Annotated in this window: 80 protein-coding genes (2 of these 80 running past the window's edge); 39 read left to right on the top strand and 41 right to left on the bottom strand. The window is 71.5% G+C overall.

Features of this window, described 5'->3' with window-relative positions:
* Positions 1 to 1,495 carry the beginning of an amino acid adenylation domain-containing protein gene (locus OG617_RS26670; protein ID WP_405095687.1) on the bottom strand. It extends 4,328 nt beyond the left edge of the window, so only the first 1,495 of its 5,823 coding nucleotides appear in the window; it begins with the start codon at positions 1,493 to 1,495; its stop codon lies beyond the left edge, outside the window.
* 296 nt (positions 1,496 to 1,791) lie between these two features.
* On the opposite strand from OG617_RS26670, the gene OG617_RS26665 reads away from it, so the two are divergent.
* Positions 1,792 to 2,601 carry an alpha/beta fold hydrolase gene (locus OG617_RS26665; RefSeq protein ID WP_405095686.1) on the top strand — a complete coding sequence of 270 codons (810 nt, stop codon included), beginning with the start codon at positions 1,792 to 1,794 and terminating at the stop codon, positions 2,599 to 2,601.
* Between the two features lie 190 nt (positions 2,602 to 2,791).
* On the opposite strand, the gene OG617_RS26660 is transcribed toward OG617_RS26665, so the two are convergent.
* The 4 genes from OG617_RS26660 to OG617_RS26645 form a co-directional block, all read right to left on the bottom strand.
* A complete protein-coding gene (locus OG617_RS26660; protein WP_405095685.1) occupies positions 2,792 to 3,553 on the bottom strand; it encodes a thioesterase II family protein in 762 nt (253 codons plus the stop codon).
* Positions 3,550 to 4,233, bottom strand: coding sequence for a flavodoxin family protein (locus OG617_RS26655; protein ID WP_405095684.1), 684 nt, complete (start codon positions 4,231 to 4,233; stop codon positions 3,550 to 3,552). The genes OG617_RS26660 and OG617_RS26655 overlap by 4 nt, the downstream gene beginning before the upstream one ends.
* Positions 4,234 to 4,306: 73 nt before the next feature.
* The gene (gene glyA, locus OG617_RS26650) at positions 4,307 to 5,686 is read right to left on the bottom strand and encodes a serine hydroxymethyltransferase (protein ID WP_405095683.1); all 1,380 of its coding nucleotides are present in this window, start codon (positions 5,684 to 5,686) and stop codon (positions 4,307 to 4,309) included.
* A gap of 2 nt (positions 5,687 to 5,688) precedes the next feature.
* On the bottom strand, positions 5,689 to 9,666 hold the full coding sequence (locus tag OG617_RS26645) for a non-ribosomal peptide synthetase (RefSeq protein ID WP_405095682.1): 3,978 nt from the start codon (positions 9,664 to 9,666) through the stop codon (positions 5,689 to 5,691).
* Between the two features lie 317 nt (positions 9,667 to 9,983).
* Between OG617_RS26645 and OG617_RS26640 the strand changes: the two genes are divergently transcribed.
* The 6 genes from OG617_RS26640 to OG617_RS26615 are packed head-to-tail and all read left to right on the top strand — an operon-like array spanning position 9,984 to position 18,143.
* Positions 9,984 to 11,639: a trypsin-like peptidase domain-containing protein gene (locus tag OG617_RS26640; RefSeq protein ID WP_405095681.1), complete on the top strand. Its 1,656-nt coding sequence runs from the start codon at positions 9,984 to 9,986 to the stop codon at positions 11,637 to 11,639.
* Complete coding sequence (locus OG617_RS26635) at positions 11,639 to 13,834, top strand: tetratricopeptide repeat protein (protein ID WP_405095680.1); 2,196 nt, start codon at positions 11,639 to 11,641, stop codon at positions 13,832 to 13,834. The genes OG617_RS26640 and OG617_RS26635 overlap by 1 nt, the downstream gene beginning before the upstream one ends.
* Positions 13,835 to 13,854: 20 nt before the next feature.
* Positions 13,855 to 15,282, top strand: a complete 1,428-nt coding sequence (locus OG617_RS26630; RefSeq protein WP_405095679.1) for a VWA domain-containing protein — start codon at positions 13,855 to 13,857, stop codon at positions 15,280 to 15,282.
* Positions 15,279 to 16,433 (top strand): hypothetical protein, encoded by a 1,155-nt coding sequence (locus OG617_RS26625; protein WP_405095678.1) that lies wholly within the window; start codon positions 15,279 to 15,281, stop codon positions 16,431 to 16,433. The genes OG617_RS26630 and OG617_RS26625 overlap by 4 nt, the downstream gene beginning before the upstream one ends.
* Positions 16,430 to 17,791 carry an ABC transporter substrate-binding protein gene (locus OG617_RS26620; protein ID WP_405095677.1) on the top strand — a complete coding sequence of 454 codons (1,362 nt, stop codon included), beginning with the start codon at positions 16,430 to 16,432 and terminating at the stop codon, positions 17,789 to 17,791. Before OG617_RS26625 ends, OG617_RS26620 begins: the two co-directional genes overlap by 4 nt.
* A 28-nt stretch (positions 17,792 to 17,819) precedes the next feature.
* Positions 17,820 to 18,143: a CU044_2847 family protein gene (locus OG617_RS26615; protein WP_405095676.1), complete on the top strand. Its 324-nt coding sequence runs from the start codon at positions 17,820 to 17,822 to the stop codon at positions 18,141 to 18,143.
* Positions 18,144 to 18,287: 144 nt separating this feature from the next.
* On the opposite strand, the gene OG617_RS26610 is transcribed toward OG617_RS26615, so the two are convergent.
* Entirely contained in the window at positions 18,288 to 22,268 is a 3,981-nt protein-coding gene (locus OG617_RS26610; RefSeq protein ID WP_405095675.1) for a S8 family serine peptidase, read from the bottom strand.
* Positions 22,269 to 22,416: 148 nt separating this feature from the next.
* Between OG617_RS26610 and OG617_RS26605 the strand changes: the two genes are divergently transcribed.
* Positions 22,417 to 23,436 (top strand): helix-turn-helix domain-containing protein, encoded by a 1,020-nt coding sequence (locus OG617_RS26605; RefSeq protein ID WP_405095674.1) that lies wholly within the window; start codon positions 22,417 to 22,419, stop codon positions 23,434 to 23,436.
* Positions 23,437 to 23,523: 87 nt separating this feature from the next.
* Here OG617_RS26605 and OG617_RS26600 read toward each other — a convergent pair whose 3' ends face one another.
* Entirely contained in the window at positions 23,524 to 23,955 is a 432-nt protein-coding gene (locus OG617_RS26600; protein ID WP_405095673.1) for an ATP-binding protein, read from the bottom strand.
* A gap of 323 nt (positions 23,956 to 24,278) precedes the next feature.
* On the opposite strand from OG617_RS26600, the gene OG617_RS26595 reads away from it, so the two are divergent.
* Positions 24,279 to 24,908: a CG0192-related protein gene (locus tag OG617_RS26595; protein WP_405095672.1), complete on the top strand. Its 630-nt coding sequence runs from the start codon at positions 24,279 to 24,281 to the stop codon at positions 24,906 to 24,908.
* Positions 24,909 to 24,969: 61 nt separating this feature from the next.
* Here OG617_RS26595 and OG617_RS26590 read toward each other — a convergent pair whose 3' ends face one another.
* From OG617_RS26590 to OG617_RS26540, 11 genes are all read right to left on the bottom strand, one after another.
* Positions 24,970 to 26,193, bottom strand: coding sequence for a multidrug effflux MFS transporter (locus OG617_RS26590; protein ID WP_405103968.1), 1,224 nt, complete (start codon positions 26,191 to 26,193; stop codon positions 24,970 to 24,972).
* Positions 26,194 to 26,473: 280 nt separating this feature from the next.
* Positions 26,474 to 30,139 (bottom strand): discoidin domain-containing protein, encoded by a 3,666-nt coding sequence (locus OG617_RS26585; protein WP_405095671.1) that lies wholly within the window; start codon positions 30,137 to 30,139, stop codon positions 26,474 to 26,476.
* Between the two features lie 125 nt (positions 30,140 to 30,264).
* Positions 30,265 to 33,177 carry a discoidin domain-containing protein gene (locus OG617_RS26580; protein WP_405095670.1) on the bottom strand — a complete coding sequence of 971 codons (2,913 nt, stop codon included), beginning with the start codon at positions 33,175 to 33,177 and terminating at the stop codon, positions 30,265 to 30,267.
* A gap of 181 nt (positions 33,178 to 33,358) precedes the next feature.
* Positions 33,359 to 35,053, bottom strand: a complete 1,695-nt coding sequence (locus OG617_RS26575; protein WP_405095669.1) for a glycoside hydrolase family 13 protein — start codon at positions 35,051 to 35,053, stop codon at positions 33,359 to 33,361.
* Positions 35,054 to 35,220: 167 nt separating this feature from the next.
* Complete coding sequence (locus OG617_RS26570; RefSeq protein ID WP_405095668.1) at positions 35,221 to 36,108, bottom strand: carbohydrate ABC transporter permease; 888 nt, start codon at positions 36,106 to 36,108, stop codon at positions 35,221 to 35,223.
* Between the two features lie 14 nt (positions 36,109 to 36,122).
* On the bottom strand, positions 36,123 to 37,079 hold the full coding sequence (locus OG617_RS26565) for a carbohydrate ABC transporter permease (protein ID WP_405095667.1): 957 nt from the start codon (positions 37,077 to 37,079) through the stop codon (positions 36,123 to 36,125).
* Positions 37,080 to 37,161: 82 nt separating this feature from the next.
* Positions 37,162 to 38,541 carry an ABC transporter substrate-binding protein gene (locus tag OG617_RS26560; RefSeq protein WP_405095666.1) on the bottom strand — a complete coding sequence of 460 codons (1,380 nt, stop codon included), beginning with the start codon at positions 38,539 to 38,541 and terminating at the stop codon, positions 37,162 to 37,164.
* A gap of 504 nt (positions 38,542 to 39,045) precedes the next feature.
* On the bottom strand, positions 39,046 to 40,047 hold the full coding sequence (locus OG617_RS26555) for a LacI family DNA-binding transcriptional regulator (protein WP_405095665.1): 1,002 nt from the start codon (positions 40,045 to 40,047) through the stop codon (positions 39,046 to 39,048).
* A 31-nt stretch (positions 40,048 to 40,078) separates the two neighbouring features.
* A complete protein-coding gene (locus OG617_RS26550) occupies positions 40,079 to 40,768 on the bottom strand; it encodes a hypothetical protein (protein ID WP_405095664.1) in 690 nt (229 codons plus the stop codon).
* 18 nt (positions 40,769 to 40,786) lie between these two features.
* Positions 40,787 to 41,197, bottom strand: a complete 411-nt coding sequence (locus OG617_RS26545) for a hypothetical protein (protein WP_405095663.1) — start codon at positions 41,195 to 41,197, stop codon at positions 40,787 to 40,789.
* A gap of 222 nt (positions 41,198 to 41,419) precedes the next feature.
* Positions 41,420 to 41,926, bottom strand: a complete 507-nt coding sequence (locus OG617_RS26540; RefSeq protein WP_405095662.1) for a hypothetical protein — start codon at positions 41,924 to 41,926, stop codon at positions 41,420 to 41,422.
* 443 nt (positions 41,927 to 42,369) lie between these two features.
* Here OG617_RS26540 and OG617_RS26535 point away from each other — a divergent pair, with 443 nt between their 5' ends.
* The 3 genes from OG617_RS26535 to OG617_RS26525 all read left to right on the top strand — a co-directional run bounded on the left by OG617_RS26535 (position 42,370) and on the right by OG617_RS26525 (position 46,439).
* The gene (locus OG617_RS26535; protein ID WP_405095661.1) at positions 42,370 to 43,443 is read left to right on the top strand and encodes an N-acetylmuramoyl-L-alanine amidase; all 1,074 of its coding nucleotides are present in this window, start codon (positions 42,370 to 42,372) and stop codon (positions 43,441 to 43,443) included.
* A gap of 290 nt (positions 43,444 to 43,733) precedes the next feature.
* Complete coding sequence (locus tag OG617_RS26530) at positions 43,734 to 44,351, top strand: hypothetical protein (protein ID WP_405095660.1); 618 nt, start codon at positions 43,734 to 43,736, stop codon at positions 44,349 to 44,351.
* A gap of 735 nt (positions 44,352 to 45,086) precedes the next feature.
* A complete protein-coding gene (locus OG617_RS26525) occupies positions 45,087 to 46,439 on the top strand; it encodes a phytase (RefSeq protein ID WP_405095659.1) in 1,353 nt (450 codons plus the stop codon).
* Between the two features lie 56 nt (positions 46,440 to 46,495).
* On the opposite strand, the gene OG617_RS26520 is transcribed toward OG617_RS26525, so the two are convergent.
* Positions 46,496 to 47,236 carry a GntR family transcriptional regulator gene (locus OG617_RS26520; protein ID WP_405095658.1) on the bottom strand — a complete coding sequence of 247 codons (741 nt, stop codon included), beginning with the start codon at positions 47,234 to 47,236 and terminating at the stop codon, positions 46,496 to 46,498.
* 175 nt (positions 47,237 to 47,411) lie between these two features.
* Here OG617_RS26520 and OG617_RS26515 point away from each other — a divergent pair, with 175 nt between their 5' ends.
* The 16 genes from OG617_RS26515 to OG617_RS26440 all read left to right on the top strand — a co-directional run bounded on the left by OG617_RS26515 (position 47,412) and on the right by OG617_RS26440 (position 64,632).
* Positions 47,412 to 48,455 carry a Gfo/Idh/MocA family oxidoreductase gene (locus tag OG617_RS26515; protein ID WP_405095657.1) on the top strand — a complete coding sequence of 348 codons (1,044 nt, stop codon included), beginning with the start codon at positions 47,412 to 47,414 and terminating at the stop codon, positions 48,453 to 48,455.
* Positions 48,452 to 49,321: a TIM barrel protein gene (locus tag OG617_RS26510; RefSeq protein WP_405095656.1), complete on the top strand. Its 870-nt coding sequence runs from the start codon at positions 48,452 to 48,454 to the stop codon at positions 49,319 to 49,321. The genes OG617_RS26515 and OG617_RS26510 overlap by 4 nt, the downstream gene beginning before the upstream one ends.
* Complete coding sequence (gene iolC / locus OG617_RS26505) at positions 49,318 to 50,271, top strand: 5-dehydro-2-deoxygluconokinase (RefSeq protein ID WP_405095655.1); 954 nt, start codon at positions 49,318 to 49,320, stop codon at positions 50,269 to 50,271. Before OG617_RS26510 ends, iolC begins: the two co-directional genes overlap by 4 nt.
* On the top strand, positions 50,264 to 51,133 hold the full coding sequence (locus tag OG617_RS26500; RefSeq protein WP_405095654.1) for an aldolase: 870 nt from the start codon (positions 50,264 to 50,266) through the stop codon (positions 51,131 to 51,133). Before iolC ends, OG617_RS26500 begins: the two co-directional genes overlap by 8 nt.
* Positions 51,130 to 51,990: a 5-deoxy-glucuronate isomerase gene (gene iolB / locus OG617_RS26495; protein WP_405095653.1), complete on the top strand. Its 861-nt coding sequence runs from the start codon at positions 51,130 to 51,132 to the stop codon at positions 51,988 to 51,990. The genes OG617_RS26500 and iolB overlap by 4 nt, the downstream gene beginning before the upstream one ends.
* Positions 51,987 to 53,864: a 3D-(3,5/4)-trihydroxycyclohexane-1,2-dione acylhydrolase (decyclizing) gene (gene iolD / locus OG617_RS26490; RefSeq protein ID WP_405095652.1), complete on the top strand. Its 1,878-nt coding sequence runs from the start codon at positions 51,987 to 51,989 to the stop codon at positions 53,862 to 53,864. Before iolB ends, iolD begins: the two co-directional genes overlap by 4 nt.
* Complete coding sequence (locus OG617_RS26485; RefSeq protein WP_405095651.1) at positions 53,861 to 54,820, top strand: inorganic phosphate transporter; 960 nt, start codon at positions 53,861 to 53,863, stop codon at positions 54,818 to 54,820. The genes iolD and OG617_RS26485 overlap by 4 nt, the downstream gene beginning before the upstream one ends.
* The gene (locus OG617_RS26480) at positions 54,817 to 55,470 is read left to right on the top strand and encodes a DUF47 domain-containing protein (protein ID WP_405095650.1); all 654 of its coding nucleotides are present in this window, start codon (positions 54,817 to 54,819) and stop codon (positions 55,468 to 55,470) included. Before OG617_RS26485 ends, OG617_RS26480 begins: the two co-directional genes overlap by 4 nt.
* 141 nt (positions 55,471 to 55,611) lie before the next feature.
* Positions 55,612 to 56,802 (top strand): ABC transporter substrate-binding protein, encoded by a 1,191-nt coding sequence (locus OG617_RS26475; protein WP_405095649.1) that lies wholly within the window; start codon positions 55,612 to 55,614, stop codon positions 56,800 to 56,802.
* A gap of 73 nt (positions 56,803 to 56,875) precedes the next feature.
* Positions 56,876 to 58,729 carry an ABC transporter permease gene (locus OG617_RS26470; RefSeq protein ID WP_405095648.1) on the top strand — a complete coding sequence of 618 codons (1,854 nt, stop codon included), beginning with the start codon at positions 56,876 to 56,878 and terminating at the stop codon, positions 58,727 to 58,729.
* A gap of 2 nt (positions 58,730 to 58,731) precedes the next feature.
* Positions 58,732 to 59,907, top strand: a complete 1,176-nt coding sequence (locus OG617_RS26465; RefSeq protein ID WP_405095647.1) for an ABC transporter ATP-binding protein — start codon at positions 58,732 to 58,734, stop codon at positions 59,905 to 59,907.
* The gene (locus OG617_RS26460) at positions 59,904 to 60,692 is read left to right on the top strand and encodes an HAD family hydrolase (protein ID WP_405095646.1); all 789 of its coding nucleotides are present in this window, start codon (positions 59,904 to 59,906) and stop codon (positions 60,690 to 60,692) included. The genes OG617_RS26465 and OG617_RS26460 overlap by 4 nt, the downstream gene beginning before the upstream one ends.
* Positions 60,689 to 61,534: an inositol monophosphatase family protein gene (locus OG617_RS26455; RefSeq protein WP_405095645.1), complete on the top strand. Its 846-nt coding sequence runs from the start codon at positions 60,689 to 60,691 to the stop codon at positions 61,532 to 61,534. Before OG617_RS26460 ends, OG617_RS26455 begins: the two co-directional genes overlap by 4 nt.
* Positions 61,531 to 62,382 (top strand): Cof-type HAD-IIB family hydrolase, encoded by an 852-nt coding sequence (locus tag OG617_RS26450; protein WP_405095644.1) that lies wholly within the window; start codon positions 61,531 to 61,533, stop codon positions 62,380 to 62,382. Before OG617_RS26455 ends, OG617_RS26450 begins: the two co-directional genes overlap by 4 nt.
* Positions 62,379 to 63,083, top strand: a complete 705-nt coding sequence (locus tag OG617_RS26445; protein WP_405095643.1) for an MBL fold metallo-hydrolase — start codon at positions 62,379 to 62,381, stop codon at positions 63,081 to 63,083. Before OG617_RS26450 ends, OG617_RS26445 begins: the two co-directional genes overlap by 4 nt.
* 64 nt (positions 63,084 to 63,147) lie before the next feature.
* Complete coding sequence (locus OG617_RS26440; protein ID WP_405095642.1) at positions 63,148 to 64,632, top strand: CoA-acylating methylmalonate-semialdehyde dehydrogenase; 1,485 nt, start codon at positions 63,148 to 63,150, stop codon at positions 64,630 to 64,632.
* 57 nt (positions 64,633 to 64,689) lie between these two features.
* On the opposite strand, the gene OG617_RS26435 is transcribed toward OG617_RS26440, so the two are convergent.
* Entirely contained in the window at positions 64,690 to 65,535 is an 846-nt protein-coding gene (locus tag OG617_RS26435) for a helix-turn-helix transcriptional regulator (protein WP_405095641.1), read from the bottom strand.
* 123 nt (positions 65,536 to 65,658) lie between these two features.
* Here OG617_RS26435 and OG617_RS26430 point away from each other — a divergent pair, with 123 nt between their 5' ends.
* The 5 genes from OG617_RS26430 to OG617_RS26410 are packed head-to-tail and all read left to right on the top strand — an operon-like array spanning position 65,659 to position 70,242.
* Positions 65,659 to 66,660: an ABC transporter substrate-binding protein gene (locus OG617_RS26430; RefSeq protein ID WP_405095640.1), complete on the top strand. Its 1,002-nt coding sequence runs from the start codon at positions 65,659 to 65,661 to the stop codon at positions 66,658 to 66,660.
* On the top strand, positions 66,657 to 67,472 hold the full coding sequence (locus tag OG617_RS26425; protein WP_405095639.1) for a siderophore-interacting protein: 816 nt from the start codon (positions 66,657 to 66,659) through the stop codon (positions 67,470 to 67,472). Before OG617_RS26430 ends, OG617_RS26425 begins: the two co-directional genes overlap by 4 nt.
* Entirely contained in the window at positions 67,462 to 68,451 is a 990-nt protein-coding gene (locus OG617_RS26420) for a FecCD family ABC transporter permease (protein WP_405095638.1), read from the top strand. The genes OG617_RS26425 and OG617_RS26420 overlap by 11 nt, the downstream gene beginning before the upstream one ends.
* Positions 68,448 to 69,473: a FecCD family ABC transporter permease gene (locus OG617_RS26415; protein ID WP_405095637.1), complete on the top strand. Its 1,026-nt coding sequence runs from the start codon at positions 68,448 to 68,450 to the stop codon at positions 69,471 to 69,473. Before OG617_RS26420 ends, OG617_RS26415 begins: the two co-directional genes overlap by 4 nt.
* Positions 69,466 to 70,242, top strand: a complete 777-nt coding sequence (locus tag OG617_RS26410; protein WP_405095636.1) for an ABC transporter ATP-binding protein — start codon at positions 69,466 to 69,468, stop codon at positions 70,240 to 70,242. The genes OG617_RS26415 and OG617_RS26410 overlap by 8 nt, the downstream gene beginning before the upstream one ends.
* A 98-nt stretch (positions 70,243 to 70,340) precedes the next feature.
* On the opposite strand, the gene OG617_RS26405 is transcribed toward OG617_RS26410, so the two are convergent.
* The 5 genes from OG617_RS26405 to OG617_RS26385 form a co-directional block, all read right to left on the bottom strand.
* Entirely contained in the window at positions 70,341 to 72,239 is a 1,899-nt protein-coding gene (locus tag OG617_RS26405; protein ID WP_405095635.1) for an ABC transporter ATP-binding protein, read from the bottom strand.
* A complete protein-coding gene (locus OG617_RS26400) occupies positions 72,236 to 73,942 on the bottom strand; it encodes an ABC transporter transmembrane domain-containing protein (protein ID WP_405095634.1) in 1,707 nt (568 codons plus the stop codon). Before OG617_RS26400 ends, OG617_RS26405 begins: the two co-directional genes overlap by 4 nt.
* A gap of 141 nt (positions 73,943 to 74,083) precedes the next feature.
* Positions 74,084 to 75,172 carry a P1 family peptidase gene (locus OG617_RS26395; protein WP_405095633.1) on the bottom strand — a complete coding sequence of 363 codons (1,089 nt, stop codon included), beginning with the start codon at positions 75,170 to 75,172 and terminating at the stop codon, positions 74,084 to 74,086.
* A gap of 107 nt (positions 75,173 to 75,279) precedes the next feature.
* Positions 75,280 to 75,825 carry a hypothetical protein gene (locus tag OG617_RS26390; RefSeq protein WP_405095632.1) on the bottom strand — a complete coding sequence of 182 codons (546 nt, stop codon included), beginning with the start codon at positions 75,823 to 75,825 and terminating at the stop codon, positions 75,280 to 75,282.
* The gene (locus OG617_RS26385; protein ID WP_405095631.1) at positions 75,822 to 76,202 is read right to left on the bottom strand and encodes a hypothetical protein; all 381 of its coding nucleotides are present in this window, start codon (positions 76,200 to 76,202) and stop codon (positions 75,822 to 75,824) included. Before OG617_RS26385 ends, OG617_RS26390 begins: the two co-directional genes overlap by 4 nt.
* Positions 76,203 to 76,362: 160 nt before the next feature.
* Between OG617_RS26385 and OG617_RS26380 the strand changes: the two genes are divergently transcribed.
* A complete protein-coding gene (locus tag OG617_RS26380; RefSeq protein WP_405095630.1) occupies positions 76,363 to 77,544 on the top strand; it encodes a sensor histidine kinase in 1,182 nt (393 codons plus the stop codon).
* Positions 77,541 to 78,143 carry a DNA-binding response regulator gene (locus OG617_RS26375; protein WP_405095629.1) on the top strand — a complete coding sequence of 201 codons (603 nt, stop codon included), beginning with the start codon at positions 77,541 to 77,543 and terminating at the stop codon, positions 78,141 to 78,143. The genes OG617_RS26380 and OG617_RS26375 overlap by 4 nt, the downstream gene beginning before the upstream one ends.
* A 26-nt stretch (positions 78,144 to 78,169) precedes the next feature.
* Here OG617_RS26375 and OG617_RS26370 read toward each other — a convergent pair whose 3' ends face one another.
* Complete coding sequence (locus OG617_RS26370) at positions 78,170 to 78,847, bottom strand: macro domain-containing protein (RefSeq protein WP_405095628.1); 678 nt, start codon at positions 78,845 to 78,847, stop codon at positions 78,170 to 78,172.
* A 206-nt stretch (positions 78,848 to 79,053) separates the two neighbouring features.
* Between OG617_RS26370 and OG617_RS26365 the strand changes: the two genes are divergently transcribed.
* On the top strand, positions 79,054 to 80,670 hold the full coding sequence (locus OG617_RS26365) for an ADP-ribosyltransferase domain-containing protein (RefSeq protein WP_405095627.1): 1,617 nt from the start codon (positions 79,054 to 79,056) through the stop codon (positions 80,668 to 80,670).
* Between the two features lie 42 nt (positions 80,671 to 80,712).
* Here OG617_RS26365 and OG617_RS26360 read toward each other — a convergent pair whose 3' ends face one another.
* Genes OG617_RS26360 through OG617_RS26330 form a run of 7 tightly spaced genes read right to left on the bottom strand, consistent with a single transcriptional unit; the run spans position 80,713 to position 90,429 of the window.
* Complete coding sequence (locus OG617_RS26360) at positions 80,713 to 81,723, bottom strand: ABC transporter ATP-binding protein (protein WP_405095626.1); 1,011 nt, start codon at positions 81,721 to 81,723, stop codon at positions 80,713 to 80,715.
* Complete coding sequence (locus OG617_RS26355) at positions 81,720 to 82,715, bottom strand: succinylglutamate desuccinylase/aspartoacylase family protein (RefSeq protein WP_405095625.1); 996 nt, start codon at positions 82,713 to 82,715, stop codon at positions 81,720 to 81,722. The genes OG617_RS26360 and OG617_RS26355 overlap by 4 nt, the downstream gene beginning before the upstream one ends.
* Positions 82,716 to 82,719: 4 nt before the next feature.
* A complete protein-coding gene (locus tag OG617_RS26350) occupies positions 82,720 to 84,681 on the bottom strand; it encodes a dipeptide/oligopeptide/nickel ABC transporter permease/ATP-binding protein (RefSeq protein ID WP_405095624.1) in 1,962 nt (653 codons plus the stop codon).
* Positions 84,671 to 85,660, bottom strand: a complete 990-nt coding sequence (locus tag OG617_RS26345) for an ABC transporter permease (protein WP_405095623.1) — start codon at positions 85,658 to 85,660, stop codon at positions 84,671 to 84,673. The genes OG617_RS26350 and OG617_RS26345 overlap by 11 nt, the downstream gene beginning before the upstream one ends.
* 27 nt (positions 85,661 to 85,687) lie before the next feature.
* Positions 85,688 to 87,178, bottom strand: a complete 1,491-nt coding sequence (locus OG617_RS26340) for an ABC transporter substrate-binding protein (protein WP_405095622.1) — start codon at positions 87,176 to 87,178, stop codon at positions 85,688 to 85,690.
* Between the two features lie 42 nt (positions 87,179 to 87,220).
* Positions 87,221 to 88,723: an ABC transporter substrate-binding protein gene (locus tag OG617_RS26335; RefSeq protein ID WP_405095621.1), complete on the bottom strand. Its 1,503-nt coding sequence runs from the start codon at positions 88,721 to 88,723 to the stop codon at positions 87,221 to 87,223.
* Positions 88,720 to 90,429: an ABC transporter family substrate-binding protein gene (locus OG617_RS26330; protein WP_405095620.1), complete on the bottom strand. Its 1,710-nt coding sequence runs from the start codon at positions 90,427 to 90,429 to the stop codon at positions 88,720 to 88,722. Before OG617_RS26330 ends, OG617_RS26335 begins: the two co-directional genes overlap by 4 nt.
* Before the next feature lie 292 nt (positions 90,430 to 90,721).
* Between OG617_RS26330 and OG617_RS26325 the strand changes: the two genes are divergently transcribed.
* Positions 90,722 to 91,579, top strand: coding sequence for an IclR family transcriptional regulator (locus OG617_RS26325; protein WP_405095619.1), 858 nt, complete (start codon positions 90,722 to 90,724; stop codon positions 91,577 to 91,579).
* Positions 91,580 to 91,661: 82 nt separating this feature from the next.
* On the opposite strand, the gene aceB is transcribed toward OG617_RS26325, so the two are convergent.
* Positions 91,662 to 93,266, bottom strand: a complete 1,605-nt coding sequence (gene aceB, locus OG617_RS26320; RefSeq protein ID WP_405095618.1) for a malate synthase A — start codon at positions 93,264 to 93,266, stop codon at positions 91,662 to 91,664.
* 119 nt (positions 93,267 to 93,385) lie between these two features.
* Between aceB and OG617_RS26315 the strand changes: the two genes are divergently transcribed.
* Complete coding sequence (locus tag OG617_RS26315; protein ID WP_405095617.1) at positions 93,386 to 94,153, top strand: IclR family transcriptional regulator; 768 nt, start codon at positions 93,386 to 93,388, stop codon at positions 94,151 to 94,153.
* Positions 94,154 to 95,018: 865 nt separating this feature from the next.
* Positions 95,019 to 95,792 (top strand): hypothetical protein, encoded by a 774-nt coding sequence (locus OG617_RS26310; RefSeq protein WP_405095616.1) that lies wholly within the window; start codon positions 95,019 to 95,021, stop codon positions 95,790 to 95,792.
* On the opposite strand, the gene OG617_RS26305 is transcribed toward OG617_RS26310, so the two are convergent.
* The 7 genes from OG617_RS26305 to OG617_RS26275 form a co-directional block, all read right to left on the bottom strand.
* Positions 95,711 to 96,298 carry a sigma-70 family RNA polymerase sigma factor gene (locus OG617_RS26305; RefSeq protein WP_405095615.1) on the bottom strand — a complete coding sequence of 196 codons (588 nt, stop codon included), beginning with the start codon at positions 96,296 to 96,298 and terminating at the stop codon, positions 95,711 to 95,713. The genes OG617_RS26310 and OG617_RS26305 overlap by 82 nt on opposite strands.
* A gap of 70 nt (positions 96,299 to 96,368) precedes the next feature.
* Complete coding sequence (locus OG617_RS26300; RefSeq protein WP_405095614.1) at positions 96,369 to 110,606, bottom strand: hypothetical protein; 14,238 nt, start codon at positions 110,604 to 110,606, stop codon at positions 96,369 to 96,371.
* Positions 110,607 to 111,005: 399 nt separating this feature from the next.
* Positions 111,006 to 111,968, bottom strand: a complete 963-nt coding sequence (locus OG617_RS26295) for a hypothetical protein (RefSeq protein WP_405095613.1) — start codon at positions 111,966 to 111,968, stop codon at positions 111,006 to 111,008.
* 104 nt (positions 111,969 to 112,072) lie between these two features.
* Positions 112,073 to 113,227 carry a hypothetical protein gene (locus tag OG617_RS26290; RefSeq protein ID WP_405095612.1) on the bottom strand — a complete coding sequence of 385 codons (1,155 nt, stop codon included), beginning with the start codon at positions 113,225 to 113,227 and terminating at the stop codon, positions 112,073 to 112,075.
* A 164-nt stretch (positions 113,228 to 113,391) separates the two neighbouring features.
* Positions 113,392 to 113,688 (bottom strand): hypothetical protein, encoded by a 297-nt coding sequence (locus OG617_RS26285; protein ID WP_405095611.1) that lies wholly within the window; start codon positions 113,686 to 113,688, stop codon positions 113,392 to 113,394.
* Positions 113,689 to 113,731: 43 nt separating this feature from the next.
* Positions 113,732 to 114,598, bottom strand: coding sequence for a hypothetical protein (locus OG617_RS26280; RefSeq protein WP_405095610.1), 867 nt, complete (start codon positions 114,596 to 114,598; stop codon positions 113,732 to 113,734).
* Positions 114,595 to 115,343 carry the final stretch of a hypothetical protein gene (locus OG617_RS26275; protein ID WP_405095609.1) on the bottom strand. 1,081 nt of this gene lie beyond the right edge of the window, so the window shows 749 of its 1,830 coding nt (coding positions 1,082–1,830); its start codon lies beyond the right edge, outside the window — the gene reads right to left on this strand; the stop codon is at positions 114,595 to 114,597. Before OG617_RS26275 ends, OG617_RS26280 begins: the two co-directional genes overlap by 4 nt.

The following is a 115,343-nucleotide window of genomic DNA, read 5'->3' as shown; positions in this document are numbered from 1 at the left end:
CGCCGCGGGCGACCAGCCAGTCCCGCAGCCGGGTCGGGCTGGCCGTGGTCCGGGAGTCGGCGATGGTGATCTCCGCACCGCAGGCGAGGAAGGGCATCCACTCCAGCAGGCCGATGCCGAAGCCGGGTGCGGAGACCCACCCGGCCCGGTCGGCCGGGCCCACCCCGTACGCCCGGCACGTCCAGTTGGCCAGGTTGACCAGGGTGCGGTGGCGCTGGCGGACCGCCTTCGGCTCGCCGGTGGAGCCGGAGGTGTAGGCGATCTGGCAGATCTCGTCGGGTTCTGGGGCCGGCGCGTCGGGCGGGCCGGCCTCCCGGGCGTCGATCTCGGCGGCGTCGCGGTCCAGGCACACGGCCCGACGGGCCACCTGGCCGGGCAGGTCGTCGAGGAACCCGTCGAGGGTGACCACGAGGTCCGGGCGGGTCTCGGCGAGCATCAGCTCGATCCGGCTGCCGGGCTGCCCGGGGTCGAGCAGCACCACCGTGCCGGCGGCGCGGTGCACGGCCAGGGTGGCGACCACGGCGGCGGCGCTGCGTTGCAGGTAGAGCCCGACCCGACCGCCGTCGGGCAGGCCGGTGGCGCGCAGGTGCCGGGCGAGGCGGTTCGCCGCCTCGTCGAGCTGGGCGAAGCTGAGCCGGCAGCCCCGGTCGCGCACGGCCGGCGCGGCGGGGCGGCGGGCCGCCAGGTCGGCGACCCGGGCCGCCCAGGGCCGCTCGTCGGTGAAGTCGACGCCGGTGTCGTTCCAGTCCAGCAGCATGCGACGGCGTTCCTCGGCCCGCAGCAGGGCGGCCCGGGAGACCGGCAGGTCGGGGACGGCCACCAGGGAGCCGAGCAGGGTGGCCAGTTGGTCGGCGAGCCGGCCGGCGGTGGCGGCGGCGAACAGGGTGGCGTCGTAGTGCAGGCTGGCCGCGCCGTCCGCGCCGAGCACCAGGGTCAGGTCCGCGCCGGGCCAGACCTGGCCCTCCTCGCCCGGGGCGACGGCGTGGAAGCCGACCGCGAACGGGGCCGCGGCGCCCGGCACGTCGTCGGGCCGGATCAGCCGGCCCACCTCGGCCAGCGGCAGCGGCGACAGCCGGTTGGCGTTGGCCTCGGCCGCCTCGACCTGCCGGATCAGGTTCCGGTAGCTCGCGCCGACCGGGACGCGGACCCGGCGGGCCACCGCCTGTCCCTCGCCGGCCGGCACCCCGACCACCAGGTCGGCGTCGGCGCCGTACCGGACCAGCAGGGCGACCAGGGCCGCGAGCCAGCCGACCGGCGGCGTGACGTCCAGATCGGTCAGCGCGGCGAGGGTACGTGGGGAGGCCGGCACCGGTACGCGGGCGGGGGCGTACTCCCGCTCGGGTGGCCGCAGCCGGTCCAGCGGCAGCTCGACCGCGGCGGTGCCGCCGGCCAGGTGCTGTCGCCATTCCTCCCGGGCCGACCCGGCCGCCGTACCGGGCCGCTCGATCCCGGGTCGTCCGGGAGACGTGTTGCCGATGGGCAGCGAAGTCGTCACCGTAACTCCTCTCTCGCCTCGCCGGCCGGGCCGGAAGGCGTGGGTGCACGCACCGGTGCGAATGACCCGGCCACGGTAGGGAGGCGCAGTTAGGCCCCGGTTACGCCCGCCGCCGGCCCTTGGAAGTGCCCGCCGGCGCCGGGGGTGCCCGCCGGCCTTCGGGGACGCCCGTCGGCGCCGGGCGGCGTAACCGGCGGCGTCAGGCGACGGGCGGCGTAACCGGCGGCGGACCGGTCGCGGGCAGCCTGTCGCCTGCGCGGGCGCCCCGCCCGCGCGTCGACGCGAAGGAGAGGCCGATGGCTGACGGGATCCGACACGTACACCTGCCCGGCGCGGGCGTACGGCTGCACGCGGTGCGCTGGCCCGGCCCGGACGACCGACCGCCCCTGGTGGTGCTGCACGGCATCTGGGAGTCGTGGCGCACGTTCGCCGACTCCGCCCACCGATGGTCCGCCGACCGCGCCGTGTACTGCGTGGACCTGCGGGGGCACGGCGGCAGCGACCGCCCGCCGACCGGGTACCGGTTCGTCGACTACGCGGCCGACGTACGGGCGGCGGTGGGCACGCTCGGCGCGGAGGTGGACCTGCTGGGGCACTCGCTCGGCGCGGCGGTGGCGCTGCACGTGGCGGCCGGGGCGGTGACGCCGGCCCGGGTCCGGCGGCTGGTGGTCGTGGAACCGCCGGTGCTGCTGCCCGACGACTGGCCGCCGGTGCGCGCCGACATGGCCCGGTCCTGGCGGCTGGCCCGCCGGCCGCTGGACGAGATCGTCGCCGCGCTGCCGGCCACCGACACCCGGACCTCGGCCTGGCGGCGGATGATCGCCGAGGCCCTGGCGGGCACCGCCGACGGGGTCTTCCGGGCGATGGTCGACGGCGAGCAGGGCGAGGTCGACTGGGCCGGCCTGCTGCGCCGGGTCGCCGCCCCCACCCTCGCCATCGCGGGCGACCCGGACGTCCCCGGCGCGCTGCTCACGGGAGACCGGATGACGGCATTCGGCGCCGGCCTGCCGCAGGCGCGAGTGGCGGTGATACCAGGCGCCGGCCACCACGTCGAACTGGACCGCCCAGCCTGCTTCCACACCCTAACCAAGGAATTCCTAACCTGACCCCCTCCCTCCTCCTCCCCCCGGATATGCCCCGGTGATCAAGAGGTTTGCGTCAGCCGGCAGACGGATCCTGACGCAAACCTCTTGATCACCGGGGGCGAGGGCGGGGGTGGGGGTGGGGGTGGGGGTGGGGGCTGGGGTGGGGGTGGGGGTGGGGTGGGGGTGGGGGTGGGGGTGGGGGGTGGGTGGGTTACTGGGGAGGGTGGATGTCTTTTAGTAGGGGGGTGAGGATGTTGGGGGTGGACCAGGGGAAGAAGTGGTCGCCGGGGAAGAGCCGGTGTCGGGTCGGGCCCGTGGTGTGCTGGGCCCAGTCGGCGACGGCGTCGGGTGGCACTCCGGCGTCGGCGTCGCCGGCCCAGCTGGCGATGGCGCAGTCCAGGGGCGGGCCGGGGCGGTACCGGTACGTCTCGGCGGCGGTGATGTCGGCGCGCAGCGTCGGCAGGCACAGCTCGCGCAGCTCCGGGTGCTCCAGGGCCGCCGACGGTGCCCCGCCGAGCCCTTGCACGGCGGCGATGAAGTCGTCGTCGCCGAGGGTGTGCATCCGTCGCCGGGGCGGGTGGTGGGCGGCGGCGCGGCCGGAGAGCACCAGCGCGGCCGGCTCCCGGTCGCCGTGCTCGCGCAGGGCGCGGGCCAGCTCGTACGCGAGCAGCGCCCCGAGGCTGTGCCCGAAGAACGCCACCGGGGCGGGCGGGCCGGCGAGCTGCGGGGCGAGCGCCGATCGCAGCTCGTCGACGAGGCCGTGCAGGTCGGTGCGGGCTGCCTCGTCGAGGCGGTGCTCCCGCCCCGGCAGGCAGACCGTCCACACCTCGATCTCCTCGGGCAGCCGGGCCGCCCACGGCTGGTACGCGGCCAGCCCGCCCCCGGCGTACGGAAAGCAGTAGAGCCGGACCGCGGCGGTGGGGCGGCGCCGCCCGCACGACACCCAGCCCCGATCCGCCGCGATGGTCCTCACGCCTGCCCCACGGTGGCGTACCGGCGGGCGAACCACCGGTCGTCGCGCTCGTTGGCGTACTCGGTGGCGAGCGCGTCCCGGCCGGTCAGCTCGCGGTGCTCGGCGAGCAGCCGGGCCATCGCGACCATCCGGTGCAGCATCCGGTCGAGCATCTCCACGCCCTCGGTGTCGGCGAGCGCCTCGCCGCGGTGGTTGCCGTAGAGAATGGCCGGGAAGCCGCTGCCCACCATGATCATCCGGTTGAGCAGCACGTTGGCGACGAGCTGGTTGTAGACCTCGGTGTGGCTGTAGCGGCGGCCGATCACCACCACCCCGCCGACCTTGTTGGTCAGCGGTCGCTGGAACCGCAGGTAGCCGACCCCGGCCCGCTCGATGAACGCCTGCATGGTGGTGGCCGGGCCGAAGCCGTGCACGGGCGCGGCCCAGATGATCCCGTCGGCCAGCGCCATCCGGTCGACCACCGCGGGAACGTCGTCGCCGGTGACGGCGCACGGCTCGCAACGGGAGTTGCAGTCCCCGCACGGGCCGCAGCCGCTCAGCTTCAGCTCGCCGAGGTTGATCACCTCCAGGTCGACTCCGTGCCCGGCCAGGAGCTCGGCGGCGTGCGCCAGCACCTCCCGGGTGTTGCCGTCGGGGCGCTCCGAGCCGTTGACGGCCACGAACCTCATCCGCTTCTGCACTTCGACTCTCCTCCTTCGGTCGTGGGCGGCGGTGGCGGGCCGACCGGGCGGCCGGCCCGCCACCGGTGGCCGCTCAGCGGGTGGCGACGGTCAGCTCCCGCTCGGGGGCCGGGACGGGGTAGCCGGGAATGGGGTGGGCGGCGCAGAGCCGGGCCACCCGCTCCCGGGCCAGCTCCCGTACGGCCGCCGGCAGGTGGTACTCCCGGTCGGAGTACGGCTCGACGGCCAACAGCACCAGGTCGATCAGCTCGGCGCAGGCGACCGCCGCGTCGGCGTCCATGCCCCGGGCGGCGATGCTGTTGGTGCCCAGCCGCAGCCCGGCGGTGACCAGGGCCGGGGTGGTGTCCCGGGGCACCCGGTTCTTGTTGACCACGATGTGGCACTCCTCCAGCGCCAGCTCGGCCACCAGGCCGGTCATCCGGCGGGCGGACAGGTCGATCAGGACGATGTGGTTGTCGGTGCCCCCGGAGACCACCTCGTAGCCGAGGTCGGCCAGCGCCGCCGCCATCGCCCGGGCGTTCGTGACGATCCGCTGGGCGGTGACCCGGAACTCCGGGCCGGTGGCGATGTCCAGGGCCCGCGCCTTCGCCGCGATGGCGTTGAGCACCGGGGCCCCCTGGAAGTAGGGGAACACCGTGCGCTGGACGAACTGGGCGAGGGTGCCCTTGCCCCGTGGGGCGGGGGCGTCGGCGTCCCGGCCGGCGAGGATCAGGCCGCCGCGCGGGCCGTAGAGCTGCTTGTGGGTGCAGGTGGTGGTCAGGTGGGCGTGGTCGATCGGGTTGGGGTGCAGCCCGGCGATGACCAGACCGGCGGTGTGCGAGATGTCCGCCAGCAGGTACGCCCCGACCCGGTCGGCGATCCGGCGGAACCGGGCGAAGTCGATCTGCCGGGGGTACGCGGTCGCACCGCACACGATCACCTTCGGCCGGTGCTCCTCGGCGAGGCGTTCCACCTCGGCGTAGTCGATCAGCCCGGCGTCGTCGAGTCCGTACCCGACGGCCCGGAAGTACCGGCCGGCGTACGCGGCCGGGCTGCCGTGGGTGAGGTGGCCGCCCTTGTCCAGGGCCATGCCGAGCATGGTGTCGCCGGGTTCCAGGAGGCTGGACAACACCGCGTAGTTGGCGGTGGTCGCCGAGTGCGGCTGCACGTTGGCGTACCGGGCGCCGAACGCCAGCCGGGCCCGGTCGACGGCGAGCTGCTCGATGCCGTCGACGACCTCGCAGCCGGCGTGGTAGCGGCGGCCCGGGTAGCCCTCGGCGGTGACGTTGACGGCGGCGGACGACTGGCTGGCCAGCACCGACGGGTCGACGGGCGAGCAGGACGCGACGAGGGACAGGGTGCCGGCCTGGCGCAGCTGCTCGTGCACCAGCACCTCGTGCAGCCGGGGGTCGGTGGTGGCGAGCTGGTGCAGCCCGGCGTCGAGCAGCTCGCCCATCGGGTCGACGGTGGACATCCTCAGGCCTCCTCGGTCCGGCCGGTGGCCGGGTGGTCGCGGTCGATGAGCGCGGCGATCTCCGGGGCCCGGTCCCGGACGAAGTAGTGCTCGCCGCCCGGGATCACCTCCACGGACACGTCGCTGACCAGGCGGCACCAGTCGCGGTGTCGCTCGGTGAAGTTCTCGGTGGCCGGGTCGGCGTCGCCGAAGACGGCGACGGTGTGGGCCCGCACCGGGGTCGGCGGCGCGACGCGGCAACGGCGCAGGTGTTCCATCGCGCCGACGTGGTCGTGCCGGCCGGCCGTCATCATGTGCTCCACCGCCGCCCAGTCCAGGGCGCCGGAGAAGCCGCCGAGCCGGGTCAGGTAGCCGGCCCACTCCTCGTCGGAGGTGACGCGCTCGGCGGCCAGCGCGGCGTCGGGGTCGTCGGCGGGCAGCGACGCGGCCAGGTACAGCCCGCGCAGGTCCGCCCCGGCGGTCTCCAGCCCCCGGGCCACGGCGGTGGCCATCACCGTGCCGGCGCAGTGGCCGTAGACCACCACCGGGCCGTCGACCCGGTCGGTCACCTCGTCGACGCAGCGCCGCACGACCTCGTCGAAGTCGAGGAAGTCGGCCGGGTCGCCGCCGGTGTCGTACCCGGGCTGGTTGAGGGCGAGCAGCCGGAACCGCCCGGGCAGCGCCTCGGCCAGCGGCCGGTACGCGATGGCGTTGCCCCCGCCGTACGGCAGGCAGACCACGGTCGTCGTCGCGTCGCCGCCGGGCGGGGTCAGCTCGTGCAGCAGCTCGGTGCTGGCGCCGCCGGCCCGGATCCGGTCGGCGAGCCCCCGGATCGTCGGGTTCTTGAACAGCTCCACCACAGGCACCGGGTTGTCCAGGGCGACCATGGTCCGCACGGCGGCGAAGGAGTCCCCGCCGAGGGCGAAGAAGCTGTCGTCGATGGTGACCTCGTCGACGCCGAGGACGTCGCGCCACACCCCGGCGATGCGCCGCTCGCACTCGTCGCGCGGGGCCTCACCGGTCCCGGCGCCGGACCCGCCGACCTCCTGGGCGGCGAGGGCCAGGCGGTCGACCTTGCCGTTGGGGGTGGTGGGGAACGCGTCGAGGACGACCAGGACCGCCGGGACCATGTGCGCGGGCAACTTCTCGCCCAGCGCCGCGCGCAGCCGCTCGGTGTCGACCGGCCCGGCGGCGGTGAGGAACGCGGCGAGGGTGGTGTGCCCGGGGGCGCCCCGGGCCACCACGACCGCCTCGGTCACCTCGGGGAAGCCGCGCAGCGCGGACTCGATCTCGCCGGCCTCGATCCGCAGGCCGTGGATCTTCACCTGGAAGTCCATCCGGCCGAGCAGCTCGATCACCCCGTCGCGGCGGTACCGGGCCAGGTCGCCGGTGCGGTAGAGCCGCTCCCGCCGGCCGCCGGGCAGGTCGCGCTCGACGAACTTCTCTGCCGTCAGCTCCGGCCGGTCCAGGTAGCCGCGGGCCAGGCCCGCGCCGGCCAGGTGCAGCTCGCCGGGGACGCCGACGGGCTGCGGATGACCGGACCGGTCCAGCACGTACGCCCGCTGGTTGGCCATGGGACGGCCGTACGGGATGCTGGTCCAGGCCGGGTCGACCTCGTCCACTTCGTAGATGATCGAGTCCATGGACGCCTCGGTGGCGCCGCCGAGGGCGATGAACCGCACCTGCGGGGCGACGGCGCGCAGCCGGGCCGGCTGGCCGACCGGGATCCAGTCGCCGCCGAGCAGGGCCAGCCGCACGGTCGGCACCGCCTCGCCGTGGCGCTCCAGGTGTTCCAGCAGCAGGTCGAGCAGGGCCGGCGCGGAGTGCCACACGGTCACCCGGTGGTCGCGGACCAGCCGGGCCCAGGCGGCCGGCTGGCGGATCTCCTCGAGGGTGGGCAGCACGGTGGTGCCGCCCGCGCCGACGGTGCCGAGCAGGTCGTAGACGGACATGTCGAAGCTGGGCGAGGAGACGGCGAGCAGGGCGTCGCCGGGGCCGACCGCGAAGCGGGTGTTGAAGTCGGTGAAGTTGTTGACCGCACCCCGGTGCCGCAGCGCGATGCCCTTCGGGTCGCCGGTGGAGCCGGAGGTGTAGATGACGTACGCGAGGTTGTCCGGGGTGACGCCGACCTCCGGGCGGGTCTGCGGCCAGTCCCCGGCGTCGTCGTGCACGTCGACCAGGCGGGCCGCGTCCAGGTCGGCGGCGTCCAGGTCGGCGGCGTCGAGCCGGTCGGCCAGGTCGGCCTCGGTGACCACGCCCCACAGGCCGGCGTCGCGGCACATGAACTCCAGCCGCTGCGCCGGGTAGTCCGGGTCCAGCGGCACGAACGCCGCGCCGGCCTTGAGCACCGCGAGCACCGCCACCGGCTGGGCCGGGGAGCGACGCAGGCAGATGCCGACCAGGGTGTCCGGCCCCACCCCGGCCGCGACGAGCCGGTGGGCGAGCCGGTTGGCCCGCCGCTCCAGCTCGCCGTAGCCGACCGTGGCGTCGCCGCACACCAGGGCGGTGCGGTCCGGGTGCCGGTCGGCCCGCTCCTCGAACATCTGGTGCAGGCAGCGGTCGGTGGGCAGGTCCGTGGCGGTGTCGTTCCACCGCCACACCGCGTCGTCGACCTCCGCGTCGGTCAGCATGGTCAGCTCGGCGACCGGCCGGTCCGGCTCGGCGACCGCCGCCCGCCACAGCCGGACGAGGTGGTCGAGCATCCGGGCGACGGTGCCGTCGTCGAACAGTTCGCTGCGGTAGACGCTGTCCACCTCCGGCTCCGCGCCACCGCAGCGCAGCACGAAGCCGAGGTCGAACCGGGCGCTGGTGAACTCCGGCTGGATCGCCTCGGCGGTCAGCCCGGTGAACTCCGGCAGCCCGCCGGTGGTGTCGTCGAGGTTGACGTACACCCGGAAGAACGGCGCCTGGCCGCCCTCGCGGGCCGGGGCCAGCTCCTGGACGAGGACGTCGAACGGCAGGTCGCTGTGGGCGAACGCGTCCCGGGTGGTGGTGGCGGCCCGGCGCAGCAGGTCGGTGAACGACGGCGACCCGGTCAGGTCGGCGCGCAGCACCACCGTGTTCGGGAAGAAGCCGATCAGGTCGGCGAGGTCAGCCCGGTCCCGGGGCGAGTGGACGGTGCCCAGGGCGACGTCGTCCTGGCCGCTGTAGCGCCGCATCAGCAACCCCACCCCGGCGACGACGGCGTCGAGGAGGGTCGCGTCGCACGATTCGGCGAGCGCGCGTACCCGGTCGAGCAGGTCCGGTTCGACGGCGGCGCGCAGGAACCCACCCTCGGCGGACGCGGCGGCGGGGCTGGGCCGGTCGGTCGGCAGGTCCAGGGCGGGCAGGTCCCGCAGCCGGTCCCGCCAGTACCCGAGCTGCCGTTCGCGCAGCGGGCCGGCCATCGCCGCCCGCTCCCGGACGGCGTGGTCGGCGTACTGGGTGGGCAGCGGCGGAAGGTCGGCCAGGGCGCCGGTGGCCCCGGCCCGGTAGAGGGCCGCGAGGTCCCGGTAGAGCACCTGGGTCGACGGGGCGTCGATCGCGATGTGGTGCACGCTGAGCAGCAGGATGTGCTCGTCGGCGGCGGCGACGCGCAGCAGCCGCGCCCGCAGCACCGGGCCGTCGGCGAGGTCGAAGGGGCGGGTCTCGGCATCCTCGAACACCGCGTCCAGCGCCTCCTCCCGGTCGGAGTCGTCCAGCCCGGACAGGTCGGTGACCGGTACCGGCACCGGGTCGGCGGGGCGAACCACCTGCACCGGCTCGCCGGCCTCGGCCCGATACACCGTGCGCAGCACCTCGTGCCGGGCCACCAGCGCGGACACCGCGTCGGTCAGGGCCGCGACGTCGAGGTCGCCCCGGAACCGCAGCGGCACCAGCACGTTGTACGCGCTGCGCTCCCCCTCTATCTGGCTGAGCAGCCACAGCCGCCCCTGGGCGAACGAGGTGGGGGCCCGGCGGCACCCGTCCGGTTCGGGGCCAAGCCGGGCCGGCTGACGCGTCGGTTCGTACACCTCAGTCATGTCTGTCGCGACCTCCACTCCCTGAATCTCCGCGCGGCGGATGGGCACCGTCGGGCCGGTCGGATGCGAGTGGGGCGACGGTAGGAAGCGCCGGTTCGCGCCGGGTTACGCGGCGGCGGTCGGCACCGGGCCGAGCGGGTGCCGACGGCCATGCGGTGGGGGACGGACCACTTCGGCTGGCCATGGCCTGCGGGAATTGCGCCATTCACAATTGGCGTGAAAGTGGGAGCCACAAGCGTTCCGCACCCGAGTCGCATGTCTTACAACGGTCGATGCCGCGGCCCACGAAATGAAGATTGTACGAATACCATGCTCTGGTGAAGGAAAGTCATGGCCGTCAGCCATGGCCGGTCCGCATCCGTGGGGACAGCGGCCTGATTCTGGGCAGCGGGACACTCCTGGGCGACCGGCACGTCCTCACCTGCGCCCACGTCATCGACCGCTCGGCCGGCCGGCGGGGGGCGGCGACGGGCGGCCCGCCCGCCACCCGGGTCATGGTCGACCTGGTCCGGCTGCCGCACCTGACCGCCCGGTCGGCGCGCGTGACGCCCGGCGGATGGGCCCCGCTGGACAAGGACGGCCACGGCGACGTCGCCCTGCTCGAACTGGCGGACCCGGTCCCCGGCCAGCAGGGCGCCGAGCTGCGCCGGCTCCCCCTCTGGCAGCAGCAGGTCTACGCCTTCGGGTTCCCGATGGAGTTCAGCGACGGCGAGACCGTCCACGCCGTCCTCGACGGGCATGTCGGGCCCGGTGGGGAGCAGGTGCAGATGACCTCGGCGAACCCCAGGCTGTGGGTGCGGGGCGGGTTCAGCGGGGCGGCGGCCGTCGACGAACGGACCGGCCACGTGGTCGGCATGGTTGTCTCCTACTACAGCGACGCGACCGCCGGCCTCGCGTACATGGTCCCGGTCGAGACGATCCTGCGCCACGTGCCCGCAGTGGCGCGGTGGGTCCTCGGCGGGTCCTCGGTGGACAAGGGGTTCACCTCACCGAGCCCGGGCCAACGGGACGGCCAGGCCGAGCTGTGGATCGCCCGGTTCTACGCCCGCCGCTCGCCCGAGAACGTCCTGGTGATCGTCACCGGCCGACCCGGGTCCACGGTGTGGGCCGCGCTGCGCCGGGCGGTGGTGCTGTCCAGCCGGGAGCTGCGGCCGGCCTCGGCCGGCCCGGCCGAGGCCGACGGCGACCCCACCGTCCCGCCGCTGGGCAGCATCGACCTGTCGCTGGACGCCTCCGGCAAGCCGCCCCGGGAGCTGGCCGAACGGATCCTGGAGTTCGTCGGCGCGGGCGAGCCGGCGGCGGGCCCGGTGGCCGACCTGGTCGGCGCGGCGGCGCCGCGGTCGGTGCTGATCGACGGCGTGGACGATTCCACCGACCCCGAGGAGCTCCTCACCGAGGTGGTCGGGCCGATCGTCGACCGGGCGGCCGAACGCGACCTGCGGGTGCTGCTGGGTTTCCGGGGGCCCGCGATCGACGTCCGGCTTGGGCTGCTCGCCCGGCGGATCGCCGGGCTGAGCGCCGCCGAGGGCCTGGTCGGCGCGCACCACCGCGAGCTGGCGGCGCAGCTGACCGGGCTGCCGACGGTGCCCGCCCGGGCCACCCGGCTGCGGGTCCGGCTCACCGCCCTGCGCGCCGCCGCCGGGCAGCCCGACCCGGGCCCGCTGCCCGAACACCTGGCCGCGGTGGAGCGGGCCACCGACCAGGCCCTGCACGAGCTGGCGGGGCTGCGGCGGCGGCTGGCCGAGCTGGCGTCCGCGCACCAGGAGCTGCGAGGGCTGCTGGACGCGCAACGGGCCCGCGCCGGGGCCGGTGGGCTCACCGAGCACCACGAACTGGGAGCGTCCTACCAGCAGGCCCACAACCTGCTCTGGGACGGCCCGTGCGAGCTCACCGAGGCCACCGCCGCCGTGTACGGGTACGCCGACCAGGTCCGGCGCGCCATCGCCGACCGGCAGGAAGGAGGGCCGTCCTGATGCGCTGCCCGCGTACCCCCGGGTGCCCCGGCGCCGTCGACGCCGACGGCTTCTGCACGGTCTGCGGCCTCGCGCCCAAGCCCGGGCGCCCGGCGTCACAGGACACGCTCCCGGACGGTCCGGCGACCGGGGAGCCGGTCGGGGGCAGCTCCTGGATCGTGGCCGGCCTCGTGCCGCTGCCGGTGCTGTCCTTCCCCCGGCACGGCCGGGTCTCGCCCCAGCTCAGCGTGCCCGAGGACAGCCGGTCCTGCGCCCAGTGCGGCGGCCGGGTCGGTCGGGGTGGGGCCGACCGGCTCGACCACGGCTACTGCCCCACCTGTAGGACGCCCTTCGCGTTCGTGCCCGCCCTGCACCCCGGCGACCTGGTGGCCGACCAGTACGAGGTGGTCGGGTACCTGGCCCGGGGTGGTCTCGGGCAGGTCTACCTCGCCGAGGACACCCATCTGGACCGCAACCCGGTCGTCCTGAAGCGGCTGCTCAACAAGACCAGCGCGGGGGCGCTGGCGATCGAGGTCTCCGAGCGGCGGTTCCTGACCACACTGGACCATCCGAGCATCGTCCGGATCTTCAACTTCGTCACCGCCGAGGACCGGCTCTTCGGCGGGCAGACCAGCTACATCGTGATGGAGTACCTCGCCGGGATGTCGCTGCACGAGCTGCTCCTGGCCGTCCGCCTCGGCCGGCCGGGCGTCACGCTGTCGCTGGTGGACATCCTCGCGTACGGCCACGAGATCCTGACCGCGCTGGAGTACCTGCACGGCAAGGGCCTGCTCTACACCGACCTGCACCCGGGCAACGTCATCCGGACCGGGGACCGGATCAAGCTGATCGACCTCGGCGGGGCGCGCCGGGCCGACGACGACACCAGCCCACGGGTCCTCACCCCCCACCCGTACCGGGTGAGCGACGAGGAGATGGCGACGCACAGGTCCACCGTGCGGTCGGACCTGTACGCGGTCGGGGTCCTGCTGGAGGAGCTGAGCAAGCCCGTCGCCCGACCGCTCGCCCCCGATCCGGTCGGGGAGGAGTCCTTCCGCCGACTGGTCGGCCGAGCCAAGGCCGGGTGGCGGCGCCGCTTCGCGTCCGCCACCGAGATGTCCGAGCAGCTCAGGGGCGTGCTGCGCGAGTTGCTACGGGATCTGCCGACGGACCGGGTGCAGGAGCCGTCCGCCGTGTTCGCGCCCACCGCCGCGCTGCTCGACGCGGGCCTCGGCGCGGTGCCGCCGCTGGCCGCCTGGATCGAGCCGGCGGCCGGTGAGCTGCCGCACCACGGCCGCCCGGCCCCGGCCGACGTGGCCGTCGGCCTGCCGGTGCCCCGGCCCGCGGCCGGCGACCCGGCCACACCGGCCCTGGCCCTGATCGGCGCCCTGGACCCCCGCGGCCTGCTGGCCCGGCTCGCGGCCGTCGAGGCGGAGTCGGTCGAGCTGCACCTGGCCCGCTGCCGGGCCCACCTGGAGCTGGCCGAGCCCGGCCCGGCCGGGAAGGCGCTGGCCGCCGCCCGCGCCCTGCTCGGCGAGGACGCGGTGGCCGACTGGCGGCTGACCTGGCACGAAGGGCTGCTGGCGCTGACCCGGTCCGACGTGGCCGAGGCCACCGGGAGGTTCGACGAGGCGTACCGCGAGCTGCCGGGCGAGGTGGCGCCGAAGCTGGCGCTCGGCTACTGCTACGAGCAGCAGGGCAGGGCGGAGCCTGCGGGCCGGTATTACCACACGGTGTGGCGCCGGGACCGGTCGGCGGCCAGCGCCGCGTTCGGGCTGGCCCGGCTCCGGCTGGCCGCCGGTGACCGCGCGGCGGCGGTGCGGCGTCTCGACGAGGTCCCCCGCGTCTCCCGGCACTACGACGCCGCCCGGATCGCCGCCATCCGGGTGCTCGGGACGCTGCTCGGCGCCGACCCGTCCGACGACGCGGCCCAGCTCAACGAGGCGGTCCGCCGTCTCGACGAGCTGCGGCTGGACGGGGGCGCCCGGGACCGGATGACCGCGGCGATCCGGCAGGCGGCCCTGGACCTGCTGCTGGCCGACGGGGCCGACGGGCTGGCCGGCGGCGAGACGCTCGGCGGCGAGGTGTCGGAGCGCTCGGTGCGGACGCTGCTCGGGAGGTCCCTGCGCGCCCTGGCCCAGCAGGCGCGCACGCGCAACGACCACGGCGTCCTCGTCGACCGGGCAAACGCGGTCCGGCCGCTGACCAGACTCTGACCCCGGTGAGGAGCGAAACGGTGCGTAGCAGGCTCGACTTCGACCTGACGATCGGCCACGACAAGTTCCTCTCCCCCGGGGATCGGCAACTGCACGCGATCCTCACCGTCACCGCCCGGGCCGGACAGTCCGGCGCCGGGGTAGACCCGGACGGGCCGGGACACGCCGAGGTGATCGTCATCGACTGCTCCGAGTCGATGACGTATCCCCCAACCAAGATCGCCGCCGCCCGGCGGGCCACCGCCGCCGCCATCGCCGTGCTGCCGGACGGGGTCCGCTTCGCCGTGGTCGAGGGGACCCACGAGGCCCGGATGGTCTACCCCCGGCACCGGGGCCTGGCCACCTCCTCGCCCGCCACCCGCCGCAAGGCCCGGCAGGCGCTGAACAAGCTCGTCGCGATCGGCGGCACGGCGATCGGCACCTGGCTGGAGCTGGCCCGGGAGCTGCTGGCCGCGCACCCCGAGGCGATCCGGCACACCCTGCTGCTCACCGACGGCCGCAACCAGCACGAGACGCCGCAGCGGCTGGCGGAGGTGCTGGCCGGCTGCGCGGGGCAGTTCGTCTGCGACGCCCGGGGCATCGGCGACAGATGGGAACCCCGCGAGCTGATGCGGGTCGCCAAGGCGCTGCACGGCACCGCCGACGCGGTACGCCAGCCGACCGATCTGGAGTCCGACTTCCGGGAGACCATGCGGGCGGCGATGGCCAAGCAGGTGGCCCGGGCCCGGCTGCGGATCGCCCTGGTGCCGCCGGCCCGGGTGCTGTACTGCCGGCAGGTGCACCCCACGGTGACGGACCTGCCGGTGACCCCGGTCGACGACCGGACCGTGGAGTGCCCGACCGGGTCCTGGGGCGAGGAGAGCCGGGACTACCACCTCTGCCTGGAGGTGGACGGGACGAACTGGCCGAGGGACGAGGACATCCGGGTCGCCCTGGTCGACCTGCGGGTGGGCGACGCCCAGGCCGGCAAGCCGGCGAACGTCCTGGCGCACTGGACCGACCTGCTATCCGGCCGGATCGATCCCCGGGTCGCCCACTACACCGGGCAGGAGCAGATCAGCCAGCTCATCGCAGACGGGTGCGACGCGTACGACACGGGCGACCGGGAGGCCGCCGTCGGCCTGTTCGGCCGCGCGGTCGAGGCGGCCACCGCCGCCGGGGACGCCCTCCACCTGGAGCAGTTGCGGATGCTCGTCGACGGCGTCGACACCGGCACGGTACGTCTGCGCGGCGACCTCGCCCGGCTCGACGTGATCATTGGGTCGATGCGGTCGACGTTCACAATGCACGACGGCGAGCCCGGGCCGGTGCCGCCGCCCGCCCCCGCCCCCGACGACCCGCCCCGGCTCTGCCACTGCGACCACCGGTCGCCGCCCAAGGCCCGGTTCTGCGAGCGCTGCGGCGCACCGTTCCCGACCAGCGACGAGGCCGGGCCGGTGCCGGCGTGAGCGCCGACCGGCCGACCAGCACCACCCGGCGGAGGCTGTGGGGGTTCCTCGCCGCGCTGCTCGTGGGCATCGTGGCCACGCTGGGCGGTTGCCTCGCGGTCTTCGTCGGGGTGCACCGGACCGCCGACGCCGCCCACGACCGGTCCGTGCCGGCGGTGCTGGCCGTGTACGACGCCCAGCTCGCCCTCCGGCAGGCGCACGGCGCGGCCCTGGCCAGTTTCTCCGCCGGCACCCGCCTGCTCGCCAGCCCCGGCGAGGACTACCAGAACCAGATCGCCCGCGCCGGCCAGCAGCTCGCCCAGGCCGCCGAGGACAACGCCGCCGGGGAGAGCGGCAGCCGGGACATCCAGGTGGTCGAGGCGTCGGTGGTGACCTACACCGGGCTGGTCGAGCGGGCCCACGCGTACTTCGCGCAGGACGGCGGCAGCGTGCTGGGCACCGCCACGCTGTGGGACGCGTCGACCCTGCTGGAGGAGATCCTGCGCCGCCTCGACGCTCTCGGGGTCAAGCAGATCGACGCGCTGAACGGCCAGACCGACGGCCTGTGGACCAGCTGGGAGATGACGCTCCTCTGGCTCGTGCCGGTGCTGGCCCTGCTCGCGCTGCTGCTCTCCGCGCAGCGGTTCCTGCGCCGGCGGTTCCGGCGCCAGCTGAACGTGCCGCTGCTGCTGGCGACGCTCGCGGTGGTGGTGATGGGCGCCACCACCGCGATGAGCCTGTGGTCGGCGAACCAGCTCGCCGACGCCCGGGCCGACACGAGCCAGGCCACCAGCGACCGAAAGGTGCAGCTCGCGGCGCTGTCCGCCCGCGACAGCGGCGGCCTGGCCACCCTGCTGGCGGCCGCCTGCGGGTCGCCGGGCTGCCCGGACACGATCGCGCGGGTCAGGGGGGACGCGAGCCCGGCGCCCGCCCCGACCGGCAGCCCGACCCCCGCGCCCGCCCCGTCCGCGAGCAGCGCGGCGACGGCGTCCTCGCCCGGGGTCACCGAGGCCGGTGCCCGGCACGGCGAGGACGCCGCCCGATCCGCCGAGCGGGCCGCCGACAGCCGGGCCGGGGAGGTCGTCCTACTCGCCGCGGCCCTGTTCGCCCTGGCGATGGTCGCCCTCGGCCTCCTGCTCCGTCTAGAGGAATACAGGTTTTCGCAGCGATGAGACGCATAGCCTTCGCCCTGATCCCGGTCCTGCTGGCCGCCGGCGGCCTCGTCGCCTGCGCGCAGGCCCGCACCCTGAGCGTCGTCGCGTCCTGGGCCACGAGCGACGCCAGCAAGACCGAAGTGGACAGCACCGACGACAAGCGCATCAACGCCGAGCTCAAGAGCGGTAGCGAGGCCGCACCCTTCCTGGCGGTGCTGGGGGCCTTCACGAAGGAGACCGGCATCAGGGTCACCTACCAGGGCACCCGGGATGTCAGCCAGGTGCTGCGGTCCGGGGTCGACCGGGACCGGCCGCCGGATGCGGCGGTGCTGCCCCGGCTCAACGACCTGCAGACGTACGTCCAGAGCGGCGCCCTGCACGCGCTCGACGACACCCTCGTCGCGCGGGACCGGGCGGACCTCGCGCCGCAGTTGCTCCACCTCGAAGGCCCGCGCGACGGGCACCCCCGGGTGTACGGCCTGTCCGTCGCCGCCCACGCCAAGAGCCTGGTCTGGCACGTCCGGGGCACGCCCGGCGGTCCCGACGCGCAGCGCCCCCCGGCAACCTGGGCGGAGTTGGTCCGGCTCACCGGGGACATCCGGGCCCGCGGGGGCGTGCCGTGGTGCCTCGGGATGGGCGCGCAGCCGCTGTCCGGGTGGCCCGGCACCGACTGGATCGAGGACATCCTGCTGCACCAGTCCGGGCCCGCCTTCTACGAGAGCTGGGCGGCGGGGGCCGAGCCGTGGACGTCCGCGCGGGTGCGGGCCGCCTGGAAGGCGTGGGGCGAGCTGGTGGCGGCCGGCCGGCGCACCGACAACGCCCTGCTGACCAACTTCGACACGGCCGGGCTGGGCATGTTCGCCTCGCCGCCGAAGTGCCACCTGGACCACCAGGCGTCGTTCATCGTCCGGGGCTACCAGTCGCGGGACCCGTCCCGCAGGTTCGACTTCTTCCCGTTCCCGGCGTCCGGCCCGGCTGCGACCGTTCCGGTCCAGGAGGTCTCCGAGGACGTGGTGGGCATGTTCCGGGACACGCCCGAGGCCCGGGAGTTGATCCGCTACCTGGCCGGCGATCCGGCCCGCAAGCTGTGGCGGGAGGCGAGCAAGCACCTGGCGTTCACCTTGAACGCGGGCACCGACCCGACGGCGTACCCGGACGGCCTGGAGCGCCGCATCGCGCGGGCCCTGACCACCGGCACCCGCTGCCGCGACGCCTCGGACATGATGCCGGCGACGATGACTGCGGCGTTCCAGTCCGCCGTGCTGCGGTACCTGGACGATCCCGCGCTGCTCGACAGGTTGTTGACCGAGCTCGATACCGTGCGGGGCCGGACGCCGAAGGACCAGTGGCTGAGGCTGACCTGCCTCAGCGCCTGACGGCGGGCGATCGAGAGAGGACTGGCTGATGACCGAGGTGGTCGAGTTCGCCCTGGACGGCGGCGGCATCGTGCTCGTCGCCGTGGACGACACGCCGGGGATCACCCCGGCCTCCACCGCCGAGGACGTGCTGCGCAGGGCCGGGATGAGCTTCAACCGGGCGATCGGCCAGGCGCGCGACGCGGCGTCCGCCGCGTTGACCGAGTTCCGGTCCATGGCCGACCGGCCGGACGAGGTGGAGATCAGCTTCGGGGTCCAGCTCAGCGCCGAGGCGGGCGCGCTGATCGCCCGCACCGGGGTGCAGGGGCAGCTCCAGGTGACCGTGCGCTGGCACCGGTCCCCCGCCGCCTGACCGACGCCTCCCCGGGGACCGCCGGCGCGGTGGTCTAGCCCCTCCCCCGCCGCACGCGAGCCCCAACCGGGCCACTGTCCGGCCGGCATGCGAAGCGGGGCCGGGATGACTCCCGGCCCCGCCTCACACGGTGGACCTTCCTACCTAGCGCGCACTGCGGAGGCCGTAGGCGCGGTGCAGGGTCTGCTCGACGGTGCTGCCGTTCTCGTCGACGGCGTGGACGCGGATGCTGACCGCGCCCGTCGTCTGCTCCAGCTTCGGGTGGTTGATCCGTCCGGTGAACTTGCCGTTGTGCTTGTCCACCTTGACGGACTTCCAGTTCGCACCGTCATCGGTGCTCACCCACATCTTCAGGCTGCGCAGCTTCGGCGCGGCCAGGCCGTTGCCGTAGTGGCCGCCGATGGTGATCTCCTGCGACCGGCCGGCGACGGCCTGGTTGGCCAGGTCGACCTCCGTGTCGTAGCGCAGCCGCAGGATCTGCTCCGCCTGGCACAGCTCAGCCCGTCCCAGCAGGGTCTGGCCGATGCAGGACGCGAAGTCCGCGGTCTCGGCGGTCGGCCGCTGCGACCGGAACGTGTAGACCGCGTCCTCCTTGGTGGCGTACCGCTGCTGCGGGTTTCTGGCGGTGGCGGTGTGGGTGAGCCGGTACCGGCCGGGTTCGGCCGGCACGTCGAAGGTGTCGACCGGGTACCGCAGCATGAAGAAGATGGCGTTCACCAGGTATCCCCGCTCCTTGACGGGAATCTCCTGGCCGTCCCGCGACAGCGTCCACTCGCCGGGCCGGCCCTGCGTGCTGTGGCCGGCCTGGTCGAGCGATTGCGTGTCGAAGACCATGGTGTCGCCGGCGCGGCAGGTGAAGCAACTGTAGGCGCCCCACGGGTGGGCCAGCACGTTCGCGGGCGAGCCGTGCGGTCCGGTGGCGAGCGGTTGGGAGTTCCACGCCTCGGTGCGCCGTCCGGGCTTGGTGAAGATCTCGTTCGCCCAGGGGGCCGGCCCGTACTGGACCCCGTTCACCGGCTCGTCGTACGTGTAGTCCGCCGTGCGATTCCACAGCACGTCGCCGGAGATCGGGCCGACGTACTCGGTGACCGTGCTCTGCGCCCGGCGTGGCGCCGCTCTGGTGATCGCGGACACGAGCATGTCAGCGTGCTGGGCCGACCATACCTGGCCGACGGTGGCCGGGGCGTCGGAGTGGAACCGGTTGTCGATTTGGTAGAGCTGCCGGTCGGTGACCCGGTAGGTCAGCTTCTGAGGCACGCGGCCGAACTCCGGGAACGCCAGTGCGTACCGATAGGGGCTGACCGCCGTACCGGAGGTGTTGACGCTGACCGCGCCGCCCTTCAGCCGTCCGAGCAGCGTCCGGGCCTCGGCCACCGGGATGCTCATCGTCGGGATCGGGTAGACCGGCCAGGTGGTGTCGCCGATCATGACGTGGCCCTGCTTGCCGAAGCCCAGCACCGCCGCAGCCCCGGCCTGCGCGGCGTTGCCGACCCGGGTGGCGACCTCCTCCCCGCACACGATCAGCGGGCAGGCGTCGGAGAGGTCGAGCAGCACCAGCTTGCCCTTCGCATCCACAGTGGCGAAGTCCTCGGTGGTGCCGGTGCCGGCCTGGACCACCGGCAGGGTGCGCCGGCCGTCGAGCTTGGGCAGCACCGCGTCGGCGGCCTGGTAGCGCGGGTGCAGGTCGAGGCCACGCGGACCGCGCACCGACATGGCGATCTGCGGTGCGCCGAGCAGGTGCTGGCTGAACGCCTGGAACACGCCCTGCCGCACCGGCTTCGTGGGCAGCAGCCAGCCGTCCCAACCGTCGGCCGGTCGGGCCATCGCGGAGCCCTGCACGCCGCCGTAGTTGTTGGCGCCCAACCGCAGCGCCCCGAACACCATCTGGTAGTTGTCGCTGCCCTTCGGCGTGTCGACGGTGATCTTTCGGAGCTTGCGCAGGTCCAGGGTCACCGTGGTGTCCTCGGTGACGTCGAACTCCGGCTGCATGGCGATCGCGCTGTTGCGGCCGTCCGAGTCGAACCAGTCGACCATCACCGCCAGGGCGTGTTCACCACCGTAGACGCGGGCCGTCGTCTCGGTCCCCGCGCCGCCGAGCACCGCTCCGCCGCGGTCCTTGCGGCCGTCGGTGCGGGCGAACACCCAGTTGCCGGGGTAGAAGTACGCCGGGTCCACCCCGTCCGGCAGGATCAGCTTGCCGGTGACCTGGAACGACTGGGGCTCCTTGTAGAGCCCGATGGCGGTGCCGACCTCGATCCCCTCCGCGCTGGCCCGCAACGCGCCCTCGTACCAGGTGGCCTCGCTGCCGGCTGCGGGGTGCACGGTCGCCGTCACGTCGGCGGTGCCGTTGGCCGGTACCGTCACGGTCTCCCTGTCGAGGGTGAGCATCCCGGCGGGGGCGTTGCCCTTGTCGGTGGAGAGCGTCGCGGTCAGCCGCAGCGTGACCGGCGTCGTCGAGTTGTTGACGTAGCTGACGGTGCGGCTCGATGCCGCGGTCTGCCCGTACGTGATCAGACCGAAGTCGAGGCTGTTGGTCGCGTACACCTGCTGGCGCACCGCCCGGGCCACGTCGACCCGGCCGGCGCCCTGCTCGTAGGCGCGGCTTCCGGTGTCCTTGGCGGTGCTGACCAGCACCGGCTTGAGCTGCTTGGCCGCCCAGTCCGGGTGCTGCTGGCCGAGGATCGCCGCGGCGCCCGCCACGTGCGGGGCCGCCATCGAGGTGCCGTTGGCCGCCAGGTAGCGCTCACCGGCCGCGCCGCCCATGATGCTCGGCTCGGAGCGCGCGGCCACGATGCCGACGCCCGGGGCGGAGATGTCCGGCTTGAGGCCATGGTCAAGCCGCCGGGGCCCGCGGCTGGAGAAGCTGGCCGTCTTGTCGTCGCGGTCCACCGCGGCCACGGTCAGCGCCGCCTCGGCGACGCCGGGCGCTCCCAGGGTCTGCGGGTTGGGGCCGCTGTTGCCGCCGGCCACCACGAAGAGCGTCCCGTACTGCGAGGTCAGGTTGTTGAGAGCGACACTCTGCGGACTGGTGTGGTCGCCACCGCCACCGAGGCTCATGTTGACGATGTCGGCGCCGGCCGCGGCCGCCCACTCCATGCCCGCGATCACGTTCCGGGTGCTGCCCGTGCCGTAGTCGCCGAGCACCTTGCCGACCATCAACGATGCGCCCGGGGCCACGCCCCTGTACTTGCCGTTGGAGGCGGCGCCGCTGCCCGCGATGATCGAGGCCACGTGGGTGCCGTGGCCGAAGTTGTCGTGGATGGACGGGGTGGAGGTGTGGTTCACCGCCGCCACGATCCGGCCACCGCCGAAGTCCGGGTGGTTGAGGTCGATGCCGCTGTCCAGGACAGCGACCTTCACCCCGGTCCCGTCGAGGCCGACCTTCCACGCCTCGGGCGCGCCGATCTGCGCCACGCTGCGGTCCAGCGTCGGGTAGACCCGCTGGTCCAGCCAGAGCTTGGTCAGCCCGGCGCCCAACGTCGACGCACGGGCTCCCGCGCCGCTCTGGGCACCCGCCACCGCGGCCCAGAAGTCGCCGGACTGCTGCTTGGTCACGTCGAACCCGGCACCGCCGACGCTGGGCAGCGCCGCCACGTCGGTGTTGGCCGGCAGGGCTTCGGCCCGCGCCTTCAGCGTGCTCGCGTTCGGCGAGTTCGCGCTGCGGGCGCCGGTGCCGTACTGGGCGATCACCGGAAGCTCGTCGGTCAGGTCGTCGGTGTAGCCGTTGTTGACCAGGTAGCCGACGTCGAACAGGGCCCGGTCCAGCTTGCCCGCGTCGACCAGCGGCATGGCGTCGGACGGGTAGACGTAGTACGAGTCACCGTCGGGGACCTGCAGGAAACTCATCGCGCCGCGGCCGGAGCGCAGCGCCGGCTCCAGCGTGACGCGCGGCGTTCCCTCCTTGTCCACCTGGTAGTGGACGACATCGCCGGTGATCAGGGTGACCCGACGCGCGCCCGGCGCGACACCGTCCGGGTCGGCTCCGGCCGGGACGACGGCCGGGACGACGGCCGGGACGGTCGGGAGGTCCGGGCGCGCCGTGGCCGGTGCGGCGCCGGAGAGGACCAGCCCGAGGACGGAAACCCCGACTATCGTGTCGCGCGATCTCCATCGTCGACGACTCATGGATGCTCCTTGGGATGTGGGACTGGGGATGGTGGGTCTGAGGATCGAGCAATGCGCCACCAGCACGGAAGTGCTGGGCGCGGCGTGTTCACGTCGCCGGCGTGAACCCGCCAACGACGGAGCCGACCTGACCAGGCATGATCAATACATGCTCGACGCCCTTGGCCTCGACGGCACCGAACAGCTCGTCTACCAGGCCCTGATTCGTCAGCCCAGCGCGTCGGTCGACGACCTCGGCGACATGACGCGGCTGACGCCACAACAGATCCACGACGCCTTGGCCGCACTCGAAAAGCTCGATCTGGTCCGTCCGGTGCCCGGGCCCGTCGTGCGGTACCCGCCCGCGCCGCCGGACGTCGCCCTGGAGGCGCTGATCCTGCGCAAGGAAGCCGAACTCAAGTTGGTCCGGGCCACCGCCCTGCAGCTCGACGAGGCGTACCATCGTGTGCTGTCCACCCAGCATCCCACCGGATTGGTCGAGATCGTCGTCGGCCAGAAGGCGGTCCACGAGCGCGGCCAGCGCCTCATCCGCGCCGCGCGACGGGAAATGTGTGCCTTCGACCGGCCGCCTTACCTCGACGATCCCCTCGCCACCAACCAGCTCGAGCTCGACGCGCTCGCCAAGGGCGTGAACTTCCGGGTGGTCTACGACCGGGCCACCCTGGACATCCCCGGCTGGTGGTCAGGGCACTACCAGTCGGTCGCCGCCGCGGGCGAGCGTGCCCGGGTGGCATCCGGAGTACCGGTCAAGATGTACCTCATCGATGGCCAGATCGCCCTGGTGGCCCTGCAAACCAAACATCACACCATCCATGCCTCTGCCATCGTTCGCCCCTCGGAGCTGCTCGACGCCCTGCAATCGCTGTTCGACACCCTGTGGCGGCAGGCGGTGCCGCTGCCGCAGCTGCCGCAGCTCGGCGCGGCGGACCCGAGCCCGGAAGACCTCACCCCAGCGCGAGCCGTGCCCACCCCGTTCGAGGCCACCCTGGTGTCACTGCTCGCCGCAGGCCTGGGCGACGAGGCGATAAGCCGCCAAACCGGGCTCTCCTACCGCACGCTGCAACGCCGGGTCCGGAGTCTGATGGACCAACTTGGCGCCCAGACCCGCTTCCAGGCCGGACTGCGGGCGGCGCATCGCGGCTGGGTGCAGCCACCGAGCGCGGACTGACGTGACGGTCGCAGCGCCGGCGGCATCCGAACCAGCATCCACCCGGCGCGTCACACCAGCACAGGGCAAACCCTCCCCGATGCGGCCCTAGCTGCCGTCGGAGGCGGGGAGGCGCAGCTCGCACCAGACGATCTTGCCCTGGGGATCCGGGTGGCAGCCCCAGGCTGCGGCCAGGGTGTCGATCAGCCACATGCCCCGCCCGCCGACCGCCTCGAGGCCCGGGCGGGCGAGCACCGGCAGCATGGGGTTCGAGTCGGTGACCTCCACCCGGACCTGGTCGGCGCGCAGGCCCAGCCGCAGGCACAGCGGGGGCGGCCCGTACCGCACGGCGTTGGTGATGATCTCGCTGGTCAGCAGCACGGCGGTGTCGGCCACCAGGTCCGGCACCCGCCACCGGCGCAGGTGCTCGGCGACGAAGCGGCGTCCCTCCGCGCTTGCGCTGCCGGCGTTGGGCAGCACGGGCAGGGTCGCCAGGTACGGCCAGTGACGGGAGGCGGAAAGCGCGGATTCCGGCGGCAACAGGCGCTCCAGAGGCGATGGCAGGCGGTGAGCGGGTCCTCGTCGACGCCCATCGGATCGCCGCCGACCGGCGGCTGACGGCTGCCAGTGTGGCACGCCCGGCAGGGCAGCGACGCAGCCACCGTCGCGGCGCCCACCGGCTTGCTCCCCAGCTCGCGCCGACGCGCCCGGGCCGGTCCGGCTGCCGCGTTCAATGCAGTGCCGCCGGCCCGGCCCGCACCGGCTCCCCGCCCGTCGACGGTCACGGGCACGCCGACGCCCAGCCCACGTCCTCACCGCCGGGCGGCGGCCAGGGATCGGCCTGGCGTCCCTATGATCCGATTATGGCATTGCTGCACCGGGCGGAGCTGCGCCCCACGAAGCTCGAACTCCTGGCGACCTGGCTCCCCGGCCGCCCCTGGTTCCGGGGGGCCGACGGGGGCGCGGTCGAACGGGTCGCGGCGTACCGGTTCGATGACCCCGCCGGAGCGGTCGGGATCGAGACGTTGCTGGTCCGGGCCGGTGCGGGGCCCGTGCACCAGGTGCCGCTGACCTACCGGGGCGTGCCGCTGGACGGTGCCGAGGCGTGGCTCGTCGGGACCTGCGAGCACTCGGTGCTGGGCCGGCGCTGGGTGTACGACGCCTGCGGCGACCCGGTCTACGCCGGGGCCCTGGCCCGGGCGATCCTCGCCGACGGCGGCCAGGCGGAGGAGTACCTCGAGGTGGACGGCCGGCGCGAACACCGGGCGCCCAGCATGGCGGTCGCCGCCGACGGCCCCCGCACGGCCGACGTCCCGGCCGTCGGCCCGGTCGACCGGGTCGAGGACGGCGACCCGACCCGGATCGTCGCCGGCCCGGTCGAGCTGGCCGTCGTCCGCTGCCTCGGTGCCGACACCGGCCTGACCGGGCACCGGCTGACCGGGACGTGGGCCGGCCGGCCCGCCCTGCCGCTGGCGTACGCCACGCTGCGCTGACCGCCCCGGCGGGCCGCCCCGACGTCGGGTACGTCCCCGGCTGGTGGGCGGCCCCGAGGGCTCAGTGTGCCGCCACGACCACCGCGCCCGGCTCCAGTTCGGCGAGCCTCGCCGGCCGCACCACCAGCAGCAGGACCGCCGTCGCCGCCACCATGCCACCGGCGACGACCACGGCCATCGCCACCGCGCCGGTGCCCAGCGCGCCCACCAGGGGCGCGGCCAGCGCGCCGACGCCGAACTGCACCGCGCCGAGCAGCGCCGAGGCGGTGCCGGCCGCCTCGCCGTGCCGGGACAGGGCCAGGGCCGGCGCGTTCGGCATCGCCAGGCCCGCCGCCGCCAGCACCACCCACAGGGACGCCAGCAGGCTCGGCAGCCCGCCGATCCCGGTCGCGGCGAAGACGAGCAGCGCCAGCCCGGCCACGGTCCCCACGGCCAGGGCGGCCACGAGGATCCGCTGCGGCGAGTAGTGGCGCAACAGTCGTACGTTGCCCTGGGTCGCCGCGATCAGGCCGACCGCACCCGCGCCGAAGGCCAGCCCGAACTGCTGCTCGTTCAGCCCGTACTGCTCCTGAAAGACGAACGACGACCCGGCCACGTACGCGAACAGCGCCGCCATGGCCAGCCCGGCGACCACGACCAGGCCGACGAACGTGCGGTCCCGCAGCAGCGAGCCGTACACCCGTGCCGTTGCGCGCACCCCGCCGCGCCGGCGCCGTTCGGCCGGCAGCGTCTCGCGGAGGCCGAGCGCGGCGACCACGACGAGCAGCACTCCGAAGGCGGCCAGGGCGACGAACACGCCGCGCCAGTCCGTCCAGCGCAGCAGCCCGCTGCCGAGGGTCGGCGCGAGGATCGGCGCCGCGCCCATGACCAGCAGCAGCCGGGACAGCAGTCGGGCGAACTCCGTGCCGTCGAACAGGTCGCGGACCACGGCCATCGCGACCACCGACGCGGCTGCGACTCCGAGTCCCTGCACCACCCGCAGCGCGCCGAGGACCGCGATGTTCGGCGCGACGACGCAGAGCAGCGATGCCACGACGTGCAGCGCGATGCCGGCGATCAGGGGCTTGCGCCGCCCGACGGCGTCGGACAGCGGGCCGATCACCAGTTGGCCGAGGGCGAGGCCCGCCAGCGTGCCGGTGAGGGTCATCTGGACCGCCGCCGACGTGGTGCCGAAGTCGGTGACGAGCGCGGGCAGTGCGGGCAGGTACATGTCGATGGTCAGCGGGCCCACCGCGATCAGCGAGCCGAGGACGAGGACGAGTCGCAGGCGCTGCCGCCGGCTCATCAGGTCGCCCGGTGTCCGGGGCGTCGTCGACGCCCGGGAGGCGTCGACACCGGCGGCGGTCACCGGGACGGCTCCGACCGGTGGGCGCGGCGTCGGGCGGGGAACGGATCAGCAGTCACATCTGGCTGCAAACCCGGATCCGCCGAGCTGATTCCCCTTCTCCCCGGAGGTGACAGACGTCACCGCCTGCGACGATCAGCGCCCGATCAGGGAACGGGACCACTACGTGACGGGGCGCCGCCGGAGAGTCAAGCCTCCGGCGGCGCCCGGCGCTGGTGGGTCAGTTCCGGTTGATGGTGAAGGTGGACGTGGTGTTCTTGATGTCCTGGGCGTTGTTGCTCATCCGCAGGTTGTTGAACGTGACCGAGCCGACGGCCGGGCCCTGACCCCCCTCCGGCATCTCGTTCACCCAGATCCCGAAGCCGGACTTGGCGTCGAACGCGTCGCCGCTCTTGCGGGCTCCGGTGATCGAGATGTTGGTGAAGATCGTGTCCTTGACCGGGAACTGCGGCTGGCCGCCGACGTAGTTGGTCTGGAACATGATGCCGCTGTAGGTCGGGTCGACGATGTCGACGTCGCTGACCCGGATGCCCTGGAACACCTTCGAGGCGGAGAAGACCCAGATCGCCGGGAAGGTCTGCCCGTTCCAGAAGTGCCCACCGGCCCGCACGATCGAGATGTTCTCGAACCTGGTGGGCGGGTCGGCCCCGAAGCCGTTCATCGGGTACCCGAAGTCGAGCGAGCTGATCGTGATGCCCGAGTAGACCAGGGTGTCCGCGATGTAGATGTTGCGGAACGTGTTGGCGTAGCCGCCGTAGACGGCCACCCCGGCGGCCCGCCAGGTCAGGGTGGAGGTCAGGTTCTCGTAGATGTTGTCCCTCATGTCGGCGCCACCCGCGTCGATCGCCGAGAAGAGCGCGAAGCTGTCGTCGCCGGTCGCCCGGGCGTCGTTGTTGCTGACCAGGTTGTTGGTGCTCCCGTTGGTCATGTTGATGCCGTCGGCGAACATGTTCCGGATCCGGGAGTTCTTGATGGTCATGTAGTCGGTGTTCGCGCCCCAGTAGAGGCACACCATGTGCTCGTTCCAGATGTTGTCGATCACGATGTTCGACACGTTGGAGAAGTCGAACACCTTGCCCGGGCCGTCGATCCGCGAGGTGTAGTTGCCGAAGTAGGCGAAGTTCGCGAAGGACGAGCCGGCCGCCGAGTTCTCGGCGCGGAAGCCGATGTCGGTGTTGTCCTGACCCGACGGGGCGTTGAAGCGGGTGTACCAGGGGCCGGCGCCGGTCACCTTGACCGCCTTGCCGTACACCTGGAACTTCGACGCGGTCGAGTAGTTGCCGGCGGGCAGGTAGACCCCGACCAGGTTGCCGGTGGTGTCCATCCGCACCCGGTCCAGGGCGTTCTGCACGTCGGAGTGGGTGAAGCCGGCCGGCGTGGTGTACTTCGCCGGGTCCGGGTTGGCGATCGGCGCGACCTGCTCGGTGTTGACGAAGTCGATCGCGTACGTGGTGGTGTTCGCCGGGTCCTTCTGGAGCCGGATCCTGCTACCGGCCGGGACCGTCGAGTTGAGCATGACGTTGGCTTCGTCGTAGATGTGCCGCGGTCCGCCCGCGCCCGGCGAGTTGCCCGGGCTGGCCTCGGCCCCGTAGAGCCAGGCGTACCGGGAGGTCAGGTCGATGGCCTTGTGGAAGGTGCCGTTGACGTAGACGTTCAGCGTGGAGTTGATCCCGCCGCCGCCCGGAGCGTCCGGGATGGAGAAGCGGGTGACCAGGGTGTTGGTGCTGGCCCGGGTGGTGAACTCGACGTAGCTGCCGGTGGTGTTGAGGGTGACCGCCCGCCGCCCGGACGCCTCGCCGGCCGGGTCGCCGATGTCCCGGTTCGGCCCGATCACGGCCGCGCCGCCGCCGACCACGCCGTCCTCGGCCTCGTACATGTCGTACGGCATGTTGGCGCCGCGCCCGACGAACAACGGCCGTTCGCTGGTGTTGTTCTGCTGCTTGACCGGCAGCTCGTTGGCGTCGACGGCGAGCACCACCCGGACGGTGTACTTGCCGTTCGCGGCGGTCCAGGTGCCCAGGTTGACCGGGCCCACAGTGGCCCCGGCGTTGATCACGCCGGAGTGCGAGCCGGTCAGGGTGCGGACCACGGTGCCGGCTTCGTTCAGCACGGTCAGCGTGATGCCGTGCGCCCCGGACGCCGAGGCGACGGTGCCCGCGTTGCGCAGGGTGACGGAGAAGGTGACGGTGTTGCCCGCAGACGGGTTGCCGGGCGTCCAGTCGACCGACTGGGCGACCAGGTCCGAGCTGGCGACCGGGCTGACCACCAGCGGGGACGGGCTGGTGTAGCTGTTGTTCGTCTCGTCCTGCTCGATGACGGTGTTGGCCTCGTCGACCTTGGCGCTCAGCGGGTAGCTGCCCGCCGCGCGGGCCCCGATGTTCGCCGTGACGGTGGTCGAGGCGCCGGCCGCGAGGGCGCCGACGGAGGCGGTGCCGACCCGTACGCCGCCCAGGTAGAGGTTGACGTTGGTCGCGGCGGAGGCCAGCGTGCCGGCGTTGCGGACGGTGGCGGAGACGGTGACGGCGTCGGTCTCGGTGGGGTTGGCCGGGCTGGCCGACAGGCCGGTGACGGTCAGGTCCGGGTTCGCGGCCGGAGTGCCGATGACCTGGAACTCGGCCACCTGCCCGCCCGGGGCGCCGGAGTTGGCGGTGATGCTCAGCCGCACGTCGGCGGCGGTGGCGGAGACCGGGATGGTCACCGTGTTGCCCGACGCCGGGTTGAACGGGTAGCTGGCCGAGCCGGCCAGGCTGGTGAACGCCGAGGCGCTCTGCTCCCGGCCGAGCACCTGCACCGTCTGGGTGCGGGGGCCCCACGCGGAGTCCGGGTTCAGCCTCAGCACCACGGAGCTGACGGCGGCGTTCGCCCCGAGCTGCACGGTCAGGGTGCCCGGCTGGCCGTTGCTCTCCCAGTACGTCGCCGCGTTGTTGTCGTTGGCGTTGGTCGCGACGAACGTGTGCACGTACGACGAGGCGGTGATCGGCTTGCCGACGGCGAGGTTGGTGCCGCCGGTGCCGCTGCCGGTGCGGGTCACCGTGTTGCTGTTCGCCGACTGGTTGCCGGCGGCGTCGCGCGCCCGCACGTGGTAGGAGACGGTGGCGCTGGCGGGCTGGTTGTCGGTGTAGGTCAGCACGTTGCCGGCGACGCTGCCGCGCAGCGCGTTGTTGGCGTAGACGTCGTAGCCGGTCACCCCCACGTTGTCGGTGGAGGCGGTCCAGGTCAGTTTGATCTGTCCGCTGGCCGGCTGGGTGTAGGCCAGGTTGGCGGGCGCGCTCGGCGCCTGGGTGTCCCCGGCCGCCGGCCCGTACAGCTCGAACTCGGAGACCTGGCCGGCGGGCCAGCCGGTGTTGGCGGTGAAGTTGAGCCGGACGTACCGGCTGCTGGCGGCGGCGAACGTGATGGTCACCGTGTTGCCGGTCGCCGGGTCGAAGGTGTACCCGGCGGACGCCTTCAGGGTGGTGAAGGACGAGCCGTTGGTGCTGTCCTGCACAGACAGCGTCTGGGTGCGGGTCTGCCAGGCGGCGGCCGGCGGCAGCTTCAGCACCAGCCGGTCCACGGTGACGGTGGCGCCGAGGTCGGCCTGGAGCCACTGCGGGAAGGCGTTGTTGGCGCTCTCCCAGTAGGTGTCCGGGTTGCCGTCGTTGGCGTTGCCCGGGCCGTAGTTCTGGCTGACGCTGCTGGCGGTCATGGTGGCGGAGATCCCGGCGAGGGCCGCCGCGGTCGCGGGCGCCGGCGCGGCGGCCGGCGCTGCGCCGCCACCGGCCCCGGCCGGGGCGGTCGACGCGGCGGCGGGCAGAGCGGGGACGCCGGAGACCAGCAGTCCGGTGGCCAGCAGGCCGGCGGTCAGCCACCGGCTGGGGGTACGTCGTCTCGTGCTGTTTCCGGGCATGGCGGAGCTGCACCTTCTCTCGGGGGTGGTGGTGCCCGCCGCTGGCCGGGGGGTGCCGCGGCGGGGTGGGGCTGCCGGGCCGGCCGGGTCGCGAGGACGGCCGACCGGCCCGGAGACTGGCGCCGTCAGGCGGAGTGGACCTCGAACTCGGAGAGCTGCCCGGCCGGCCAGGCGGTGTTGCCGGTGACGGTCACCCGCACGTACCGCTGGGTGGCGGCGGGGAAGGTGACGGTCACGGTGTTGCCGCTGGCCGGGTTGAACGCGTAGCCGGCGGAGGGCTTCAGCGTGGTGTACGAGGAACCGTCGGTCGAGCCGAGCACCGCGACCGTCTGGGTACGGGTCTGCCACGCGGTCGCCGGGGGCAGCTTCAGCACCACCCGGGACACCGACCGGGCGGCGCCCAGGTCGACGGTCAGCGACTGCGGGAAGGCGTTGTTGGCGCTCTCCCAGTACGTGTTGGCGTTGCCGTCGACGGCGTTGCCGCCGCCGTACACGTCGGCGTGGCTGGTCTCGCTGACCGGACGCCCCAGCGCCAGGTTCCCGGCGGGCGGCGGGGTGGTGGGAGGCGGGGTGGTGGTGGGCGGCGGCGTGGTGGGCGGGGTGCCGCCGTACACCTCGAACTCGGAGAGCTGGCCCGCCGGCCACCCGGTGTTGCCGGTGAAGGTCAGCCGCAGGAACCGCCGGCTGCCGGCCGGCAGGGCGATCGACACGGCGTTGCCGGTCGCCGGGTTGAACGTGTAGCCGGCCGAGGAGACGAGGGTCGAGTACGCCGAGCCGTCCGCCGAGCCGGCGACCGCGAGAGTCTGGGCCCGGGTCTCCCAGCCGGCCGGCAGCTTCAGCACGACCCGGTCGGTGCTCACCGTCGCGCCGAGGTCGACCGTGAGCGTCTGCGGGAATGCGCCATTGGCGCTCTCCCAGTAGCTGGCCGGGTTGCCGTCGACCGCGTTGCCGGCGACGTAGTTCTGCGACGTGCTCGACGCGGTCACCGGCCGGCCCTGGGCCAGGTTCCCGCCGGTGGGCGGCGGGGTGGTGGGGGGCGGCGTGGTCGGGGGCGGCGTGGTGGGCGGGGTGGTGGTGGGCGGGGTGGTGGTGGGCGGCGGGGTGGTCGGGGTGCCGGTTGGCGGGGTGGTCGGGCCGTTGCCCCACTGCGGCGTGGGCCACGGCCCGCAGTACGGGGTGGCGGTGTACCAGCCGGAGTTGCCGGCGCCCTGGCTGATCTGGAAGCCGCTGCCCACGCAGTTGTGCATCGGGTTGCTCTGCGCGATCCCGGTGGCCCGCACCCCTGCGAACGACACCTGGCTGGGCGCCTGCACCTGGAGCGCGTACGTCCCGGCGCCGTCGATCCGGACGTTGCTGAGGTTGATCCCGCTGCTCTGCCCCTCGATCCAGTGCAGCGCCGCGTAGGAGCTGTCCAGGATGTCGGTGTCGGTGACGTTGACCGTGGCGCCCTGGATCGCCTCGTTGAGCGCGGAGAACCAGATCGCGCCGACGCCGAAGTTCCAGTTGTAGTCGGAGTTGCCGTTGCGGATCAGGGTGTTGCGGGCGATCGTCCAGGTGCCCTTGACCGCCGTGGCGCCCTGCACCCCGGGGTAGCGGTTCGCGACGTGGATGCCGCCGCCGTTGGTCACCGAGTCGGCGGTCACGTTGTCGGTGATCTTGATGTCCCGGCCGCCGTAGCTGACCAGGTGGTTCGCCAGGACGGTGACGCCGATGGTGTTGCGGGTGAAGGAGTTGTTGACGTTCGGCACGCTCTGCGCCCACATCGCGAGGGCGTCGTCGCCGGTGTTGCGGACGAACGTGTTGGTCACCGTCGAGTTGGTGACCCCCCAGTGGAAGTTCACCCCGTCGGCGGTCTGGTCGAGGATCCGGCTGTTGCGGATGGTGAAGTTGTCCATCGGGCCGTCCATCCAGGCCCCGACCTTGGTGTGCTGCATCCAGACGTTGTCCACCACCGAGTCGGTCATCGCGCCGCCCATGGCGTTGACCTGGTCGTCGTCGATCCGTTCCCGGATGTCGCCGATGATGGCGAAGTCGCGCAGGGTGACGTTGCGGCTCGGGCCACCGGCCTCGTGCGGCCGGACCTCCCCGGTGTACCCGCCGCCGGGGACGTACTTGCCGTAGATGCCGGCGGCGCGCTTGCGGTCGGTGGGGTGCCGGCCGCCGAGCACCGAGTACCACGGGCCCGCGCCGCGCAGGGTCACCCCGTCGACGACGACGTGGTCCCAGAGGGTGAAGGTGCCGGCCGGGATCCAGACCGTCTTACCCTGGGCCTTGCCGGCGTCCACCGCCGCCTGGAACTTCGCCGTCGAGTCGGTGGCCCCGCTCGGGTCCGCGCCGAAGTCGGTCACCACGTCGAGGACGCCGGCGGGCTTGGCGATCGACCCGCCGACCAGCTCGAAGTCGGCCAGGTCGATGGTGAAGGTCGGCGACTGGGCGGTCGAGGAGACCTGCAACCGGATCTTCGCCCCCGCCGGGTACGTGGTCCCGAACATCGCCCGGGTCTCGTCGTAGAAGTGGTGCGGGTTGGTGTCGCCCGGGTTGTTGTTGAACGGGTATCCGCCGTAGTACCAGCCGTACCGGGAGGTCACCGGGACGGCCTTGACCAGGGATCCGTTGGCCCGCAGGTCGATGCTGGCGTCCCGGCCGGTGCCGGCGGCGCTGTCCGGCAGGCTGTAGCGGAACGTCACCGCGTTCGCCGGGGCGGTCAGGGTGAACTCGACGTACTCGCCGACCGCGTCGAGGGTGACCGCCTCCCGGCCGGACGCCTCGGACGGCAGCTGACCGTAGTAGCGGGTCGGGCCGATCTTCGTGCCGGTGTGCGCCGCATTCTCCGCCTCCTGCTCGACGAACGGGACGGTCGCGCCCCGGCCGGCGATGTCGAACGGGGACAGCCCGGCGGCGCGGGCCGGGGTCGCGGTGGAGAACGAGACGACCGAGACGGCGGTCGCCACGAGCGCGGCGCCGGCGAACGCGGCCAGCGCGGCGCGGGCGGGTCTTCCGGTGGGTGCAACGGTGGTGCCGGTGGTGTGGTGGGCCATGTGAGTGGCTCTCCGTTTCGTCAGCAGGCCAGGTCCCCCGTGGAAGGGTGGTTCGCTGCGGCTGCTCCTCCTTCCGGTCGTGCTGGCGGTGGGCCAGCGGTGCTGGGGCCACCGGCGGGACGGCCGATGGAGGGTGGCGCCGGCCGGTCGGGACGGACCGGCCGGCGCCGGAGAGGAACGGTCAGGCTGCCGGCGCGGGACCAGCCGGCGGCGCCTCGGCGGGCCGCGCCCGCTCGGCCGGAACCTCGGCGGGCGGCATGTCGGCGGTGCGCAGCCAGACGGCGGTGTCCGGTGGGAGGAAGTCGCCCTCCAGCGGCCGGCTGGCGAGCAGCCGCGCCTCGTGCGGGGGCAGCGGCACCGGAGCCGCGCCCAGGTTCACCAGGCAGGTGAAGGCGGGACCACGGGCGAAGGCGAGCACCCCGTCGGGCGCGGCCAGCCAGCGCATCTCCCCGTCACCGAGGCCCGGTTCGGCGCGGCGGACGCCGAGCGCCGCCCGGTACAGCTCCAGCATCGAGTGCGGGTCGTCGGTCTGCGCCCGGACCGTGCGGTCCTTCCACTCGGCGGGCTGGGGCAGCCACGGCACCCCCGCCGCGCCGTCGGGGCTGAACGCGAACGGCGGCGCGTCGCCGGCCCAGGGCAGCGGCACCCGGCAGCCGTCCCGGCCGTGCCCCGAGCGCGCCCACATCGGGTCCTGGCGCAGCTCCGGCGGGACGTCCTCGACCTCCCACAGGCCCAGCTCCTCGCCCTGGTAGACGTAGGCCGCGCCGGGCAGGGCCAGGGTGAGCAGCGCCGCCGCGCGGGCGCGTACGGTGCCCAGTTCCAGGTCGGTGGGGACGCCCTCGCGCTTGCTGGCGAAGCTGAACGTGGTGTCCGCCCGGCCGTACCGGGTGACGTGGCGGGTCACGTCGTGGTTGGAGAGCACCCAGGTGGCGGGGGCGCCGACCGGGGCGTGCGCGGCGATCGTGTCGTCGACGCACCGGCGCAGCGCCGCCGCATCCCAGGCGCAGCCGAGGAAGTCGAAGTTGAACGCCGAGTGCAGCTCGTCGGGGCGCAGGTAGTTGGCGAACCGCTCCCGGTCCGGCAGCCACACCTCGCCGATCAGCGCCCGGTCGCCCGGGTACCCGTCGGCGATCCGCCGCCAGCTGCGGTAGATGTCGTGCACCGCGTCCAGGTCGACGAAGGGGCTCGGGGCGTCGTCGGTCACCTCGGGCAGCGCCGGGTCCTTCACCAGCAGCGCGGCCGAGTCGATCCGGATGCCGTCCACCCCCCGGTCGAACCAGAACCGCAGGATGTCCTCGAACTCGGCGCGCACCCTCGGGTGGTCCCAGTTGAGGTCGGGCTGCTCCGGGGCGAACAGGTGCAGGTACCAGTCGCCGGGGGTGCCGTCGGGGTTGGTGGTGCGGGTCCAGCAGTCCCCGCCGAACTGGGACACCCAGTCGGTGGGCCGTTGGTCGCCGCCGGGGCCCCGGCCGGGACGGAACCAGAACAGCTCCCGCTCGGGGGCGTCCGGGCCGCCGGCCAGCGCCGCCTGGAACCAGGGGTGCGCGTCGGAGCAGTGGTTGGGCACCACGTCGACGATGATCCGGATGCCCCGCTCGTGTGCCTCGTCGATCAGCGCCTCCGCCTCGGCGAGGCTGCCGAACATCGGGTCGATGTCCCGGTGGTCGGTGACGTCGTAGCCGGCGTCGGCCATCGGGGAGGGGTACCAGGGGCTGAACCAGATGGCGTCGATGCCGAGCGCGGACAGGTGATCCAGCCGGGACCGGATGCCGGCGATGTCGCCGATGCCGTCGCCATTGCCGTCGGCGAAGCTACGCGGGTACACCTGGTAGATCACCGCTCCACGCCACCACGGACTGTTGTCTGCTGTGGGCACGAGCACCTGCTTTCTGCGTCGGTACGTCGGCGGGTTCGCCGGACCTGGATGTGTGTCGGGCGAACGGTCGTTGTTCGCCGCGGTAGGTCGCGCTGGTGGTACGCCGGTGCGTCGGCCCGTCGTCGAGCCCGCCTGAGGCTGCGGTGCTCGGCGTCCGCGCCTTCGGGCTATCCCTTGAGGCTTCCGGCGGTCAGGCCGGACATGATGTTCCGCTGGAAGATCAGAAAGACGACGACGGTCGGGATCGCGGCGATGACCGACGCGGCGATCACGACGTTCATGGGTGTGCCACCCGCGAAGGCGTAGATGCCGACGCTGACCGTCCGGGTCTCGGGCGACGGCATGACCAGCTTCGGCCAGAGGAAGTCCTTCCAGACCGCCGTCACCGCGAAGATGGAAACCACGCCGAGGATGGGGCGCGACATCGGCAGGATGATCGACCACAGCGTGCGCAGCGGCGTCGCCCCGTCCACGAGGGCCGCCGCCATCAGCTCCTCCGGGATCGAGTCGAAGAACCGCTTCAGCAGGAAGATGTTGAACGCGTTCGCGACGGCGGGCAGCCAGATCGCGAACGGCGAGTCGAGCAGGTTGATGTGCAGGATCGGCAGATCGATCACGGTCACGTACTGCGGAACGATGAGGACCATCGCCGGGATCATCAGCGTGGCCAACATCAGGCCGAGGATCACGTTGCCGAACGCCGGTCGAAGCTTCGACAGGGCGTACGCCGCGGCGGTGTCGAGGACGAGTTGGAACAGCAGCGCGCCGGCCGCGTAATAGAACGTGTTGAACAGCAGCTTGGCGAGGTCGAGGTTGTTCCACGCGTCAGCGTAGTTCTGTAGCTGGGGATCCTTCGGGAACAGCGACGGCGGGGTCTGCGCGATCTCCTGGCCGGACTTGAGCGCGCCGGTGACCATCCAGTAGAGCGGCCCGAGGAAGACGAGCGTGAAGCCCACGACGACGACGGTGATCAGCGTCCAGTAGATGATCCTGCCGCGCCCCCGCCTGAGCTGGGCGTGGGAGATGAGGGTCCGGGTCCCGGAGTCGTGTGCCATTTCCTCGCCCCGTCCTAGTCCTGTTTCGCGCTCAGCCGCACGTAGACGGCGGAGAAGCCGGCCAGCACCACGAGCATGATCACGCCGAGCGCCGCAGCGCCGTTGAGGTCGTTCTGGAAGAACCCGTGCTGGTAGATGAGGTACGCCACCGAGGTGGCGGAGTCCTCCGCGCCCGTGCCGTTCGCGAGGATCAGCGGCTCGACGAAGAACTGCATCGTGGCGACGATCTGCATCATCGCCAGGAGCCCGAGGATCAGCCGGGTCTGCGGGATCGTCACGTGGCGGATCCGCCGCCAGATCCCGGCGCCGTCGAGCTCGGCCGCTTCGTAGAGTTCGCCGGGGATGTTCTGCAGTGCCGCCAGATAGATGAGCACCGCGCCGCCCATGTTCATCCAGGTCGACGCGATCACCATCGCCGGCATCGTCATCTCGGCGGACTGCATCCACTGCGAGGTGGGCAGGTGCAGCGCCTTGAGGATCGAGTTGAACAGTCCCGCGTCGCTGGGGTCGTACGCGTAGAACTTGAAGAGGAAGAGCGCCGAGGCCGGCGGCAGCATCACCGGCAGGTAGACCAGAATCCGCAGGTATCCCTTGGCGTGGCGGAACTCGTTGAGCAGGATCGCCACGAAGAACGGCACCGCGTACCCGAGCACGAGCGCGAGAACCGTGAAATAGAAAGTGTTCTTCCAGGCCGTCCAGAAGCTGGGGTCGGCGATGATGCGGTCGTAGTTGTCCCAGCCGACCCAGGTCGTGACGCCGCGCCGGGTCCGCTGGAAGCTCATGACGACGCCACGGATCATCGGATACCAGGAGAAGAATGCGAAGCAGGCCACTGCGCCGAGCAGGAACGCGTGCCCGGTGAGGTTGTCTCGTACCTTGCGGCGGAGGCTCGCACGCCGCGGCCCTGCCGGGTACGACGAGGCTGGGCGTCCCGGTTCCCTCTTGACCCTCGGGACGGTGGTGATCGCCAAGGCAACTCCTGCGTGATTCGGTGACCGGACGGTGCGTCGCGGAGGGTGTGGGGGCCGGCGTGCCGGCCCCCACACCATCGGATCAGCTCTCGGCGGCGAGGAGCTTGTTGACCTTGTCTTCGGCCGTGGAAAGAAGTGCGTCGATGTTCGCGTTCGGGTTCGTCAGCACACCGGACACCGCGGCGTCGAGCACCGCGTAGATCGCCTGCGCGTTGCGGGGCTCACCCTTGATCGGCACCGGGTTCGCCTCGAAGAGCGCGAAGTTCGCGGTGTCGACGTTCGCGTTCGCCTTACGCAGCTCGAGCTCCTGCTTCTGCGCGTCGCTGCCGTTGGCGAAGAGCAGCGGCTGGGGCAGGCCCACCGGGTAGTTCTGCGGCTTGGCCCGGACGTAGTCGAACTGCCCCTTACCCGGCGTCAGCTTCTGGTACGCGATCCACTTCAGACCGGCCTTGACCTGCTCGGGAGAGAGACCCTTCTTGAAGAAGTAACCCTCTCCACCACCGAGCGTCCCCTTCCCCGCACCGTCCTGGCCGGGCAGCGGGGCCATCGCCCAGTCCTGGAACTTGCCCTGGAACTGGCTGACGATCGCCTGGGTGGCGTCCGGCGCGCCGATGAACATGCCGACCTTGCCCGCGCCGGCGTTGGTCAGCAGGTCGCCCCACTGCAGCAGCTGGCGGGCGCCCATGCTGTTGTCGCCGTACCGCATGTCCTTGAGGTTCTGCAGGACCTGCTTGCCCATCGCGTTGTTGAAGTCGGCCTTCTTGCCGTCCGGGGTCAGCATTTGGCCGCCCTGGGAGTAGAGCAGGGAGGTGAAGTGCCAGCCCCCGGTGTTGCCGGCGCTGTACTCCGCGTAGCCGGCGATGCCGTTGCCCTGCGCGGAGATCTTCTTGGCGGCGGCCCGGACCTCGCCCCACGTCTTGGGCGGGTTGTTCGCGTCGAGCCCCGCCTTCTGGAACAGGACCTTGTTGTAGACCAGGCCCATCGAGTAGTTCTTCACCGGGACGGCGTAGAGCTTGCCGCCGTCGCTGAAGACCTCCTTGAGCGCGGGGTCGACGCTGTCCCAGGTCGGGACCGTGTCCTTGTTGGTGAACTCGGTGATGTCCATCGCCTGACCGGAGTCGAGCACCTGCTGGAGATCGGTCATGTACCCGTAGAACACGTCGGTCACGGTGCCGCCGGCGAGGCGAGCGGTGAAGTCCGGCGGGTTGTTGCACTGCTCGCCGACGCTGACGCTCTTGATGGCGATATCGGGGTTCTGTCGCTGGAACTCGGCGACGTCGTCGTTCCAGTTCTTCAAGAGCTCTTTCTGGGAGCCGACCGGCTGGCAGTCGACGGTGATGGTCACCTTGCCGCTCGCATCGTTCGCTGCGTCGTCGCTCTTCGTGGAGCAAGCCGCGAGGCTGAGCCCCAGGCCGGCCACGAGCGCTAACGCCGCAGCCTTCCGGTACTGCGGTACGGACATCTGTCCATCCCTTCGGGAACGGGTGTCTCCATGAGCTCGCCGAGCCGGGTGACCGTCACCGCGGCCCTGCTACTGATCTGTATCGGCCATGCGACCTGACCCGGGTGGTTGCGTCCGGTGGGCCAGGGTGTGAGTGGAGTCACTGTAGCGAGGTGGACTCATTTCCGCAAGGTATCGATCTCGTTGTGAAAGGACGCGACTGACATACGGCAGAAGTTGACAGAGCCCTTAAAGCGCCCAAGATTGTAGGCGTTGGTCCCTTTTGCAGTCGGGCTGGCCGGGCCGCACGGGCCGGCGGATCGCGGGCCGGCGCTGCTCGCGGCCGGCAACAACGAAACGGCCGCCGACCGCGAGCAGCGGTCGACGGCCGGAGCGGCGCTCGGCGTCGAGGGAGACGGACCGTGGCTGATGGCCGGGTGGTCGGGTGGCCGGTCGGTGCCCGGCGCGACGGTCAGCGACGGGAACGGCGGTCAGCGGCCGGTCAGCGGCCGGGGTGGACCCGGGTCAGCGGCCGGGGGCGGGCGCGGTGGAACCGCGCACCACCAGTTCGGGCTCGAACAGCAGCTCGTCGCGCAGGACGCCGGCACCGTCGATCTGGGTGACCAGCAGGTTCACGGCAGCCTGGCCCATCGTCTCGATCGGCTGCCGCACGGTGGTCAGCGGCGGGTCTGTGCAGGTCATGAACGCCGAGTCGTCGAAGCCGACCACCGACACGTCGCCGGGCACCGACAGCCCGAGCCGGCGCACCGCGCGGATCGTGCCCAGCGCCAGGACGTCGCTGGCGCAGATGATGCCGGTGACGCCCCGGTCGACCAGCTTGGCGGCCGCGACCCGGGCCCCCTCCATCGAGAAGCTGGAGCGCTCCACGCACTCGTCCGGGTCCTGCCAGCCGGCGATCCGCGCCAACGCGGCCAGCTTGCGCTGGGAGGGGATGTGGTCCTCCGGGCCCAGCACGATGCCGATCCGTTCGTGGCCGAGCGACCGCAGGTGCCCGTACGCCTGCTCCACCGCGACCGCGTCGTCGGTGGAGACGCGGGGGAAGTCCAGCGCGTCGACGCCCGCGTTCACCAGCACGACCGGCAGCCCCCGGTCGGTCAGCCGGCGGTAGTGGTCGTGCGAGGCGCCGGCGAGCGCGTACGACCCACCGGCGAAGATGATGCCGGACACCTGGTGGTCGAGCAGCATCTCGACGTAGTCCGACTCGGGCACGCCGCCGATGGTCCGGGCGCACAGCGCCGGGGTGTAGCCGCGCTGGGCCAGCGTCCCGGTGACCACCTCGGCGAGCGCCGGGAAGATCGGGTTCTGCAGCTCCGGCAGCACCAGCCCGACCAGCCGGGCCCGCTCCCCCCGCAGCTTGGTGGGCCGCTCGTAGCCGAGCACGTCCAGCGCGGTGAGCACGGCGGTGCGGGTGGACTCGGAGACGCCACCGCGCCCGTTGAGCACCCTGCTGACCGTCGCCTCGCTGACGCCCGCCTTCCGGGCCACCTCGGTCAGTCGCTTCGTCACGCCGTAATGCTACGTCACGCCCCTGCAAAAACTAAGCAGCATGGTGACGTAGAAAGTCATCTGCTTGACGCGAACCGACTGGGTTGCAGCCGCCGTCGGTGAGGTCGGACGCCCTGGGGTCGTCACGCTGACCCGCGCCTGCCCGGTTCCCTGAGGTGCAGGCGCAGTGCGCCGTCGTGCATGACGCGCCCCGGGTCGCGCCGCACCCATGCCTTCGCCGCCGGCCCGATACGCCAGTGCGGACCGGCTTGCCGGCGGCCGTCATCAGGTGCGGGGAGGTAACCCCGTTGAGCGCCTTCCACGCAAGGCCGATCAACTCGACGAAGTCCTTCTGAACCCGGTCCGCCTCGGCATCCGGGAACCACTTGAAGGCCAGCCGGCCGGGCTGCATCTCCTCGGGCTGGGTCCTGACCGGCCGGTATCGGCCGCCCGTCGCTTCGAGGACGTCGGCGTCCGTCGTCCACACGCGCGTGTGCAGGTACTGGATGGCGGGCCCCACCACGCCGCCGTCCCGGCCGAGGAGATGCAGGAACGCCTGGACGCCGGCGTGCCGCGTCGCGGACGACAGCGACTCGTGAAGGACGACGCCCGATTCCCGGTCGTGCGTCGCCCACTGCGCGAGCCCTCCGATCGACGGCGCCACCGCGTCGCTGAACGCGGAGACGTCCTCAGGCAGCATGAAGGTCAAGGTCTGCTTGGAACGCGAGCCGGGCTCGAACAACGTCCTTGTCCCCCGCCTTCACCGAGGTCCCACGGCCTCGGCACACCACGTGACGATTGCGGCCTTCAGCTTGTCGACAGAGTAATCGATCTTTGTGCGGACACCGTCCGGGCTGAGGAATATGACCTTGAAGGGCCACGGCCCCTCCATGTGACCCACATACTCCTCTGTGTCGTCGGTCAGTACGGCCGCGCGCCCGTCATCCAGGGTCACAACCCAGTAGGCGCCGCCGTCCTCGTGGTCGTAATACATGTGTATCCGGGCCGCATCGATGCCCGCCGCCAACAGCGTGCCGATGACGTCGTATCGATTTGCGGTGCGATCGGGATGCGGCATCTCCCTCCACTCCACCCGGCTCGCGATGAGCGGCACCTGCCCGGGCCGGGTGAAGCCCGGTTCGGGGCGGTCGGCGGGGTTTCCCACATGCATGTCGACGTGACCTCCTTCGTGACGGTTTCGGCGGTGCCCGGCGATGCTGCCACCCGCGAAAGTCGAGCAGGTTCCCCATTCCGTGGGACTGTAGTGGCAGCTCGGCGAGTCCGGCCGCGGTCTTGTTCCGCTCGCGGCCGGCGAGGGGCCGGCATGGGCGCACTCACGCACTGGTACGGACGGGCGCGGGACGGCAGCGGTTCGACCGTCCCGCGCCGCACCTCACGGGTTGCGGCGGTACACCTCGATGTACGCCGCAGACCGGTACTGCTGCTTCACGTCCTCGGCCAGGATGCCGATCCACAGCGGACCGGTGCCGGTCTTCGAGCTGACGCCCGTCTGTGCCGGGTCCAGAACGCCGGTGGACAGGGTCACGGGCTGCTCCACCACCGCGGAGTGGTACGCGTCCGTGCCCCCCAGCCACCAGACCAAGACGTCGCGGGCCGCGACGTTCCGCGCGATGTCGATCCGCCCGAGCGTCTGGTACTCGTCGGCCAGCACGCGGGGCAGGAACCGGCCCCACACGGTGTACCTGTGCGGGCCGAAGGTGCCCAACGAGTAGCCGTGGCAGAAGAACCTCTCGTCGCCGACGATGTCGGGCCCCGGCCGCCACGCCTCCACGCGGGCGCCGAGATCCGTGCGTACGGACAGGTTCAGCCCGCTGACGTTGTTCGCCAACGCGTTCTGGTTGAGGATCTGGTCGCCATTGGTCAGGTCGAACGGCTGCATGGGACTCCTCAGTCGCAGGTGCGGGAGATGTGGGTGCGGTTCGACCCTCAACCATTCGGTCACACACGGCAAGCATGCGGTCACCAAACCGACCGGGTCGCGTTCCACCGCCCAGCGGCACGCCGCCGCACGGGAGCGGAGGAGACACGAACGCGGTGAGCACCCCGGAGGTCAGGGCTGGGAGGTGCCGGGACCAGCCTCCCGGCGCGTAGGAATCTTCCAAGATCAGGATAATTTCATGTAAACATTCTTCACGCAGGCATCGATGCTCGTTACGATCTCGCCAGGAACGTCTTCTGGATCAAGCCAGGCGGACGCACACCCGGCCCGCCGGTGACAACGGCAACGGGTGGGCGGGGCGCCGGTCGGGGCCGAGCACATCGTCGGCCGTGACGCGAGGTCCAGGCCGCCACCCCACCCCACTCCGTAGTCGAGAGGCGTCAATGTCCAGTTTTGGTAACTCCGCCGTGCGACGCCGCACCCTTCTCGCCACCGCGGCAGGCGTACTGGCCGCACCCCTGCTCGCCGGCCGCGCGCAGGCCGCCCTTCCCCGCGTCTACATCGACCCGGGCCACGGCGGCACCGACTCCGGCGCGGTCGGCAACGGCCTGCAGGAGAAGAACCTCACCCTCGCCATCTCGCTCCAGGTGCGCGACATCCTGCTGGCCAACTACAGCGTCGACGTGCGGATGTCCCGCACGACCGACCTCACCCGCAGCCTCGCCTACCGCACGGACGACGCCAACGCCTGGGGCGCGAACATCTTCGTGAGCATCCACATCAATTCCGGCGGCGGCACCGGCTTCGAGAGCTACCGCTATCCCAGCGGGGGTTCGGGGGACCTCAGCCTGCACAACGCCCTCCACCCGCGGATCGTCTCCGGCATGCGGTCGATCGGGTCGGTGACCGACCGGGGGCAGAAGACCGCCAACTTCCACGTTCTTCGCGAAAGCGCCATGCCGGCGGTCCTGACCGAGAACCTGTTCATCGACTCGGTCGCCGACACGAACCTGCTCAAGCGCGCCGACTTCATCACCGCCGTCGCGCGCGCGCACGCCCAGGGCATCGCCGCCCACCTGGGCCTGAGCACCACGCCGCCGCCGACGTCGTTCAGCACCATCGTGGACAACACGACCGCGGGCCGCTTCACCGCGAGCGCCAACTGGTCCACCTCGGCCTACTCGGCGCAGCGCTACGGCGCCGACTACCGCTTCGCCAACCCGGTGCTCGAGAGCGACGCGGCCTGGTTCAAGGTGAACATCCCGGCGGCCGGCAACCACCGGGTCGATGTGTGGTATCCGGCCGTCGCCGGCTACAACACCGCGACGCCGCACGTCGTGGTCACCGCCTCGGGCACCCAGACGGTGAACGTGGACCAGAGCACCGGCGGCGGGGCGTGGCGCTCGATCGGCACCTTCAACCTCGCCGCCGGCGACCGCAATCTGGTCGGCGTGAGCCGCTGGACCAACGCCGCCGGATACGTGATCGCCGACGCGGTGCGGGTCACCCGGGTCTGAGCCGCCCAATCGGCCTTATTGACGTCCGGACCGGCGGGCCCGAACCCGCCGGTCCGGACGTTCGGGTTTGGCTGCCGGCGTGCTGACGCACCACCGGTCCCGATGCCCGAAAGAGCGCCAGGTCTTGCCCGACAATCTGGTGCCGCATCAGGAAACGTTCTGCCCTCTGGTGGTGTGACGCGCCACCGGTTCGGTGGTGACCTGGCCCCGTCAGAAACTCCCTGACGGACAGGTTCTGCACTGCCACGGCTCCCTCGTGCCGGGCGGGAGGTGTGGATAGGTTGATGGGTGTGGACACCGAATGGACCTGGGCGCACTACAGCGACGACAGCCCGTTCTCCGCACCGCTGAGCACAGGCGAGGATTACCCCACCGAGGCGGAGGCCAGACAGGCGCTCGCCCGCTACATCGCCGCGCTCGGCTCGCCGCACACCGAGGAGGCACTTCAGCAGCTGCGCTCTGCACCGACGGATCAGAACGCCGTCCTCGTCGTCCCAGACGCCGTGTTCACCACTCGGTTCGCCGGAATCCCTTACGACGAGGCCCCGAGGCAGAGCCCTGACGGGCAGCCCGCCGGGTCCGAGGGCTCGCTGGGCGCAGGCCTCGGCAGCCGTGGCGAGGCCGAAGCACTCCGGCTGATCGAATCCGGCAGGGCGCGTATCAGGCCCAAGGACGTGCCCGTACCGATGCGGGTCGAGGGCTACCTGATCGGCCTGTGCGGCGCCGCGGGCTTCCTGATGACCGGAACCGGCATCAGGGCATGGGCCCAGCCGGAGAACAATGTGGCCAGCCCCATCCTCGTGTTTCCCGGCCTTGTCCTGTTCTTCGGCGCCTTCTGGTGGATGTCGAACTGGCGCCGCCGCGCCGTCGCCCACCTCGCCCGCGCGGGTCGCGCGGAGCAGCCATGAGTAGGGTCTGGGACTGGCACGGTGCGCCAGCCTCGCCACCTACCGTGCCTCGTCCCGCCAGATGCCGCGTTCATTTGCCAACTCAGGCGCCCAGTCACAGCGGCGCGTGACGGTCACCCCGTCCGGGTGTCGAGGACGGCGAGCCCGAAGTCACCTTCTGCATGGCCGAGTTCGGGCCGCTCAACCTGATACCCCACCCGGGCCGGCAATGGCCCGAATACGGCGGTAAGCACAAAGAAACCACGCCGACGGTGCCGGGCCACCTACGACCGGGGCACAACGCAGTGGATCACCTCCCGCGACCGCCCGGACAGCCTCTCATGGATCCGGACCCGTCGCCGGCGCTGGACCAGCCACCCGATCGTGCGCAGGCCGACGAGGCACGACGGCTGACCGTCGTCGCCCTGCGCAGAGGCCAGCCCACCCTGCTACGCCAACCACCCCTCTTCCCTGACCCCGGTCACGATCCGACTCCACCCGGGCCCGCCGATCCTCACCCGGCGACGAGCGGGCAGTTACGCAGGTGACCGCCTCCCGGGAGCCACCGGGCCCGGAACCCACGCCGACGGAGCGGTCGATCCATCGACGTTTCACCAGCGTGCGGGGCAGGTGGGCAAGCTCCCGCCGGCATCATGCACGACAATATGTCGTGACTATTGTTTGTAATGACATACTGATGTAACGTCCGTCCTCGCAAGGTTCTCCCCCATCCCCGTCCCACATCCGGGAGGCACAATGCGCTTCAAACCCGGTCGCCGTCTGCTGACGGCGACCTCGTTCTGCCTGACAGCGGTAGTTGTCGTGGCGTCGACCTCGACGCCGGCCGCCGCCATGGCCGTCCCGACCATCAAGGCGGAACTCGAGACGCCCACGCTGTTCGACGATGCCGCAGGCGGCGACGCCAATGCCGACGATCCTGCGATCTGGGTGCATCCGACCAACTCGGCCAAGAGCCTGGTGGTGGGAACGGCCAAGGAAGGTGGCCTGCGGGTCTACAACCTGTCCGGTGGGCTGGTGCAGAGCATCGCGGCACCGGCGGCACCGGGGCCCGACGACTCGCCCGGCCGGTTCAACAACGTGGACCTGCTCTACGGGGTCCGGGTCGGTGGCGCCACCGTCGACCTCGCCGTGACGACCGACCGTGGTCGTGACAAGCTGCGGGTCTACCGGATCAACCCGGCCGGTGGCAGCACGGCGCTCACCGACGTGACGAGCGCGTCGGCTCCGATGGTGTACGCCACGAACGAAGCAGAGGTCAACGACCAGCGCACGGCCTACGGGCTGGCGACGTGGAAGGACCGCGCGACCGGGCGCAACTACGCGCTGGTGAGCCAACGGCACGAGACCACCGTGGCGCTGCTGGAGCTCACCGTCACCCCGGCCGGGACCGTCACTTACCACAAGGTTCGCAGCCTCACCCTGCCGCAGAGCTTCGCGCTGCCCAACGGCAGCACCTGGACGCCGTGCGACGACCCCGGCGACCTGCCGCAGGTCGAGGGCATGGTGGTCGACGCCACCAGCGGTGTGCTCTACGCCGGTCAGGAGGACGTCGGCATCTGGAAGGTGTCGGCAACCCTGACCGGGACTCCGGTCCTGATGGACAAGGTGAAGGAGTTCGGCCTCCCGCTCGCCTACGACCCGGTGACCGAGGAGTGCTTCCAGTCCGGCCCCGATCCCGGCTACGGTGGCACGCACATCACGGCCGACGTCGAGGGCCTGACCATCTACTACCGGGCCAACGGCAAGGGCTACCTGTTGGCGTCGAGCCAGGGCGACAACACGTTCGTGGTGTACCAGCGCTCCGGCGCCAACACCTTCCTCGGCTCGTTCCGGGTCGGGCCGCACGCCGACCCCACCCACCCGGACGGCTCGGAAGAGTGCGACGGGGCGATGGTGATGAACGTGCCGCTCGGTGACAGGTTCGACGAGGGTCTGTTCGTCGTCCAGGACGGCTTCGACGGCCCTGAGGTGCTCGACGGCAATGGCGAGCCGCGCACCACGACGAACTTCAAGTTCGTCGAGTGGGATGACATCGCTGAGGATCTCGATCTGGCTGTCGACCCGACAGGCTGGACTCCCCGAAGCTGAACAAACCGTCGCCCGGTCCCGCGTCGCGGGGCCGGGCGACGGCGCGTGCGTCACGATCAGCGCTCGACGAGCGCGATCTCGAAGGTGTACAGCGTCGCCCGATAGACGTGCGAGCCGTATTCGACGGCACGGCCGTTGTCGTCGTACGTCGTGCGGCTCATCGTCAGCAGTGGTGCGCCACGCCGCTCGTGCAGCAGCTTCGCCTCCGCGAGGGTCGCGGCGCGCGCGCCGATGCGCTGGTTGGCGACCCGCATGTGGACGGCGGCGGCGCGCAGCATCTCGTAGAGGCCATGCTGCTCCAGCCGTTCGACGGTGAGGTCGGTCAGCCCCTCAGGCAGCCAGTTGTGCATGATCGCCAGAGGCTCCCCCTGCGCGCACCGCAGCCGCTGCAGGTGCACCACCTCGGTGCCCGGTGGGACTCGCAGGGCGAAGGCAACGTCGTCCTCGGCCGGAACACGAGCCATGTTGAGCACGGTGGTGGTGGGCCGCTTGCTGGCCAGCGCCAGGTCGTCGTAGAGGCTCGACAACTCCACCGACCGTTTCACCATGCTGTGCACGACCTGCGTGCCGACCCCGCGCTTGCGCACCAGCAGCCCTTTGTCGACGAGGTGCTGGATGGCCTGCCGCATCGTCGGGCGGGACAGGCCCATCTGATCGGCGAGCTGGATCTCGTTGTCCAGCCGGTGGCCGGCGGGCAGGGTGCCGGCGTCGATCATCGCCTCTATCTGCTGGGCGACCTGAAAGTACAGCGGGACCGGACTGGTCCGGTCGAGCGTGATCGACAGGGGGGTGGTCAATGGTTCCTCACGCTTCGTCGCAGACCCTGGTTGTGGACGCGTCCAACATATCAGACATCAGAATGTCCTGACAAAGTGTTGACGTGGGTGTGTGTCGGGGACTACGAATCATGGCAAGCATCTGCTGGCGCCCGCCCGCCGCCACCGATGTTCAACCTGTGGGAGGTATTCGTTCATGCGCATTGGACTGCTCGGTGTCGGACGCATCGGTGCGACACACGCCCGCCTGCTCGCGAGTCACCCCGAGGTGACCGAGCTCGTGCTCGGCGACGTCATGCCCGAGCGCGCTCGTGACGTGGCCGAACACCTTGGCGTACGCGCTGCCGGTCCGATCGACGAGGTGTTCGCCACGCCGCTCGACGGAATCGTCATCGCAACGCCCACGGCCACGCACGCCGACCTGATCGAGCGCGGGGTCGACGCCGGGCTGACCGTGTTCTGCGAGAAGCCGGTCGCGGCCGATCTGGCGCGCACGGTCGAGATCGCCCAGCGGGTGGCGGCGGCCGACGGCCGGGTGCAGGTGGGGTTCCAGCGCCGTTTCGACGCGGGTTACCAAGCGGCCAGGGAGGCGCTGCGCAGCGGCGCGGTCGGCACCCTGCACCGCCTGCATCTGCTCACCGCCGATCCGGCGCCTCCGCCGGCCGAGTACATCCCCCTGTCCGGCGGGATCTTCCGCGACTGCCACATCCACGACTTCGACATCGCCCGCTGGCTGACCGGCCAGGAGGTCGTCGAGGTCTACGCCACCGGCGCGAACCGGGGTGCCAGCTTCTTCGCCGAGGCGAACGACATCGACACCTCCGTAGCCATTCTGACGTTCGCCGACGGCACCCTGGCGACCCTGCAGGGCTCGCGGTACAACGGCGGCGGTTACGACGTACGCGCCGAACTCGCCGGCACCGAGTCGACCTTCGTCGTCGGTCTTGACGACCGGGCGCCGCTGCGCTCGGCCGAACCGGGCGTCAGCTATCCCAGCGGCGATCCGTGGCCGGACTTCTGGCAGCGCTTCGGCGCGTCCTACACCGCGGAGATGAACGCGTTCCTCGACTACGCGGCTGGTCGGCGCGGCAGCGCGTGCACGGTTGCCGAGGCGCTCGAGGCGCTCTACATCGCCGAGGCCGCCGACCGCTCGCGGCGTGAGCGCCGGCCCGTGCGGGTCGAGGAGATCCGCGCCAGCGGCTCCGCGAACGGGCTCGAGCGCTCGGCGGTGCTGGCATGACGCGGCGGCTGGCGGGCGCGCCCATCTCCTGGGGCGTGTGTGAGGTGCCCGGCTGGGGCCACCAGCTGGACGTGGACCGGGTGTTGGCGGAGATGGCCGCCCTCGGGTTGACGGCCAGCGAGTTCGGCCCGGACGGGTTCCTGCCCGCAGACGGCGCGGCCCGCCAGGAGACACTGCGACGGCACGGCCTGCGGGCCGTCGGTGGATTCCTGCCGGTGGTGCTGCACGAGGCGACCCAGGATCTGGTGCCAGAGGTCACCGCCGCCCTGCGGCAGTTCCGGGCGGCGGACGCCGGTGTCCTCGTCCTCGCCGCGGCGACCGGTCTCGACGGATACGACTCCCGCCCGGAGCTCGACGCCGACGGTTGGCGGACCCTGCTGTCGAACCTTGACCTGCTGGATCGGGTGGCCGCCGACGCCGGCGTGACCGCCACACTGCACCCGCACGTCGGCACCATGATCGAAGGGCCGGAGGAGATCGAGCGGCTGCTCGACGGCTCCGACATCGGGCTCTGCCTGGACACCGGCCATGTGCTGGCCGGCGGCGGGGATCCGGTGCGGCTGACCGGCCAGGCCGCGGCGCGGGTGAGACACGTGCACCTCAAGGACGTCGACGCCGGGCAGGCCCAAAAGGTCCGCGCCGGTGCGGTGAGCTACCGCGACGCGGTCGCGCAGGGCCTCTACCGCCCGCTCGGCCAGGGTGACGTGGACATCGCCGCCATCGTCGCCTCGCTGGAGGAGGCCGGTTACGCCGGCTGGTACGTACTGGAGCAGGATCTCGTCCTGGACCGGGACCCGCCGGCCGGGGCCGGACCGGTCACCGAGGTTGCCGCCTGCCTGGCCTATCTGCGGGGACTGCCGTCGTGACCGCCTTCGACCTCATCACCGTCGGCAGGTGCGGCGTCGACCTCTACCCGCTGCGTTCCGGTGTCCCGCTGTCCGAGGTGGACACCTTCGGCCGGTTCCTCGGCGGGTCGCCGACCAACGTCGCGGTCGCCGCCGCCCGACTGGGACGGCACGTCGCGGTGGTGACGCGCACCGGGGACGACCCGTTCGGCGACTTCGTGCGCACCGCGCTCAAGGAGTACGGGGTCGACGACCGGTTCGTCCGGTCGGTACCGCTCCTCAAAACGCCGCTCACCTTCTGTGAGATCTTCCCGCCGGACAACTTTCCGCTGTACTTCTACCGCGAGCCCAAGGCTCCTGACCTGGAGATCGCCGCGCAGGAGCTGGACCTGGACGCGCTCGGCGCGGCGCGGATCGTCTGGCTCACCGGCACCGGCCTGTGTGCCGAGCCCAGCCGCGCCGCCCTGCACGCGGTGCTCGCCCATCGCCGTGGGCCGACCGTGCTGGACCTGGACTATCGGCCGATGTTCTGGTCCTCGGCCGAGGAGGCCACCGGGCACTACCGGGCCGCGCTCGCCAGTGGCGCGGTGAGCGTAGCTGTCGGTAACCGCGAGGAGTGCGCCGTGGCCACCGGTGAAGACGATCCGGAGCGGGCCGCGCAGGCGCTGCTCGACTTCGGTGTCGCCCTGGCCGTGGTGAAGCTCGGACCGGAGGGGGTGCTCGGCCGCACGGCCGACGGCCAGCGGGTACGGGTGCCACCCACTCCGGTCGAGGTGGTCAACGGCCTGGGCGCCGGCGACGCGTTCGGCGGCGCGCTCTGCCACGGCATGCTCGCCGGCTGGCCGCTGCGTCACACCCTGCGGTACGCCAGCACGGCGGGCGCCATCGTCGCCTCCCGGCTGGCCTGCTCCGCTGCCATGCCCACCGCCGACGAGGTGTCGGCCCTGCTCGGGGAGAATCCGGATGTCTGATGCCAGTGCCCAGATCGGTGACCTGGTCCGGCGCCGCGCCAGCCGGCCCGCGGTGATCGCGGAGTCCGCGCAGTCCCGGCGGCGGCTGTCCGACTGGGGTGACCAGCGGCTGATGATCATCGCCGCGGACCACCCGGCCCGCGGCACGATCGGGGTCCGGGACCGGGCCGACGCGATGGCCAGCCGGGCCGACCTGCTCGACCGGCTCTGCGTGGCGCTTGCCCGCCCCGGCGTGCACGGCGTGCTCGCCACCGCCGACATCGTCGAGGACCTCATGCTCCTCGGCGTCCTGCACGACAAGCTCGTCATCGGATCGATGAACCGTGGCGGCATCACCGGCTCGGTGTTCGAGCTGGACGACCGGTTCACCGGCTACGACGCCGAGACGATCGCCGCGATGAACTTCGACGGCGGCAAGATGCTGTGCCGCATCGACCTCGACGACCCCGGCACGGTCAACACCCTGGAGGCGTGCGGCCGTGCGGTGACGGCGCTGGCCGGGCGCGGCCTGATGGCGATGGTCGAGCCGCTGCCGGTGAGCCGGGTCGACGGCCGGACGCGGCTCGACCAGCGCCCCGAGGCGCTCATCCGGGCGATCAGCATCGGTCAGGCGCTCGGCGCGACCTCGGCGTACACCTGGTTGAAGATCCCGGTCGTCGAGGAGATGGACCGGGTCCTCGACGCCACCACGCTGCCCGTGCTGCTGCTCGGCGGTGAGGCGCCGCCCGAACAGGCCTACGCCGGTTGGCAGAAGGCGCTGGAGCTGCCCGGCGTGCGCGGACTGGTGGCCGGACGAGCGCTGCTCTACCCGGCCGACGACGATGTGGCGGCCGCCGTCGACGCGGCCACCGCCCTGCTGTGAAGGCGGTGAGCGCGGTGCACATTTCCCGGGGCGCCACGACGACACCTGGGTGGACGGTCCAGGTGACACCGGAAGTGGCCGGTTGGACCTACTGCGGGCTGCGGGTGCTGGACCTGGAGCCCGGTCAGACGCGCGTCTTCACCACTGGTGACGACGAGATGCTGGTGCTGCCGCTGACCGGCTCGGCGATGGTCGACTGCGACGGGACGCGGTTCGAGCTCGTCGGCCGAACCAGCGTCTTCGACCGGGTCAGCGACTTCTGCTACCTGCCGATCGGGGCACGGGTGGAGGTGTCCAGCACGACAGGTGGGCGGTTCGCGCTGCCGTCGGCGCGGGCCGGGCGCCGGCTGCCCCCGCGTTACGGCCCGGCCGAGCAGGTGCCGGTGGAGGTGCGGGGGGCGGGGGCGGCGAGCCGCCAGGTGAACAACTTCTGCGCCCCGGACGCCTTCGACTGCGACAGGCTCGTCGCCGTCGAGCTGCTCACCCCGGGCGGGAACTGGTCGTCGTACCCACCGCACAAACACGACACCGAGGCCCCCGGCGAGGCGGTTCTCGAGGAGATCTACTACTTCGAGACGCGCGGCCTTGCCTACCAGCGGGTGTACGGCACCACCGACGTGCTGGCCGAGGTCGGTGCCGGCGACGTCGTCCTGGTGCCGAACGGCTACCACGGGCCGTCGATGGCGGCCCCCGGTTACGACCTCTACTACCTGAACGTCCTGGCCGGTCCGGCCGCCGAGCGGTCGATGGCCTGCGCCGACGACCCCGCCCACGGGTGGATCCGTAGCTCCTGGTCCGGCCAGCCGGTCGACCCACGCGTACCGATGACGAACCATCTGGGGAGGACCAGCACATGAGACTCACCGTGGCGCAGGCGACCATCCGCTTCCTCGCCAACCAGTACAGCGAGCGGGACGGGCAACGGCACAGGCTGATCGCCGGCTGTTTCGGAATCTTCGGCCACGGCAACGTCGCCGGGCTCGGCCAGGCGCTGCGGCAGGCCGAGCTGGACGGCGACCCGGGGATGACCTACTACCAGTGCCGTAACGAACAGGCGATGGTCCACACCGCGGTCGCCTACGCACGGATGACCGCCCGGATGTCGACGTTCGCCTGCACCACCTCGATCGGGCCGGGCGCCACCAACCTCGTCACGGGCGCCGCCCTGGCCACCGTCAACCGGCTGCCGGTCCTGCTGCTGCCCGGGGACGTCTTCGCCACCCGGGTGGCCAATCCCGTCCTTCAGGAGCTGGAGGATTCCCGCTCCTACGACGTGTCGGTCAACGACACGCTGCGGCCGGTGTCGCGGTTCTGGGACCGCATCAACCGCCCCGAACAGTTGCCGGCGGCGCTGCTCGCCGCGATGCGGGTGCTCACCGACCCGGCCGAAACCGGAGCGGTCACGCTGGCCATGCCGCAGGACGTGCAGGCCGAGGCGTACGACTGGCCGGACGAGCTGTTCACCGAGCGGACCTGGCACGTGCCGCGCCCGGTACCCGAGCCGGCCGCGCTGGCCCGAGCGGCGCAGGCCCTGCGCGAGGCACGCCGCCCGCTCATCGTCGCCGGCGGCGGCGTGACCTACAGCGACGCCAATGACGAGCTCGCCTCCTTCGCCCGACGCACCGGCATCCCCGTGGCGGAGACCCAGGCCGGCCGCGGCGCGCTGCCCCACGACCATCCGTGCGCGGTCGGCCCGATCGGCGTGACCGGATCCACGGCCGCCAACGCCCTCGCCGCCGAGGCCGACGTGGTGCTGGGCATCGGCACCCGCTACTCGGACTTCACCACCGCTTCGCGGTCGTTGTTCGCCGAGCCGTCGGTGCGGTTCGTCAATCTGAACGTGGCTACTTTCGACGCGGCGAAGCTCAGCGCGGTCAGCGTGGTCGCGGACGCGCGGGAAGGGCTGCGGGCACTCGACGCGGCGCTGCCGCGCTGGCAGGTGAGCGAGGAGCGCAGGAAGCTGGCCGTGACCCTGACCCGCCGGTGGGACGACGCCGTCGACGAGGCCCGCCGCCCTGGGCCCGGCCCCCTCACCCAGAGCCAGCTCATCGGCGCGGTGAACGACGCCGCCCGCCCGGCCGACGTGGTCGTCTGCGCGGCCGGTTCCATGCCCGGCGACCTGCACAAGCTGTGGCGGCCGGCGAGCCCTCGGCAATATCACGTCGAGTACGGCTACTCCTGCATGGGCTACGAGATCGCCGGTGGCCTGGGCGTGAAGCTGGCCCAGCCGGACGCCGAGGTCTTCGTCCTCGTCGGGGACGGCTCCTACCTGATGATGGCGCAGGAGTTGGTCACCGCCGTGGCGGAGGGGCTCAAGCTGGTGGTGGTGCTGGTCGACAACCGCGGTTACGCCTCCATCGGGGCGCTGTCCGAGCAGGTGGGCGGTGCCCGGTTCGGCACCGTCTACCGATACCGCAACCCTGCCTCCGGCCGCTTCGACGGACAGCCGCTGCCGGTCGACCTGGCCGCGAACGCGGCAAGTCTGGGCGCCGACGTCCTGACCGCGGACACCCTCGACGAGGTCCGCGCGGCGCTGGTGAAGGCGCGCGCCGCCGCCACCACCACGGTTGTGCACGTCCGTACCGAGCTCGGCGGACCGGGGAGCCCGGCCAACGACGCGTGGTGGGACGTCCCGGTGGCCGCGGTGTCGACCACGCCGGACGGCCCACCGGCCAGGCAGCGGTACGTGGAGCGCAAAGCGACGCAGCGCGGCCACTGGTCAGGTCTGTGAGCGTCGTGCTGTCCGTGCTCGCCGCCGTGTTCGTCTTCGTCTGCGGTGCCAACGACGGCGGTGCGTTGCTCGCCCTCGCCCTACGCCACCGCGAGGTCGCCGGCATCGCCATGCTCGGACTGCTTCTCGCCGCCATCGTCGCCGGTCCCCGCCTCTTCGGACTGGATGTGGCGCACGCGTTCACCGGCCGGCTGGTCGCCTCCGGCGATCGCGGCGGGCAGCCGATCGTCGTGATCGGCGTGGCGGCGGCGGTCGCACTGGTCCTGGTGCTGACGTGGCGAGGCGTACCGACGAGCGTGACCCTGGCGATCATCGGCGGGTTGGCGGGCGCCGGGCTCGGGCTCGGGCTCATGCCGTCGTGGACCACTCTTGCGACGATGCTCGGCATCGGCGCGGCCGCGCCCCTCGTCGGTGGGCTGCTGGGCTATCTGCTCGGCGTGCTGGCCCAGCGGGTCCCGACCACCGGTCGGGCATCGGCCACGGTCCGGCTGGCGCACGTCGGCGCGTTCGGCTGCCAGTGCCTGGCCTACGCGGCCAACGACGGGCAGAAGATGTTCGCGGTCGCCGCGGTCGCCGTCGCCGCCGTCCACGGCTCGGCCGAACTGTCGCTGCCGGTGTTGTCCGCCGTGGCAGCGCTGTTCGCCGCGGGGGCGCTGACGAGCCTACGGCGGATGTCGCGCGGTGCCACGTTCAGCCTGTCTCCGCCACGTCCGTGGCAGATCGTCTCGGCCGAGATCGCCTCGTCCGCGGCGGTGTTCGGCACCGCCGGGCTGGGCGTGCCGGTCAGCATGACCCAGTCCGTGGCGGCCGGCCTGGTCGGCGTCGGCGCCAGCCAGGGCGCACGCCGGGTGCGCTGGCAGTACGCCGTGCCGATCCTGATCTCGTGGCTGGTGACCCTGCCGGCCAGCTTCGGCATGGCGGCGGTGGCCGGGCTGGCCGTGCGAGGGCTCCGGTGACCGGCCGTCGGCTGCGCCGGGTCTGGCGGATCGTCGATGACCTCGCCGGTCGCTCCCATCATCGGGTCGTCGGCATCCTGCTGCGCCAGCTCGAGCAGAATCAGGAGGCGGTGGACCTGGCCATCGACGTGGTCACCAGGGCCGTGCCGTCGGCCACGGGCCGGGCCCGGATGGGCGACATCGAACACGCCGGCGACGACCACCGGCGGCAACTCGTCATCGAGCTCGCCGCCTCGCTCACCACACCGATCGACCGCGAGGACCTGTTCCGGCTTTCCCGGTCGATCGACGACGTGCTGGACAACCTACGGGACTTCGTACGGGAGAACGACCTGTTCGGTGCGCCCAGCGTGGACGCCGCCGTGCCGGCGCTCATCGCCGTTCGGGAAGGGCTCGCGCTGCTGCGCCGCGCCCTTCAGCAGCTGGTCGACCACCCGACCGACGTCGCCGACCTCGTCCTGGCCGTACGGAAGCGGGCCGGTGTCGTGCGTCGCGTGTACCAGGAGGCGATCGGGCAGTTGCTGGCCGGGGACGTGACCTCCGAGATGCTGCGGCAGCGTGAGCTGCTGCGTCGCATCGACGTCGTCGGCCTTCGGCTGGCCGAGTGCTGCGACGCGCTGGCCGACGCGATGTTGAAGCGAATCGTCTGAAGGGCTGATGTACATATGTCTTGACAAAGATTGCCGCCGTATTACGCTCAGGACACTCCGCGGATGCGACAGGTCTTCACCACATCCGACGGACGAGAAGGCTCTCACCCGCATGCTCCGCCACCGAGGAGGTTCGCGCACGTGGACAGCCGCCATATAACGACCCCGATCCGTCCCACCCGTCGCCTTGCCGCTGCCGCAGTCGGCATCGCCGCGCTCGTCGCAGCCGCCGCCTGCGCCCCGTCCAGCGGAACCAACGAGCCCGGCGCGCTCCCGTCCGCCTCCGTCGACGCCTCCTTCGATCTCGACGCCCTCGTCGCGGCGGCGAAGAAGGAGGGCAGCGTCCTCGTCTACGACTCGACCGGCGACATCAAGAAGGTCGCCGAGGCATTCACCGCCAAGTACGGCATCAAGGCTGAGGGGGTGAAGTCCGACACCCAGAAGACCGCCGAGAAGCTCGTCCGGGAGAAGGAGGCCGGCAACGTCGCCGTCGACCTCACCCTCTTCTCCGACGGCCCGTTGCTGGCCGGCGAGCTGCTGCCCCGCCAGGTCGTCTACACGTGGTTGCCGCCGGATCTGATCAAGGACATCCCGGAGACCAACCGCAACCCACTGCTGGTGCTGTCGAAGGCCAACGTCTGGGTGTACAACCCGAAGATCTACCCGAACGGCTGCCCGGTGAAGAACGTCTGGGAACTCACCGAGGACAGCTGGCGCGGCAAGGTGCTGCTACAGGATCCGCTGGGCAAGGCGACCATCGTGCAGTGGCTCAGCCAGAGCGCCGGCCACGGCGCCGCACCGCTCGCCGACGCCTACCAGCGGCATACCGGCAAGGCCCTGCAGACGACCGAGAAGAACGCCGGCTGGGAGTGGGTCAAGAAGCTGGCGAAGAACAAGCCGATCATCAACAGCGAGGACGAGAACATCGCCGCCGCCGTCGCCGCGCCGCAGCAGACCGAGGGTCGCATCGGCCTGGTGTCGATCGCGAAGTTCCGCGACGTCGAGGGCAAGGGCTACAACATGGCCGTCTGCGAGGGCCTGAGCCCCTGGGTCGGGTTCTCCTACTCCAAGTACGTCGCGATCGCCACCGGGACGAAGCACCCCAACGCCGCGAAGCTGTTCGTCCACTTCGTCATGACGCAGGAAGGCATCAAGCACGAGATGGAGGAAGGCGGCGTCTCGGGCAGCACCGCCGTGCCGCCCAGCGACGGCAACCCGAAGGGCCTCACCGACTGGGGTACGCAGTTGTTCGCCATGGACCCCAAGGGCCTGCTCGACGACTACCAGAACACCCAACCCGTCCAGGACTTCTGGCGCGTGCAGCACAACTGATCCGGCGGGTGCCCACCGAGTCATCACGATCGGTGGGCACCATGGCTCTGCTTGAAGGGACAAGACACTCAAGATGGCAGTCATCGACCGCCCGGCACCGCCAGCGCCGCCGCCGCCCACGCAGACGCCGGCCAGCCGTTGGGGCCGGATGCGGTACCGGGCACGAGTCCTGCTCGCCGAACCGACCACCCTCATCGGCATTGCCCTCGTGCTCATTTTCGGCTACCTGGTCATCGCGCCTCTGGTGGCAATCGTGTCGGACGCGGCACGCGTGCAGTTCGGCGACGACAGCCGGGCGGGGGCGCCGGCCGGATCGCTCACGGGCTACTACCTGTGGCGGGTGTTCCGGTCACCGATCAGCGCAAGCCTGTTCTGGGAGCCGCTGTCACACACCGTGGTCGTCGGGCTCGGCGTGGTCGTGTTCGCCGTGGTGCTCGGCGGTTCGATGGCGTGGCTGGTGACCCGAACCAACGTGCCCGGCCGCAAGTTCCTCGCCGGCGCCCTCGTCGTGCCGTACATGCTGCCGTCATGGACGTTCGCCTTGGCCTGGCTGACCCTGTTCAAGAACGGCCGGTCCGGCGGGACCCCGGGCTTCCTGGAGACCTGGGGTGTCCAGACCCCCGACTGGCTCGCGTACGGCGCCGTGCCGATCATCGTCACCCTCGGCCTGCACTACTACCCGTTCGTGTTCCTGCTGTTCGGCAACGCGCTGCGGCGCATCGATTCGCAGTTGGAGGAGTCCGCGCGGGTGCTCGGCGCAAACCGGCGCCAGGGGATGCGTCACGTGGTCCTGCCGCTGCTGCTGCCCTCGCTCTCCTCCGCCGTGCTCCTCGTCCTCGGCCGGGTGCTGGGCACCTTCGGCACCCCGTACATCCTCGGCCTGCCCACCGACTACGCGATGTTGTCGACCAGCCTGTACCGCAGCATCCACACCCGGGCTCCCGGCGTGGCCGCCGTCATCGCCGCCGTCATCGTCCTGCTCGGGGTACTCGTCGTGCTCATCGACATGCGCCTGGTTCGTGAACAACGCCGGTTCGTCACCATCGGTGGCAAGGGCAGCATGGACCGGGCCACCGACCTGCGCCGCTGGCGGTGGCCCGCCTACGGCCTCGCCATGGCCGTCTTCGTCACCAGCGTCGTCGTGCCGCTCGCGACCCTCGCGTTGTCCACGGTGACCTACGCGCCGGGCGTGTTCCGGGCCGACAACTTCACGCTGAAGTTCTGGACCGCCGAGTCGATCCCGGAGGCGGTCGGCTTCCCGCACGGCCTGCTGCGCAGCGATGACCTCTACGAGGCGATGTGGAACAGCCTGCGCATCGTCGGCATGGCGGCCCTGGTCTGCGGCCTCGTCGGGCTGATGGTCGGGTACGTGGTGGCTCGCTCGCCCAGCCGCCGGCTGTCGGGCACCCTGCGGCAGGTTTCGTTCCTGCCCTACCTGGTGCCGGGCATCGCCTTCGCCGCCGCCTACCTGACGCTGTTCGCCGTCCCGCGCGGCCCGATCCCGGCGCTCTACGGCACGACCCTCCTACTGGTCGTGGTGATGGCGATCACCCACCTGCCGTACTCGTCGCGGTCCGGCATCTCCGCCATGATGCAACTGGGCCGCGAACCGGAGGAGGCGGCCCAGGTGGCCGGCGCCGGCTGGCTCACCCGGCTGCGCCGGATCGTGTTGCCCATCCAGAAGGGCGCGCTGACCACCGGCGTGTTACTGCCGTTCATCTCCGGGCTCAAAGAGCTGTCGATCGTCATCATGCTCACGACCGCGAGCACGCCCCTGTTGACCACCCTGTCGATCAACCTGGTCGACTTCGGATATCGGCAGCAGGCCAACGCGGCGGTACTCGTCATCGCCGCGCTCTCGTTCACCGTCACCTACCTGGCCCAGCGGGCCACCAGAAGCAACCTCGCCACGGGCCTGGGAGGCTGAACATGCCGAACATCGAACTCATCGGCGTCGACAAGAGCTACGTCGCCGGCCAGTACGCGGTGCGTGACCTGCACCTGACCATCCCCGACGGCGGCTTCATGTGCCTGCTCGGCCCGTCCGGCTGTGGCAAGACCACGACCCTGCGGATGATCGCCGGCCTCGAGCAGCCCACCAGGGGCGACATCCGGGTCGGCTCACGGCTGCTGGACTCCGTGGGGCAGGGCCTCTTCGTGCCACCCGAGAAGCGGGGCATGGGGCTGGTGTTCCAGAGCTACGCGCTGTGGCCGCACATGACGGTCACCCGCAACGTCGAGTTCGGGCTGATGATGCGGAAGACACCCACGGCGCAACGAGCGCAGCGCGCCGCCGAGGCCATGGAGATGCTGCACATCGCCGACTACGCCGCCCGCTACCCCTCGCAGCTGTCCGGCGGTCAGCAGCAGCGGGTCGCACTGGCCCGGATGCTCGCGGTCGACCCGGAGGTCATGCTGCTCGACGAGCCGCTGTCGAACCTCGACGCGAGGCTCCGCCTCGAGATGCGCGCCGAGATCAAGAGAATCCACCAGCGCTCGCACGCCACCGTCGTACTGGTCACCCACGATCAGCTGGAGGCGATGACGATGGCCACCCACGTCACCGTCATGAACGAGGGAATCGTCGAGCAGACCGGCACGCCGATGGAGGTCTACGAACGGCCGGCAAGCGTGTTCGTGGCTCAGTTCGTCGGCAGCCCACCGATGAACACCATGCCGTTCGGGTCGGCCGACGTGGCCGGTCCCGGCGCCACCGTGGCGGACTACGTGGCCGCCCGGGTCGGCCGCCCGCCCACCGACGGAACGGGCGGTGTCCGGCCCGAGGCACTCAACATCGCGTACGCCGACGCCGATGTTCCCGACGGCGTCTGGCGGGCGCCGGCCGTGGTCGATACGGTCCTGCCCACCGGCTCCGCCTGGACCGTGCAACTGCGGTGCCACGGCGAACCGCTGTACGTCCAGTCCTACCGGAAGATCGAGACGACGCCGGGCGCCGAGGTGACCCTCTGGGCCGCAGCGGCCGACCTGCACGTGTTCGATGCCGACGGCCGCCGGATGACCGGGTGGGACCAGTTCCTGCGGGAACAGCGGACCGGACCGCGTCCCGCCGCCGGGCCGGCCATCACCTCCGGGTCCGGCCGGTGATCGCCGCACAGCTGCCGCGGCCTCGCGCGCTGCTGCTGGACTTCGGTGGCGTCGTCGTGCAGTCCGAACGCCGGGACACCTGGGTCACCGAACTCGCCACCGAGATCGTCGCGATGCTCGGCGCGGCCGGCTGCACCGAGCTGACCATCGACGACGTGGTCCGCGACGTCCGGGCCGCCGCCGCCGCCGACTCCGCGTGGAAGAACGCGATGTCGCGACTGTCCGCGCCCGCCGAACTGACCTGGCGGATGTACTGGTCGGAGTTCGTCGCCGCCGACTGGCCCGAGCAGGCGCGCGCCCTGGTGACCAGCCAGGCGTGGCTCCTGTGCCGACGCCAGGGTGAGCTGCGCTCGACGCGGGTCGCCCGCAACGGCATCGAGGATCTGCTCCGGGGTGCGCGGGAACGGGCCATTCCGGTAGCAATCGTCAGCAACGCGATGTCGGGAATCGTGCACCGGGACTGGCTCGCCCGGGCCGGCCTCGACAAGGACCTGGCGCTGCAGCTGTACAGCGACGAGCTCGGCATCCGCAAACCCAACCCGGAGCTGATCCGCCTGGCGTGCCGCGCGCTCGCGGTCGCGCCGAGCGACGCGTGGTACGTCGGCGACAACTTCGACCGCGATGTCGTCTGCGGCATCCGGGCCGGGGTCGGAGCGACCGTTCTGATGACCGCCCGCTCCACCCACGACCTGCCGTTCGTCGTCGCCCAGACGCCCGACGCGGTCGTCGACGACCCGGCCGACCTGCTGCGGCTGCTCACCCGCACCGACGAGAGGCACACATGACCACGATCGACGTGACCCGCTCCGCACAACTGGCGGAGGTGGCCGCCGAGGCCGCCACCGCAGTCGGTGACATGCTCCGGGGGGCGTTCCGCTCCCGACCCGAGGTCGACTACAAGCGCGATCGGCACGATCCCGTGACCGTGCACGACAAGGCGGCCGAGGCGCGGATCCGAGACATTGTGCTCGCCGCCGAGCCGGACAGCCGCATCGTCGGCGAGGAGGGCGGCGCGGTCGGCGAGGGCCGCGTCGAATGGCACGTCGACCCGATCGACGGCACGGCCAACTTCGCCCACGGGCTCCCCTTCTTCTGCACCTCGATCGGGGCTGTGGTCGACGGGCGGGTCGTCGCCGGAGCGATCTACGACCCGCTACGCGACGACCTGTTCACCGCCACGCCCACCGGGGCCTGGCACAACGGACGGCCGCTGGCCAGCGTCGGCGCCGCCAGCGAGCAGCAGGCGCTGCTGCTGACCAGCTACCCGAGCGCACGCGAGATCAGAGCCGCCCCCGAGCGGGCGGTGCGACGGCAGACCGACCTCATCATCGAGTACCAGACGCTGCGTCGCATCGGCAGCGCCGCGCTGAGCCTGGCGCACGTCGCGACCGGCTGGGCGGATGCGGCACTCGGTATCGGTGTCAGCAGCTGGGATGTCGCGGCCGGCTCGCTGCTGGTGACCGCCGCTGGCGGCCACTACCTCGGCCTGCGCCCGAACGACGTCGAGACGGACCGGGCGGCATGGCTCGAGCGCGGCTACTTCGCCACCGTCGGCACGCTCGACCCGGCCGGATCGACCGCGATCGAGGCGTTCGCCGACACCCACCGGCCGGTGTCGCTGATATGACCAGCTCCGACACCCGCCTGGGCGCGGGCACCACCCTGCGGTATCGCTGGATCGTCACCGACCTCGACGGCACACTGGTCGACCGCAACCTCGCGATGGTCCCGCGTAGCCGCGCAGCCCTGCGGACATACCGCGACGCCGGCGGCGAGGTCGTCATCGCCACCGGCCGCAGCGCCGCCTCGTGTCGGCGCTACTACGACGAGCTCGGTCTCACCGGACCGGCGATCCTGCTCAACGGCGCGCTCATCGCCAACCTGCACACCGGCGACGTGCTGCACGCGAGCCGTTTCGACGAGACGGCGTGGGCGGCGGTCCGCGCGTTGGTCGAGACGCTTCCGCCCGACGTCGCCGCCGTCGCGTTCGTCGGTGAACGGGCCCTCGCCACGTACCACCCGGCCTGGGTCGATGCCTACGCCGCCCGCGACCGCATCGCCGTCGAACGCATCGAGACCTGGCACGACATCGACGGCATCAGCAAGATCATGCTGCTGTGCGCCGACACCGACGCCGCGAACCGCATCGCCGCGGTCGCCCACAGCGCCGCCGCCGAGGTGACCGTCGTGATGTCCGAGGCCACCTACGTGGAACTACTCCCCCCGGGCGTGGACAAGGGCGTCGCGCTGCGCTGGCTCGCCGACCACGAGCAGGTGGCCCTGGCCGAGGTCGCTGCCGTCGGTGACAACCCCAACGACGTGCCCCTGCTGCGGGCCAGCGGATTCGGCGTGGCGGTCGGCGACGGACACCCGGACGTCTGGGCCGCGGCCTCCACGGTGGCGGGCACCTGCCTCGAAGGCGCCGTCGCCGACGTCGTCGCCATCGCCCTCGGCACCGTTCCGACCACCGAATGAGGCTCACCGTGATCGGCTGTTCGGGCTCCGCGCCCGGCCCGGACGCGGCGTGCTCCTGCTATCTCGTCGAACAGGACGGATGGCGGCTCCTGCTCGACCTGGGCACCGGAGCGGTGGGGCCGCTGCAGCGGTACGCCCCCGTCACCGCGCTCGACGCCGTCTTCGTCACCCACGCGCACGGAGACCACTGCGACGACCTCGTCGCACTGGCCTACCTCCGGTCCGTCGCGGGTGACGCCGGGGCGCTGCCGGTGTACGGGCCGTCCGCCGTCGAGAGCCGGTTGGCGGACCGGCTTCCCGCCCACCGACGGTTCGCCTTCGGGCCCGCCCCCGAGCGCATCGGCCCGTACCGGGTGCGTACGGCTGTTGCTCGGCACCAGGTGGAGAACTGGGCTGTCCGCCTCGACGACCAGCTGTGTTACACCGGCGACAGCGCACCCTGCGACGCCCTCGACGACCTGGCACACGGGTGCGCCGTCGTGCTGGCCGAGGCATCGGGCTTCGACGACGAGGCCGTGCCGAACCATCTGACCGCCGGCGACGCCGGCAGGCTCGCCCGCCGGGCGGAAGCCCAACTCCTCGTGCTGACCCACATCCGGCCCTGGCATCGGGATCGGGCCGCTGACCTGCTGGCCGAGGCCGCCCGACACAGCTCCTGCCCCGTCGTCCTCGCCACCGCCGGCCTCACGCTGACCCTCTGACGGATCCGTCCGGGTGGTGTCGACCGCCCGGACCCCGGTCAGCCACCGTTAGGAAAGGAACACCATGCGCAGCATCGAGCACTGGATCGATGGCAAGCCGGCAGAACCCCTGTCGGGCCGCACCGCCTCCGTCTGGAATCCCGCCACCGGCCAGCCGCAGGCCACGGTGCCGCTGGCCAGTTCCGCGGAGGTCGACACGGCTGTCGCCGCCGCGGCGCAGGCTTGGCACTCGTGGCGGGAGACCTCGCTGACCGCCCGGACGAAGGTCCTCTTCGCCTTCCGTGACCTGGTCGAGAGGCACACCGACGACCTGGCCCGGATGATCACCGCCGAGCACGGCAAGGTCCTCGACGACGCTCGTGGAGAGGTGACCCGCGGCCGGGAGGTCATCGACTTCGCCTGCGGCATCCCGCAGCTGCTCAAGGGCAGCTACTCCGACCAGGTGTCCACCGCCGTCGACTCGTACACGTTCCGGCAGTCGCTCGGCGTGTGCGCCGGCATCACGCCATTCAACTTCCCTGTCATGGTCCCCATGTGGATGCACCCGATCGCCATCGCCTGCGGCAACGCCTTCGTCCTCAAACCCAGTGAGCGCGACCCGTCCCCGTCGAACCTGATCGCTGAGCTGTACGCCGAGGCCGGGCTGCCGGCCGGCGTGTTCAACGTCGTTCACGGGGACAAGGAGGCCGTCGACCGGCTGCTCGACCATCCCGACATCGCCGCCGTGTCGTTCGTCGGTTCCACGCCGGTCGCACGCTACGTCCATCAGCGGGCCAGCGCCTCGGGCAAACGGGTCCAGGCGCTCGGTGGCGCCAAGAACCACGCCGTCGTGCTTCCCGACGCCGATCTCGCCGACGCCGCCAGGCAGATCACCGCCGCGGCGTACGGCTCGGCCGGGCAACGATGCATGGCGATCTCCGCCGTGGTCGCGGTCGGCTCCGCCGCCGATGAGCTCGTCTCCCTGCTCACCGAGCAGGCACGCCGGGTACGCGTCGGACCCGGGGACGCGGAGAGCAGCGAGATGGGACCGGTCATCACCGCCGAGGCCCGCGACCGGATCACCGGGTACGTCACCCGGGCCGCCGAAGCAGGCGTCTCCCTGGTCGTCGACGGGCGGGAGGCGCCCACCCGCGACGGGTTCTTCGTCGGCCCGACCCTGTTCGACACGGTCAGCACCGACGCCGAGGTGTACCGCGACGAGGTGTTCGGACCCGTGCTGGTCGTCGTACGCGCCGACAGCTTCGACGATGCCGTGCGCATCGTCAACGCGAGCGAGTACGGCAACGGCGTCGCGCTGTTCACCGGGAGTGGGGCGGCGGCACGCCGGTTCACCCGTGCGGTGACCGTCGGCATGGTGGGCGTCAACGTGCCCGTTCCGGTGCCGATGGCCTACCACTCGTTCGGCGGCTGGAAGAACTCCCTGTTCGGTGACACGCACGTGCACGGCCCTGAGGGCGTCAACTTCTACACCCGGGGAAAGGTCGTCACGACCCGTTGGCCCAGCGGATCCCCCTCGGCGGTCAGCCTGAGCTTCCCCACCACGAGCTGACGGCTCCCGACCTCGGACGACGGCTCCGCTGCCGACATGGACGGGCTCGGGTTCCCGCTATCGGTGTGAGCGGGACAACAGCAGGGACGCGGCGGCGTCGTCTCCGGCGTGGATCATCGACGCGGCGCGGCCCGGCGTGCAGCCGTACTCCCGGACGAAGGCGGAGATGAAGGCGGACGGACTGGCGTACCCGATGCGACGGGCGACCTCGCCGACCGGGCGGGTCTGCAGCAGCGTCAGCGACACGCGCAGCCGCAGGCTGGTCCGCCACTGCGAGTACGACATGCCGAACTCGCGGGCGAAGTCGCGTTGCAGCGTCTTGACGCTGACGTGCAGTCGTTCGGCCCACTCGTCGAGGCGAGTGGGGTCGCCGGGGTCGTTCGCCAGCGCCATGGCGACCGTCACCGCGACGCCCGAGCCGCCGGCCTGCCGGTCGTCGGCCGGGTGGGGACGGGGGTCGAGCCCGGCCATGATCCGTCTGCGGGCCTCGGACGCGCCGCGCTCGTCGTACTCCCGGTCGGCGATCGCCAGGACGAGTTCCGCCGCTTCGACGTCGATGCGGGCGGCACCGACCTGGAGGCCGTCGAGGGCGGCGGGCACCTCGCGCAGGCAGATCCGGTAGACGGTCTGCCGGTCCGCCGCCTGCACCTCGTGGGTCACCGCCCGCTGGACCCAGAAGGCCTCGCCGGGGCCGATGAAGGTGGCGCCCCGGTCGTGTCGGGCGGAGAGCACGCCGTCCGGCGACCAGTAGAGCTGGTGCAGGAAGTCCTGCCGGTTCTCGCCAAACGCCATGCGGGCCGCCGAGCGGTATCTCAGGACGAGGATCCCGTCGGGCCGGCCAAGGCCGTAGCCGAACTCCTCGCAGCTCACGGGATCCGCCGCGAGTGGGGCCACAACGGTCACGCTCTGACCTCTCCTCGACATGGGTTGACCTCTCGTCGACATCCCGAAAGCGACAGTAAGGGTAGCCTAAGCTTTGCAGCCCAGCGGGGTTGCCACCCCTGCAGTCCCTCGAAGGAACAGTAGATGTCCGTACGACAGCACTGGCGTCCGGCCGTCGCCGCAGCCCTGGCACTCGCCGTGGTGACCGGTTGCGGATCCGGCTCCGAGCCCGCCGCCAAGTCCGACGGCGGCTCCGGAACCCGCGTCTTCTCCGCCGACAACGGCGAGATCAAGATCCCGGCCGCCCCCGAGCGCGTGGTCGCCACCGGCTATGCGGTGCCGGCCCTCATCGAGGCGGACGCCGCCCTGGTGGGAATCTCGACCTGGAAGCGCGGCCTGGCGATGATGACCGAGCAGGACCGCGCTACCTACGAGCGGCTGCCCAAGGTCGCGGGAGAGTCGGCCGCCGAGACCAACTACGAGGCCATCGCCGCCGCCAAGCCGGACCTCATCGTGATCGGTGTGCCGAAGCCGGTCCTCGCCGACGTCGACTTGAAGCGCCTCGAGAGCATCGCGCCCGTCGTGGCGATCGGCCCGACGGTTCCGGATGCCTGGCGCGAGCTCTCCCGCCGCCAGGCCGACGCCGCCGGACGCACCGAGCACTTCGAGGCGGCCAAGGACGCGTACGAGAAGAAGGCCGCCGAGCTGAAGGCCAAGTACGGCACCGTGCTCTCCAGCCTGAAGTTCGGGCACCTGGGCGCCTACGGGGACATCTCCAAGGGCACGTTCCACCGTGAGTTCGCCAAGTCGTGGGGCACCAACATCGCGCAGGACATCGGCGTGACCTACTACGGCGAGGTCAAGAAGAAGGGCGGCGGCGGACTCGACGTGACCGAGTATCCCTCGCTCGAGGAACTGCCGGAGAGCCTCGGCGAGGCCGACGCCATCACGTACACGCTCCAGCCCGACGGCACGCCCGCCGAGGCGGTGAAGCAGGTGATCGACTCCGCGTTGTGGAAGAACCTGCCGGCGGTCAAGGCCGGCCGGGTCTTTCCGCTGCAGTACACGGAGGCGGCGACGTACGAGTCGGCTCTGAAGACCCTCGACTCGATCGACAAGGCGTTCACGCCACTGCTCAACCGATGACCGTCGACCGCCGCGACCCGGCTGCCCGGGTCGCGGCCCACCACCACACGGGCAGCGGCACCACGCGGATCGGGTATCCGATCGGGGTACGTAACGTCCGGGTCCTCACCCGGCAGCAGCTGACCCCACGGATGCTGCGACTGACCCTCGGCGGCCCGGCCCTCGCTGGTTTCCACACCTACCAGGCGGACGACCACGTCAAGATCGTCTTCCCCGACCCGGACGGCACCCGTCGCGATCCCGTCCCGAACGCGGACGGGATGCTCGACTGGCCGCGCCCGCTGCCCACCACCCGCAAGTACACGGTGCGACGGTACGACGCCGCCGCCGGTGAGATCGACCTGGACTTCGTGCTGCACGACGGCGGCGTCGCCTCGACGTGGGCGGCCTCGGCGGCGGTGGGCGAAGAGGTCACGATCGCCGGCCCACCCGGAGCGAAGGCGTTCCCGCACCACTACGACCACTACGTCTTCGCGGTCGACACCACCGCCCTGCCGGCCGTCGGCCGGTGGCTGGAGCACTCCCCCGCCGACGTGTCGGCCCACGTCGTGGTCGAGATCGACGACGTTGCGGAACAGGGCTACCCGCTGGCGCCGCGCGACGGGGTGGCGGTGACCTGGCTCACCCGCGAGGGCGCCCGCTCGGCGCTGGCGGAGACGGTGCAGTCGCTGCGCCTCCCGGCCGGGCGGAGTTTCCTCTTCGCGGCCGGCGAGGCGACCGACGTCAAGCCGCTGCGCGCCTGGAGCAGGGAGCACATCGACTCGCTGATCACCGGATACTGGAAACGCGGAGTTGCCGGGCTTGAAGACTGATCCGTCCCGCCGCACGGCCCTCCTGCTCGTGTCCGTCGCGCTGCTCGTCGTCGCGGCGGGCGCGAGCATGGCGGTGGGTGCCCGGTCCGTCGCGGTGGGCGAGGTCTGGCAGGCCCTCACCGACTTCGCCGGCACCGCCGACCACCTCGTCGTACGCGACATCCGGCTGCCTCGCACGGTCCTCGGCGTCTGCGTCGGCGCCGCCCTCGGCGCAGCCGGCGTGCTGATCCAGACGCTGACCCGCAACCCGCTGGCCGAGCCGGGCATCCTCGGCGTGACCGCCGGGGCCGGCTTCGCGATCAACCTTGGTGTCCTGGCAGGCGTAGCCGGGTCACAGGCCGGACAGCTCGTGCTCGCGGTCGCCGGTTCCGCCCTCGCCGCGGTCGTGGTCTACGCCGTCGGACGGACCTCGCCGCTGCGATTGGTCCTCGCCGGCGTCGCCCTGAGCTGGGTCCTGATGGGCGTGTCGCTCGGCCTGCGGCTGACCTTCCCCGACGTCTTCGACCGGTACCGGTTCTGGTCGGTGGGGGCGCTGGCCGGCACCGAGCAGACGCCGTTGGTCGTGCCCGTGCTGGTGACCGTGGCCGCCCTGGTCGCCGCGATGGCCGCGACCGGGCCGCTGAACGCCCTGGCCCTCGGCGAGCACGTCGCCCACTCGCTCGGCGCCCACGTGACGCGGATCCGGGTCACCGTCCTGGTGCTCGTCACCCTGCTCACCGGCGTCGCCACCGCCGTCGCGGGGCCGATCGCGTTCGTCGGCCTCATGGTTCCGCACCTGGCCCGGCGGCTGGCCGTCGACTCGGTTCCGTGGATCATGGCCTACTCGATGCTGCTCGGTCCGGTCCTGCTGCTCGTCGCCGACATCGGCTCGCGGGTCCTGCTGCCCACCGGCGAGGTCCCGGTCGCGATCGTCACGGCGTTCCTGGGCGGCCCGGTGCTGATCTGGGCCGTCCGCCGCTATGGCGCGGGGGCGCTGTGAGCACGGTGACGCTGCGGGCGGGGCCGGTCGTGGTCCGGGTCGAACGACGTACGGTCGCCGTGTCGTCGGGGCTCGTCGCGGTCGCGGCGGTCCTCGCCCTGCTGGCCCTCTGCTACGGGCAGGCCTGGGCCAGCCCGGCGGAGGTGTTCACCGCCCTGACCTCCGGCGGCGGCGAGTCGGGTTTCGTGATCAGGGAGTGGCGGTTGCCGCGGGTGACCGCGGCGCTGGTCTTCGGCGCCTCCCTGGGTCTCGCCGGAGCGATCTTCCAGAACCTGACCCGCAACGCGCTGGGCAGCCCCGACGTCATCGGACTCGACGCGGGCGCCTACACCGGCGCCCTGGTGGCGATCACGATGCTGAACGGCACCGCCGGGCAGCTCGCGGCGGGCTCGGTGACGGGTGGGCTGCTGGCCGCCGCGGTGATCTACCTGCTGTCGCTGGACTCCGGGCTCAGCGGCCTCCGGCTGATCGTCATCGGAATCGCCGTCAACGCGATGCTCACCGCCCTGAACTCCTGGATCGTGCTGCGGGCCGAGCTCGATGTGGCGCTCGCCGCGACCGGCTGGAACGCCGGCTCGCTCAACGGCATCGACTGGGCGGATGTGCGGCTGCCGTTCGCCATCGTCGCCCTGCTCGTGCTGCTGCTCGTCGTGCTCTCGAACGCGATGCACCAGGCGGCGCTGGGCGACGAAATCGCCCGCACCACCGGCGTACACCTGGGCCGGCTCCGGCTGCTGATGGTCCTTGCCGGCGTGGGCTGCACCGCCACCGTGACCGCGGTCGCCGGGCCGGTCGTGTTCATCGCCCTCGCCGCGCCCCAGATCGGCCGGCGGCTCGCCCGGGCGGCCGGCGTGCCCCTGGTCCCGGCGGCGCTGACCGGCGCGGTGCTGCTGCTGGCCGCCGACCTCGTCGCCCAGCTTCTGCTGGCACCGGTCGCGCTGCCGGTCGGCGTGGTCACGACGGCGATCGGCGGCTGCTATCTCATCTGGTTGCTCGGCATGGAGGTGAAACGGAGTGGGTAGCCGTCTGACCGCGGAGGACGTCACGCTCGGCTACGGGGAGCGGGTGGTGTCGACGCGGGTGAGCCTGGCCGTGCCGGACGGCGCGTTCACGGCCATCGTGGGGCCGAACGCGTGTGGGAAGTCGACGTTGCTCAAGGCGTTCGTCCGACTGCTCACGCCGTCGTCGGGAGCGGTCCGCCTCGACGGCCGGGACGTCTCCGACCACCGCCCGAAGAGGTTCGCGCGACAGGTGGGGTTCCTGCCCCAGGGCCTGGTCGCCCCGGAGAACATCGTCGTCCGGCGGCTCGTCGCCCGGGGCCGTTACCCGCACCAGTCCCTGCTCGCCACCTGGTCGGCCGCCGACGAGGAGGCCGTCCGGTCGGCCATGGCGGTGGCCGGTGTCACGGCCCTGGCCGAACGGCCCGTCGAGGAGTTGTCCGGAGGGCAACGGCAACGGGTCTGGATCGCGATGGTGCTGGCGCAGGAGACCCCGTACCTGCTGCTCGACGAGCCCACCACCTTCCTCGACATCACCCACCAGTACGAGTTGCTGGCGCTCTTCGCGCGGCTGCGCGACGAGGGCAGGACGATCGTCGCGGTCCTGCACGACATCAACCAGGCCTGCCGCTTCGCCGATCACATCGTGGCGATGAAGGACGGCCGGGTCGTCGCGCAGGGCGCACCGGCCGACGTGGTGGACGCGGCCCTCATGCAGGAGGTCTTCGGCCTGCCGAGCATCGTGATGGCGAACCCGGTGACCGGCACTCCGATGGTGGTGCCGACCGTCTGACGCGCGACCGTGCCCAGGCCGTGGCGGCGGCGTATCAGAACGGGCTGGTCGTGGTGGAGGCCAGGCGGTAGGCCGCGCGTGGGCACCCGGACCCACGGTCAGTTCTCACGCGGCGCCGACACCTGGACGTACTCCTCGCTCTCGCGTCCTTGCGGGACCACGAGACCGGGCGTGCTCCAGGAACGCCACAGCCGGCTGTACCCGCCCCCCGCCTCCAGCAACTGGCCGTGCGTGCCCTGCTCGGTGATGCGCCCGTGCTCCAGGACGACGATGCGGTCCGCGGTGGCCGCCTGGCTGAGCCGGTGGGCGACGATCAGCGTGGTGCGACCCTCGGTGGCCGCCATGGCGGCGCGGTCGAGGTCGCGCGCGCCCGCGCTGCCGGCCTCCGCGGTGGCCTCGTCGAGGACCGCGACGGCGGGGCCGGCGAGGACGAGGCGGGCCAGGGCAAGCTGCTGGGCCTGGGCGGCCGTGAGGTGCCGTCCGCCCTCCCCCACGCTCGTGGCAAGGCCGTCAGGCAGGGTACGGAGCAAGGCGGTGGCGCCGACGAGGTCGAGGGCGGCGGTTATCTCGGCGTCGGTGGCGTCCGGGTCGGCGAGGCGCAGATCGTCGCCGAGCGTCCCGGCGAAGACGTGCACCTCCTGGCTGATCAGGGCGATCTCGCGACGGACTCGGTGCTCGCCCAGTTGCGTCAGCGGCACGCCGCGCAGGCACACCGAGCCACGAGTGGGCGCGATGATTCCGGCGGCGATGCCGGCAAGCGTGCTCTTGCCTGCTCCGCTGGCTCCGACGAGAGCGACGCGTTCCCCGGCTGCGAGACGGAGGGCGATGTCCTGCAGCACCACGGGTCCGTCGTCGTAGCAGTGCCGGGCGATGACCACCTCCAGCGCCGCAGGCTCAGGCTCGCCCGGCCCCGCCGTCGCGGACGGTCCTCGACGAGCGGGCTTAGGGCCGTCGGGGGAAGCAGGGGCGTCGGGGGAAGCGGGGGCGGGCAGTGAGGTGACGCCGACGAGGCGGGCGAGGCTCGCCCCGGCCTGCAGCACGGAGTCCGACTGGAGCAGCAGCAGGCCGATGGGGTTGAAGAGGCGGTGGAAGTAGAGCGCGGCAGTGGTGGCCGCCCCGACGGTGACCAGGTCGTCGCGGACCAGCAGGAAACCGGCGAGCAGCACGGCGGCGAGCCCCACGAACTCCGACCGGTTCATCCGCAGCCCAAGACGCGTGTGGAAGTTGAAGATCTCCAACGACAGGTCGCGGGCCACGGCGGATCGGTCGGCGATCCGAGCGACGTGGGCATCCTCCATCCGGTAGGCGCGCACGGTCGCCGAGCCACGAAGCGCCCCGGCCATCGCCTGTGCCCGCTCGCCGGTCGCCACCCGCTCCCGCGCGTAGTACGGAACCGACCGCTTCAGGTACCAGCGCAGCGCCAACGCGTAGGCCGGGGCTGCGGCCAGCCCGGCGAGGCCGAGCCGCCAGTCGAGGGCGAAGAGCCCCGCCGCGGTCAGCACGATGGACAGCAGCGCGCCGAGGAAGGCGGGTCCGCTGGTGCTGATCACATTCGTCGCCACGGCCACGTCGTCGCCGGCGCGGGCCACCAGGTCCCCGGTCCCGGCCCGCTCCAGCGTCGCCGATGGCAGGTGCAGGGCACGGTCGATGACCCGCTCCCGCAGCCGCGCCAGCACGGTCTCGCCGAGGCGCGCGGCGACCGCGGCCCCGGCCGCGGTGAGGAGCCCGGCGAGCAGCGCCGCGCCCGCGATCACACCCGCCCAGGTCACGATCTGTGGCGTGTCGGACCCGTCGATGACGTCATCGACGAGGCGGCCGAGCACCCATGGGGCGACGAGCCCGGTCGCGGCCGCGGCGACCAGCAACGTGGCGGCGGTGACGCTGAGCCCGGGCAGCCGGGCGAACTCGGCCCGGACGGCGGCCCAGGTCTGCCGGGCGGTGGCCGTCGGCAGCAGTCGCCTGGCTTCCACGCCGATCGTGGTCGACTCGTCGGTCACCGCAGGACCTCCTCCCGGTAGCGGGCGTCGCTGGCGAGCAGTTGCTCGTGAGAGCCCTCGGCGATGACCCGCCCATGGTCGATCACGGCCACCCGGTGCGTGATCCGCAGCAGGGCCGGACTGTTGGTGATCAGCACGGTGCCGCGGGCTTCCGCCCCGCGAGCCGAGGCCAACCCCTCGGCGACCATCAGCTCGGTCACCGCGTCGACCGCCGTGGTGGGGTTGTGCAGCACCAGTACCGGCGGGTCGGCGACGAGCGCCCTGGCCAGCCCGATCCGCTGCCGCTGCCCGCCGGACAGGTTCGCCCCCCGCTCGGTGAGCAGGCGGTCGACCCCGTGCGGGTGCGCGGCGAGCACGTCCTCGGCCGCCGCAGCCCGCACCGCGGCGCGCAGGGCCGTCTCGTCGATGCTGGCACCGGCGGCGAGATTGGCGCGCAGCGTCCCTTCGAACAACGCCACGTCATGCTGTTCGACCAGGACTGTGCTGCGCAGGGCGTCGATGTGCAGCTCTTCGGCGGGCACGCCGTCGACGTACAGCGTTCCCCGGTAGTCCTCTCTGGGCACCCGGCCGGACAGCAGTGCGACCAGCGCCTCGGCCTCGCCCGGATCGTAGGCGAGCACGCCCAGGACCTCACCGGCGCCGACGCGCAGGCAGACGCCGTCGAGTCCGGCGTACCCGACCGTGTCGAGGGCGAGTCGCGACGGGCTCGGGGCAGGCTGCCCGGCGGTTCCCGGCCGGGTGAGCGGCGCGGCACCGAGGACCCGGGCGACCCGCCCCGCGGAGGCGCGGGCCATGGCGAACACCTGTACGCCGTACCCGAGCGTCTGCACGGGCTCGGCGATGAACTGGGCCAGCCCGACGACGGCGACGAGCTCGCCGATGGTGAGCCGGCCCTCCAGCGCGAGCCAGCCGGCGACGCCGGCGACCGCCGCGAGGAAGAGGCCGTTCACCGTGGTGGTGAGCCCGAGGTGCAGACCCTTGGTGGTGGCGGCGCGCAGGGTGACCTTGAGGGCGTGGCGGCTGGCACCCGCGTACCGGCGTGCGGCGTGTTCCTGGGCGCCGATGCCGCGCAGCACGCGTAGGCCGGAGACAAGGTCCACGGCGAGCGCGGTGGTGGCGGCGAGGGCCTCCTGCTGAGATGCGCTGCGCCGGGTGAGCAGCGGCGCCATCCGTTGCAGGGCGACGACCAGCAGCGGCACCCCGATGAGCACCCCGAGCCCGAGCGGAACGTCGACGACGAGCAACGCGACGGCCGCGACCACGAGTGCGGTGAGCGCGGCGGCGCAGAACCCCGCGACCCGTACGACGAGGGCGGACAGCTCGGCGTCGGAGGCGGTGACGGACAGCAGTTCGCCATCGCGCATGCCCGAGCGGCGTCCGCGCGGGTCGAGGGCGCTCTCGGCGATCTCGACCCGCACGTTGTGTGCCTCCTGTTCCACCGCGGCGTACGACAGGCGGGCGCCGGTTCGGTAGGCGAAGGCGAGGACGGTGAAGAGGACGGCGAGACCGGCGAGCGAGAGCAGCAGCGCACGCACGTCCCCGGTGGCGACCGCGCGGTCGATGATCACGCCGATGGCGACCGGTACGAGGGCCTCGGTGGCCTGGTGGGTACAGAGCAGCGCGATGCCGGCCACCACGCGGCCGCGCTGGCGGCGCAGGGCACGGCGCAGCACCACCCCGCCGCTGATCTCGTCGCCTGCCATGAGCGTCAGGACCCTGTGGGAACGAAGGAAAATGTGTACACGAGCTGCGCCCTCCCAGCGATCAGGGACAGGTTAGCCTGCCCTAATGCCTGGCGGCGCCGGGGCCTGAGGGCTGCCAGGAACGGCTGGTTCCCGACGACGTCAGTCGCTGACGCTGAGGCCGGCGTCCACCTCGCCCGGGCCCGGTCCCGCGTCGGTGCGCAGTCGGCCGGCGGTGACGAGCCGCTGGAGCACGTGGTGGTGCGGGACAGCGTGCTGCACCCTGCCCCGTACACCGGTGGTGGTCACGGCCATGAACAACGAGTTGAGCAGTGACTCCTCGACCGAGTCCATGACGGCGGCGAAGAGCGGATCGATCATCCCGTCGGGTAGCGGCTGCCGCGGTTGCGGTGTCGTGGTGAAGGCGATCGCGTAGTCGCCGCTGCCGTTGGTGTACGCCGCGCCCACCCGGGACATGGCGAACACGGCCCGGCGGGCGAGCCGGCCGAGCTGACGGGCGTCCACCGGCGCGTCGGTGGCCACGATGATCATGCACGAGTTGCCGGGCGGCTCCTCCCTGTCGTGCTGCGGCACCAGCTCGGCAGCGGGCATCGGGACTCCCAGCACGGTGAGGATGCCGCTGAAGTTCGACTGGACGAGGGCGCCGACGGTATGGACGGAGCCGTCGACGCTGACCCGTCGCGACGAGGTGCCGATGCCGGCCTTGAAACCCAGGGCTGTCGTGCCGGTTCCCGCGCCGACGCACCCCTCCGCCGGCAGCCCGGCCGAGGCGTGCTCGACGGCATCGAGCACGTGTTCCTCGGTCACCGGGCGACGGCGAATGTCGGACAGGTGGGCATCGTTGGTCTCCCCGACCAGCGGATTGAACGACACTCCGGCCGGATCCCGGTCCATCAGGTAGGTGAGCACGGCGTCTGCGGCGCGGAAGACCGACAGGGTCGCAGTCAGCACGATCGGTGATTCCAGGACACCGAGTTCGTCCACCTGCGTCGAGCCGACGAGCTTCCCGTACCCGTTCCCGACGCACACGGCGGCCGGAAGCGCCCGGCGCCCGGCGCCGAGCTGGCGCGGCACGACGGCGGTGACGCCGGTGTGCAGGTCAGCGCCGTCGTCGACGGTGACGTGACCGACCAGGACGTCGGCGACGTCGGTGATGGCGTTGAGCGGGCCGGTCGGCAACGTACCGACGGTGATGCCAAGGTCCCGTGCCCGGCGTGATTCCTGGTCCATCGCACTCCTGTCGTCGTGGTCAGCCCGGCACGGTACCCGCGTTCGTCGGGTCGGTGTACCGGCGGCTGGGCCTCCCCCGAGATGTGGGCCGGGCACCCTGAGGTCGGCTACGCGAGGACGACCAGTTGGACCGCGATCAGGACGTCGAACACGCCGCACCACTCGGCGTACGAGCGGGCCACGACCCTGTCGAGCTTGAGGTGGACGAAGTCCCAGATGCCGTGGAGGAACCAGCCGGCCGCCACCAGGTAGCGGCCCAGGTCGGGGTCCACGGCCAGCCCGAGGAGGGCGAGCGCGCCGAAGGCGAGCATGCCCAGCGCCTGGACCCGGATCATGCCGGGCCGCAGCGCGTGCCCACCGATCGCGCTCCAGATCAGCGCACCCAGCGCGATCGGGACGATGGCGGCGGTCGCTGGGATCTCCGCCAGCCGGAGACCCGTGACGAGCAGGACGCAGGCGACCAGCACGGGCCAGGAGAGGCCCCGCCTTTCCGCCCGGGCGACGACCAGGTAGAGCAGGGGCAGGATCAGGAGGATCTCGCCGAGCCCGGCCACCTGGCCGGCGCGGTCGCCGCCACCGAGGGTCAGCGCGGCCGACGCGAGGGCCAGCAGCGTGGGCCAGCGCCGGCCCAGGGTGTGGATCGCGCGGCTCATCGCGCGTACTCCTCGCGGCGGCGGAGCATGACGCCAAGCATGAGCGGCAGCATCACGACGTGGGTGGCGATCATCAGTTGGTCGCCCGAGATGACGCTCAGCCAACTCAGTGGCGCGAGGACGACGGCGGGCACGAACATCGCGCCGGCCATCTCCAGCGTGCCCGCCCAGCCGTGGCCGCGGTATCGCATCCAGACGACCATCCCGACCGACATGTCGAACGCCATGGCCAGCGCGGCGATCTCGGGGTGCCGCGCCGCCGAGTGGTCGACGCCGGCGAGGGCGAGGACCCCGGTACGGGCCGCGCCGAGGACCAGCATGCCGACCACCATCGCGGCGACCATCTCCAGGTAGTGCCGAACGAGGTGGCGTCTCATCTGACTGTTCTCCTCCGGGTACGGATGTGGGGTGTCCTTCGAAGGTCCACACTGGAGGAGCCGACGGGCCGCCGGTAGTGCCGAACCCGCACGTGGGGGCGTGGGTACGTCACGCGATCTCATGACACCTGTCACGCCTGTCGGCTGCGACAATGGCCGCGTGGTGGACGAGGCGATCGAGCACGGGACGGGGCTGACCAGCTTTCGCCGGTACACCTGGTGGACCCTGACCGGGGCCGTGGTGAGCATGCTGGTCATCTTCACCGGCGACTGGCTGCTGGGTGGCGGCGTGCCGGCCTGGGCGCGCGGCGTCGGCGGCGCCGCGCTCGCCGTCACCGTCGTCGCGAGCGTGGTGCTGCTCAACCGGCGGCTGGCGCCGGTGCCCGGCGCCGCAGTGCGGGGCCGGCCCGCCGGATGGCTGCTCGCCGGGGGCGCGGGCGCCGCGGCGCTGGGCGCGATTCAGCTCGCCTTCCAGGAGTACGGGCTGTGGGCGGTGGCCCCGGCGATGATGGTGGCGATCGGCGCGGCGTTCCTGTCGGCGCGGGGCCGGCGGGCGCTCGTTGCGGGCGCGGTGGCGGGCGCACCGGTGCCCGGCACGCTGGTCTGCCTGCTCTCCGGCGAGGGTGACCTGTTCTACGCGGCGGCGTTCCCGCTGGGCCTGATGGTCTTCACCGCCTGGACGACGCTGGGCCCGTTGTGGGCGTGGGACGTCGCGGGCCGGCTGCACCGGGCGCGCGGGCTCGCCGCGGAGCTGGCGGTCAAGGACGAACGGCTGCGGTTCGCCGCCGACCTGCACGACATCCAGGGCCACCACCTTCAGGTGATCGCGGTGAAGAGCGAGTTGGCGGCGCGGCTGGCCGAGGTCGACCCGGCCCGGGCCGCCGCCGAGATGAGGGAGGTGCGGCGGCTGTCCACCGACGCGCTGCAGGAGACCCGCGCCCTGGTGCAGGGCTACCGCCGCACCACGCTGGAAGAGGAGATCTCCAACGCGACCCGGGTGCTCGCCGCCGCCGACATCGACGCGCGGATGGAGCTGCGGCCGGCTGCCGAGAGCCTGTCCGCGTCCGGCCGGCACCTGCTCGGGCTGGTGATGCGCGAGGCCACGACCAATGTGCTGCGCCACAGCCGCGCCGCGCGGGCCGACGTCGAGTATCGGGTCGACGGCGGCCGGGCCCACCTGCGGGTGAGCAACGACGGCGCGGTCGAGGTGCCTGGCACGGCGGCCGGCACCGGGCTGTCCACGCTCGCCGAGCGGCTGGCCGCGGCCGGCGGCGATCTGAGCTGGCGGCACGACGGGGACCGTTTCGTCGTCGCGGCGAGGCTGCCGGTGGGTGCGGCATGATCCGCCTGCTGCTCGCCGACGACGAGGAGATGCTCCGTGGTGCCCTGGCGGCGCTGCTCGGGCTGGAGGCCGACATCACCGTCGTGGCCGAGGCGTCGACCTCCACGGATGCCACGCGCCTGGCTCTGGAGCACCGGCCCGACATCGCCGTACTGGATCTGGAGATGCCGCCGACCGACGGGCTGCGCGCCGCCGAGGAGATCCGGGCCATGCTGCCCACCCGGATCGTGCTGGTCACCCGGCATGCCCGGCCGGCCGTGCTACGCCGGGCGCTGTCCGCCGGGGTGAGCGGCTTCGTGCCGAAGAGCACGGCGGCCACCCGGCTGGCGGAGATCGTCCGCGACGTCGCGGCCGGCCGGCGATACGTCGACCCGGAGATCGCCGCGTCCGCGCTCACCGAGGACGCCTGTCCGCTCACTGAGCGCGAACTGGAGATGCTGCGCGCGTCCCGGACCGGAGCGTCGGTCAACGAGATCGCCGCACGCGTTCACCTCGCCCCGGGCACCGTCCGCAACTACCTGTCCGCCGCCATGACCAAGCTCGGCGTCAGCTCGCGGCACGCCGCCGCGCATCGCGCGTGGGAGGAGGGCTGGATCTAGCCGGGGATGGGCCCGCGTTCACATCGTCATCGGTGAGAGCCGGGTGCCGTGGGGGGCGTCACCCGTACCCGCTCCTCCTCAGGGCGGCTCTCGATGCCGTCGAGCTGCTCTGAGATGGTCTTCCGCAGGTCGTCGTAGTCCCGGAAGTAGTAGTCGTTGAACAGTGTGTAGCCGGTCCACATCAGGTTGGCGCACACCCGCGGCACCACCCGGCCCGTCGCCGCGCCCATGCCGACGAGCGCCACCGACTTGATGCTGCCCGGCTCCTTCTCGTTCTGCATGTGGATCGCCTGGAACGCGGCGGCGCACGCCAGAGCCACGTTCAACGTCTCGCTCACGTCCTGCACCGACTGCTCCATCGTCGGCGTCGAGATCAGGAACTTCGGGTTGGTCGCCCCGGACGGCACACACACGGCACTTCCCACCGGCAGCGACCCCCCGAACTGGTCGCGGATCGCGCGCTGGACGCGCAGCTGGATCCCCGCACCGAGGTGCCGCTTGATGACCGCATCGACCCCGCCGTCCATCCGCCCGGCCGAGTTGGTCGGGCTGACCCAGGCGTCGGCGTGCTGGCCGGTGATCGACCCCTTGTGGATCTCGACTTCAGGGGTGTCGGCGAACGCCGCGCGCCACGCCTGCACCACCTTGGCGTTGACGTCCTTCAGCACCACCTTGAGCAGCGGCTTTTCAAGATCGATAGTCATGGGTGGCTCACTCCGGCGGCGGGAAGGGGGTATCCGACGTGAATCAAAATACCGCGTCATCGGGCGGACGGAATCCGGGGTGAAGACACCGGCGGGTGGGCTCTCCTGTTTCCCGCCCGCGCCTCCGAAACTCTCGCACGGCACAATTTCCCCACCTTGATCACCCGTGCCGCCACCGGCACGGGTCGCCACCTCAGGAGTCCACGATGACCGACGCCGACGCCCCCACCCCGTCCGACCCGACCGATCCGCTGGCCCTCACCGAGCTCTTCAAGGGCGGCGGCGAGCCGTGGCTGCCGCTCCTGAAACCGGTCATCGAGGCGCAGCCGGCCGCGGCCACGTTCATCGGCCCGGGCCGCGCCCCGAAGGTCGTACCCGTCCGGGAACTGACCTTCCAGGCACTCAAGCCCAACCCACCGCACAAGTGGAAGGTCGTCGTCTTCGGCCAGAACCCGTACCCGCGGCCCGAGAGCGCCACCGGCATCGCCATGTTCGACAACACCTTCCACGACTGGGCCGACAGCCAGTTCGGCAGGGTCGTCACCATCCGCTGCATCATCAAGGCCGCGGCGATGTGGAAGCACGGCATCCCCAAGAAGACGCCGATCGGGGACATCCGCGCCCTGCTGAAAGAACACGACACCGTGCAGCCGCCGGAGTGGTTCCAGGCAATGCTCACGCAGGGTGTGTTGCTGCTGAACGCGGCACTCACCGCGAGCAGCGACGGCGCGATGTCCACCGGCCAGCACACCGCGTTCTGGCAACCGGTCGTCGAGAAGCTCGTCGAGGAGATCCTGAGGGCCAAGAAGCACGCCGACGAAGAGGACCGGGGCGTGGTGTTCGCGTGGTGGGGGGCGCACGCCCGCAACCTGAAGAAGATCGTGCTCCAGCTCGAGAAGAAGTACCCCGAGGTGGAGGTCCGGCACATCGACCACCCCAACCCCGCGGCACAGGGCGACATCTTCTGCGACGGGAACCACTTCGCCGACGTGAACGCGGCGCTCAGGACGCTGGGGGCCGACGAGATCGACTGGCTGCCCAGCAAGGGGTGGAGCAAGCTGACCGGGCAGGCCGGCGGCACGGACGCGGACATGGCCGACCGGATGGGGGCGTTCATCGCCTCCACGATGGAACTGCACAAGCTCTACCTCGAGCGGCTCGCCAGCGTCAAGGACGAGGGGCTCGTACTTCCCGCGATCACCGGCGTGTTCGACACCCCGCTCATGGACTTCCGCGAGGCCGCCGCACCGGTGGCCAAGCTGCTGTCGGGGCTCGACTGGCACGTGGAGCAGTCACGCCGGTTCGGCGAGATGCAGGTGGACGGCGGGGCCAACGACCTGTCCGTCGACGAGGTCGCCGCCCTCTACCTGTACACCTGCGAGTCGGCGTTCTATCGGCAGATCAATGCCACGCTGCGCAACCCGGACCGCAGCCAGATCCTCCCGTACCTGCCGTACCTGCGACTGTTGTTCTCGGCTGTGTCGCGGCTTCCGGCCCGCAAGGAGCCGCTGTGGCGCGGGGTGTCACTGGACCTGCGGGCGCAGTACCCGCTCGGCCAGACCGTTACGTGGTGGGGCGTGTCCTCGTGCACGTCGAAGCTCAGCGTGGCCCAGGCGTTCCTCGGCGGCCGCGGCAAGCGGACGCTCTTCGAGGTGCTTCCCGTGCGGGCGGTGGGCATCCGCAGGTTCTCCGCGTTCACCGGCGAGGAGGAGTTCATCCTCGCCCCCGGCACGCAGCTCGAGGTGACCGACGTGCGGGCCGAACGCAACGGCCTGTGCACCGTGCGGCTGGCCGAACTGGCCGAGCAGCACCTGGTGGCGTGAGCAGTCGAGTCGGGTGCCGGGACAACGCCGGCACCCGAGGCGTCATGCGATGACCGGAAGGCGCCGCGCCGTCGGGGGAACCTCGTTGATGCACGCCACGGGATGCCCGGCACCTCGCGGAACCAGGGCGGGTTGCTCCTCGGCGCAGGCGTCGATGGCCTGCCAACAGCGGGTCCGGAACCGGCAGCCGCTGGGCGGGTTCACCGGACTGGGTGGATCGCCTCGGAGGAGGATCTGCTCACGCTCGTGGTGCGGGTCCGGCACCGGCGCGGCGGACAGCAACGCCTTGGTGTACGGGTGAGCCGGGCGGTCGAAGATCTCCGCCACGGTGCCGGTCTCCACCACCTTGCCGAGGTACATGACGGCGACCCGGTGCGAGATGTGCCGCACGACGGACAGGTCGTGGGCGATGAACACGTACGCCAGGCCGAGGTCCCGTTGCAGCCGCCGAAGCAGGTTGATCACCTGCGCCTGTACCGACACGTCGAGCGCCGACACCGGCTCGTCACAGACCACCACCTCGGGCTGCAACGCCAGGGCGCGAGCGATGCCGATCCGCTGCCGCTGCCCGCCGGAGAACTGGTGCGGGTAGCGGTTGACGTGCTCCGGGTCGAGTCCGACGGTCTCCAGCAGTTCCTGGACCCGCTGCCGGCGCTTGTCGGCAGCGGGCAGCTCGCCGTGCACGGCGAACGGCTCGGCGATGATCTGGCCGATCGTCATCCTCGGGTCGAGCGACGAGTACGGGTCCTGGAAGACGACCTGGATACGCCGTCGCAGGTCGCGCAGCTCCCTGCCGCGTAGCCCGGCGATGTCGGTTCCCCGGTAGCGGACCTGCCCGCCGGTCGGCTGTTCGAGCCGGGTCAGCAGCTTGGCGAGGGTCGACTTGCCGCAGCCGGACTCACCGACGATGCCCAGCGTCTCGCCGGCCCGAAGCTGGAACGAGACGCCGTCGACGGCCTTGACCACCCCCGCCGACCGTTTGATCAGGCTTCCTCGCCGGACCGGGAAGTGCCTGGTCAGCCCTTCGACATCGAGCAGCAGGTCGCGGGTCATGCCGCGCTCCCGCAGAGCCGGCCGATGACGAAACCGAAGTTGTACGGATGTACCGGATGGCTGCGCGGAACCGACAGCAGGATCCCGTCGCCGGGCGACCGGTACTCCTCAAGGACGGTGAGGTCGACCGGGGAGAGCAACCGGCCGAGCAGTTCTCCCTCGGTGGTGGCGGTCAGCAGTCGGTCCTCGGTGATCTCGGGTACCAACATGCCGCCGTGCCCGGGCCGCAGGTCCCAGGCGACCTCGACGTCGGTGACCGTCCGGGGCGGAGCCGGCTCGTCGAGCATGCCCAGGTGGACCATCACCCGGCGGACGCCGTCGACGTTCCGGGCGATCCAGTCGTCCTCGCTGCGGGAGCCGAAGCCGAGGCCGCCGACCTCGACGCCGACGGCGGACACCCCGGCGGCGCTGGCCGCGTCGAACACCGAGTTCGGGAACGCGACCGCGGCGTCCTCACCCTGGATGTACGGCATGCCGAAGGCGACGGCCATCTCCCGGCTGGCGGCCGACAGCGGGCCGGTCGCGTCGTAGAGCACGACACCCCAGGTGGTGCCCCACGGGCCGGGGTGGAAGTCCAGCAGGTGGGTGGAGCGCTCGATGATCTGCTCGACGAGCACCTGGCCGGTCCGTCCGGTGATCGACTCGGTGTCGCGCAGGATCGCCTTGTTCATGTTGACGAAGCCGACCTGCTGGATGTCGTTGGAGTAGCGGGTGACGGTCCGCAGGGCGTACGGGTTGGCGGCCGGCACGACCACCAGGGTTCCGCGCAGCGTGCCCGGGTCGGTGCCGGCCAGCACTGCGCGCAGCACCGCGTGCGAGAACCACTCGTTGCCGTGCACCCCGGACAGCAGGGTGAGCGTCGGCCCGTCGGCGGCGCCCGTCACCACGTGGGCGTGGATGGCCAGTTCCGAGCCGTCCAGATCGGTCAGTACGGGGAACCGGAGGATCTGGCGTTCCCCGGCACGGGTTCGCAGCGGTGCGCGGGAGGTCATGTCGTCACGGCCTTTCGGGGATCGACGAGGTGGTGGCGGTCCCCGTCAGGGCATCGCCGGGTGGGGTCACGCGCAGACACGCCGCCAGGTGGCCGGCCGCCACCGGTACGAGGTTCGGCACGGCGGCCGAGCAGTCGGGCATGCTGATCCCGCAGCGCGGGGCGAACGCGCACCCCGCCGGCAGTGCGGTCATGCTCGGCGGTGAACCGGGGATCGCCCACAGCTCCTCGTCGGCGGGCCGGTCGAGGCGGGGTACGGAGTCCAGCAGGCCCCGGGTGTAGGGCATCGAGGGGTTGTCGAACACGTCGGCGGCGGTGCCGACCTCGACGAGCCGGCCGGCGTACATCACCGCGATCCGGTCGGCGGTCTCGGCCACGATCCCGAGGTCGTGGGTGATCATCAGAATCGCCGCGCCGGTACGCTCCCGGACGGCCCGCAGCGCGGCGAGCACCTGGGCCTGCACGGTGACGTCCAGGGCGGTGGTGGGCTCGTCGGCGATGATGAGATCCGGGTCGTTGGCGATGGCCATCGCGATCACCACCCGCTGGCGCATGCCGCCGGAGAACTGGTGCGGGTAGTCGCCGAGCCGGTTGCGGGCGTCCGGGATTCCGACGGTGTCCAGCAGTTCCACGGCGCGGGCCCGGGCGGCGGCCCGGGAGCCGCCCTGGTGCACCCGGACGGCCTCGGCGACCTGGTCGCCGATGGTGTGCACCGGGCTCAGCGAGGACATCGGGTCCTGGAACACCATGGCGATCCGGCTGCCCCGCAGGCGTCGGAACTGCGGCTCGGCCAGCCCGACGAGTTCCTGGCCGGCGAAGTGGATCGAGCCGCTGACGGTGGCGGTGGGCGGCAGCAGCCCCATCAGCGCCGCGGCGCTGACGGACTTGCCCGAGCCGGACTCTCCGACCAGGCCGACGACTTCGCCACGGCGCAGGTCCAGGTCGAGGTGGCGGACGGCGGACACGTCGCCGCTGTCGGCGGCGAACACCACCCGCAGGTCGCGGACCGACAGCAGCACGTCGTCGGGTACCGCATCGGTGCGGGCCGCCGGCCGGGCCAGGTACCGGCGACGGCGCGGGCCCTTGGTCTGGGTCGGGTCGAGGGCGTCGCGCAGCCCGTCTCCGACGAAGTTGACGGACAGGGCGATGAGCAGGATGACCAGGCCCGGGAAGTAGAACAGCCAGGGCCGGGTGGCGACCGCGGACTGGGCGTTGGCCACCAGCAGGCCGAGGGAGGTGTCCGGCGGCTGGACACCGAAGCCGATGAACGACAGCGCGGTCTCGGCGAGGATCGCGGTGGCGACCAGGATGGTCACCGACACGATGATCGGGGCGGCCACGTTGGGCAGGATGTGCCGCACCATGATCCGGAGATCGGACGAGCCCAACGCCCGGGCCGCGGAGATGAACTCACGTTCCCGCAGGCCGAGTACGACGCCACGGACGACCCGGGCGACGCTGGTCCACATCAGCGCGGCGAGCACGACCGCGATGAGCACCCACCCGCCGCCGCTGCCGGCGAAGTTGTGCCCGAGTACGGCGGCGACCGCGATCGTCGGCACGGTGAGGAACAGGTCCACCAGCCGCATCAGCAGTGCGTCAGTGCGTCCGCGGTAGTAGCCGGCGACGATGCCGACCACGGTGCCGACCACCGCCGCGCCCAACGCCACGGTGAGCGCGATCAGCAGTGACTGCTGGGTACCGCGCATCACCTGGGCGAGCAGGTCGTGGCCGAGCGAGTCGGTGCCCAGCGGGTGGGTCGCCGACGGTGGCTGCGAGTTGTCGGGCGTGATGTCGTCGTGGTTGTAGCGCCACAGCAGCGGGCCGACGAACGCGAACAACGCGACGGACACGAGGGCCACCAGCGCGGCCACGGCAAGCCGGTGCCGGCGGAACCGGGCGAGGACACCGCGCCACGGACCGGGCACGGCGGCGGGTACGGACACCGGTGGCGGTTCAACGGACACGACGGATCCTCGGATCGAGAGCGGCGTACAGGATGTCGGCGAGCAGGTTGAACAGGACCACGGCGACCGCCGCGACGAGCAGCCACGCCATCACGGCGTTGACGTCCCGCCCGTTGATGGACTCCAGCAGGTAGTCGCCCATACCCCGCCACTGGAAGACGGTCTCGGTGACCACCGCCCCGGCGAAGACGGCGGTGAAGTCCAGCGCGATGACCGTCACCAGTGGGGTGAGCGCCGTGCGCAGGGCGTACTTGCGCAGCACGGTGCGCCGTCGTAGGCCCTTGGCGGTGGCCAGCTTGACGTAGTCGCTGCCGAGCACGTCCAGCATCGACGAGCGCTGGAACCGGCTCCACGCGGCGAAGTTGATCAGCACGAGCGTGATGGTCGGCAGCACCAGGTGGCCGGCGAGGTCGGCGATCCGGCCGCCCAGGGTGGGTGGCGGGATCACCGAGCTGTCGCCAACGGTGTAGATCAGCGTGCTGCCGGCGAGGGTGTTCAACTCGATGCCGCCCTGCTTGAGCAGCACGGCCAGCCAGAACGACGGCATCGCCAGGAACAGGAAGCCGGTCGAGGTGAACAGGTAGTCAAGCCAGGAGTACTGGCGGACCGCGCTGACGACCCCGACCAGGATCGCCAGCACGGCCGCGATCAGCATCGCGATGAGGACGAACCGCATCGTGATGCCCAGGCGCGAGGCGATCTCCATGCCGATGTCGGCGTTGCGGTCGACCGACGGGCCGAAGTCGCCCTGGACGACCCCGGTCAGCCAGTCCCAGTACCGCTGCAGCACGGGCTGGTCCAGCCCGAGCCGTGCCTCCTCGGCGGCGATCGTGTGCGGCGGCACCGGTGGTTGTCGCTCCCGGAGTTCGGCCAGCGGATCACCGGACTTGGCCACGGCCAGGAATATCAGGAACGTCGACACGAACAGCACCGGAATGGCGACGAGTAGCCGCCGCAGGGCGAAGCCCACGATCTCCATGAGGAACCTTCCCGCGCCCTCTGCCGGCTAGCCTTCGCCGCCGGTGATCTTCCGGAGACGTCCCCAGTGCCAGAACGGGATCCGGAAGTCGACCTGATCGGCCCAGCCGAAGAACTGGTCGCTGCGCATCAGGTAGATGCAGTACCAGAACAGCGGCACCACGCTCGCGTCGCGGGCCCACACCTCCTGGAGCTGCCGGTAGTGCGCGATCCGCTCGTCGCGGTCGGTGGTCGACCGGCCGGCGACGTAGCAGGCGTCGGCGTCGGGATTGGCCAGCGCGAGGTGGTTGCGCTGCCCGCCGCCCTCCAGCCGGCTGGCGGTGATGTCCGGGTCGGGCATCATGTTCCCGCCGCTGATGGTCAGGTCGAAGTCGCCCTCCCGGCCGATCTGCCGCGACCACGTCTCCGAGTCCAGCCCGGCGTACTCGACGTGCACGCCGATCGCCGCGAGGTCCTCGGTGACGCTGCGCGCCAGCCCGCCGTGGCCGTCGAAGGTGGCCATGTAGTACATCCGCAGCGACAGCCGACGGCCGTCCGCGCCGCGCGGGTACCCGGCCTCGTCGAGCAGCTTCTCGGCCGTGGCCGCGTCGTGGCCGACCGCCTTGACGTCGCGGGCCACGGCGAAGCTGCTGCCGGGGAAGAAGTTGTCCCACGGCTCCGACCAGCCGGGCTCGGCGAAGCGTTCGAGGCGGCTGCGGTCCACGGCATGCGCGAGCGCCAACCGCAGCCGGCGGTCGGCCCACCGCTCCTGCCGGTAGTTGAAGCTCAGCAACGCGACGCCGGGCCCACGCTCGCGGTACACGCTGGCGTGCTCCGAGCCCTCGGCCAGCGGCAGCCGCTTCATGGTGAGCACGTCCTGCGGCGCGAAGTGTGCCCTGCCGTCGGCGATCATGCGGACGCACTCGTCGAGGTCCGGTTCGACGACGATGGTCACCCGGTCCACGCCGGCCGGCGGCCCCCAGTACCCGTCCCAGGCCTCCAGCGCGATCCGCCCGTTGGGCACCATCTCGACGAACCGGAACGGGCCGGAGCCGACCGGCTGCTGGTTGTGCGGGTTGGTCGCCCAGTCGGTGCCCTCGTACAGGTGCTTGGGCAGGATGTGGGTGGCGGCGAAGTTGCCGAGTTGGGTGAGGAACGCGGCGTTGGGCTCCTCCAGGTGGTACTCGACCAGGTGGTCGTCGAGCACCTTGATGTCGGCGATGCCGTGCAGGAACGACGCGGCGTGGTACCCGTTCGCCAGGGCGGTCAGGTGGGTGTAGGCGACGTCGTGGGCGGTGACCGGCTGGCCGTCGTGCCAGCGGGCGTGCCGGTTGAGGGTGAACCGCCAGCGCCGGGCGCCGTCCAGGCACTCCCAGTGCTCCGCCAGGTCCGGGTAGGACGCGGCGCCGCCGACCTCGGTGACGACGAGGCGGCTGAAGATGTTGTTGGCGACGAAGTAGCCGGCGCCCCCGACGAAGTTGCGGTACGACTCGTTGATCTCGGTCGTACCGTTGGGTACGACGACGATGTACTCGTCCAAGTCCTGTCCTCGGTGTTGGGGTGGGAATTGTGGATGAAAGGGTCAGCGCTCGACGGGCCGGATCCGGCCCCAGTGCCAGAACGGCACCCGGAAGCCGACCTGGTCCGGCCAGCCGAAGAAGCTGTCGCTGCGCAGGTAGTAGGCCGCGTACCAGAACAGCGGCACCCAGTCGACGTTGCGGGCCCAGACCCGTTGCAACTCCTGGTAGTGCTCGCCGCGCCGGGCCTGGTCGATGGTGGCCCGGGCCGCCGCGTAGCAGGCGTCGGCCTCCGGGTCGGACAGCCTGCCATGGTTGCGTCCGCCGCCGGTCTCGAACCGGCTGGCGGTGATCTCCGGGTCGGGGACCATGTTGCCGCCGCTGATCGTGAGGTCGAACTCGGCGTCGCCGGCCACCTGGCGGGCCCAGGTCGGCGAGTCGAGCCCGGCGACCTCGACGTCCAGTCCGACGGCACGCAGGTCCTCGGCGACCGCCGCGGCGATACCGGCGTGGCCGGTGAAGTTCTTCATGTACGCCAGCCGCAGTGTCGGCCGGTCGGCGCCGGCTGACGTGATCCCGGCCGCGTCGAGCAGCCGGACCGCCTCCGCCGGGTCGAACGCCGGTGCGGTCGCGTCATCGGCGAACGCCCAGTCCACGCTGCGTGGCAGGTAGTGGGCGTACGGCTCGGACCAGCCGGGGTCGGACAGCGGGATCAGCCGGCGGCGGTCGACCGCGTGCGCGATGGCGGCGCGGGCCCGTCGGTCGTGCCACCGGTCCTGGGTGTGGTTGAAGCCGAGCACGGCGATTCCGGGGCCGCGTTTGCGCCACACCGAGGCGACCTCGCTCCCCTCGGCCAGGTGCAGCCGGGGGAAGGTGAGCACGTCCTGGACCAGGTAGTGGGCCCGCCCGTCGGCGACCTTGCGGACGGCCTCGTCGAGGTCGGGCTCGATGTCGAGGATGACCCGGTCGACCTGGGGGCGGGGCCCCCAGTAGCCGTCCCACGCCTCCAGCACCACCCGCTCGCCGGGTACGTGCTCGACGAACCGGAACGGGCCGGAGCCGACCGGCTGCTGGTTGTACGGGTTGGTCGCCCAGTCCGTGCCCTCGTACAGGTGCTTGGGCAGGATGTGGGCGAACACCAGGTTGCCCAGCTGGGCGAGGAACCCGGCGTTGGGCTGACGGAGCACGTACCGCAGCTCGTGCGGGCCGAGCACCTCGATGTCCTGCACGTCGTGCAGGAACGACGCGGCGTGGTAGCCGTTGGCCAGGGCGGTCAGGTGGGTGTACGCGACGTCCTCGGCGGTCACCGGCTCACCGTCGTGCCAGCGGGCGTGCCGGTTGAGCTGGAACCGCAGCGTACGGGCGTCGGGCGCCATCTCCCAGTGTTCGGCGAGGTCCGGATATGCCGCCGGGGATCCGGTGTCGAACACGACGAGCCGGCTGTAGATGTTGTTCGCCACGAAGTAGCCGGCCGAGCCGACGAAGTTGCGGTAGACCTCGTTGAATTCCACGGCCGGGGCCGGGACCTCGACGATGAAGTCACGGCCGGACCGGTGTTCACCCGTCACTCTTTGACACCCCACTCCTGGCTGTTGTAGCTGGTGCCGAAGCGGGTCGGGTTGACCCGCACGTTGCCGAGGTCGCTGCGGTACGCGACCAGGGTCGGCGTCTGGTAGATCGGCAGGGTCACGGCCTGCTCGCTGATCCGGGTGTCCACCTTGTTCAGCAGGTCGATGACCTGCTGCGGGTCCAGGGTGCGGGCCGCCGCGGTGAGCCAGCCGTCGATCTCCTGGTCCTTGTAGCCGGTGTGGGTGCCCTTCGAGCCGAACACCGCCTGCGCGGTGGCGGTGGGGATGACGTCGAGGTTGGTGCCGAAGACGATCAGGTCGAAGTCGCCGGTGTTGACCGTGGTGCCGAGGCTGTCGGTCTCCTGGAGCTGGAGCGTGATGCCGAGCTGCTTGAGCTGGTTCTGGACGAGCACCGAGGTGTCCAGCCGAACCTGGTTGCCCTTGCTGTAGCGCATCCGCAGCGTCGGTACCGGCTTGCCCTTGGGGTCGGTGAGCTTGCCGTCGCCGAGCACGTAGCCGGCATCGGTGAGGATCTTCTTGGCCGCGTCGAGGTTTCCGTCGCCGAGCCCCGCCGGGGTCACCGTGTCGGTGTAGGCGGCGGTGCCTTCGAGGGTCTGGCCGGGCATGAAGTTGCGGTTGCCGAGCGGCTTGGTGCCGGCCGCGAACTGGCCGATGGTCTTGTCGATGACGGCCTGCCGGTCGACCGCGGTGAAGATCGCCCGGCGCAGGGCGACGTCAGCCAGTGCCGGGTGGGCGGTGTTGATGTCCAGGTGCTCGTAGACCAGCCCGGAGGCCAGCGACGTGGTGACGTTGCTGATGCCCTTGAGCTGCTCGACGAGGTCGAGGGTCGGACGGGGCACGACGACCTGGATCTCGTTGTTGGCCATCGCGGTGACCGCTTGCCGCTCGTCGGTGAGGATCCGGAAGACGAGTTGGTCGAGGTGCGGGCCGTCGCCGTACCACTTGGGGTTCTTCTTCATGGTGACCGACTGGTTCGGCACGTACTCGGAGATCAGGTACGGCCCACCCGACCAGGTCGGCACCGTGCTGGCGAAGTAGTCGTTGAACGAGGTGGCCAGGTCGCCGTGCTGGGCGGCGATGTGCGCCGGCAGCAGGTGCGGGAACATCAGCCGCCACGGCTGGTAGGTGTTCTTGAACTCGACGGTGACGGTCTTGCCGTTGTCACTGCCGGTCACCGAGGCCACCTGGTCGTACCCGGCCTGGGTGGCCGGCTCGCAGGCGGAGCACTGCTGCGGGTCCTGGACCTGCCAGGTGTACTTGAAGTCGTCGGCGGTGATCGGGGTCCCGTCCGACCAGGCGGCTTCCGGCCGGATGCGGTACTCGACGGTCTGCGGCGAGTCCTTGACGACCTTGACCTCGCTGACCAGCGCGTCGTTCTTGGCCATCGTGAAGTCGGGCTGGGAGATCATCGCGTGCGGGAGCACCGGGTTGAGGATCTGCCGGTAGCCGAAGACGTCGCCGGTGGCGTGCAGGATGTTCCAGTTCTTGACGTCGACCTCGATCGAGTAGGCGAGCGTCCCGCCGTCCTTGACCTTGGCCTGGTTGGCGTCGACCTGCCCGGCCTTGATGCCGTCGCCGACGTTCTCGTCGCCCCCGCCGGTGCTGCAGGCGGCGAGCAGTAGGGGCAGCAGGGCGAGCCCGGCTGTCGCCGCCCGGAGGCGGCGGTGAGGGTTGCGGTGAGACACGGATGACCTCCCGGTACGTGGACGTTCGTCGTGCTGCGCGGGGTCGGGCATCAGACGGTGATGCGCTGGTACCGGGAGGCCAGGCTGGCTAACCGGCACGGCCCCGGCATGCGCACCAAACCAGGCGGCGTTCGTTGACCGGGGCTTCTTTCCACATGGTGGATAGTAGTATCCGCATCGCGCACGTCAAGAGTTCGTTCGGAGGATCTGGATTGGGCCGGGCGGACACTCCGTCACCGGAGCCGAACGGCGCCCGGGTGGATGCAGCGCCGACACCGCCGCACGGCATACGATGTGCGCCGCGCAGGCATCAGCGCGGATCACGGCGGCACGGGAACGAGGGGACATGGAGCGGGAAGGCGACAGCGCAGGCGGAGGCGGGGGCGTCCAGTCCGTCAAGCGAGCATTGCAGATCATGAATGTAATCGCCGACACCGGAGCACCGTGCGGACTGTCCGAACTGGCGACCGCCACCGGCCTGCCGATCGCCACCATCCACCGGCTACTTCGGACGCTGATCAGCGCCGGCATGCTGCGACAGGAGCCGGATCGCCGGTACGCCCTGGGCAGCGCCCTCATCCACCTCGGCGACCAGGCCCTGACCATGATCGCCCCATTGGTCCGGCCGCACCTGGCGACGCTGGTCGAGGCCCTCGGTGAGACCGCCAACGCGGCCCGGCTGGAGGGAACCCACATCGTCTACCTCGCCCAGGTTGCCTCCCGTCACCAGATGCGAATGTTCATTGAGGTCGGTCGGCGGGTGGAGGCGTACCGGACCGCCGTCGGCAAGGCGATGCTCGCGCAACTCGACGACCAGGTCATCGCCGACGTGTACGCCAACACCGAGTTCGTCGCGACCACGCCGACCAGCATCACCAGCCTGGACGACCTGCTGCGCGAGTTGCGGGCCGTGCGGGCGAACGGCTTCGCCACCGACGACGGCGAACAGGAGGTCGGGGTGCGCTGCGTCGCGGTGGCCGTTCCCGGTCCACCCGGCACCCTGGCCCTGTCCGTGTCGGGGCCGACCGCCCGGATCAACGACAGCCTGGTCGCCCAAGCCGTGCCGCTGCTGCAGCAGTCGTCGTCCGTGATCGCCGCGGCGACCCGCGCCACCCACACCGGACTGCCGGCCCCTCGGTCACACCGTTAGGGCCGACTCCTGCACACCCGTCCGGCAGCGCCGGGGCAGCCGGGCATTCCGCCCGGCAGCCCACGCCCGCCGGCCGGGCGCCTCAGTCGTCGAGCAACTGGTACGCCGGCAGGGTCAGGAAGTCGACGTAGGTCGTGCCGAGCGCGACCTCCTCGAACACCTCGCGCGCCACCTCGTACCGGCTCGCGGCGAACCGCTCCACGCCCAGCTCGGCCCTCAGCGCGGCGATCTCCTCGGCGATCAGGCCACGGACCAGGTCCGCCGTGACCACCGCGTCGGTGTCCAGCACCGTCCCGGTGCGCACCCACTGCCAGACCTGCGACCGGGAGATCTCCGCCGTCGCGGCGTCCTCCATCAGGTTGAAGATGGCCACCGCGCCGGTGCCGCGTAGCCACGCCTCGACGTAGCGGAGCCCGACCGCGATGTTGTTGCGCAGGCCCGCTTCGGTCACCGCGCCGGGTGTGGCCGCGATGTCGAGCAGGTCGTCGGCCGTGACCTTCACGTCCTCCCGCTGACGGCCGACCTGGTTCGGCCGGTCCCCGAGTACGGCGTCGAACACCTCCCGGCAGACCGCGACCAGGCCCGGGTGCGCCACCCAGGAACCGTCGAAGCCGTCGCCGGCCTCGCGCTCCTTGTCCGCCCGCACCTTGGCCAGGGCCGCCCTGGTGGTCTCCGGCTCGCGGCGGTTCGGGATGAAGGCCGCCATGCCACCCATCGCCACCGCGCCGCGCCGGTGACAGGTCGCGACGAGCAGGTCGGTGTACGACCGCATCATCGGGGCCGTCATCGTCACGGAGTTACGGTCCGGCAGCACGAATCCGGCGCCTGCGTCGCGGAAGTTCTTGATGATGCTGAACAGGTAGTCCCATCGTCCGGCGTTCAGGCCGGAGGCGTGCTCGCGCAGCTCGTAGAGGATCTCGTCCATCTCGAACGCGGCGGTGATGGTCTCGATCAGCACGGTGGCCCGGATCGTGCCGGTGGGGATGCCCAGCGCCTGCTGCGCGTGCCGGAAGACGTCGTTCCACAGCCGGGCCTCCCGGTGGCCCTCCAGCTTCGGCAGGTAGAAGTACGGTCCACTGCCGGCCGCGATCAACCGGCGGGCGTTGTGGAAGAAGTAGAGCCCGAAGTCGACCAACGCGCCGACCGCCGGCACGCCGTCGACGAGCAGGTGCCGCTCGTCGAGGTGCCAGCCGCGCGGGCGGACGACGATCGCCGGCAGCGGGTCGCCGGTGAGCCGGTACTGCTTGCCCTCGGCGCTGGTGAACTCGATCCGACGTTCGATGGCGTCGGTCAGGTTGAGCTGGCCGCCGACGACGTTCGCCCAGGTCGGCGCGCTGGCGTCCTCGAAGTCGGCGAGCCACACCCGCGCGCCGGAGTTCAGCGCGTTGATCGTCATCTTCCGGTCGGTCGGTCCGGTGATCTCCACCCGCCGGTCGCGCAGGTCGGCCGGTGCCGGCGCGACCTGCCAGTCGGCCGCCCGGACGTCGGCCGTGTCCGACAGGAAGTCCAGCCGCCCGGTGCTGGCGATCTCGGCACGGCGGCGTACCCGGTCGGCGAGGATCCGGTCCCGGTCGGCGACGAACCGGCGGTGCAGGTCGGCGACGAAGGCGAGCGCGTCCGGGGTGAGCACCTCCGCACCGCCCACGACGGCCGGTCCAACGATCGTCACCGAGGCATCTGTGGCCATACCCCAACCCCTGCCTTTCACATCGTGAATACTAGTTTCCGCATCGCGGAAGTCGGTGGGTACCATATCATCAGGCCGGGCCATCCAGTACCGCGACCAGAACCACGAGGGGGGCCTTGGTGCCGCAGGAAGCGCCGACCGGCCGGTCCGGCGTGCAGTCCCTTCAGCGCGCCTTCGACCTGCTCGAACACCTCGCCGACGCGGGTGGCGAGATGGGGCTCTCCCAACTCGCCGCCGTCGCCGGTCTCCCCCAGCCCACCATCCACCGGCTGATCAGGACCCTCGTCGCGCTGGGGTACGTGCGCCAACAGCCGTCCCGCCGTTACGCCCTGGGCGCCCGGCTCATCCGGCTCGGCGACACCGCCAACCGGCACCTCGGCCAACGGGCCCGGCCGGTGCTCGCCGACCTCGTAGCGGCAACCGGCGAGACGGCCAACCTGGCGACCTTGGACGGCGACCGGGTGGTGTACCTGGCGCAGGTGCCGTCACCGCACGCGATGCGGATGTTCACCGAGGTGGGCCGCAGGGTGCTGCCGCACTGCACCGGGGTGGGCAAGGCACTGCTGGCCCAGCTACCGGCGACGGAGGCGCACAGCATCCTCGCCCGGACCGGGATGCCGGCGATGACCGAGCACACCATCACTGACCTGGCGGAGTTCGACCGCGAACTCGACCGGGTCCGCGCGGCCGGGTACGCGATCGACGAGGGCGAGCAGGAGGTGGGCGTCCGTTGCGTCGCCGCGCCGGTCGTCGGCGCGCCCACGATGACCGCGCTCTCCGTCTCCGGCCCAGAGGGACGGCTGACCCGGCAGGCCGCCGAACGGATCGCGCCGGTGCTGCGTTCGGCCGCGGAACGACTCGCCGCCGACATCGCCGCCGGCAACTGACGCCCTGCCCGGGGCTCAGGGTCGCGTCGACACGGCCGACGACCGCGAAGAGCGCCGCCCAGCGGGAGTTGCCAGCAGCGCGACCACGGTTCCGTCCGACTTCGGCGGACGGTTGAACCCAACCTCCGGCTCCTACGTAGTGGCCGGGAAGCCAACTCCGGTCTGTCGCCGGTGACGACAACTGGGTATGCAGCAGGGAGCGATGGCCGGCGTGGCGAAACGCGACAGTTCTCCGACCGAGGCGCTGCGGCCGATCCGAGCCGTCTGGCTTCGGGCACAGCCCGGGACAGACACGGAGGACCCCGGATCGGCCCAGGTGCCCGATGCCGCTGGTCCGGCGCCCTCGGCCGATGTGTCCTCTCCTGCCGTCACGCCGGTCCCGGACCCGCCCACGCGCACGCCGGTCGAGACCCGGAGCGCGCCGAGCGGTCCACCGGCGTCGCCCCTCGCTCCCGTTGAGCCGCCGGTCACCGTCCCGCCCACCGCGCACGCTGAGCCGCCAGCCACCGTCCCGCCCACCGGCCTGCTGGTGTCGATCCCACGCGGCGCGAGGCCGACGCGGCGTCAGATCCCAGAACCCGACGGAGCGCGCCCGGAATCGCCCGAAACGCGGGCCCCGACTCCGGCGTCCCGACCCGGACCGCCACCGCCAACCAAGCAACCGCCAACCAAGCCAACGCCAACGCCAACCGAGCAACCGCAACCGGCGCCGGCACCGACACGGGCAGCGGCAGCGGCAGCGGCACCACGACAGCAGCCGCCGAAACCGGCGGACGAACCCGATCAGGTGGCCGACCCTCCAGCCACCCGGCGTGCCCCTGATCGGCCCGGCCCCGGGCCCGCCCGCGCCACCCGCCCGCGACGGGTGAGCAGCTGGCTGCCGCCCGTCGCCCTGTTGATGACGACCGCGGTGGCCGGCTGGTTCATCGTCGTCGAGCTTCCCGACCGGCTCGCGCCCCACCCGCCGGCACCCCCAGCGGCTACGCAGATCGCCGGGTCGCCGACGCCCACGGCGCTCCGCACGGTGCAGGGGACGCACCCCATCGACTATCCGACGTTCGCCGAGGCGACCGGCCTGACGCTGACCGGCGCGGCCGTGCACTCGGCCCCGACGGTCCGGCTCGCCGACGGGGCGCAGCGCTCCGGGGCGATGTGGTCGGCAGCCCCGCTGAGCCCGAAGAAGTCCTTCAGCACCGCGTTCCAGTTCGTCAGCGCCGGCCGCTCCGGCGCTCTCTCGTTCGTGTTGCAGGCCGAGGGCCCCACGAGCGGTCTGCCGCTCGACCAGCTACGCCCCCGGCTGAACGTCGACCTCGTCCCGGCAGCCAAGTCTCCGACCGGCACGGTTACGGTGACCACCGTCCGTAACGGCCCGCCGGTCACCCAGGGCCGCGCCGCGACCGACGTCGACCTGGGCGGTGGCCCGGTCACGGTGTGGATCGACTACTCGGCCAGGTCGCAGACGGTTCGGTTGTTCGTCTCGCCCGGTGCCGCGAAACCGTCGAAGCCGGTGCTCACCGCCGAGGTGGACCTGGCCAGGACGGTCGGTGCGGGGCTTGCCTACCCGGGGTTCGCCGCCTTCACCGCTGACGCGGCCGGCACACACGACGTGCTGGCCTGGTTCCTGTCCGGCCCGGCGTGAGCCATCGTCCGCCGCGCCGTGCGCAGAGCGTGGTACGCCCGTGACTTGACCGTGCCCTGCGGGATGCCCATCGCGAGGGCTGTCTCCTCTGTCGTCTGCTCACGCAGGTAGAGGTTGACCAGCACATCGCGGTGGTGCGCGGGCAGACCGGCCAACGCGTACTGGACCTCAAGGGCATCCAGCGCACGGTCGATCCCGTCGTCCGTGACCGGCCAGAACTCCGCCACGTCCACCTGGACCTCGACCGGGCGGGAGGCCTTCGCGCGCAACTGGTCGATCACGATCCGCCGGGCGACCGTGAACAGCCAGGGCCGGGCCGTCTCCTGGGTGAGACTCAGCTCGTCCATGTGCTGCCAGGCACGCACCATCGCCTCTTGGACGATGTCTTCGGCCCTCGCGGTGTCCCCCAGCGTCAGCTTCCGCACGTACGAGAGCAGCGGCGCGAAGCTTGCCCGGTAGAGCCGCTCAAGCGTCTCCGTCCGGTCGTCGTGAGCACCATCAGCCACGTCAGCCACACCTCCTTCACCCCGAAACCTAGGGATGGAGGAGGTGACGCGAACCCTGGAAAACCCTTGCTCACCACGGCGCGCGGGGCTCGGCGCGTTCCTTGCCCTTCCGGGAGGATCTGTTCCCCACACTGGACGGCCCCACCCCGCTGCTCCCTTCACCCGTATTGAGGAACACCGCCCGGAAGTCGTCCGCATTCCGTACGGCTGCCTCGTGCGGCGTGGCCGGCTCCGGCTCGGGCGGTACGGGTGGTGTCGACGCCGCCGGGGCTCCGGACGGTGTGTCCGACGTCGTGGCGGAAGAGCCCGGGAGACCCGGTCCGGGAGGGCCCAGCTCGGTGACGGAGCGAAAACGGTCGACCACGACGTGGAACATCTCGGAGAGTTGCCTGTGGTAACGCGAGGCAGCGGGGCGGGAATGTGCCGGTGCCCCCGCCGGTGATGACGGGTTCGGCTTGACTGGCACAACGGACCTGAGCGTCTCGAGGGGGATACCCAGTTCCGTGGCGCTCTTCTCGTCGACCACCAGCTCGACGCTGCCGGCCCGCCTCATCGGGGCAAGGCCGGTCCCGGGCAGCCTGATCTCGTACTCGAGCATGGCGTAGACGAAGTAGACCGAGGTGTCCGCGCGCAGCCAGGCCCGATGCTCGATCCACGCGGTCTGGTCGGTGCCGACGGCTCTGCTCCGCTCCGCGCCGAAGGAGACCTGCGGCCCGACCGAGTTACCGGGAGCCACCTCGACACCGAGCGTGAAGGTGCCGGTCAGGTTCTCCCGATTGTTCTGGCTGCGGTTGTGGGCGACGAGATCGGTGCCATGGTCGTAGTTCTCCAGCTCGGCCTTCGCCATGTAGTAGAGCTGGCGGACCTCGCCGAATCTGGCCCGTACGCGGAAGCCGGCGGGCCCGGGGTCCACCACCTCGCTGGCGGTGGCCACCGAACGGAACCAGGCCCCCTGCTCGGTGAGCATCGCGGCGAGACTGCCCCGCATCGTCTCGAAGGTGAGCTGATCCGTGGCCGGCGGGACGGTCGCCGGATCGGAGACGCCGCCCACCCGGGTGGATCTCACCGCCTCGTGGATCACCCGTAGGCCGAGGATCCCCTCGACCAGAGCGGTGGGCGGTAGCACCCTCCCGAGCCTGATCGTGTGGTCCGGCATGGGTTCTCCCCGGGGGACCGTGCCCTCGTCGGGCACGCTGACCACATGGTCCTCGTCCACTGTGATATTCGACGATCGGAGCGGCATGTCCCGGCCCCGCACCGTGCTCATCAGCCTGCCGACGGTTCCGTCCACGACCCGGGTACCCAGACTGGTGATCTCTCGGATCGTCGCGTTGAACCGGACCGCCTGGGTGAAGTCCATCAGCTTGTTGGCTCGTAGCCCGGCCATGAACAGCAGGTTCGAGCCACGCGTGTCGGCCTGCTCGACCCGCCCGGTCCGCCCGCCGGTCACCGTCAGACCCCAGTGCCCGTCAAGGCCCCCCGGCTGTCCCCCTCCGGTGAGTCCGCCGGCCACGCCGGTCGAGGCGACGTTACGACGGGTGGCGTCGCGATAGGCGTTGCCCCGTTCGTAGACCTTGACGCCGTTTCCGCCGGGACGGCTGTCCCGGGCCGGCCCGACCAACTCGGCGGACATCAGCACCTCGAAGACCCGGCCACCGGCCTGGAAGGTCCAGGCCGCGCCTCCGTCGCGCATCTTCGCCAGGTACGGACTCAACCAGGAGGGCAGCGACCGGACCTGGGTGACCAGTTCAGGCTCACCGAACCTGGCAGCCTCCGCGGCCAACCTCTCGCTCAAGCCCCCGAAACCCGCCTCCGCGCCCCCACCGTTGAACAGCATCGGCCACATCACGGCCCAGGAGAGGCCGTCCTGGAGGCTGACCGGTGGCAGCTTCTCGGTGCTCAGCGAACGGGCCATCGGCGGTGTCGGGGCCGGAGCCTCGTCGGGGGCCGAAGCCTTTGTCTTCGGGACGGGGACGGGGTCGTTCAGCAGCTCGGTGTTGTCGAAGGCGTCCTGGTTGGCGAGGACATCGGTCCGCAGCACGTTGAGCCATACCTCACCGAAGGTCTCGACGAGGGCGCCGCCCGCCGTCTCGACCCGGTTGACGACCACTGTGCGAACGATCGCCATGCGGGTGTCCTGGTAGACACCTCGGTAGCTGCCCACCGTGCGCAGTGACGCGGCGCTCTCCCCCGTCCCGGTAGACCTGGTGACGGCGCCGCTACCGGTCAGGAACTCGGCTTCGTCGGGGCCGAGGGCGGTCGCGCCGCCTGTCCCCTGCGCCTGCAAGCCGTGCTGGCTCAGGCTGTCGTTGCCCTGCTCGTGACCTACCTGACTTTCGAGCACCTGCTGGGTGTAGGGGAGCCAATCCTTGACGACCTCCGGGCGGCCGACCGGGCGGACGGTCAAATCGACGACCTGGTCTCCGATCGGGATCGTCGCGGATGCGGAGAGCCCCCGCATCAGGACGGTCTTGTAGACGGTCGGCGTCAGGCCCTGCCAGACGGCGGTCGCCGGCAGACCCGTCATCCGGATCAGCCTCTCCTGCAGCACCCCGACACCCTGGACACCGATCGTGGTATAGATCGCCGCCGTCATGGTGGTCAGCACCGAGCGCATCCGCCGGTCGTCCAGGAGCCCGGCCGGCGGGTCGACGCGGGTGCTGATCGGATCCAGGGATGGATCGGGCTGGGCGGCGACGACATCGAGCGGTGCGAGGGCCGATTGGCCGGCGTCGGCGTGCAGGGCGTTGGGTTGCAGCAGGATCGCTGTCGCCGGAACCTGCGCCGGCTGTTCCAACGACGCCTGGCCATGATTGGCGAACCAGCGCCAGCGGATCCCCACCTCGAACTCCGAGCTCGGCATCTTCTGCCCGTCGGTGTCGGAGGTCAACGCGGTGGACTGGGTCCGGCCGAGTTTGTCGGTCGCCGACCTGGTGAGTTGGCCGCCAACCTGCCCCTGCCCCAGGCCATCGCTCCTGCCCGTTCCGCCGGCCCCGGCGTACCCGGAGAGGTCGCTGATCCGACTGCTCGCGCCCTTGACGGCCATGGTGTCCACGCTCGTGTGGCCGTACTGCACCTGGTAGTCGGTGGCGCGCTGGTAGGTGTCGACGCCGGTGGCCTCGGCCCACAGACCGATGGTGAGCCCTCGGGTCAGGGAGACCGGCTCCGCGGGATGCGAGAAGACCCAGGTGACGCCCGGTTGTCCCGCGTCGGCGCTCAACACGTCGTCGGCCCTGGCCCGCAGGGACTCCTCCGACAGTTGGCTGACGAGCAACCGCCAGTTCAGGTACGCCTGGCCCGGCTGGTTGACGTCCGCGCCGGTCACCGACAACCCCTGCAACATTTCCCACGGCGTCCTTGTCCCGTCACCCACCGCCTGCCTCGGCAGGTACCCCTCGGTGACCATGAGCGCGGCGATCTGGTTGTAGAGTTCCGGCACGCCGTCGAGACGCTTGACGAAGTCCATCGTCAGCCCGAAGCGAGGGCCCGGCGTCCACCATTTCGGGCCGGCCGGGGCCGAGCTGGTCGACGCCGCCGTGGGGTTCTCCGCCGCGCCCGCCGACCCGCTCCCGGGGTCGGCCGCCGCCGTGTCGTCCGACAACGACCGTAGGGCGTCCGAGTGCATCATGAAGTGCGCGAAGCCGTCGATGTTCACCGGGGCGGGGGCTGTCACCACGTCCCCGTGCCGGTGGTGGACCTCCAACTGGACGGTGAAGTCGGCCAGCACGACCTGCAACGGGCCACCGACCCGCATGGCCCGGGTCAACATGGCCCGGTGATGGCGAATGAGCTGGTCACCGCTGCGCTGGGTGAGCTGGCCGCGCCCGCCGATCCTGAGATACTGCTCGATCACCCGCAGGCTTCCGGTCAGCGTGCCGCGGCCCGACCGCGTGGCGTCCTGACTGAGCAACGTCTTGATCACGACGGCCAGCACCCGGTCGAACCGGGTCTCGCCGCTCCGACTCACCTCACTGATCTTGGTGACCGCGCGGACCGGTTGGGCCAGGCCGCCGGCAGTGAGACTGAGGCTCAGATGCCGGCCGTCACGCTGCAACGTCTGGCGGAACACCTGCTGGTAGTGGCGGTCACCACTACGGTCGGTCGCGCTGGATCCCCTCGCGGGCCGCAGGATGTCCCGCAGGCCGAGGGCGAGCTGGTCATTGGACAGGTATGCCTCGACGACAGGCTTCCAGAACGCATAGTCCTGCGGGCTGAGCGCCTGCCGAACCCCGTCCAGCACCGAGTCGGCGAGCTGCACCCTCGGCACCGCGTGGTCCAGGTTCCACACCGGGAACTGCTCGGCGCTCGTGATCGTCGTTGTGCTCCGATAGTCGGGGTCGATGTTGGACGACAGCCCCGGTCGCTGGCTCTCCGGCAGGGAGTAGGGCAACTGGAACTGCGCCACCGCGTAGCGGACCTGGTGCTCGCGCAACGTGCCCTGCACGTCGCGGAGACTGAGCTCCCGCCACCGGCCGGTCGCCCGGTCCTGGACCCGGAGCACCCAGTTGACCGGCAGGTGCACCCAGCCCAGGGGCTCCTTGATCCGTAACTGCTGGAAGTCCGAGGTGGCGTTGGCGGCGAGCTGACGCCGGCCCCTGGTGTTCACCCGACCGTAGGTCGCCGCCACGTCCGCCCGGCCGGCGCTGACCGTGCCTGGAGCACCGAAGCCACCCCGATAGGCCACCCCGACGTCGAGGCTGCTGCCCTGCGCCTCGGACCGCCAGATCGCGGTGTCCCGGTAGCGGTAGATCCGGTTCTCCTGCTTGCCGGAGAACCGGGTGCTGCCCGCTTCCTTGCCGCCGAGCAGGCTGGCCGGCTCCACCACCGGCTCACCGGCCGCCACGGCCCACAGCCGAACGTCGTACGTCCGGCCCCCCGCCGTCACGGACAGCGCCGCACCGTCGTCGAGCACCTGACCGAACAGCGAAGCCAGCGTACGGTTGACGACCTCCTCGCTGATCTGCCCCCCACCGAACGGCACGGCCCGGTTGATCCAGGCGGTCAACTCCGGCACGAACGGCAACTCTTCGATGGCGTGGAACGCGGTAACCATTCTGCTGTGGTCCTCCGCCACACCCTCCGGGTTCGGCCGGCTGCCCGGCTTCCCGTCCTGCCAGCGCGAGATAGCCAGTTCGGTGAGCTGCCTCCGGGTGACCGCACGATGGAACCGAACCGCGGCGACGGCCGCATCGATCCCCGTTCGGGGTGGACTGGCTGCCCGCGCGTCGCGTACCAGGGTGGCCAGCTCCCGCACCTCGGCCGCACCCACCGCGCCCTCCACGCCCAGCAGCTCGAGCGCCATGGGCCGGTAGTCGGACAGCCCGGTGTACCAGCGGTCCCGCGCGTCGGCATAGAGCAGACGTCGGACGTTGACCAGCCCGGCGAGGTCATCCTCGGTGACCGGGGCCGGCTGTCGCGTAGCCGGGGCCACAGCGGCCCCGGGCAACGGATCGGGATCAGGCGACGACGCCGCAGGCGGTGGTGCGGTCGGGGCAGCCGACACCTCTGTCCACAGGCCGTCCAACTCGGCCTGGCGCTCCGCCGGCGAGTCCGCCTGGCCCGGCGCCTTCTGGATGTCACGCGTGTGCCGGGCGGAAACGGTCTGGTAAACAGCGGACCTGCCCAACGCGGGCAGCTTGACGGTGACGGACCGGGTCACGCCGGCCATCCACGCCTGCCCCGGATGCCTCTCCCTCCAGTGCTGGCGCGCGTCGCTCTCATCAGCGACCCGCCGCACGTTCGCCCAGGTGAGGGCCGCCCGGTCACCGAGCTTGTGGCGAAGCAGATCCTCCAGGTGCTCCAACCGCAACGGCCCGTCCGGCCGGGCACCGTCGTAGACCTTCCCGTACCGCCGGTAGGCCGACTCGATCACCTGGTTCAGCGTCTCCAGGTTCCCGTCCGTGGGTTCGAAGGACTCGCTGCTCTCGATCAACAGGTCGCGGGCCAGTCCGCGCAGCTCAAGCATTCGATCGCGCGACAGCGGGGGATTGTGCCGCCACCCCTCGATGCTCTCGTCAAGAGCCCCTACGGCAGGCGAGACCTCGGTCCCATCAGCGAGCCGGATCCCTAGCGCGTCAAAGCCCGCACGCCGCGTCAGCGCGTCCAGGGTGACCGGCTCGTTGGCTTCGACCAGGGACATGACGTACCCGGTCAGGCGGTCCATGTGCTCTTCGTTCACCACCAGAGCGGACGGGTCGAGCGCCTGCTGGACCAGCGGCAGGAACTGGGCGTCCCCGGCTGCCTCCGGGTCAAGACCCAGTGCGCTGGTCCGCATCGGAAAGTGCTGGTACAACACGCTGCCGAGCAGGTGCCGGGCCCTCATCTCCGGCTCGTTGGTGGTCGCCGCCCTCTCGACAAGCGCGGTGGCGTTCCGCTGCGCGGTCTCCTGCCAGGCCCGCATCTGCGCGGGCGACGCGTTGACCAAGATCCGGGCAAGGGGGGCCGACGGCAGCTCGCCGGCCTGCCGGGCCTCCTCGATCAGCAGGTTGAACTGTCGCAGCGCGTCCGCTACCGCCTGGACCTCCGGCGCGTCCGGTGCGGTCAGCTCTTGGGCCTGGCGGAGCCGCATCCCCAGGACGGGTTGCATGGCTACGACAAAGGCCGCGTCAAGCAACTCGGCGTCGCTCGGCGTAGCCGTCGAGGCGGTCGGGACCACCGGCTCCGGCACAGGCTCCGGCTCCGGCACAGGCACAGGCTCCGGCTCCGGCTCCGGCACAGGCTCCGGCACAGGCTCCTCGCCGGTTCGGACCGGTCCCGCCGGCACCTGAACGGCTGGCATCGGCGCGTACCGGGTCCGTTCGGCGCGCAGAACGTGGTTATGGGCGGCGAAAAGGTCCGGCAGGCCCGCACGGGTTGACCCGGACAGCTCGACGAGACGGAGCAAGACCGTCGCGTTGGCCAGGGACGTCCGCACCTCGTCCCAAACCGCCTGGCCCGGGTCGCCCGTCGCCGCCTGGCCGTCCAGCGACTGTTCGAGCACACCGATCTGCCTACGCAACTCGGCGATGCCCGCCGGCAGGTCGAAGGTGACCTCCTCCCGGAAGTCGCTGAGCGCGTCCGGCGTCAGCGCACCGGTCACCGCATCTTCCACCGGTTCCCCGGCGCGGAAGGACAGCCACGTGTCGGGCCGGCCCGACGTACCCGCGTGCAGCAGACCACCGGCGGCGTACACCGGGCCCGGGGCAGCCAGGAACCAGACGCCCGGATGGGCATCGGCGACCAGGCCAAGCTGTTCGGGGAATCGGGTCGCCGCGCCGTTCAGGGCGACCACCACGGCCCAGGGGCGGTTCACAGCGATCGGCTGCATGACCAGTTCGAGGGAGTCGGCGAACCGCTGGGCGTTCACCTGGCCGCCCGGCCGGGTCACCACGCGATCGTCAACGACCACGATGAGGGTGTCCTCCAATGCGGACAGCAGGTCGGCGTTGAGGTACGAGGACGCTTCCGAGACCTGACCGTCGAGCGCCGGCGCGGAACCGCCACCGGCCAGTGCGACCTGCACCGCGACCGGGCGCCCCTCGACCGTCTGCTCGGTCACTTCGAGCACTTCGACCGGGCCCGGGCTGACCACGGCCGTCCCCGGCTCCCCGGCCCATTCGGACCAGGTCGGCCCGGCGGCAGGCTCCACCTGCCGCTGGGTGTGTTCCCCTTCGGCTCGCACCATCGCGCCGACCCGGTACATCGCCATGTCGAGGCTGCCACTGCCCAAACTCTTCAACGCGGCACCCCGCTCGGCGGGGAACAACCGCCAGGCCACCGCACCGTCAGACGTGAAGCGCGGTCGTCCCGATGCCAGGTCGAAGTTTCCCGCGGAGACAGCGCCACTCTCGCTGGTGTACACCTTCGCCGGGGCCGCCAGCACCTGAACCTCCAACAGGTCCCGCACCTCCTGCGCGAACGACCCACCGTTCGCATCCGTCTTGGCGGCATCGCACACCACCAGCGCCAGGGGACGGCCAGCCCAGCCCGGCACGCTACGCAACCAGCCGGCGAACCCGGCCGCGTCCAACACCCGGTCACCAACCTGGACACCACCTGGCCTGCCGTGCGCCACCACCGTGAACCACGTGACGCCGTCCGCCTCGTAGACCGGCAGCGAACCACCGTTCACCGCCGGATTCGCGTGGGCACCCGCCGCCGGCAGGTACCGACCGGCCGCGACCCCCACACTCGCCACCGCTGTCGATCCCCCGGGGACCGGGGTGACGAGCAGCGTCGCCGGCAGTCCGAGGGCTGCGGCAGCGATGGCGGGCACCAGGTCGTCGGCGTCATGCTGCCAACTGCCAGGTGTCCTGATATCCCTCACGTACCGCTGGTGAGCCGCCTCCCTGCTCTCGCCGTCGCGTCTCGCCACGAAGCCGGCCCACTTCGCCGCCACCGCACCCGTCACGTCAGCGAGTGCGAAGTCGGCCTCCAGTGCGGCGGCGACCCGTTCGCGGAGCATCTCCACCGTCGGCTTCTGCACCCCGAGCTTCGACGAGAGGTGCTTAGGGAAGGCACCGATCAGCGCGTCGAAGAGGTCGTTGCCCTCGGCGGCCACCGATGCAGGCCTGCTGCCCCGACCGGTCGACGGCTCGGTGCGCGGCGTCGCCCGGGAGGACTGGGTGAAGTCGGTGCTCGGGTGCTTCTGCCACAGCTCCGCCAACTGTCGATCCGACAGTCCGGCCGCGTCCTGCTCGGTGACCAGCTCGACGGCGGCAGGCACCGCTTCACCGGGGCGAGCCATGGCCCACTCCACCGCTTCGAGCAGCTCCTCGGCGGAAAAGCCGGACTGCGCCAACAGGGTCAGGCCCGCGCCCGGCCGATCCGTCTCCGCCGCCCAGGCGCGAAGCGCCGCCGGCACCTCGGACGATCCGCCGCCGGTGCGGTACAGCACGAGGGGGACCGTCCGTCCCTCCGGAACCCAGCCGTACACCGCCCGACTGTCCGTGTCGCTGACCAGGACCGGTGTGCCGTCCGACGCTGCCCGGCCGGAGCCGGACGGGGCCGGAGTGCCCCCGGAGTTCGCGTCCCACTTGGCCCAGGCCGGCACGGATCTCGACCGGGCCGGCCGCCGGGCCCGCTCGTCACCGGCCTGGATCCCGGTAGCCGAGGCAGGGACGCCGGCACGGTCCGGCAGGACCGTCGAGGAATCGCCAGGTGGGTACGACGCCGAGCGCGGCGTCGTACCGTCATCCGGGCGGACGCCGATGGATGGCGTCTCGTCCCGGACGAAGAACTCCAAGGTGACCCGGCGGTTGTCTGAGGCGGTGCCGCGGTCGGTGTGCGGGTCCGCCACCATCTCTTGCATCAGCACCTCGTCGGCGCGGATTCTCACAACGGTGCCCTGCAGTTGGGCAAGGGCCGAATCGAGTTCGGCGCGGAAGGCCGTAGCCGTGGACTTGGCCCGTTCCGCCGCGGCCATCCTGGCTCGCCTCTCACCGCGGAGTCCGACATTGGCATGGCCGGTGACCACGACGGTGGGCAGTGGCAACCCGTTGTCGGCACACCACAGGACAGACCGGGCAACCCTGCGGCCGGACCACCGCAACCCGCCGAGCGATTGGTCCGTGACGTTCCGATCACCCCGCTCGAAGTGGACCGTCACCGGGCCGATCCGGCGATGGCCGCCGGTGGTGACCGCGACCATCGGGTTCACTCTCGGAACAGTCGCCGAGGGTTCGTAGAAGAGGACTTGTTGCTCGAAGAAACTCTCCCCCGGCTCCCGGGTGTACATCCTGAAATACCACTGGTCGCCCGGCGACGGAAGCGCCGCCGCGGCGAGCATCGCGCTGCGGGCCCTGCTCTTCAGCCTCGCTTTCGCGGCGTCGTAACCGGTGGGCTGAAGGGCGGCGAGTGCCGCAGCAAGTTCCCTCCTGTTTCGCAGGCTTATGCCCTCGGCACCAGCTGGCCGCTGCGCCGGGTCGCCCGGCAGCGCGTCCAGATCACGCAGGCGCGCGTCCAGGTCACGCAGGGCTCTCTCCGGGTCCGCGCCATGGTCCGCCAGATTCCTTCTGATGGCCTCTTCGACCACCGACAGGATCTCCGCCCGGTGCGCGGCGTTCTCAAGGGTGATCTGGCTGCGGCCATCCGCGCTCTCGGCGATCACGGTGGCAAAGTGATATCCGGAACCCCCGATGTTGGTCGCCCCACGGGCCACATCGCGGCTGAAGTCCGGGTTGCCGTCCGGCCCCTGGGTGGGGATCGACACGGCAGCGTACGTCTCACCGGGGGCGGCCCAGGCGTGCTGATTGATGCCGATCCGGCTCGCCAGGTCGTCCATTCGCTGCCGGGTCGGTTCGTTCCCGGCCCGGTAGCTCAGGGCGGCACCGTACCGGTCGCCCGGCATCGGCCGACCGGCCCCCCCACCGATCTCTCGCATGTCCTGAGCCACCAGCGAGGTCGCCCACGTCCCGGTGGCCTCTGCCGGATCCTGTCCAGCTTCGACAAAATTTGCGAGCCCTTCGGCGAGGTGCCACATCCCGGTGATCTCGGTGCCATCCTGGGCATTGATGTCGGCCCACGCCGTTGTTCCATCAGCCTGGCGGAACAAAACCGTGTCGGCCACCTCCCCGTGGATCTTTCCGGCGAAGTCTCGGCAGACGTCACTGCGGGGTTCCCTCATCCGGGGCACGACCCGGTACAGTGCGGTCTCGGTGCCGTTCTCGTCGAGCAGCACCTGAATTCCCGACACCTCCAGCTCGATGTCGCCACCGGTACGACGCAGAGCGGCCTGAGCGGCTGTCAACACCTCCCCGCTGGCGAAGAACTCCCGCACCTCCATCGGGTTGGTGCTGCCCTGCACGGAACGGGTTCCGTTGATCGCCAGAGAAAAGTCGGCCGAGACCCGTAGCGGCGGACGCGCCTGCACAACACTCGGCCACTGTGGGACGAACACCGGGAAGGCGGTCGAGTCAGCGGGCTCCCGCTCCCCCACGGTGAGCGGCGACAGGGATTCAAACCGCATCCCGCCGTCAACGGAGCGGATGCTGTAACTGCTGGTCAACTGCGGATTGGGCGTGGGCGGACCGCTCGACTGAACCGCCCCGGCAATGGGCCCGAGGTCCGGCGAGACCAGGTCCGGCGTTCCTCCGCCGTCCGTTTGCGTTACGGCGGTTCCAGGCGCAGTCACCGGGCCGGCGTCCGCCACCACCTCGGTCATCGGTGTTTCGGATGCCACATGCTCATCAAGTTCGTCGAACACCTCATCCCCGAACGTCCGTGTCTCAGCCGGGATCGGCGGAACAACGGGCGGCCTGCTAACGGCCCCATCGTGGCCTGCCTCCACGCCGGACGCGGTGAGCAACGAACCATCGCCAATCGCCGGTTCCGCCCAGCGGGTCCAGACCGGACCCGTCGAGGGCGAAGAGACACCAACCGAGGCCGGCGCCGACGCCAACGCGTTCATCGTGTCGGCCAGACCCGCTACATGGGAAACCGGGGCAACGCCCTTGCCCTCCGGGAAGTACTGCCACGCCGCCCGAGCATCGCCCGACGAGAACGACACCCGCCCCGACGGCGACACCACAAACTCACCAACCAGCGCCGACCCGCCCGAATCCGACCACACCTCCATCGGCGCGGCCACCACCGGCACCCCCAACAGGTCACGCACCCGCGACGCGAACGACACCCCATCCCGGTCAGCCGCGCCCGCCCGACACACCACCAACACCACCGGCCGCCCGTCCCACCCGGGCATCCCCCGCACCGCATCGGCAAACCGCTGGGCATCCAGCACCTGATCACCCAGGTCAATCCCAACCGACCCCGTACCGCCGGGAACCGGCACCCCATGCCCCACCACCGCAAACCACGGCACACCATCCACCACGAACCTCGGCAACGCCGCCGCGTTCACCCCCCACTGCGGGCCGTCCCCGGCCCCCGGCAAATACCGACCTGCGGGCACCCCCACCCCCACCCCAACGGCAACCGGCGACGGCGACGGCGATGGCGATGGCGATGGCGATGGCGATGGCGATGGCGACTGGACCCCATCGGAGGGAACCTGGGCCGTCACCGCGGCCGGCTGACCCACCGAAGCAGCCGCACCCTGGATGGTCACCGGAGCAGCCGGGGCCGTCGTCGCGGTCACCGCGACGGGACCAGCAGCAGACGCACCCTCGTCCGATGCCACCGACACCAGAGCATCCGGCGGGACCACGACAGCCGCACCCGCCGTCGTGTCCACCAGGCCAACCGCATCAGCCGACACATTCACGGTGGAACTCGCCGTCGCGTTGGCGGTGGTGTCCGGGGAGGTAACCCCACCGGCCGCAACCAACGCCGCCAACCGCTCCTCAATCCGACGCTCGAACCCGACGCCGTCCCCCCGAACCGACCGCACCACCCGAACCACGCGGTCAGCCGGCAGCGCCCCACTCTCGGCCACCGCCTCAAGCCGGGCCAATACCTCACCGCGAACCCCCGCCACCACCGCATCCCGCAACGCGATCCGGTCAACAGCCGACACCACCACACCCGGCCGCGCCCCCAACCACCGATCAACCACCACCTCGACCTCGTGACCGGTGAACACATGCGCGAACAACACACCGGCCCACGCGCTCCCGCCCAATCCCGCCACCACACTCACATCGTCAGCGAACGCCTGCCAACGCGACTGCAACCCCCGCACCTGATCCGCCGAGTTCGGGACCAACGACGCCCCCGACACCGGGTCCACCGGAATCACCAACGGAGCGAAAGCATTGTCGAAATGCGTTTCCGCCTGACGCAGCCACTCCGCCCTCAAGTCCGCCGCCGACAACCCGAACAGGTCACCCCTCTGCGGCAGGGACCTGTCCAACAACCCCTCGAACCGACCCAGCTCCGCCCCACGCCACTCATCGAACAGCCGCTCCCGCGCCAAGCTCCCGTCAGCACCCAACAAGCCCGCAAAGTCCTGCTGCCCCAACCCCGACAACGGCGGCCCACCAACAAGCCCGGAGTCCGACGACACCCCACCACCGTCGGTAAGCCCACCAACACCCGTATTTGACAAGGAGTTCGAACCCGTATCAACCGGCACACCAGACTGCGACCCAGCTCCCAGCTCAGCGTCCACAGACGACCAGGCGACCCACCCGGCGTCGGGCGACTCCACCGAAGACCTCGGGCCCTCCGCAGCGAACCCCGACCCACCCGAATCCACACCCGAATTCGAGCCCGAGTTCGAGTTCGAGTTCGAGTTGGGAGCCGAACCCAGGTCCGAGCCGGCGTCCACATCCGGAGTCCGGACCGGGCCCACCCCCAACGACAGTTCCCCATCAGGAAGCTTCTCCTGATACGTCGGCACCGGATCTGCATCAGCCGCCGCCTCCGGCGACAATCCCGACGCGTCCACCGGCCCCGCGCCCCCACCAGGACCCTTCGGCAGGTCCCCGAACAGGTCCGGCGGCGGCCCCAAGGTCACATCCGCACCGAACAACCGCCCCAACAAGTACAACAAACTGTTATCCGTATAAATGCGGCGGCGACTCAGGCCCTTCATCGGGTGCTCAATCGCACCCTCCACCGCACCCGACAACAGGCCACCGACAAACCCGCCACGCGGCCCCACATCCGCATGACCCTGTGCAATAGCATCCGCAATCAGCTCCGGCAGACCCTCAGCCAGGGAGTTCTTCACCACCGTGCCCAACCAGCTCTTACCGAACGGCAGCCGCCGCATCCAACCCAACGACCAACCAATCGCCCCACCCAGCGCACCAATACCCGCCATGAACCCGGTCTTCTGCAGATCCCATTCCTTCAAGTCCCGGGTTTTCAACACAACCACCTGGAAACCCTGGACCGCTACATCCAGAGCCACCATGAACAACGCACCCTGCACCACAGCCAACACCAAACGCTTCAACAGACGCAACACGACCTGCCGGAACGTCTCCACAATCGGCGCCGCCGCCGCCGACGCCGCACCACCCGACATCACCGACAGAAACAACAACTTCATCAACATGTGCAGGAGAATCACCGCGAAACCGATAATCATCAGCTTCGTGTACTCGATCTCCAAAGCGACCTTCTTCGCACCCCCCGCCACGTCATCAATCGCCTTACGCAGCTTTGGCAACACTGCGCCGGCACCACCGCTGATCCGCAGCAGGAACTCCTGCGCCGCCGACAACGCCGGCCCCTGCCCAGCCGCCTCCAACTGCGCGACCACCGACCGCAACTGCCCCTCCAACGGAGCAAGGTCCTCACCAAGCCTCAGCCACACCTCCGCCAAGGCCCGCATGCCATCCTCATCACCCTTCGGCCAGTTCTCCCCCACCAACACAAACGTGACCCACTCAAGCCCCTCCGGCGGACCTGGAATACTCATCGCGCCACCTTCCGCAGGGCCACACCGGGCCAGCCAGACAAGTCGAATCGCCCCACGGCGGAACGACGACGGGATCCCCCGTCACGAACCGACACCGCCAAACACTGAACGCGGCAACGGCCAGCAGGCGCCTCAAGGCACGTACACAGAGGCCGGTGAGCGTTGCTGTGCTGTTTCCACGCTGCTACGACTACGCATCCCGGATCACCGCGGTTCACCCAATGCCGAGTCCCCGCGTGCACCAGAGCGCCGGTGAGCTGCACGTACTGGTCCCGTGTCCAGGCTGCTACGGCAACGGACGGGGGCAGGAGTAGCGGTGATGTTCCCGTCAACGACATGAGGGCGGCTGCCTCCCGCCAAGGAGGACAGCCGCCCGACGACGCCCGGCCCACGGCTACGTCAGCGGCAGGTCACCTTCATCTGCGCGATCCCGATGTGGTCGAGGGTGGACCCGGAGTCATCCCAGTCGACGCCCCGGTTGACCACCCGGATGACGATTCGGCCGCCGGTGACGGCGTACGTCCCGGACGCCACCCACCGCCCACGGTTGGCCTTCTGAGCGACCGTGAACGTCGCCCGGACCGGCCCGCTCTCGGTGTCGCGCACCTGGTAGGTGGCGGGGTCACCGGCCGCCCTACGGCTGTCCGTGGTGGCCGGCACATACGTCGAGACCGCACACGAGCGGGTCGACGCACCCACGACGAACCACCACTCACCGTAGAGACCGCTGTCGTCCTTGGTCTTGGAGCCGGACATCGGCATCGACTCGAAGTGGCCTTCGCAGCCGGCACCCACCCAGCCACCGGTGCCCGTGGAGTACCAGCCCCGCTCCCCGTCCTTGTACCAGTCAAAGTGCCGGAAGCCGCTGGTCGCGGTCGGCGAGCAGTGATAGCCGCCGATTGCGGTGAAGGTCGACTTGGGCGCGTTGGGCGCGGGGGAAGGGGCCGCACCGGTCGGCACGCCGGGCGCCGGGGTTTGTAGCGGCGGCTGGGTCGCACCCGGGGTCGGATTCGGTGCCGCGCTGGAGGCGCCCGGAGTGGGTGTCGGAGCTACGGTGATCTCAGGTGCCGCACTCGGCGACATTTCCTCGCCCTCCGAGACCGGATCGAACTCGATCATCGGATTCTCGGTGACCCCACCGCCGGCGGCGGCGGCCGACGGCGGCGGGCCCGGCTCCCCCCGACCGCCGACGACAATGCCGATCAACACCGCCAGCACACCGACACACGCCGCAGCGAGCAGTGGCATGCTCGGGCGGCGTAGCCCGTTACGGGTCAGCCGGGCCCACCTGCCCGGCCGCTCGTCCCGATCGTTGCCCTCGGCCCAGTCGTCGTCGTGCTCATCCGGATCGGTGTCGCCCACCTGTAAGCCCCCTTCTCAACGTTCCCCGACTACCACGTCCGGGCGGCGGTCCCGGTTCACCCGGTCGAGGAAGAGTCCAACCCGCCGCCCGGGGACGGCCCACATCAGCGATCCAGGTCCGGGCCGTCCAGAGGGGGCTGCTCCGGCTCGTCGTCGTGGAACCGCCACGCCGGCTCACCCTCCGGCGGCTCCTGGAGCTTGGTCAGCGTACGGAAGAACGCCACCCCGTCCAGCGTGGCCATCCGATGTCCCACACCCTCAATGTGCTCCACCAGCCGATCGTCCGGCCGCAGGTGATGTTCCCGCAGGTAGTACGCGACGACGTCCGGCCAGATCCAGGTGCCGTCGGTCCGGAAGTTCAACGGGACCACCGCACCCCGGCTGGTATCCACCACATCGTCGATGGTCGCGGTGGTCCACATCAACGGATGACCGCCATCCAGATAGCCCAGCAGCGCCTCCCGGGCCGCCGCATCGGCCACCTTCGGATGATCCGGCGCGAAGACCGCACCCCGCTCCGGATCAACCTGATCGAACACCGCCGCGTTCTCGATCACCGGCGCGGCCTGGTGCGCCCACAGCAATGCCCCAGACCCGCGCGCCGTGCGCTGGTAGTACGACGGCGTCTCACCCACCGCACTCACCTCCACCTGAGGCGCCACCTCGCCCGCAGCCTCGAGCGCGCCCTGGAGGACGGCGGCCAACCGGGGCCGCTCCGCCGGGTCAGCCACCTCCACCAGATACACCCGACGCGGCAACGGCCACTCCGAGCCATCGGCCGCCGACCGCCACGCCCGCCACAAACCATGCGCCCCGGGGCGGGCTGCGACTGTCTCGACCGCCGCCACGTCCACCGTGTCCAACCGCGGCGGCGTACCGGACGTCAGATCAAGCGCGACCGGCAGCACCCCGCCACGCCGCCGAACCGTGTCCGCCTGGGCCGGCGTGACCGGCTGGAACAGGTACGGGAGCAGCACGTCGTGCTCAGCCCGGGCGAGATTCGCCAGCTCGGAACGGTCCACCTCCACCTCCCGTAGCAGATCGACCAGCAGGGCGGCATCATCGGGATGCAGAGCCACCCGCTGCGCCGTAACGGCCCCGGCCAGCACCTGGGCCAGCTTGACCAACGCCCGCTCCGCTAGCCAGCTACGCGCCTGGGCGATCAGGTCATCCGGCAACCGACCCGCCAGACGCAGCAACATGTCATGGCAGCCGGCGACCTGGTCAAGATCACCGGCACTGCGGACAGGAACGGTCACGACAACTCCTTCGAACGAGGTGAACTCACCGAAACACCAAGCGGCATCCGGTCGGGCGACGTGCCCGCCGTCCCGCCAACCCGCCGTCATGGCCGGCCCACGGGACAGTCTTCAGACCTGGTCCGGGCCTAACCGCGGCGATGGGGCCTGGCCTGCACAGCCACCTATCGGCTGTTGCTCTTCTCGACATGGCGGTAGACACGGCCCATCTTGGCGAAATCGTCCGAGAGTTTGGACAGGCTGTCCACGATTGCCTTGAACGACGCCTGCACGTTCTCCACACCAGGGACGTAGATCTCGGCCCACTTCTTGCCGAGTTCGTCGTTGCCCCATGGCGTACCGAGCGGCGCGCTGTTCGTGTTGAACGCCGCCACCGCATCCCGTACGGTTGCTGCCGGAATCTTCAGTTCCTTGGCCACCAGGTCAAGTTGATCCGCATCGATAACGATCGTCTCGGTCATACCATGGCTACGTACGCCGGCCGGGGCGGGTTCACCGAGCCGGCTACGTGGTGCAGCCCACCTGGACCTGACCGGCGCCGTGCCGGGCCCCACCGGTGCCGGCGCCACGGTTGAGCAACCTGACCCCGATCCGCCCACCCTCCAACGGGTACGAACCGGCGCGGACCCACTCGCCCCGATGGGCGGACTGGTCGATGCTGAACGTCCCGACCACGGTGCTGTCCTTGCGCCCCCGGGTCACCTGGAAGAAGGTCGGCCTGCCCGCCGCGTCCAGCTCACGCGCGGGCTTGGGCACGAACAGCCAAACCGCGCAGCTGCCCCGGGCCAGCCTGCCGGTGCTGAACCACCAGGTGACCTGGACGTCGCTGTCGCTCCGGTCAGCCGTACCGGACATCGGCACGGACCAGGCGGTGCCCCCTGCGCAGCCCGGACCGGACCAACCGCCGCGCACGCTCGCCACCGGCGATCCTGCCGGGAACGCGGCGGACGACCCGGAGGTGGCGGTCTCCGCGCAGCCGTTGCCCGCGAGGGCCGTGAACTGGTACGACGACGCGGAGGTGGGCTTCGGGGCCGGGCTGGCCGGCCGGTTCGGGACCGGATCGGCGGTCTGGCCCGGCGCCACCCCGATGACGGGGGGCGCCGCTGTGACCACGGGCTCGGCGGACGTTTCCAGAGCCGGGTCCAGCGGCGTCCACTCCGGTGATGCCACCGGCACCGGGATCTCCCTGGCGGCTTCCGGTTCCGTCGTCGGGCTGTCGGCCGGGCCGGCAGCACCCGCTGGGGGTCGCTGCGCCGGGCCGTCGTTTCGGATCACGACGACCATCACCACCACCAGGACGACCGTCATGATCACCACGAGAACGGCGCCGCCCGCGAATCCGTTCCGGTTACCGGACCTGGGGTTCTTCACTCCGGTGCCTCCTCGTTGGCCATTCCGTCGGCATCCCCGTCCACCTGGGAAGCCGCGGCCCGGCGCGCGGGACGGGGAGCGGGCTCAGGACCCGCCTCCCGCTCCGACGGGGCCACGGCGACCGGTGCCGCAACCACCACCACGGGCGCGGACTGCGGCACCACGACCGGCGGAGCCGGCGGACGGAGGACGGCCTGCCCGTCGTCCGTCGGAGACGTCGCCTGCGCGTTCCCCTCCGCCGCTCGCCCGAGCGACGGCCGAGCGGGGGGAGCCACCGGCGAGCGGGGCGGCCCGGATTCACCGGGCAGCTCGTCCCAGGCCGGTGCCTGGCGTATCTGGTCGACGTAGCTCAGCAGCGAACTGATCTCATCGACGGAGGTCGACTTGCGGCGACCCGGCACGCCGGCTGCCACCGCTCCTGCCGGCGGTGCTGACTGCCCGGTCGGTTCGGACGCCGAGCTGGGACGACGGCCGGGCTCCTCCCCGGCCGGGCCGAGCAGCCGGCCCGCGGGGGTCAGCACCAGCGGTGCCAGACCTCGCAGGGTACGGCGCAGGCCCTTGGTCATGTCCTCGGCGAACCACTGCCCGGCCGCTGCCGGCACCGCCAGCCGCAGCCGCGCGAGCGCCTCCCCGGGCAGCCGGTGCAGCAGGCGGTCGACGGCCCGCCAGGGCGGTGCAGCCTGGTCCTCGTCACCCACCCCGATCACCACCGTGCAGTGCTCGGCCTCCAGCGACAGCCGCCGGA

Origin of the sequence: Micromonospora sp. NBC_01412 (assembly GCF_045040215.1) — a bacterium.
In the GTDB taxonomy this organism is placed as follows: domain Bacteria; phylum Actinomycetota; class Actinomycetes; order Mycobacteriales; family Micromonosporaceae; genus Micromonospora; species Micromonospora rubida.
This window is presented reverse-complemented; position numbering and strand designations above follow the sequence as displayed.

What these genes read in the sequence shown, in the direction of transcription:
- OG617_RS26580 (WP_405095670.1), bottom strand. Translation starts at nt 33,177, where the DNA reads ATGGCCCACCACACCACCGGCACCACCGTTGCACCCACCGGAAGACCC.
- OG617_RS26620 (WP_405095677.1), top strand. Translation starts at nt 16,430, where the DNA reads ATGAGACGCATAGCCTTCGCCCTGATCCCGGTCCTGCTGGCCGCCGGC.
- OG617_RS26610 (WP_405095675.1), bottom strand. Translation starts at nt 22,268, where the DNA reads ATGAGTCGTCGACGATGGAGATCGCGCGACACGATAGTCGGGGTTTCC.
- OG617_RS26430 (WP_405095640.1), top strand. Translation starts at nt 65,659, where the DNA reads ATGTCCGTACGACAGCACTGGCGTCCGGCCGTCGCCGCAGCCCTGGCA.
- OG617_RS26515 (WP_405095657.1), top strand. Translation starts at nt 47,412, where the DNA reads ATGCGCATTGGACTGCTCGGTGTCGGACGCATCGGTGCGACACACGCC.
- OG617_RS26570 (WP_405095668.1), bottom strand. Translation starts at nt 36,108, where the DNA reads ATGGCACACGACTCCGGGACCCGGACCCTCATCTCCCACGCCCAGCTC.
- OG617_RS26385 (WP_405095631.1), bottom strand. Translation starts at nt 76,202, where the DNA reads ATGAGACGCCACCTCGTTCGGCACTACCTGGAGATGGTCGCCGCGATG.
- OG617_RS26425 (WP_405095639.1), top strand. Translation starts at nt 66,657, where the DNA reads ATGACCGTCGACCGCCGCGACCCGGCTGCCCGGGTCGCGGCCCACCAC.
- OG617_RS26470 (WP_405095648.1), top strand. Translation starts at nt 56,876, where the DNA reads ATGGCAGTCATCGACCGCCCGGCACCGCCAGCGCCGCCGCCGCCCACG.
- OG617_RS26390 (WP_405095632.1), bottom strand. Translation starts at nt 75,825, where the DNA reads ATGAGCCGCGCGATCCACACCCTGGGCCGGCGCTGGCCCACGCTGCTG.
- OG617_RS26375 (WP_405095629.1), top strand. Translation starts at nt 77,541, where the DNA reads ATGATCCGCCTGCTGCTCGCCGACGACGAGGAGATGCTCCGTGGTGCC.
- OG617_RS26535 (WP_405095661.1), top strand. Translation starts at nt 42,370, where the DNA reads ATGTCCAGTTTTGGTAACTCCGCCGTGCGACGCCGCACCCTTCTCGCC.
- OG617_RS26360 (WP_405095626.1), bottom strand. Translation starts at nt 81,723, where the DNA reads ATGACCCGCGACCTGCTGCTCGATGTCGAAGGGCTGACCAGGCACTTC.
- OG617_RS26665 (WP_405095686.1), top strand. Translation starts at nt 1,792, where the DNA reads ATGGCTGACGGGATCCGACACGTACACCTGCCCGGCGCGGGCGTACGG.
- OG617_RS26645 (WP_405095682.1), bottom strand. Translation starts at nt 9,666, where the DNA reads ATGACTGAGGTGTACGAACCGACGCGTCAGCCGGCCCGGCTTGGCCCC.
- OG617_RS26370 (WP_405095628.1), bottom strand. Translation starts at nt 78,847, where the DNA reads ATGACTATCGATCTTGAAAAGCCGCTGCTCAAGGTGGTGCTGAAGGAC.
- OG617_RS26400 (WP_405095634.1), bottom strand. Translation starts at nt 73,942, where the DNA reads ATGGCAGGCGACGAGATCAGCGGCGGGGTGGTGCTGCGCCGTGCCCTG.
- OG617_RS26445 (WP_405095643.1), top strand. Translation starts at nt 62,379, where the DNA reads ATGAGGCTCACCGTGATCGGCTGTTCGGGCTCCGCGCCCGGCCCGGAC.
- OG617_RS26465 (WP_405095647.1), top strand. Translation starts at nt 58,732, where the DNA reads ATGCCGAACATCGAACTCATCGGCGTCGACAAGAGCTACGTCGCCGGC.
- OG617_RS26585 (WP_405095671.1), bottom strand. Translation starts at nt 30,139, where the DNA reads ATGCCCGGAAACAGCACGAGACGACGTACCCCCAGCCGGTGGCTGACC.
- OG617_RS26605 (WP_405095674.1), top strand. Translation starts at nt 22,417, where the DNA reads ATGCTCGACGCCCTTGGCCTCGACGGCACCGAACAGCTCGTCTACCAG.
- aceB (WP_405095618.1), bottom strand. Translation starts at nt 93,266, where the DNA reads ATGGCCACAGATGCCTCGGTGACGATCGTTGGACCGGCCGTCGTGGGC.
- OG617_RS26560 (WP_405095666.1), bottom strand. Translation starts at nt 38,541, where the DNA reads ATGTCCGTACCGCAGTACCGGAAGGCTGCGGCGTTAGCGCTCGTGGCC.
- OG617_RS26355 (WP_405095625.1), bottom strand. Translation starts at nt 82,715, where the DNA reads ATGACCTCCCGCGCACCGCTGCGAACCCGTGCCGGGGAACGCCAGATC.
- OG617_RS26440 (WP_405095642.1), top strand. Translation starts at nt 63,148, where the DNA reads ATGCGCAGCATCGAGCACTGGATCGATGGCAAGCCGGCAGAACCCCTG.
- OG617_RS26450 (WP_405095644.1), top strand. Translation starts at nt 61,531, where the DNA reads ATGACCAGCTCCGACACCCGCCTGGGCGCGGGCACCACCCTGCGGTAT.
- OG617_RS26545 (WP_405095663.1), bottom strand. Translation starts at nt 41,197, where the DNA reads ATGCATGTGGGAAACCCCGCCGACCGCCCCGAACCGGGCTTCACCCGG.
- OG617_RS26615 (WP_405095676.1), top strand. Translation starts at nt 17,820, where the DNA reads ATGACCGAGGTGGTCGAGTTCGCCCTGGACGGCGGCGGCATCGTGCTC.
- OG617_RS26455 (WP_405095645.1), top strand. Translation starts at nt 60,689, where the DNA reads ATGACCACGATCGACGTGACCCGCTCCGCACAACTGGCGGAGGTGGCC.
- OG617_RS26510 (WP_405095656.1), top strand. Translation starts at nt 48,452, where the DNA reads ATGACGCGGCGGCTGGCGGGCGCGCCCATCTCCTGGGGCGTGTGTGAG.
- OG617_RS26300 (WP_405095614.1), bottom strand. Translation starts at nt 110,606, where the DNA reads ATGAGTATTCCAGGTCCGCCGGAGGGGCTTGAGTGGGTCACGTTTGTG.
- OG617_RS26395 (WP_405095633.1), bottom strand. Translation starts at nt 75,172, where the DNA reads ATGGACCAGGAATCACGCCGGGCACGGGACCTTGGCATCACCGTCGGT.
- OG617_RS26365 (WP_405095627.1), top strand. Translation starts at nt 79,054, where the DNA reads ATGACCGACGCCGACGCCCCCACCCCGTCCGACCCGACCGATCCGCTG.
- OG617_RS26325 (WP_405095619.1), top strand. Translation starts at nt 90,722, where the DNA reads ATGTGCGCCGCGCAGGCATCAGCGCGGATCACGGCGGCACGGGAACGA.
- OG617_RS26285 (WP_405095611.1), bottom strand. Translation starts at nt 113,688, where the DNA reads ATGACCGAGACGATCGTTATCGATGCGGATCAACTTGACCTGGTGGCC.
- glyA (WP_405095683.1), bottom strand. Translation starts at nt 5,686, where the DNA reads ATGTCCACCGTCGACCCGATGGGCGAGCTGCTCGACGCCGGGCTGCAC.
- iolD (WP_405095652.1), top strand. Translation starts at nt 51,987, where the DNA reads ATGAGACTCACCGTGGCGCAGGCGACCATCCGCTTCCTCGCCAACCAG.
- OG617_RS26500 (WP_405095654.1), top strand. Translation starts at nt 50,264, where the DNA reads ATGTCTGATGCCAGTGCCCAGATCGGTGACCTGGTCCGGCGCCGCGCC.
- OG617_RS26595 (WP_405095672.1), top strand. Translation starts at nt 24,279, where the DNA reads ATGGCATTGCTGCACCGGGCGGAGCTGCGCCCCACGAAGCTCGAACTC.
- OG617_RS26590 (WP_405103968.1), bottom strand. Translation starts at nt 26,193, where the DNA reads ATGAGCCGGCGGCAGCGCCTGCGACTCGTCCTCGTCCTCGGCTCGCTG.
- OG617_RS26345 (WP_405095623.1), bottom strand. Translation starts at nt 85,660, where the DNA reads ATGGAGATCGTGGGCTTCGCCCTGCGGCGGCTACTCGTCGCCATTCCG.
- OG617_RS26635 (WP_405095680.1), top strand. Translation starts at nt 11,639, where the DNA reads ATGCGCTGCCCGCGTACCCCCGGGTGCCCCGGCGCCGTCGACGCCGAC.
- OG617_RS26540 (WP_405095662.1), bottom strand. Translation starts at nt 41,926, where the DNA reads ATGCAGCCGTTCGACCTGACCAATGGCGACCAGATCCTCAACCAGAAC.
- OG617_RS26525 (WP_405095659.1), top strand. Translation starts at nt 45,087, where the DNA reads ATGCGCTTCAAACCCGGTCGCCGTCTGCTGACGGCGACCTCGTTCTGC.